General features: G+C 56.7%; 112 protein-coding genes (2 of these 112 cut by a window edge). 49 read left to right on the forward strand and 63 right to left on the reverse strand.

Going from position 1 to position 113,167, the window contains the following annotated elements:
• The 5 genes in view from opgC to AA74_RS0103370 are tightly spaced (at most 11 nt apart) and all read left to right on the forward strand, a layout consistent with a single transcriptional unit that may run on beyond the window.
• Positions 1 to 689 carry the 3' portion of an OpgC domain-containing protein gene (gene opgC, locus AA74_RS0103350; RefSeq protein WP_025911063.1) on the forward strand. The gene continues 529 nt to the left of window position 1, outside the view, so the window shows 689 of its 1,218 coding nt (coding positions 530–1,218); its start codon lies off the left edge, out of view; it ends in the stop codon at positions 687 to 689.
• 11 nt (positions 690 to 700) lie between these two features.
• On the forward strand, positions 701 to 1,600 hold the full coding sequence (locus AA74_RS0103355) for a hypothetical protein (RefSeq protein WP_008501670.1): 900 nt from the start codon (positions 701 to 703) through the stop codon (positions 1,598 to 1,600).
• A gap of 9 nt (positions 1,601 to 1,609) precedes the next feature.
• The gene (locus tag AA74_RS0103360; RefSeq protein WP_025911066.1) at positions 1,610 to 2,824 is read left to right on the forward strand and encodes a PP2C family protein-serine/threonine phosphatase; all 1,215 of its coding nucleotides are present in this window, start codon (positions 1,610 to 1,612) and stop codon (positions 2,822 to 2,824) included.
• Positions 2,814 to 3,152, forward strand: a complete 339-nt coding sequence (locus tag AA74_RS0103365) for an STAS domain-containing protein (protein WP_023292380.1) — start codon at positions 2,814 to 2,816, stop codon at positions 3,150 to 3,152. Before AA74_RS0103360 ends, AA74_RS0103365 begins: the two co-directional genes overlap by 11 nt.
• Positions 3,153 to 3,578, forward strand: a complete 426-nt coding sequence (locus AA74_RS0103370; protein ID WP_021240154.1) for an ATP-binding protein — start codon at positions 3,153 to 3,155, stop codon at positions 3,576 to 3,578.
• Positions 3,579 to 3,603: 25 nt separating this feature from the next.
• Here AA74_RS0103370 and AA74_RS0103375 read toward each other — a convergent pair whose 3' ends face one another.
• Entirely contained in the window at positions 3,604 to 5,094 is a 1,491-nt protein-coding gene (locus tag AA74_RS0103375) for a UbiD family decarboxylase (RefSeq protein WP_023292382.1), read from the reverse strand.
• A 113-nt stretch (positions 5,095 to 5,207) separates the two neighbouring features.
• On the opposite strand from AA74_RS0103375, the gene AA74_RS0103380 reads away from it, so the two are divergent.
• Positions 5,208 to 6,092: a LysR substrate-binding domain-containing protein gene (locus AA74_RS0103380; protein ID WP_008501665.1), complete on the forward strand. Its 885-nt coding sequence runs from the start codon at positions 5,208 to 5,210 to the stop codon at positions 6,090 to 6,092.
• Here AA74_RS0103380 and AA74_RS0103385 read toward each other — a convergent pair.
• From AA74_RS0103385 to AA74_RS0103400, 4 genes are all read right to left on the reverse strand, one after another.
• Positions 6,083 to 6,994, reverse strand: a complete 912-nt coding sequence (locus tag AA74_RS0103385) for a LysR family transcriptional regulator (protein ID WP_025911073.1) — start codon at positions 6,992 to 6,994, stop codon at positions 6,083 to 6,085. The two genes, AA74_RS0103380 and AA74_RS0103385, sit on opposite strands and share 10 nt — an antisense overlap.
• A gap of 1 nt (position 6,995) precedes the next feature.
• A complete protein-coding gene (locus AA74_RS0103390) occupies positions 6,996 to 7,982 on the reverse strand; it encodes an MBL fold metallo-hydrolase (protein ID WP_008501663.1) in 987 nt (328 codons plus the stop codon).
• Between the two features lie 141 nt (positions 7,983 to 8,123).
• Positions 8,124 to 8,873 carry a 5'-nucleotidase, lipoprotein e(P4) family gene (locus AA74_RS0103395; RefSeq protein ID WP_198921528.1) on the reverse strand — a complete coding sequence of 250 codons (750 nt, stop codon included), beginning with the start codon at positions 8,871 to 8,873 and terminating at the stop codon, positions 8,124 to 8,126.
• A 99-nt stretch (positions 8,874 to 8,972) separates the two neighbouring features.
• Positions 8,973 to 9,500, reverse strand: coding sequence for a GNAT family N-acetyltransferase (locus AA74_RS0103400; RefSeq protein WP_021240150.1), 528 nt, complete (start codon positions 9,498 to 9,500; stop codon positions 8,973 to 8,975).
• A 132-nt stretch (positions 9,501 to 9,632) separates the two neighbouring features.
• Here AA74_RS0103400 and treZ point away from each other — a divergent pair, with 132 nt between their 5' ends.
• Genes treZ through glgX form a run of 3 tightly spaced genes read left to right on the forward strand, consistent with a single transcriptional unit; the run spans position 9,633 to position 15,976 of the window.
• Complete coding sequence (treZ, locus tag AA74_RS0103405) at positions 9,633 to 11,420, forward strand: malto-oligosyltrehalose trehalohydrolase (protein ID WP_025911078.1); 1,788 nt, start codon at positions 9,633 to 9,635, stop codon at positions 11,418 to 11,420.
• Entirely contained in the window at positions 11,417 to 13,885 is a 2,469-nt protein-coding gene (gene treY, locus AA74_RS0103410) for a malto-oligosyltrehalose synthase (RefSeq protein WP_025911080.1), read from the forward strand. The genes treZ and treY overlap by 4 nt, the downstream gene beginning before the upstream one ends.
• 15 nt (positions 13,886 to 13,900) lie before the next feature.
• Entirely contained in the window at positions 13,901 to 15,976 is a 2,076-nt protein-coding gene (glgX, locus tag AA74_RS0103415) for a glycogen debranching protein GlgX (protein ID WP_025911082.1), read from the forward strand.
• Here the strand turns inward: glgX and AA74_RS0103420 are convergent, their stop codons facing one another.
• Entirely contained in the window at positions 15,977 to 16,522 is a 546-nt protein-coding gene (locus AA74_RS0103420) for a winged helix DNA-binding protein (protein WP_021240146.1), read from the reverse strand.
• A 200-nt stretch (positions 16,523 to 16,722) separates the two neighbouring features.
• Here AA74_RS0103420 and AA74_RS0103425 point away from each other — a divergent pair, with 200 nt between their 5' ends.
• From AA74_RS0103425 to AA74_RS0103435, 3 genes are read left to right on the forward strand one after another with little or no spacing between them, the layout of a single operon-like run.
• On the forward strand, positions 16,723 to 17,445 hold the full coding sequence (locus AA74_RS0103425) for a DUF969 domain-containing protein (RefSeq protein ID WP_021240145.1): 723 nt from the start codon (positions 16,723 to 16,725) through the stop codon (positions 17,443 to 17,445).
• Entirely contained in the window at positions 17,442 to 18,428 is a 987-nt protein-coding gene (locus AA74_RS0103430; protein ID WP_021240144.1) for a DUF979 domain-containing protein, read from the forward strand. Before AA74_RS0103425 ends, AA74_RS0103430 begins: the two co-directional genes overlap by 4 nt.
• Before the next feature lie 9 nt (positions 18,429 to 18,437).
• A complete protein-coding gene (locus AA74_RS0103435; protein ID WP_025911085.1) occupies positions 18,438 to 19,433 on the forward strand; it encodes a DUF2891 domain-containing protein in 996 nt (331 codons plus the stop codon).
• A gap of 46 nt (positions 19,434 to 19,479) precedes the next feature.
• Here AA74_RS0103435 and AA74_RS0103440 read toward each other — a convergent pair whose 3' ends face one another.
• Entirely contained in the window at positions 19,480 to 20,895 is a 1,416-nt protein-coding gene (locus tag AA74_RS0103440; protein ID WP_025911087.1) for an MFS transporter, read from the reverse strand.
• 117 nt (positions 20,896 to 21,012) lie between these two features.
• Between AA74_RS0103440 and AA74_RS0103445 the strand changes: the two genes are divergently transcribed.
• Positions 21,013 to 21,918, forward strand: coding sequence for a LysR family transcriptional regulator (locus tag AA74_RS0103445; protein ID WP_025911089.1), 906 nt, complete (start codon positions 21,013 to 21,015; stop codon positions 21,916 to 21,918).
• Positions 21,919 to 21,921: 3 nt separating this feature from the next.
• Here AA74_RS0103445 and AA74_RS0103450 read toward each other — a convergent pair whose 3' ends face one another.
• On the reverse strand, positions 21,922 to 23,376 hold the full coding sequence (locus AA74_RS0103450; RefSeq protein WP_025911091.1) for a Cu(+)/Ag(+) sensor histidine kinase: 1,455 nt from the start codon (positions 23,374 to 23,376) through the stop codon (positions 21,922 to 21,924).
• Complete coding sequence (locus AA74_RS0103455; RefSeq protein WP_008503517.1) at positions 23,366 to 24,049, reverse strand: copper/silver response regulator transcription factor; 684 nt, start codon at positions 24,047 to 24,049, stop codon at positions 23,366 to 23,368. Before AA74_RS0103455 ends, AA74_RS0103450 begins: the two co-directional genes overlap by 11 nt.
• A gap of 162 nt (positions 24,050 to 24,211) precedes the next feature.
• On the opposite strand from AA74_RS0103455, the gene AA74_RS0103460 reads away from it, so the two are divergent.
• Genes AA74_RS0103460 through silA form a run of 4 tightly spaced genes read left to right on the forward strand, consistent with a single transcriptional unit; the run spans position 24,212 to position 30,374 of the window.
• Positions 24,212 to 25,597 carry an efflux transporter outer membrane subunit gene (locus AA74_RS0103460; RefSeq protein WP_025911094.1) on the forward strand — a complete coding sequence of 462 codons (1,386 nt, stop codon included), beginning with the start codon at positions 24,212 to 24,214 and terminating at the stop codon, positions 25,595 to 25,597.
• Between the two features lie 28 nt (positions 25,598 to 25,625).
• Positions 25,626 to 25,964: a cation efflux system protein CusF gene (cusF, locus tag AA74_RS0103465; RefSeq protein ID WP_008503519.1), complete on the forward strand. Its 339-nt coding sequence runs from the start codon at positions 25,626 to 25,628 to the stop codon at positions 25,962 to 25,964.
• Positions 25,965 to 25,975: 11 nt separating this feature from the next.
• Positions 25,976 to 27,223: an efflux RND transporter periplasmic adaptor subunit gene (locus AA74_RS0103470; RefSeq protein WP_025911096.1), complete on the forward strand. Its 1,248-nt coding sequence runs from the start codon at positions 25,976 to 25,978 to the stop codon at positions 27,221 to 27,223.
• A gap of 10 nt (positions 27,224 to 27,233) precedes the next feature.
• A complete protein-coding gene (silA, locus tag AA74_RS0103475) occupies positions 27,234 to 30,374 on the forward strand; it encodes a Cu(+)/Ag(+) efflux RND transporter permease subunit SilA (RefSeq protein ID WP_025911098.1) in 3,141 nt (1,046 codons plus the stop codon).
• Positions 30,375 to 30,415: 41 nt separating this feature from the next.
• Here silA and AA74_RS0103480 read toward each other — a convergent pair whose 3' ends face one another.
• The 4 genes from AA74_RS0103480 to AA74_RS0103495 all read right to left on the reverse strand — a co-directional run bounded on the left by AA74_RS0103480 (position 30,416) and on the right by AA74_RS0103495 (position 34,268).
• Positions 30,416 to 30,985, reverse strand: coding sequence for a hypothetical protein (locus AA74_RS0103480; RefSeq protein WP_008503225.1), 570 nt, complete (start codon positions 30,983 to 30,985; stop codon positions 30,416 to 30,418).
• A 15-nt stretch (positions 30,986 to 31,000) separates the two neighbouring features.
• Positions 31,001 to 31,966, reverse strand: coding sequence for a hypothetical protein (locus AA74_RS0103485; RefSeq protein ID WP_008503224.1), 966 nt, complete (start codon positions 31,964 to 31,966; stop codon positions 31,001 to 31,003).
• Between the two features lie 160 nt (positions 31,967 to 32,126).
• Entirely contained in the window at positions 32,127 to 33,035 is a 909-nt protein-coding gene (locus AA74_RS0103490) for a LysR family transcriptional regulator (protein WP_025911103.1), read from the reverse strand.
• 195 nt (positions 33,036 to 33,230) lie between these two features.
• On the reverse strand, positions 33,231 to 34,268 hold the full coding sequence (locus AA74_RS0103495; protein ID WP_025911106.1) for an aldo/keto reductase: 1,038 nt from the start codon (positions 34,266 to 34,268) through the stop codon (positions 33,231 to 33,233).
• Positions 34,269 to 34,682: 414 nt separating this feature from the next.
• Here AA74_RS0103495 and AA74_RS0103500 point away from each other — a divergent pair, with 414 nt between their 5' ends.
• Positions 34,683 to 35,126, forward strand: a complete 444-nt coding sequence (locus tag AA74_RS0103500; protein ID WP_023292407.1) for a PACE efflux transporter — start codon at positions 34,683 to 34,685, stop codon at positions 35,124 to 35,126.
• A gap of 94 nt (positions 35,127 to 35,220) precedes the next feature.
• On the forward strand, positions 35,221 to 35,592 hold the full coding sequence (locus tag AA74_RS0103505) for a VOC family protein (protein WP_023344151.1): 372 nt from the start codon (positions 35,221 to 35,223) through the stop codon (positions 35,590 to 35,592).
• Positions 35,593 to 35,652: 60 nt separating this feature from the next.
• On the opposite strand, the gene AA74_RS0103510 is transcribed toward AA74_RS0103505, so the two are convergent.
• On the reverse strand, positions 35,653 to 36,426 hold the full coding sequence (locus tag AA74_RS0103510; RefSeq protein WP_021242483.1) for a DeoR/GlpR family DNA-binding transcription regulator: 774 nt from the start codon (positions 36,424 to 36,426) through the stop codon (positions 35,653 to 35,655).
• A gap of 86 nt (positions 36,427 to 36,512) precedes the next feature.
• Between AA74_RS0103510 and AA74_RS0103515 the strand changes: the two genes are divergently transcribed.
• A complete protein-coding gene (locus tag AA74_RS0103515) occupies positions 36,513 to 37,097 on the forward strand; it encodes an NUDIX domain-containing protein (protein WP_023292410.1) in 585 nt (194 codons plus the stop codon).
• A 285-nt stretch (positions 37,098 to 37,382) separates the two neighbouring features.
• Positions 37,383 to 38,075, forward strand: a complete 693-nt coding sequence (locus AA74_RS0103520) for a LuxR family transcriptional regulator (protein ID WP_008503218.1) — start codon at positions 37,383 to 37,385, stop codon at positions 38,073 to 38,075.
• A gap of 14 nt (positions 38,076 to 38,089) precedes the next feature.
• Here AA74_RS0103520 and AA74_RS0103525 read toward each other — a convergent pair whose 3' ends face one another.
• A complete protein-coding gene (locus AA74_RS0103525) occupies positions 38,090 to 38,728 on the reverse strand; it encodes an acyl-homoserine-lactone synthase (protein ID WP_023292411.1) in 639 nt (212 codons plus the stop codon).
• Positions 38,729 to 39,166: 438 nt separating this feature from the next.
• On the opposite strand from AA74_RS0103525, the gene tam reads away from it, so the two are divergent.
• Positions 39,167 to 39,925 (forward strand): trans-aconitate 2-methyltransferase, encoded by a 759-nt coding sequence (tam, locus tag AA74_RS0103530; RefSeq protein ID WP_008503216.1) that lies wholly within the window; start codon positions 39,167 to 39,169, stop codon positions 39,923 to 39,925.
• Between the two features lie 5 nt (positions 39,926 to 39,930).
• Here tam and AA74_RS0103535 read toward each other — a convergent pair whose 3' ends face one another.
• The 6 genes from AA74_RS0103535 to AA74_RS0103560 form a co-directional block, all read right to left on the reverse strand.
• Entirely contained in the window at positions 39,931 to 41,121 is a 1,191-nt protein-coding gene (locus AA74_RS0103535) for a cytochrome c biogenesis protein/redoxin (RefSeq protein ID WP_025911114.1), read from the reverse strand.
• 137 nt (positions 41,122 to 41,258) lie between these two features.
• Positions 41,259 to 42,560 carry an ATP-binding protein gene (locus AA74_RS0103540; protein WP_025911116.1) on the reverse strand — a complete coding sequence of 434 codons (1,302 nt, stop codon included), beginning with the start codon at positions 42,558 to 42,560 and terminating at the stop codon, positions 41,259 to 41,261.
• On the reverse strand, positions 42,557 to 43,297 hold the full coding sequence (locus AA74_RS0103545; protein WP_025911118.1) for a response regulator: 741 nt from the start codon (positions 43,295 to 43,297) through the stop codon (positions 42,557 to 42,559). The genes AA74_RS0103540 and AA74_RS0103545 overlap by 4 nt, the downstream gene beginning before the upstream one ends.
• Positions 43,298 to 43,341: 44 nt before the next feature.
• A complete protein-coding gene (locus AA74_RS0103550; RefSeq protein WP_021242489.1) occupies positions 43,342 to 44,337 on the reverse strand; it encodes an alpha/beta fold hydrolase in 996 nt (331 codons plus the stop codon).
• Between the two features lie 145 nt (positions 44,338 to 44,482).
• The gene (locus AA74_RS0103555; RefSeq protein ID WP_025911121.1) at positions 44,483 to 44,923 is read right to left on the reverse strand and encodes a GNAT family N-acetyltransferase; all 441 of its coding nucleotides are present in this window, start codon (positions 44,921 to 44,923) and stop codon (positions 44,483 to 44,485) included.
• A 12-nt stretch (positions 44,924 to 44,935) separates the two neighbouring features.
• Entirely contained in the window at positions 44,936 to 45,406 is a 471-nt protein-coding gene (locus tag AA74_RS0103560; RefSeq protein WP_025911123.1) for a GNAT family N-acetyltransferase, read from the reverse strand.
• A 118-nt stretch (positions 45,407 to 45,524) separates the two neighbouring features.
• Between AA74_RS0103560 and AA74_RS0103565 the strand changes: the two genes are divergently transcribed.
• A complete protein-coding gene (locus AA74_RS0103565; protein ID WP_023292419.1) occupies positions 45,525 to 46,073 on the forward strand; it encodes a GNAT family N-acetyltransferase in 549 nt (182 codons plus the stop codon).
• On the opposite strand, the gene AA74_RS0103570 is transcribed toward AA74_RS0103565, so the two are convergent.
• From AA74_RS0103570 to sad, 9 genes are all read right to left on the reverse strand, one after another.
• Entirely contained in the window at positions 46,061 to 46,975 is a 915-nt protein-coding gene (locus AA74_RS0103570) for a bestrophin family protein (RefSeq protein WP_023292420.1), read from the reverse strand. The two genes, AA74_RS0103565 and AA74_RS0103570, sit on opposite strands and share 13 nt — an antisense overlap.
• A gap of 201 nt (positions 46,976 to 47,176) precedes the next feature.
• Entirely contained in the window at positions 47,177 to 48,628 is a 1,452-nt protein-coding gene (locus tag AA74_RS0103575; protein ID WP_025911126.1) for a tagaturonate reductase, read from the reverse strand.
• Between the two features lie 118 nt (positions 48,629 to 48,746).
• Positions 48,747 to 49,274, reverse strand: a complete 528-nt coding sequence (locus AA74_RS0103580) for a GNAT family N-acetyltransferase (RefSeq protein ID WP_025911129.1) — start codon at positions 49,272 to 49,274, stop codon at positions 48,747 to 48,749.
• Between the two features lie 82 nt (positions 49,275 to 49,356).
• On the reverse strand, positions 49,357 to 50,322 hold the full coding sequence (locus AA74_RS0103585; RefSeq protein WP_021242497.1) for a sensor domain-containing diguanylate cyclase: 966 nt from the start codon (positions 50,320 to 50,322) through the stop codon (positions 49,357 to 49,359).
• A gap of 110 nt (positions 50,323 to 50,432) precedes the next feature.
• On the reverse strand, positions 50,433 to 51,881 hold the full coding sequence (locus tag AA74_RS0103590) for a GGDEF domain-containing protein (RefSeq protein WP_025911131.1): 1,449 nt from the start codon (positions 51,879 to 51,881) through the stop codon (positions 50,433 to 50,435).
• Positions 51,882 to 51,994: 113 nt separating this feature from the next.
• Positions 51,995 to 52,351, reverse strand: a complete 357-nt coding sequence (locus tag AA74_RS0103595; protein WP_021242499.1) for a DUF4186 domain-containing protein — start codon at positions 52,349 to 52,351, stop codon at positions 51,995 to 51,997.
• Positions 52,351 to 53,277 (reverse strand): glutaminase B, encoded by a 927-nt coding sequence (glsB, locus tag AA74_RS0103600; protein ID WP_008503201.1) that lies wholly within the window; start codon positions 53,275 to 53,277, stop codon positions 52,351 to 52,353. Before glsB ends, AA74_RS0103595 begins: the two co-directional genes overlap by 1 nt.
• A 62-nt stretch (positions 53,278 to 53,339) precedes the next feature.
• Positions 53,340 to 54,929 carry a methyl-accepting chemotaxis protein gene (locus tag AA74_RS0103605; protein WP_025911134.1) on the reverse strand — a complete coding sequence of 530 codons (1,590 nt, stop codon included), beginning with the start codon at positions 54,927 to 54,929 and terminating at the stop codon, positions 53,340 to 53,342.
• A 112-nt stretch (positions 54,930 to 55,041) separates the two neighbouring features.
• Positions 55,042 to 56,430, reverse strand: coding sequence for a succinate-semialdehyde dehydrogenase (gene sad, locus AA74_RS0103610; RefSeq protein ID WP_025911135.1), 1,389 nt, complete (start codon positions 56,428 to 56,430; stop codon positions 55,042 to 55,044).
• A gap of 98 nt (positions 56,431 to 56,528) precedes the next feature.
• Here sad and AA74_RS0103615 point away from each other — a divergent pair, with 98 nt between their 5' ends.
• Positions 56,529 to 57,407: a LysR family transcriptional regulator gene (locus AA74_RS0103615; protein WP_025911137.1), complete on the forward strand. Its 879-nt coding sequence runs from the start codon at positions 56,529 to 56,531 to the stop codon at positions 57,405 to 57,407.
• Here AA74_RS0103615 and AA74_RS0103620 read toward each other — a convergent pair.
• The 3 genes from AA74_RS0103620 to AA74_RS0103630 all read right to left on the reverse strand — a co-directional run bounded on the left by AA74_RS0103620 (position 57,361) and on the right by AA74_RS0103630 (position 59,543).
• Complete coding sequence (locus AA74_RS0103620; protein ID WP_023292427.1) at positions 57,361 to 57,843, reverse strand: GNAT family N-acetyltransferase; 483 nt, start codon at positions 57,841 to 57,843, stop codon at positions 57,361 to 57,363. The two genes, AA74_RS0103615 and AA74_RS0103620, sit on opposite strands and share 47 nt — an antisense overlap.
• Positions 57,844 to 57,935: 92 nt before the next feature.
• The gene (locus tag AA74_RS0103625) at positions 57,936 to 58,727 is read right to left on the reverse strand and encodes a PhzF family phenazine biosynthesis protein (RefSeq protein WP_025911140.1); all 792 of its coding nucleotides are present in this window, start codon (positions 58,725 to 58,727) and stop codon (positions 57,936 to 57,938) included.
• Between the two features lie 27 nt (positions 58,728 to 58,754).
• The gene (locus tag AA74_RS0103630; protein WP_025911142.1) at positions 58,755 to 59,543 is read right to left on the reverse strand and encodes a PhzF family phenazine biosynthesis protein; all 789 of its coding nucleotides are present in this window, start codon (positions 59,541 to 59,543) and stop codon (positions 58,755 to 58,757) included.
• Between the two features lie 177 nt (positions 59,544 to 59,720).
• Here AA74_RS0103630 and AA74_RS0103635 point away from each other — a divergent pair, with 177 nt between their 5' ends.
• Positions 59,721 to 60,917: a sugar transporter gene (locus AA74_RS0103635; RefSeq protein WP_008503194.1), complete on the forward strand. Its 1,197-nt coding sequence runs from the start codon at positions 59,721 to 59,723 to the stop codon at positions 60,915 to 60,917.
• Between the two features lie 79 nt (positions 60,918 to 60,996).
• Here AA74_RS0103635 and AA74_RS0103640 read toward each other — a convergent pair whose 3' ends face one another.
• Together AA74_RS0103640 and AA74_RS0103645 are read right to left on the reverse strand one after the other, a co-directional pair.
• Positions 60,997 to 61,839 (reverse strand): lysozyme inhibitor LprI family protein, encoded by an 843-nt coding sequence (locus AA74_RS0103640; RefSeq protein ID WP_023327462.1) that lies wholly within the window; start codon positions 61,837 to 61,839, stop codon positions 60,997 to 60,999.
• Between the two features lie 179 nt (positions 61,840 to 62,018).
• Positions 62,019 to 62,684, reverse strand: coding sequence for a MarC family NAAT transporter (locus AA74_RS0103645; RefSeq protein WP_008502235.1), 666 nt, complete (start codon positions 62,682 to 62,684; stop codon positions 62,019 to 62,021).
• A gap of 255 nt (positions 62,685 to 62,939) precedes the next feature.
• On the opposite strand from AA74_RS0103645, the gene marR reads away from it, so the two are divergent.
• The 3 genes from marR to marB are packed head-to-tail and all read left to right on the forward strand — an operon-like array spanning position 62,940 to position 64,028.
• Positions 62,940 to 63,374, forward strand: coding sequence for a multiple antibiotic resistance transcriptional regulator MarR (gene marR / locus AA74_RS0103650; protein ID WP_008502236.1), 435 nt, complete (start codon positions 62,940 to 62,942; stop codon positions 63,372 to 63,374).
• Between the two features lie 21 nt (positions 63,375 to 63,395).
• Positions 63,396 to 63,776 (forward strand): MDR efflux pump AcrAB transcriptional activator MarA, encoded by a 381-nt coding sequence (gene marA / locus AA74_RS0103655; RefSeq protein WP_008502237.1) that lies wholly within the window; start codon positions 63,396 to 63,398, stop codon positions 63,774 to 63,776.
• Positions 63,777 to 63,809: 33 nt separating this feature from the next.
• The gene (marB, locus tag AA74_RS0103660) at positions 63,810 to 64,028 is read left to right on the forward strand and encodes a multiple antibiotic resistance protein MarB (RefSeq protein ID WP_008502238.1); all 219 of its coding nucleotides are present in this window, start codon (positions 63,810 to 63,812) and stop codon (positions 64,026 to 64,028) included.
• Positions 64,029 to 64,060: 32 nt separating this feature from the next.
• On the opposite strand, the gene eamA is transcribed toward marB, so the two are convergent.
• Entirely contained in the window at positions 64,061 to 64,966 is a 906-nt protein-coding gene (gene eamA, locus AA74_RS0103665; RefSeq protein WP_021242508.1) for an O-acetylserine/cysteine exporter, read from the reverse strand.
• A gap of 194 nt (positions 64,967 to 65,160) precedes the next feature.
• On the opposite strand from eamA, the gene ydeE reads away from it, so the two are divergent.
• A complete protein-coding gene (ydeE, locus tag AA74_RS0103670; protein WP_008502240.1) occupies positions 65,161 to 66,354 on the forward strand; it encodes an efflux MFS transporter YdeE in 1,194 nt (397 codons plus the stop codon).
• A gap of 49 nt (positions 66,355 to 66,403) precedes the next feature.
• On the opposite strand, the gene zinT is transcribed toward ydeE, so the two are convergent.
• The 8 genes from zinT to AA74_RS0103710 all read right to left on the reverse strand — a co-directional run bounded on the left by zinT (position 66,404) and on the right by AA74_RS0103710 (position 74,421).
• Positions 66,404 to 67,045 carry a metal-binding protein ZinT gene (gene zinT / locus AA74_RS0103675; protein ID WP_025911156.1) on the reverse strand — a complete coding sequence of 214 codons (642 nt, stop codon included), beginning with the start codon at positions 67,043 to 67,045 and terminating at the stop codon, positions 66,404 to 66,406.
• Between the two features lie 52 nt (positions 67,046 to 67,097).
• Entirely contained in the window at positions 67,098 to 67,796 is a 699-nt protein-coding gene (urtE, locus tag AA74_RS0103680) for an urea ABC transporter ATP-binding subunit UrtE (protein WP_008502242.1), read from the reverse strand.
• A 9-nt stretch (positions 67,797 to 67,805) separates the two neighbouring features.
• The gene (gene urtD, locus AA74_RS0103685; RefSeq protein WP_008502243.1) at positions 67,806 to 68,603 is read right to left on the reverse strand and encodes an urea ABC transporter ATP-binding protein UrtD; all 798 of its coding nucleotides are present in this window, start codon (positions 68,601 to 68,603) and stop codon (positions 67,806 to 67,808) included.
• Complete coding sequence (urtC, locus tag AA74_RS0103690) at positions 68,603 to 69,676, reverse strand: urea ABC transporter permease subunit UrtC (protein ID WP_023292434.1); 1,074 nt, start codon at positions 69,674 to 69,676, stop codon at positions 68,603 to 68,605. The genes urtD and urtC overlap by 1 nt, the downstream gene beginning before the upstream one ends.
• The gene (gene urtB, locus AA74_RS0103695) at positions 69,676 to 71,250 is read right to left on the reverse strand and encodes an urea ABC transporter permease subunit UrtB (RefSeq protein ID WP_025911158.1); all 1,575 of its coding nucleotides are present in this window, start codon (positions 71,248 to 71,250) and stop codon (positions 69,676 to 69,678) included. The genes urtC and urtB overlap by 1 nt, the downstream gene beginning before the upstream one ends.
• Before the next feature lie 24 nt (positions 71,251 to 71,274).
• Complete coding sequence (urtA, locus tag AA74_RS0103700; RefSeq protein WP_025911159.1) at positions 71,275 to 72,546, reverse strand: urea ABC transporter substrate-binding protein; 1,272 nt, start codon at positions 72,544 to 72,546, stop codon at positions 71,275 to 71,277.
• Between the two features lie 201 nt (positions 72,547 to 72,747).
• The gene (locus tag AA74_RS0103705) at positions 72,748 to 73,851 is read right to left on the reverse strand and encodes a cobalamin-independent methionine synthase II family protein (RefSeq protein ID WP_023327455.1); all 1,104 of its coding nucleotides are present in this window, start codon (positions 73,849 to 73,851) and stop codon (positions 72,748 to 72,750) included.
• Between the two features lie 156 nt (positions 73,852 to 74,007).
• Positions 74,008 to 74,421 (reverse strand): rhodanese-like domain-containing protein, encoded by a 414-nt coding sequence (locus tag AA74_RS0103710; RefSeq protein WP_008502248.1) that lies wholly within the window; start codon positions 74,419 to 74,421, stop codon positions 74,008 to 74,010.
• 73 nt (positions 74,422 to 74,494) lie between these two features.
• Between AA74_RS0103710 and ftrA the strand changes: the two genes are divergently transcribed.
• Positions 74,495 to 75,502, forward strand: a complete 1,008-nt coding sequence (gene ftrA, locus AA74_RS0103715) for a transcriptional regulator FtrA (RefSeq protein WP_021242516.1) — start codon at positions 74,495 to 74,497, stop codon at positions 75,500 to 75,502.
• Positions 75,503 to 75,542: 40 nt separating this feature from the next.
• Complete coding sequence (locus AA74_RS0103720; protein ID WP_025911160.1) at positions 75,543 to 76,079, forward strand: dihydrofolate reductase family protein; 537 nt, start codon at positions 75,543 to 75,545, stop codon at positions 76,077 to 76,079.
• Positions 76,080 to 76,252: 173 nt separating this feature from the next.
• Here AA74_RS0103720 and AA74_RS0103725 read toward each other — a convergent pair whose 3' ends face one another.
• A complete protein-coding gene (locus AA74_RS0103725; protein ID WP_025911162.1) occupies positions 76,253 to 76,615 on the reverse strand; it encodes a hypothetical protein in 363 nt (120 codons plus the stop codon).
• Between the two features lie 245 nt (positions 76,616 to 76,860).
• Here AA74_RS0103725 and AA74_RS0103730 point away from each other — a divergent pair, with 245 nt between their 5' ends.
• Positions 76,861 to 77,091, forward strand: coding sequence for a DUF2554 family protein (locus AA74_RS0103730; protein WP_008502251.1), 231 nt, complete (start codon positions 76,861 to 76,863; stop codon positions 77,089 to 77,091).
• Here the strand turns inward: AA74_RS0103730 and AA74_RS0103735 are convergent, their stop codons facing one another.
• Positions 77,092 to 79,056, reverse strand: a complete 1,965-nt coding sequence (locus tag AA74_RS0103735) for a U32 family peptidase (protein ID WP_025911165.1) — start codon at positions 79,054 to 79,056, stop codon at positions 77,092 to 77,094.
• An 80-nt stretch (positions 79,057 to 79,136) separates the two neighbouring features.
• The gene (locus AA74_RS0103740) at positions 79,137 to 79,664 is read right to left on the reverse strand and encodes a helix-turn-helix domain-containing protein (protein WP_008502254.1); all 528 of its coding nucleotides are present in this window, start codon (positions 79,662 to 79,664) and stop codon (positions 79,137 to 79,139) included.
• An 89-nt stretch (positions 79,665 to 79,753) separates the two neighbouring features.
• Between AA74_RS0103740 and AA74_RS0103745 the strand changes: the two genes are divergently transcribed.
• Positions 79,754 to 80,920 carry a benzoate/H(+) symporter BenE family transporter gene (locus AA74_RS0103745; protein ID WP_025911167.1) on the forward strand — a complete coding sequence of 389 codons (1,167 nt, stop codon included), beginning with the start codon at positions 79,754 to 79,756 and terminating at the stop codon, positions 80,918 to 80,920.
• Here AA74_RS0103745 and AA74_RS0103750 read toward each other — a convergent pair.
• Positions 80,900 to 81,772, reverse strand: coding sequence for a helix-turn-helix transcriptional regulator (locus tag AA74_RS0103750; protein ID WP_023292442.1), 873 nt, complete (start codon positions 81,770 to 81,772; stop codon positions 80,900 to 80,902). The two genes, AA74_RS0103745 and AA74_RS0103750, sit on opposite strands and share 21 nt — an antisense overlap.
• Before the next feature lie 173 nt (positions 81,773 to 81,945).
• Here AA74_RS0103750 and AA74_RS0103755 point away from each other — a divergent pair, with 173 nt between their 5' ends.
• On the forward strand, positions 81,946 to 82,842 hold the full coding sequence (locus tag AA74_RS0103755) for a DMT family transporter (protein ID WP_025911169.1): 897 nt from the start codon (positions 81,946 to 81,948) through the stop codon (positions 82,840 to 82,842).
• A 34-nt stretch (positions 82,843 to 82,876) separates the two neighbouring features.
• On the opposite strand, the gene AA74_RS0103760 is transcribed toward AA74_RS0103755, so the two are convergent.
• Positions 82,877 to 83,551, reverse strand: coding sequence for a DUF3313 domain-containing protein (locus tag AA74_RS0103760; protein ID WP_008502258.1), 675 nt, complete (start codon positions 83,549 to 83,551; stop codon positions 82,877 to 82,879).
• A gap of 135 nt (positions 83,552 to 83,686) precedes the next feature.
• Positions 83,687 to 85,282: an ABC transporter substrate-binding protein gene (locus AA74_RS0103765; protein WP_025911170.1), complete on the reverse strand. Its 1,596-nt coding sequence runs from the start codon at positions 85,280 to 85,282 to the stop codon at positions 83,687 to 83,689.
• A gap of 111 nt (positions 85,283 to 85,393) precedes the next feature.
• Between AA74_RS0103765 and pepT the strand changes: the two genes are divergently transcribed.
• The gene (pepT, locus tag AA74_RS0103770) at positions 85,394 to 86,623 is read left to right on the forward strand and encodes a peptidase T (protein ID WP_025911172.1); all 1,230 of its coding nucleotides are present in this window, start codon (positions 85,394 to 85,396) and stop codon (positions 86,621 to 86,623) included.
• Here pepT and tehB read toward each other — a convergent pair.
• Both tehB and tehA read right to left on the reverse strand, forming a co-directional pair.
• Positions 86,620 to 87,213: a tellurite resistance methyltransferase TehB gene (gene tehB, locus AA74_RS0103775; protein ID WP_025911174.1), complete on the reverse strand. Its 594-nt coding sequence runs from the start codon at positions 87,211 to 87,213 to the stop codon at positions 86,620 to 86,622. The genes pepT and tehB overlap by 4 nt on opposite strands.
• A complete protein-coding gene (gene tehA / locus AA74_RS0103780; protein WP_025911176.1) occupies positions 87,213 to 88,214 on the reverse strand; it encodes a dicarboxylate transporter/tellurite-resistance protein TehA in 1,002 nt (333 codons plus the stop codon). The genes tehB and tehA overlap by 1 nt, the downstream gene beginning before the upstream one ends.
• A gap of 122 nt (positions 88,215 to 88,336) precedes the next feature.
• On the opposite strand from tehA, the gene ydcK reads away from it, so the two are divergent.
• On the forward strand, positions 88,337 to 89,317 hold the full coding sequence (ydcK, locus tag AA74_RS0103785; RefSeq protein ID WP_025911178.1) for a YdcK family protein: 981 nt from the start codon (positions 88,337 to 88,339) through the stop codon (positions 89,315 to 89,317).
• Here the strand turns inward: ydcK and rimL are convergent.
• From rimL to AA74_RS0103805, 4 genes are all read right to left on the reverse strand, one after another.
• Complete coding sequence (gene rimL, locus AA74_RS0103790; protein ID WP_023327447.1) at positions 89,312 to 89,851, reverse strand: 50S ribosomal protein L7/L12-serine acetyltransferase; 540 nt, start codon at positions 89,849 to 89,851, stop codon at positions 89,312 to 89,314. The genes ydcK and rimL overlap by 6 nt on opposite strands.
• A 103-nt stretch (positions 89,852 to 89,954) precedes the next feature.
• Positions 89,955 to 91,610 (reverse strand): glucan biosynthesis protein D, encoded by a 1,656-nt coding sequence (locus tag AA74_RS0103795; protein ID WP_023292446.1) that lies wholly within the window; start codon positions 91,608 to 91,610, stop codon positions 89,955 to 89,957.
• Positions 91,611 to 91,852: 242 nt separating this feature from the next.
• The gene (locus AA74_RS0103800; protein WP_021242531.1) at positions 91,853 to 92,626 is read right to left on the reverse strand and encodes a transporter substrate-binding domain-containing protein; all 774 of its coding nucleotides are present in this window, start codon (positions 92,624 to 92,626) and stop codon (positions 91,853 to 91,855) included.
• Between the two features lie 10 nt (positions 92,627 to 92,636).
• Positions 92,637 to 93,806: a pyridoxal phosphate-dependent aminotransferase gene (locus tag AA74_RS0103805; protein WP_023327446.1), complete on the reverse strand. Its 1,170-nt coding sequence runs from the start codon at positions 93,804 to 93,806 to the stop codon at positions 92,637 to 92,639.
• A gap of 114 nt (positions 93,807 to 93,920) precedes the next feature.
• On the opposite strand from AA74_RS0103805, the gene AA74_RS0103810 reads away from it, so the two are divergent.
• Complete coding sequence (locus tag AA74_RS0103810) at positions 93,921 to 94,763, forward strand: LysR family transcriptional regulator (protein ID WP_023327445.1); 843 nt, start codon at positions 93,921 to 93,923, stop codon at positions 94,761 to 94,763.
• On the opposite strand, the gene AA74_RS0103815 is transcribed toward AA74_RS0103810, so the two are convergent.
• Positions 94,750 to 96,255: a carboxylesterase/lipase family protein gene (locus tag AA74_RS0103815; RefSeq protein WP_025911183.1), complete on the reverse strand. Its 1,506-nt coding sequence runs from the start codon at positions 96,253 to 96,255 to the stop codon at positions 94,750 to 94,752. The two genes, AA74_RS0103810 and AA74_RS0103815, sit on opposite strands and share 14 nt — an antisense overlap.
• A gap of 43 nt (positions 96,256 to 96,298) precedes the next feature.
• Positions 96,299 to 97,642, reverse strand: a complete 1,344-nt coding sequence (locus AA74_RS0103820) for a VOC family protein (protein WP_008502270.1) — start codon at positions 97,640 to 97,642, stop codon at positions 96,299 to 96,301.
• A 528-nt stretch (positions 97,643 to 98,170) separates the two neighbouring features.
• Here AA74_RS0103820 and AA74_RS0103825 point away from each other — a divergent pair.
• From AA74_RS0103825 to AA74_RS0103860, 8 genes are all read left to right on the forward strand, one after another.
• Positions 98,171 to 98,356, forward strand: coding sequence for a general stress protein (locus AA74_RS0103825; protein ID WP_004150795.1), 186 nt, complete (start codon positions 98,171 to 98,173; stop codon positions 98,354 to 98,356).
• Positions 98,357 to 98,450: 94 nt separating this feature from the next.
• Entirely contained in the window at positions 98,451 to 98,945 is a 495-nt protein-coding gene (locus tag AA74_RS0103830; protein ID WP_008502272.1) for a ferritin-like domain-containing protein, read from the forward strand.
• 23 nt (positions 98,946 to 98,968) lie between these two features.
• Complete coding sequence (locus tag AA74_RS0103835; RefSeq protein ID WP_008502273.1) at positions 98,969 to 99,172, forward strand: hypothetical protein; 204 nt, start codon at positions 98,969 to 98,971, stop codon at positions 99,170 to 99,172.
• Between the two features lie 24 nt (positions 99,173 to 99,196).
• Positions 99,197 to 99,703: a ferritin-like domain-containing protein gene (locus AA74_RS0103840; protein WP_014883791.1), complete on the forward strand. Its 507-nt coding sequence runs from the start codon at positions 99,197 to 99,199 to the stop codon at positions 99,701 to 99,703.
• Between the two features lie 17 nt (positions 99,704 to 99,720).
• Positions 99,721 to 100,593: a manganese catalase family protein gene (locus tag AA74_RS0103845; RefSeq protein ID WP_008502274.1), complete on the forward strand. Its 873-nt coding sequence runs from the start codon at positions 99,721 to 99,723 to the stop codon at positions 100,591 to 100,593.
• A 67-nt stretch (positions 100,594 to 100,660) separates the two neighbouring features.
• Complete coding sequence (locus tag AA74_RS0103850) at positions 100,661 to 102,064, forward strand: cytochrome ubiquinol oxidase subunit I (RefSeq protein WP_021242535.1); 1,404 nt, start codon at positions 100,661 to 100,663, stop codon at positions 102,062 to 102,064.
• The gene (gene cydB / locus AA74_RS0103855) at positions 102,064 to 103,074 is read left to right on the forward strand and encodes a cytochrome d ubiquinol oxidase subunit II (protein WP_008502276.1); all 1,011 of its coding nucleotides are present in this window, start codon (positions 102,064 to 102,066) and stop codon (positions 103,072 to 103,074) included. Before AA74_RS0103850 ends, cydB begins: the two co-directional genes overlap by 1 nt.
• A gap of 8 nt (positions 103,075 to 103,082) precedes the next feature.
• Positions 103,083 to 104,708, forward strand: a complete 1,626-nt coding sequence (locus tag AA74_RS0103860) for an alpha-amylase family protein (RefSeq protein WP_021242536.1) — start codon at positions 103,083 to 103,085, stop codon at positions 104,706 to 104,708.
• On the opposite strand, the gene AA74_RS0103865 is transcribed toward AA74_RS0103860, so the two are convergent.
• From AA74_RS0103865 to AA74_RS0103880, 4 genes are read right to left on the reverse strand one after another with little or no spacing between them, the layout of a single operon-like run.
• Positions 104,709 to 105,695 carry an SDR family oxidoreductase gene (locus tag AA74_RS0103865; protein WP_023327440.1) on the reverse strand — a complete coding sequence of 329 codons (987 nt, stop codon included), beginning with the start codon at positions 105,693 to 105,695 and terminating at the stop codon, positions 104,709 to 104,711.
• A 17-nt stretch (positions 105,696 to 105,712) separates the two neighbouring features.
• Complete coding sequence (locus AA74_RS0103870) at positions 105,713 to 106,231, reverse strand: 2-oxo-tetronate isomerase (RefSeq protein WP_023292456.1); 519 nt, start codon at positions 106,229 to 106,231, stop codon at positions 105,713 to 105,715.
• Between the two features lie 11 nt (positions 106,232 to 106,242).
• Positions 106,243 to 106,689, reverse strand: a complete 447-nt coding sequence (locus AA74_RS0103875) for a DUF421 domain-containing protein (RefSeq protein WP_008502280.1) — start codon at positions 106,687 to 106,689, stop codon at positions 106,243 to 106,245.
• 9 nt (positions 106,690 to 106,698) lie between these two features.
• Positions 106,699 to 107,202 (reverse strand): hypothetical protein, encoded by a 504-nt coding sequence (locus AA74_RS0103880; RefSeq protein ID WP_025911190.1) that lies wholly within the window; start codon positions 107,200 to 107,202, stop codon positions 106,699 to 106,701.
• 138 nt (positions 107,203 to 107,340) lie between these two features.
• Between AA74_RS0103880 and AA74_RS0103885 the strand changes: the two genes are divergently transcribed.
• From AA74_RS0103885 to AA74_RS0103900, 4 genes are all read left to right on the forward strand, one after another.
• Complete coding sequence (locus tag AA74_RS0103885; protein ID WP_008502282.1) at positions 107,341 to 107,730, forward strand: YdeI family stress tolerance OB fold protein; 390 nt, start codon at positions 107,341 to 107,343, stop codon at positions 107,728 to 107,730.
• A gap of 64 nt (positions 107,731 to 107,794) precedes the next feature.
• The gene (locus AA74_RS0103890; protein ID WP_021242539.1) at positions 107,795 to 108,679 is read left to right on the forward strand and encodes an SDR family oxidoreductase; all 885 of its coding nucleotides are present in this window, start codon (positions 107,795 to 107,797) and stop codon (positions 108,677 to 108,679) included.
• 180 nt (positions 108,680 to 108,859) lie between these two features.
• Positions 108,860 to 109,783: a LysR substrate-binding domain-containing protein gene (locus tag AA74_RS0103895; protein ID WP_021242540.1), complete on the forward strand. Its 924-nt coding sequence runs from the start codon at positions 108,860 to 108,862 to the stop codon at positions 109,781 to 109,783.
• A gap of 250 nt (positions 109,784 to 110,033) precedes the next feature.
• Positions 110,034 to 112,415 (forward strand): glucose/quinate/shikimate family membrane-bound PQQ-dependent dehydrogenase, encoded by a 2,382-nt coding sequence (locus tag AA74_RS0103900; RefSeq protein ID WP_025911193.1) that lies wholly within the window; start codon positions 110,034 to 110,036, stop codon positions 112,413 to 112,415.
• 119 nt (positions 112,416 to 112,534) lie between these two features.
• On the opposite strand, the gene AA74_RS0103905 is transcribed toward AA74_RS0103900, so the two are convergent.
• A protein-coding gene (locus AA74_RS0103905) for a methyl-accepting chemotaxis protein (protein ID WP_025911194.1) crosses the window boundary here: on the reverse strand, positions 112,535 to 113,167 show its end. It continues 1,059 nt past the right edge of the window; the window shows 633 of its 1,692 coding nt (coding positions 1,060–1,692); the start codon falls outside the window, past its right edge; its stop codon occupies positions 112,535 to 112,537.

Here is a 113,167-nt window from a genome sequence, read left to right on the forward strand (position 1 = left end):
TTTTACTGCTACTCAGCCCGCTATTTTTGGGGATGCTGCAGAAAGGAAAAGTCTGGTGGCTGCTGGGGCTGTCGCTGCTGGTGTACAGCCTGTGGCAGCGCTGGCCGCTTCGGCTGACGCCGTCGGAATTCGAATTTGCCTTCCCGCTGCTCGCCTGGCAGTCCATCTTTGTGCTGGGCATGGCCAGCGGCTGGTATAAAGCCGAACTGCTCTCTTTCGCCCGGACGCCTCCGGGGAAAGGGGTGGTAGTGGCGCTGGTCATGGTGTCGCTGATGCTGGGATTTGTCGCCCAGAACCATACCAACCCGTTTATGCCGCCCGCGCTGCTGATGCACGTCATCCCGCCTGACAGCTTCAATTCGTTTTATCACACCTGGGCGGCGAAGAACGGGCTGGGCCCGGTGAGGGTGTTAAACGATATTGCCCTGATGGTCACCGTCTACCTGGTGCTGACGTATTGCTGGACGCCGCTCAATCGCCTGCTGGGATGGTTCCTGATCCCGCTCGGCCAGCACTCGCTTTATACCTTTATTTTGCATGTGTACGTGGTGCTGCTGGTGAGCCAGTTCATCACCTTCGACTTATGGCGACATGCCTGGATAGAGAACACGTTAGTGCATGCGGCGGCACTGGGTATTTTGTGGCTGATGGCAAAATACGACGTCGGCGCACGCTGGATACCTAACTAAGGATGGCGGTTATGCGCGAAAAATGGCTTCTGGCGGGCGTGCTGCTCGCCGCGATCCCCGCCGCAGAGGCGGCGAAAAGCAGTGAAAATGAATCCCTGCGCGATAAGAACGGTGAACCTGTTCAGGCTGGCGTCTTTACCAGCCGCTGGGGGCGCCTGTTCTCGGGTAACGACAAGAAATTCTCAGGTGCGCTGAGCTTTAGCTCGGGACTGAAAGAGCAGTGGATGAGCATTCCTAACAGTTCAGACACCGCCACGGAAAAGAAAAAGATTAACCAGACGCTGAATCTCAGCCTTCAGTATTCCCCCTACAGCTTCTGGTTTGCCAACATTACGTCCCGACTGCCGGTCAGAGACACCAGCCGCTACACCGCCGATTTTCGCTACAGCTTCGGCTACGATGACTGGCACGCCAACACCGTCAGTCTGGTTTACAGCAACTACGGCGATAACCATTTCTGGACATCGGGCAGCCGACGACACACCTATTTCGAACAGGGCGCCTTCACGCTGGCCTACAAGTTTTCGCTACCGAAACCGGTCGAAAACACGCTCCTGATTAATAAAGGGGATTCCATCATTTGCCAGGTCGGGTACAGCTGGGTGCCGCGCTACTACGACCTCAGCAGCGATGACATCCGCAAAAATAAAAACGTCATGCTCGGCGGCTGCGGCTACACCTTCAAACAACATTTCTTCGTTCGCGCGACGGCATTCTGGTTCCCGGACAGCAGCCAGCAGCAGCCCTGGAACGGCGATTACAGCTACAGCTTCGGTTATGCCGGCTATACGCCAGGTTCGTTCTCCATCCAGTACGCGAACTATGCGGGAACGCGCTATCCGGGGCACGGCAACGGGAATGCAAAATTCAGGGAAGGGACCGTGAGCCTCATCTGGTTCTTACCGCTTTAGGAGGGATGTATGTCGGCGCTGCACGTGTTAATCGTTGAAGATTCGCTGATTTATCGTCGGTTACTCTCCCGAATGCTCACCCAGTGGGGGTATATCGTGAGCGAGGCGGAAAATGGCGTCGCCGCGCTGGAAATACTGTCCAGCCAGCCGATCAGCATGGTGATAAGCGACTGGGACATGCCGGAAATGGACGGACTCACGCTCTGTCAGACCATCCGCAACCGTCAGTTTGGCCACTACGTCTATGTCATTCTGCTCACGGCACGCGAAAATGCCGGGGATTTAACGCAGGGCTTTGATGCCGGAGCCGATGATTTTTTAAGCAAGCCGGTCGAGCAGGATGAACTGCGGGCGCGGCTCCACGCCGGGGTCCGTATTTTGACCCTGGAGGCGACCCTCGCGGCGCACAACAAGCGCCTGAGTGAAGCGTTGCATCAGATTGAACAGGATCTTGAACTCGCGGCGCGCGTTCAGCACTCCGTGCTGCCTTCGCACCGCTTACGCTTTGGGAACTACTTTTCCGACTGGCTTTTCTTGCCGTCTGCGTGGGTCTCAGGCGATGTGTTCAATATTTTTCCACTTGATTCTCACATTGGGTTCTATTGCGTGGATGTGTCCGGTCACGGCGTGGGGGCCGCGATGATGTCCCTCGCGGTGGCGCGTCAGTTCTTACATGGCCGGGTGGTAGACCGTTTTTTGTTTACCGATCAGGGCGGCATTCAGTCGCCTGCGGAGGTGATCAGGATCCTGAACAGCCGCTTTTGCAGTGAAGAGAGCGACATTACCAGCTATTTCACCATTATCTACGGGGTGATCGATCCCGAGAGCGGACGAGGGGTGTTGTGTCAGGCCGGGCATCCTACTCCCGTCATTGTGAACGCAGACAGCGCCGTCACGTCCGTGGGCAATGGCGGCCCGCCGGTGGGGCTGATGCCTGACCTCAGCTGGGAGGACGTCGCGTTTACCCTCAATCCGGGGGATCGCTTATGCTTATTCAGTGACGGTATTACGGAGTGTGAGAACGTCAGCGGCGAGCAGTTTGGCCCGCAGCGTCTCGAACGCTGGCTTCATGACCATGCCCGACTTCCGGTTGACCAGCTCCTGGCGCGGTTCGGTGACCACCTGACCGGCTGGCGCAACGCAAATCGTGATGAACCGACCGCCTTAACCGATGACGTTTCACTGCTCGTGATCGAGCGTCAGGGAGAACAGAATGATTATTAATACTGAACGACTACCGCATGCCAACATTCTCACGCCCGCAGTCCGGCGGCTGGATGCCTCCGTTGCCGCGACGTTTAAAGCGTCCGTGACGGAAGAAATTGGCGACGATCGCAAGGCTTTGATTGTCGACTTCAGCAAAGTGGATTTTATCGACAGCAGCGGGCTGGGAATGCTGGTGTCGTTGTTTAAGCTGATGAACGGGAAAGGCGACATGGCGCTGTGCTCCCTGAACCCCGGGATCATGAACATGTTCACCCTGACCCGCATGGACCGCATATTCCGCATCTATCCGGACAAAAGCAGCGCACTTGCGCAGCTGGGGCAGTAGATGCAGACGCCGGTGCAGGCAGAATTTCCGGCGGTGCTCGGTTCCCTGACGCCGCTGGCCGGCTGGCTGGAAGCGCGGCTGAGCGCGCTTCCCGTAGATGATGAGTGGCGTTTCGCGCTCGATCTCGCCGTCTGTGAGGTGGCGACGAATATCATCCGGCACGCGCTGCATGAGGATGCCTCGCGCACATTCAGCGTACGCTTCGATATCCGCGACAGCGACGTCTGCATTGTTTTTACCGACGCGGGCGACGCGTTTCCGCTGGCGCGGCTTGAGGCCGCCAGGCGAGACCGTTTTTGTGAAATCTCGCCGCTGCTGGAGAGCGGCAGGGGGCTGATGCTCATTTTGCTGAGCGTCGATCGTTTCTCGGTGGAGCGAGCGGCGGGTGAAAATATTGCCACGCTTGAAAAGAAAATCAGCGTATGACCTGCGGGCCATACGCGTGCTGTTTCTATTTCGTGTTGTCAGCAAACAGCTCTGGCGCCCACGGGCGTGGGTCAACCTCCATAAACGGCGCCCGTTCGAAGCGATCCTTCAGCGCCCACGGCACCGTGCAGTCGAAGATCGTCTTGCAGGAAATGCCGTTGCCGCGAATCGAGGTGCTGTAATCCGGCGACTGGGACGGATCCAGCTGGTGGCCGCGGATCCCAGGAATATTGGTGATGCTGACATCGCCCTGCATGCGGGTGGTCATCGCCCACAGGATGTCGTCGCTGTCGAAAATATCCACGTCTTCGTCGACCAGAATAATGTTCTTCAGCTCCGAATAGGTGGCTAAGGCGATAAGCGCCGCCTGGCCCTGACGTCCTTCGTCTGACGGCTGGCGTTTTTTCACCTGCAATATCCCGAGGAACTTGCCGCCGCCCGCGGTGTGGGCATAGACGTTTTGCAGGAAGCCCGGAATAGCCTCCTCTACGGCATTGCGGATGCTGGCCTCGGTCGGCAGTCCGGCCAGCGTGGTATGTTCTTCCCCCGGTCCCACCAGCGTTTGCAGGATCGCGTGGTTTCGCATGGTCACGGCTTTCACTTTGATCACCGGCAGGGAGGGGTTCGCCTCGCCGCAGTAGCCCGGGAACTCCGGCATCGCGTGGCCGGTATTGGTGTGCTGATCCTCTCTCACGCGCACGCCCGGCAGCAGTTCACCTTCGATGATGATCTCCGCCCGCGCGATGGCTTTCTCTTTGACCGCCACGCCCTGTACCAGCTCAACCGGCTGCTGGCGCAGCGCCCCGGCGACGCCCAGCTCGTTGTAGCCAAACGGCGTGGTAGGGGCCTCAAAGCACGCGCCGATGTAGATGGCGGGGTCGAGACCCATGTTGATCGTCACCGGCAGCGGCTTTCCGGCATCCTCCGCCTTTTTGCGGAAGACTTCGATATGGCGCCCGGCGGCAAGGAACATGGAAAGCTCGTCGCGCTCCTGAACGCAGAGGCGGTGGATGGTGACATCCGTCAGCGAGCTGTCTTCCGGATCGCTTGCCAGCACCAGCCCCAGACAGAAGAACGGACCCGCATCAATCGGCGTGTTGGTTGGGGCCGGAAGCAGCTTGCGCAGGTCGAAGTCAGGATCGTCAGCGTAAAAGACCTGCTCCTGGCAGGGGGCCTGCGAGGCCGGAACGACAACCGGCGCAACCGGCTTTTTCACCGCCTGGCCGACGTGCTTTGCCAGTTCCGAAGGCTCACAGCCCAACAGCAGCGCCGCGCGCTCGCGGCTGGCGTGCATGCCCACCAGGATGCGGGAGTGCGGATAGCCCTTAATGCTGTTGAACATCATCGCCGGGCCCGTACGGGTTGGACGTTTGACCGTGCCGCCTGCGCCAATATGGCGGTAGACGCCCGCCAGCTCCGCATTGGGATCGACCGGACGATCGGTTTCAATGTACTGCCCTTCGTGGCGCTGCAGTAAGGCGATGGCGCTGCGGAGATCGTTAATCTGGTTTTCCATATTTTCCTCCCTCGGTTGAATACCTCCATTTTTATGGCAATGACCAATAGCATCAATTGCATCATTACTGTTAAATTGATAAGTAAATTGATATCAATTCGGGAGGTCGTCTCGTGCAGTTTCGCCAGATGCGCCACTTCATCGTCGTGGCCGAAGAGCTCCATATGCACCGGGCCGCGGAGCGTCTGAACATGGCGCAGCCGGCGCTGAGCCAGCAGATAAAGGCCCTGGAAGAACGTTTAGGCGTCACGCTTTTCAGCCGGGCGAACCGCCGCTTGACCCTGACGCCCGCGGGCGAAGCATTTCTCGTGAAAGCCCGGCTTGCCATCTCGCTGACCGAACAGGCGGTGCTGGACGCCAGACAAACGGCACGGGGCGAGCAGGGTGTGTTAAACCTCGGGTGCGTGTCGAGCGCGATGTTTGACGGCAGGCTGCCCGCCGCGCTGCGCCAGATGCACAGCCGCTGGCCCGCCATTACCATGTCGCTGATGACGGGAAACGTGCAGACGCTCTACGCCGCCGTGCAGAGCAACCAGCTGGATGTGGCCATCATCCGCGCGCCGCTGCCGTCGCTGCCGGACGATCTGCAAAGCCGCCCGTTCGCCTCGGAGAAAACGGTGCTGGCGCTGTATCGTCAGCATCCGCTGGCCGGGTCCGCCGCGCTGACGCTTTCGTCGGTGAAAGACGAAAAATGGATCTCCCTGCGCGATCCGGAGGGAATGGGGCTGGAGCAGTACTTCTATGACGCCTGCAGCGGGGCGGGCTTTCAGCCGGACGTGGTGCAAAACGCGACCGACGTGCCCACGGTCATCAGCCTGGTTTCGGCAGGGTTTGGTCTGGCGCTGCTGCCCGCGTCGGCAAAGGCGGTGAGCGTCGAGAATGTCGTCTACGTGGACATCCTTGACCGGCTGCGGGAGAGCGAACTCACCCTGGTTTGCCACCGGATTATTCGCTCAGAGGTGCTAAAAAAGTTTCTGGTTACGCTCGATCACACCTGACGTCCTGCTGTCCGCAGGAGCTGCTCGCGCAGCCAGGCGTTCGCCGGATCCTGGCTGTTTTTCGGGTGCCAGTACATGTTGATGGTAATGGGCTGGAGCGGCAGCGGTGGTGCAAAGAGATCCAGCGTGCTGGCAAACTGCTTCAGCATCCGTTCCGGCAGGGTGCACACCAGGTCGGTACCGGCAACCAGCGCGGGCGCCATAGCGTAGCTCTGGGTGGACATGGCAACGTGTCGCTGATAGCCCAGCCCGGCGAGGGTTTGGTCGACAAATCCGGTAAACGGATCGCCCGCCGACGACACCACCAGATGGGAAAGCGCGCAGTAGATCTCCAGATCTAACGCACCCGTTCCGCGCGGATGGCCTTTTCGCTGGGCGGTGGCAAACGCGTCGTCGAGGAGTTTGCGCCTTACCCACCCGTCATGGGCGCCCGCGCTCACGCCGATGTAGAGATCCACATCGCCGTTCTCCAGCTGCTGCGGCAGTTCGGCCATCTCGGGCAGGGCGAAGCGCAGGCGAATACCGGGAGCATCGGTACCCACCTGGTTAAGCAGCGCGGTGCCGAGCATCAGCGCCGGGTTTTCATGCAGCGCAATAACAAAGGTCCGGCTGCTGGTTTGCGCGTCAAACGCGGTGGGCGCAAACATCGCGCTGATGCCGCGCAGCACGCCTGTCACCTGCGGCCTGAGCGCTTCCGCGCGCGGCGTGGGTAACACCCCGCGTCCATGCGGGGAGGGAATGAACAGCGGTTCGCCAAACAGCGTGCGCAGACGCGCGAGACGGGCAGAGAGCGCGGGCTGGCTGATGCCCAGCCGCGCGGCCGCATGGGTGATGTTCCTGTCCTGAAGCAGGGCATCCAGCGTCAGGAGCAGGGCTATGTCCATGTCAGATATCCGCGTCATCTTATTTCGCGCTGCTGGCGTCCCGGTTGGTATAAGTGACAGGGACCCAGGCATAGCCGCCTTTCTCGCCTTTCGTCACATAGCCGATGCCCGGGAAAGGCAGATGGGGCGCGGCAATGAGGTCTTTATTTTTCACAAAGTCAGCGAACGCATGCTCGCGTACGCTTGCCGCTTTGTTCTCATCTTCATCGTAGGTGATGGTCACCGCAGGCTGCGGAAACTGGACCGCCGCGGCGTGAATGATGTCGCCGACAAAGGTGATCTTCTCGCCTTTGCTTGTCAGGGTGTAGAAGGCTGAACCCGGCGTGTGTCCGGGATGAACCGTGCCGGTAAGCCCCGGAAGAATCTCCGATGTGCCGCTAAACGGCACCACTTTCCCCGCGTCAAGGTAGGGTTTTAAGGTCTTCTGCGCGACGTCGAAGTAGTTCTTGCCGTAGCCGGTTTTCTTCTGATTGTCGTCGTTAAAGAAAAAGTCGATGTCCGGTTTGCCAACGAAAACGCGCGCGTTGCTGAACACCACCTTGCCGTCTTTCACCAGGCCACCCGCATGATCGGAGTGGGCGTGGGTCAGCAGGACTTCAGTGATGTCCTCGGGTTTTATTCCCTGCGTGGCGAGGCTTTCAACCAGACGTCCGCCGGTATCAGGACCAAAGAGCTGGCCCGAGCCGGTATCCACCAGAATTTTATGTCCGGGTATCGCAATCAGAAACGCGTTGATGGAGACCTCAGCCGGGTTGGTCTGAAAGTTTTTCGCGAGCAGCGCATCAATGTTTTGCGGCGTTGTCCGGCGCAGCAGCTTGTGCAGATCCTGCGCGACGGTCCCGTCGGTAAACGAGGTGACAAGCACGTCGCCGACCTGCACGCTGTAACCGCCCGCCGGTTGTTTAACGACGTGCTGCGGCGTTTCAGCAGAGGCCTGGAGCGCAGGGTAGAAAAGCAGTGAACTGGAAATCAGCGTGGAAAGAGCAAGTTTTTTCACGGTAAGCATACGAGTCTCCTTTGAAAGTGCTCATCTTACTGCTCCGTAAAATTATAAGAACCTGCCCAGAAATGATAGGACCTATAAACGGGATGGATAGGAAACAGAAGGGCCGGGAAGGCGCGCGATAGCTTTCCCGGCCCGTAGACATTATTTTTTCAGCGGTGCGTTCCAGCTGTCCGGCGTGGCTTTGGACCATGAGCCATAAGCGGCATTAGGCAGCACAATCCAGTCGTTGCCGAAGTGTTCCGCGCTGGCCTCAACCAGTTCACGCTGCTGCTCGCTCGGCTTTTTGTTTTTAAACTGCACGGCGAAATCCGGCAGGCTGTCGCCGAACAGCATCACGATCTGCTGCTTTTTGAGGATGCTCTGACGGCGCTCTTCCTTGCTGACCGTATCCAGCAGCACGCTTTCGTCAGATACCTGCGGCAGGCCGAGAGCGTTTAACGTCTTCAGCGTGTCGGCTTTGTTTTCCTGCATACGATCCGAGACATAGTAGATGCGGACCTTGCTTTGATTCACGTGGTCAAGAAACGCTTTCGCCCCCGGAATTAAGCCGGGTTTTCCCTGTTTCTCCCAGTCGCTCCAGGTGTCCCATTTCGTATAGTCGTGACACTGCTCCATGTCGCGCACCAGCAGTGGGGTGTTATCCAGTACCGTTTCATCCAGGTCCATTACCACGGCGTAATTTTCGGGCGTTTTCAGATCCTTTAACTTTTCGTTGAAACGCTCGGTGGCAAACCGATAGGTTTGCAGCTGAAGGGCCATAATCTCTGCCGATTTCTGCTGATAGCGCAGCGCCATTTCGTACGCTTTCGGTTCACACAGGTCGTGCTCCGCGGCCGTCGCCGCTGCCGCTGCACTCAAAACCGGTAATGCCAGCAGTAATGCCTTAGCCATTGAATTCACACTTCTTTCCTCAACACCGTGGTTAAAATCCCGAAAGCGTAATGAAATTCAGTGACAGAAATATGACCGTGATGTGGCAATGTGTTTCCGCTAGACCAGCATGTAATACCAGAACAGAGCGACCTCGTCTTTTTCCGGTAGGGCGTTGTAGAGATAACGATCGTATCCGCCCAGGGTAAATCCATAGTGACGGTAAAACAGGCAGGCAGAGACGTTCACATTTTGTGTTTCAAGCCGTAATCCCGGCGCGTTTACGCTGCGGGCCCACACGTGCGCGGCGGCCATTAATTTATGCGCAGCGCCGGTTCTGCGTTTGGAGCGCTCAACGGCAATATAATCCACTGAAATAAATTTATTCCAGCCGACTGACGCGGTAATAAATCCGGCTATTTCACCGTCGTCCGTTTCCGCGACAAGAAATATGGCGTCCGGATTAACGCAGTGATTTTCAAGCGTTTGAATGTCGAGTTCGTAGGTTTTTATCCAGGGCTCTGCCACGGCTTCAATATGCAAATCACAGTGGATAAACGGCTCCCGGGCAATGTGGCTAATGGTGAAAGAAAAGTCACAGCATTCAAGGCGTGCGAAGTCGGTATTGAGTCCTTTTCGAATCTGCATAGTATTCCCGTTAGTGAGTTATTTCATAAAGAATAGACGAAGCGGTTAAATCCGCTGAGCTCACGCACTTTTAATCCTGAACTAAGCTTGTACTTCGTTCCGCGTAAAATGTGGGTCATTCGAGGACAATGAATGGAATTCAGGACATTTCAAAAGCAGTGGGGTGCTGAGTTTATTTCCGATGACGTTGTACGTTTTCGCGTCTGGGCAGAAGGACAGAAAGAACTTACGCTACGTCTTGCCGCCACCGACGTGCCGATGACGGCAACCGGCGACGGCTGGTTTCAGGCGGACGTCCCCGGCGTCAGGCACGGTGCAGAATATCAGTTTGTTCTTCAGGACGGCACGGCGGTGCCCGATCCCGCCTCGCGGGCGCAAAAGGGTGACGTTAACGGCCCCTCAGTCGTGATCGATCCCCGACGTTACCAGCCGGTCAACCGCGACTGGGCAGGGCGGCCGTGGGAAGAGACGATCATTTACGAACTGCACATCGGCACGTTTACCCCGGAGGGCACCTTCCGGGCGGCGATCGACAAGCTGCCATATCTGGCGGAGCTGGGGATTACCCAGCTTGAAGTCATGCCCGTCTCCCAGTTTGGCGGTTCCCGCGGCTGGGGGTACGACGGGGTGCTGCTGTATGCCCCGCACCCTGCGTACGGCACGCCGGAGGATTTCCACGCGTTTATCGACGCCGCGCACGGGCTGGGGCTTTCCGTGGTGCTGGATATCGTGCTCAACCACTTCGGCCCGGAGGGGAACTATCTCCCTCTGCTGTCGCCCGCGTTTTTTGATGAGCAGCGAATGACGCCGTGGGGCAACGGCATCGCCTACGAGCGCGAGCCGGTGAGGCAGTACATCACCGACGCACCGCTCTACTGGCTGACGGAGTACCGTCTGGACGGCCTGCGCTTTGATGCCATCGACCAGATTAAAGACAGCTCCGGGACGCACATTCTCGAGGAGATTGCCGCAAAAATTCGCGAGGCGATCCCACACCGGCACGTTCACCTGACCACGGAAGACAGCCGCAACGTGATTTTTCTGCATCCGCGCGATGAACAGGGCCACACGCCGCTGTTTACCGGTGAGTGGAATGATGATTTTCACAACGCTGCCCACGTGTTTGCCACCGGTGAGACGCACGCCTACTACCAGGACTTTGCCTTTGAGCCGGAGAAAAAGTTCGCCCGGGCGCTGGCTGAAGGCTTTGTCTACCAGGGCGAGATTTCGCTGCAAACCGGCGAATCCCGCGGCGTGGAGTGCCGCACGCAGCCGCCGCAGTTCTTCGTCGATTTCATCCAAAACCACGATCAGACCGGCAATCGCGCCCATGGCGAGCGGCTTATCTCCCTCGCGGGGGCTGATAAAACGAGGGTGCTGCTCGCCGCGCTGCTGCTTTCCCCCCATATCCCGCTGCTGTTTATGGGCGAGGAGTTTGGTGAAACGCATCCGTTCCTGTTCTTCACCGATTTTCACGGCGAACTGGCAAAGGCGGTGCGGGAAGGGCGCGCGAAAGAGTTTAGCGGCCATGCCGGGCACGATGAAACCGTCCCGGACCCGAACGACGTGAACACGTTTATCCGCTCAAAGCTCGACTGGAACAAAATCGCCACCGACGAGGGCAAAACGTGGCTGCGCTATACGCGCCATCTGTTGACGCTGCGCCATCGCTATATCGTTCCGCTTCTGCATCCGGGCGGCGCCGTTGAGGGCCATGTGCTCAAGACCGCGCCCGGCATGGTGGCGGTGAGCTGGCGCTTCCCGTCAGGCACGCTTTCTCTGGCGCTGAATATTGGAACGAAGCCCGTCGACCTGCCCGCGCTCGCGGGGGAGACGCGCTTCGCCTGGCCGGAGCTCAACGACGTTTTACCCCCGAACGGTATTGTCGTTCGCTTTGCTGATGGAGAAGCATCGTTATGATCCCTTCCGCCACGTACCGTATTCAGTTCCGTAACGGCATGACCTTCGACCGCGTTGTGGCGCTGGTGCCGTATATGAAGGACCTCGGCATCAGCCACCTTTACGCGTCGCCCGTGTTTACTGCCACGACGGGGTCTACCCACGGCTATGACGTGACTAACCCGAATGAAATCGACCCCGCGATTGGCGGACGAGAAGGCTTTGACCGCATGGCCGCGGCGCTTAAGCAGGCCGGTATGGGGCTGATTCTGGATATTGTCCCGAACCATATGTCCACCTCGCTGGAAAACCTCTGGTGGCGGGACGTGATTGAATACGGCCAGCAGAGCCGCTACTTCCGCTATTTTGATATCGACGGGTCGCGACCGCTGACGCTGCCGTTTCTCGGCGACACCTTTGAGGCGGAGCTGGAGAAGGGAGCCATCACGCTAAAACGTGACCCTGTCACGGAAAAGGCCGCGCTGGTTTACTACGACGCCGAGTATCCGCTCAACCCGGGCACTTACAGCGAGGAGAAGAGCATTGCCGAGCTGCACGAGGCGCAAAGCTGGCGGCTGATGTCCTGGCGGGAGGCGCCGAAGCAGCTATCGTGGCGGCGCTTCTTTGAGATCACCGGGCTGGTCGGCGTCCGGGTTGAGGATGATGCGGTCTTCGACGATACGCACCGGCTGATCCTTGAGCTGGTCCACGCGGGCGTGGTGGACGGCCTGCGCATTGACCATGTCGACGGCCTGGCGGATCCGCTGGGCTATCTGCAGCGCCTGCGGCAGGCCGCCGGGCCCGACTGCTACATCACGGTCGAAAAGATTCTCGCCAAAGGGGAACAGCTCCCCGCTGACTGGCCGGTATCCGGTACCACCGGCTACGAGTTTATCGCCTCGCTGGCGGAAGTGCTGGTCGACGACGATAACCTCTCGCGCCTGGAGACAATCCACGACGAGACGCTGGGCGTGACGGTCGATCGCCACGCGGAGCTGCGCGATGCCAAAGGCCTGATGACCGATCGCAATTTCGAGGGTGAATTCACCACGCTGCTAAACCTTGCTGAGGATCTGGCCCGCCGCAATGAGGTTGCGCTGCCGCGCGAGGAAATCCGCCACGCGCTGCGCGAGCTGCTTATTGCGTTTCCGGTCTACCGCACCTACGGCACTCGCGAGGGGTTAACCCCGCCGGACGTGGCGCTGCTCAACCGCGTGGTTGCCAGCGTGGAGACGTCTGAAGCCGCGCTCAGCCTGATCGTGCGCATTCTTACCGGCGACCTGCCGGAAGATTGCCGCGAGAGCGCCGCGCTGTTCAGGACCCGCTTCCAGCAGCTCACCGGGCCGCTGATGGCGAAGTCCGTTGAAGACACGCTGTTCTTTCGCCACAACCTTGAGCTTGCGCTCAATGAAGTGGGGGCCGACCCGACGCCGCGCGCGTTTTCCTTATCCCGCTTCCACCAGGAGATGCGCATTCGTCTGGCCCGTCAGCCCGACGCGCTGCTGGGTACCTCCACGCACGATACCAAGCGCGGGGAAGATGCCCGGGCGCGCCTTTACACCCTGACGGAAGCCCCGGAACGCTGGGGTGAAAATCTGGTCCGCTGGCGGCAGATGAACCAGACCCAGGTGCGTTTTCTCAATGACGGTACCGCGCCGAACGCCGCCGATACGTGGATGATCTACCAGGCGCTGGCGGGCGTCTGGCCCGCCACGCTGTCACCGGACGACGCTGAAGGGCTTAAAGCACTCGAAACGCGGTTCCTCGGCTTCCTCGAAAAAGCGCTGCGCGAGGCGAAGCAGCGCACCGACTGGATTGACAGCAACGAGAGCTACGAGAGCGTGGTGTTGAGCTACGCGCGGCACCTGCTTTCACCGGACAACAGCCTGTTCCTGCACGATTTCAGCGTGGCGATGCAGCCCTTTATTCGCGCCGGGCTGATGAACAGCCTCAGCCAGACGGCGATCAAGCTGACGGCGCCCGGCGTGCCGGATATCTATCAGGGCAGCGAGGCGCTTAACTTCAGCCTGGTCGACCCGGATAACCGACGCGAGCCGGACTTTCCGGCCCTGGTGCAACACCTCAGCGCGGCGGATGCCGGGGTGTTTGACAACCCGGCCTGCTGGCGGGACGGACGGGTCAAACAGTTTGTTACCGCCACGCTGCTGCGGCTTCGACCGCACTACGACGCGCTTTTCCGCTACGGCGACTGGCTGCCGCTTAAGGTCACCGGCGAGCGGGAGGAGAACCTGATTGTTTATGCGCGCGTTAAGGACGAGGAGGCGCTGATTGTCGCCGTGCCGCGTCTGGTTTTTGGCGTCACGGATAATCATCAGCTGTGGGTCAATACCACGGTAGCGATACCCGACGAACTGGCCGGGAAGCGCTATCGGGATCTGTTCAGCGGTGAGAGCCGCATTCTGCAAAAGACGCTGGATTTAACGTCAGAAAAGGGATGTGTACTGGTTCTGCTTACCTGCGAATAATCGTGGAGAACGAAAATGGCAAAGGATACAACGTTTGAAATTCGGGCCGGTCATGGCCAGCAGTTGGGGGCGAATTATGACGGGAAGGGCGTTAACTTCGCGCTGTTCTCCGCGCACGCTGAACGAGTGGAGCTCTGTCTGTTTGACCCGTCCGGGAAAACGGAAATCGCCCGGCTGGAGCTGCCGGAGTATACCCATGAGATCTGGCACGGCTATGTGCCTGACCTGAAGCCGGGCGCGCTGTACGGCTATCGCGTCTACGGCCCCTACGACCCGGAAAATGGTCATCGCTTTAACCCGCATAAGCTGCTCATCGACCCTTACGCTCGCGAACTGGTGGGTGACATCGACTGGAACGACGCCCATTTCGGCTATGAGCTGGGGCATGACGAGCTGGATTTGAGTTTTGATACCCGCGACAGCGCGCCGTTTACGCCGAAATGCAGGGTTATCGACCCGAACGCTTTTGACTGGCAGGACAACAACCGGCCGAACGTCCCCTGGCCGCATACCGTTGTCTATGAGAGCCACGTGAAAGGGTTTACCCAGATGAACCCGGCCATTCCGCCCGAGCTGCGGGGCACGTTTGAGGGGATGGGGCACAAAGCCTCGGTCGACTACATCAAAAGCCTGGGCATTACCTCGGTGGAGCTGCTGCCGGTTCACTGGTTCCCGGACGATCAGCATCTGCTCGATCGCGGCCTGAAGAACTTCTGGGGCTATAACACGCTGGGCTTTTTTGCTCCGGCGTCGCGCTACTACGGCCCGGCGGGGATCCAGGGCTTTCGCGATATGGTGCGCGCCTATCATGACGCGGGCATCGAGGTCATTCTGGACGTGGTGTACAACCACACGGCGGAAGGGAACGAGCTTGGCCCGACGCTCTCGTTTAAGGGGATTGATAACTACAGCTATTACCGCACGCTGCCCGACCAGCACCGGTACTACATCAACGACACCGGGACGGGAAACACGGTCAACACCTCGCACCCGCGCGTGTTGCAGATGGTGATGGATTCCCTGCGCTACTGGGCGGAATCAATGCACATAGACGGTTTTCGTTTCGACCTCGGGACGATCCTGGGCCGCGAGCCCGAAGGATTTGACCCGCGCGGCGGTTTCTTCGACGCCATGACCCAGGATCCGGTCTTATCCCGACTGAAGCTGATTGGTGAACCCTGGGATATTGGCCCCGGCGGCTATCAGGTGGGCGGATTCCCGCCGGGCTGGGGGGAGTGGAACGACAAATACCGCGACACCGTTCGCGAGTACTGGAAGGGGGACAACGTCTCCACGGACTTTGCCGCGCGGCTTCTCGGCTCCGGCGATCTGTACGATCTGCGTGGGCGTCGCCCGTGGGCCAGCGTCAACTTTATCACCGCCCACGACGGCTTTACGCTGAATGACCTGGTGTCGTACAACGAGAAGCACAACGCCGACAACGGCGAGGACAATAACGACGGGCATAACGATAACCGCTCGTACAACTACGGCGAGGAAGGGCCAACCGAGAACCCGGATATTATTGCTACCCGCGAACGGCAGAAACGTAATTTCCTCACCACGCTGCTGTTCTCCCACGGCACGCCGATGCTGCTGGCGGGGGACGAGTTTGGCCGCACGCAGAAGGGGAACAACAACGGCTACTGCCAGGACAGTGAGATCTCGTGGATCGACTGGAAGGGGCTCTCCGAAAACGACGCCGCGCTGCGCGAGTTTACCCGTCGTCTCATTGCCCTTCGCGCGCAACAGCCGCTGCTGCGCCGTGAAAGCTGGCGTGACGGGCTGGAGATCCGCTGGTTCAATGCCGGAGGCGGTCCGCAGCAGGCCGAGCAGTGGGATGAAGGCTCAACGCTCGGGGTCTCCATCAGCAGGCCGGATCTTCAGCAGGAGGACGGCATCTGGCACGACGTGCTGATGCTGTTCAATCCGTTTGAAGGCACCGTGCCGTTCCAGATCCCGCAGTTTGGCGAAGGGGGATGGGTGCTGGAGCTGTCTACGGCGGATGATGCCGCCACCGGGACAGCGATCACCGAAACCGTTGAGTACGCGCTGGCCGGACGGAGCATTACGCTGTTCCGCCGTCCTTAGTTACAGTGACGCCGCCGCCCGGGCGGCGGTGTCATACAGGGAGGAGATCGTGCGTAACAGCTGCGCGGTCTCGCCAATCGACTTCCCGGCAATGCCGCTCTCCGCGTGGATCGCAATCAGACACGCCTCCCGCACGTCCCGGTATTTCATGCACAGCGCTTTCCCTTCCTCCGTTGTAGAGAAAAAGAGCTCTTTACCCGCTTTCTCGCTCGTCACGTAGCCTGCTTTGACCAGCTTTTTCAGCGCATAGGTCACCACGTGGGTGTCTTCCACGTTGAGGACGAAGCAGATATCGGCCAGCTTTTTCTTGCGGTCGCGGTGGTTGACGTGATGCAGCAGCGAAACGTCAAAGGCGCCCATATCGGGCTCGCCGGCAGCCGTCATGCAGCGCACCATCCATTTGTTAAACGCGTTGCCGGTCATGATCAGCGCATATTCCAGCTCTGATAACTCCGCGCAGCGCTCGGATACCAGATGGCGGGAAGAGACGATCCGGCCCTCGTTGATATCGTCGCGATCGGGTGAAGCACTCTTTTCTGAGGTCATAACGTTCCTTAGCCAGAAATGTAAACTCATCGATAAAATAAGAACATTTTATTGATAATTTGTTTACATGTTTTTGAGGTTCAGATATAGCTTTTTAGCGCAGGTTTTGCGAAGCCTGCCAACAAAACACAACATCGCTCGCCGCAAATTAAAAAAATAGCCGTCGGCGCGCAACGCTCACTTTCGATAGGGTAAACGTTATGGACGGTACTACGCTGCTGCCGCTGATCGGGATACCGATCGTGGTTATTGGTTTTGCACTGCGCTTCAACCCGCTGCTGGTGGTCGTGGTGGCGGGGCTGGCGACGGGTCTGCTGGTCGGCATGGATTTCGGGATGCTGCTGGAGACCTTTGGCGAGAAGTTCGTCAATAGCCGATCGCTGGCCACCTTCATCCTGATCCTGCCCGTGATTGGTCTGCTGGAATATTACGGGCTTAAGGAGCGCGCCCAGGCCTGGGTGGCGAAGATCGCCAGCGCCACCTCGGCGCGTATTCTGATGCTCTATTTTGTCGCGCGTGAAGGCACCGCCGCGCTGGGCCTGATGTCGCTGGGCGGCCATGCCCAGACGGTGCGCCCGCTGCTGGCACCGATGGCCGAAGGGGCGGCGCTGAACGAATACGGCGAACTGCCGCAGCACATCCGCGACAAAATCAAAGCCCACGCCGCCGCGTGCGACAACATCGCGGTCTTCTTTGGGGAAGATATCTTTATTGCCTTCGGGGCGGTGCTGCTGATCGACGCGTTCCTGAAAGAGAACGGTATTCCGGGCATTGAACCGCTGCATATCGGCCTGTGGGCCATTCCCACCGCCATTGCGGCATTAATTATTCATATGACGCGCCTGCTGCGCCTCGATGCGAGCATCCGTCGCGACGTGATGGCCTGGCGGGCAGAGCAGGGTACGCAGGAGGCCGCGCAATGATGACGCTTATCACCATTAACCGCGTGTACTACCTGATTGGCTTTGTCGTAATGCTGCTGGTTGTCATGACCCTGCGCGATCGCGCCAACCCGAAGCGCTTTACCACCGCGCTGTTCTGGTTCTTGTTTGGCGGGATCTTCCTGTTTGGCGATCTGATGGTGCAGGAGCTGGGGAAATCGCTGGCGTACCGGATCATTGGCGGCGGCGTTATCGTTATCGCGCTGCTGGCGGGTTTTGGTCTCGTCGGGAAAGGGCACTATAAAATGTCCACCGAGGAGGAGCGCGTCGCGTCGTCAAATCGGCTTAAAAACTGGCTGTTCCTGCCGGCGCTGATGATCCCGGTGGTGACGGTGCTGGGCACGTTATTCCTGAAGGGCGTTTCGGTCGGCGGCGTGTTTCTGCTCGATCAGAAGCAGCTCACCCTGGCGGCGCTGTGCGTGGCCTGCGTCGCGGCGATCCTCACCGGCTGGTGGCTGACCAAAGGCACGCCGCTCCATGCCGTTCGTCAGTCCCGTCGTCTTGTCGATACCATCGGCTGGGCGGTGATCCTGCCGCAGATGCTGGCCATGCTTGGCGGCGTGTTCGTGGTGGCCAACACGGGTGACTCGGTGCAGAAGGTGGTGAGCCTGTTTGTGAACCCGGATAACCGCTTCATGCTGGTGGTGATTTACTGCGTGGGCATGGCGCTGTTTACCATGATTATGGGGAATGCGTTTGCGGCCTTCCCGGTGCTGAGCGCGGGGATCGCCTTGCCGTTTCTGATCAACGTGCATCACGGCAACCCGGCGCCGCTGCTGGCGATTGGCATGTACGCAGGCTACTGCGGCACGCTGATGACGCCGATGGCCGCGAACTTCAATATCGTTCCCGCCGCGCTGCTGGAGCTGAAAGACAAATATCAGGTGATCAAGATCCAGATCCCGACCGCGTTAACCCTGCTGGTGGTGAACGTGTTCTTAATGTACTTCCTCGTGTTTCGCTAAGGAGCTGTCATGGAATTAACGCAACATCAGGCCGACGCGTTTGCCCGCATGCCTTTGACCTATTTGCGCCAGGAATACCCGAACCACATCATGCACCTGCTGAATGATGATGGTGACGTACTGCCGCCGCGCGAGCTGCATCCCATTTTCTACGGCTGTTTTGACTGGCACTCGGCGGTGCACGGTTACTGGCTGCTGCTGCGCTGCGTGCGCCTCTATCCAGAATTACCGTGCCGGGACGCGATCGTCGCGCTTTTTGACGAGCACCTGACCGAAGAGAACGTGGCGAGGGAGTTGGCCTATTTCACCGCGCCGTTCCGCGCCTCGTTTGAGCGGCCGTATGGCTACGGCTGGCTGCTGGCGCTGGCCCAGGAGCTGAAACAGTCGTCGCTGCCGCAGGCCGCAGGCTGGTACCAGACGCTGGCGCCGCTCACCCAGGACATTCGCAACCGGCTGGTGGACTACCTCGGCAAGCTCACCTATCCGATCCGCGTCGGAACGCACTACAACACCGCGTTTGCCCTTGCGCTGGCGCTCGACTACGGTCGCGCAGTGGGGGATAAGGCGCTTGAACAGGCGATTGTGGCAGCGGCGGAGCGGTTTTATCTCGCCGACACGCGCTATCCGGCTCATTATGAGCCCGGCGGAGACGAGTATATTTCCGGCGCGCTGACGGAAGCGCTGCTGATGAGCAAGGTGTCGGAGGGCTTCCCGGCCTGGTTTGACGCGTTTCTGCCGGAGGTGGGCGCCGTTACGGCACTGATGAACCCGGCGGAAGTGAGCGATCGTACCGACCCGAAAATTGCCCATCTGGACGGGTTAAACCTTAGCCGCGCGTGGTGTATGAAGCACATAGCGAAAGCGCTTCCTGCCAGCCACCCGGCGCAACCGGCATTGCGCGAGGCGGTGACGAAACATCTGGCCGCAAGCGTCGGGCATGTAGTTGGCAGCCACTACAGCGGCGGACACTGGCTGGCGAGCTTTGCGCTGCTGGCGCTGGAGTAAACAAACGCGCCGTCTTTCTTGCCGGGTGGCGCTGCGCTTACCCGGCCTACATTGTGCAACGCTTGCCTGGAGACCTCGCAGGGCGCAGCCTGCTCAGGCTAAATACCACCGAACCCGTCGAGGCGATGACGGCTAACCACAGTGCAACCTGGATAGCATGTTGATGGTCCCATCCTGCCGCCGCTCCCAGCAGAACGCCCACCACGGCGGCGCCGAGACACTGGCCGAATGTTCTGACGATCGACAACACGCCGGAGGCATAGCTGGCATGTTCCCGCGCCACGTTAGCGAGCATTTCCCGATTATTGGGACTCTGGAAGCAGCCAAATCCCATCCCGCATACCAGACTGCGCAGGCAGATATTCCAGGCGGAAGGATTGTCCGGCAACGTGGCCAGCAGGACCAGCCCGCCGACAAAGACGATAAGCCCGAGGGTCGAGATGAGCGGTGCGGAGATCGTATCCGCCCAGCGACCCGCGTGTGGCGCGATCAGCACGATGCCAATCGGCCACGGGGTGAACAGCAGCGCCGACACCACCGGGCTGTAGCCATACACGCTCTGAAACAGGAACGGCAGCGCGACAAACGTGATCCCCTGGCTCACAAACGAGGCCAGCGAGGTCAGCGCGGCGAGGGTGAAGCGCCCGTTTCTGAACATCACCGGCGGCAGTAACGGATGTTGCGCGCGCCGGATACGCCAGGTAAAGGCGAAGGCGCTGACCAGCGCGAGAACGCTCCAGCAGACGGCCTGCAGACTAATGTGTTGCGCCACGTGCTGAAGGCTGTCGGCCAGCATGATCGCGGAACCTAACAGGACGGCGGAGAGCACGGCGCCCGGCGCATCAAAGGGCGGTCTGTCAGCAGCCGATTCCCGCGGCAAGGCTCGCCACGCCAGCAGCAGGGCGATGCTGCCCGGAATGAGGTTAATGGCGAACAGCCATTGCCAGCTCAGGGCGTCCAGTATTGTTCCACCGAGTACCGGGGCAATCGCCGTGCTGGAGGCGATAAGCAGGGCGTGCAGCCCCAGAATGCGGCCCAGCAGTCGGCCCGGAAAAACGGACCGCAGGATCGCCGGGGCGATACTCAGGGTCGCCGCCCCGCCGATGCCCTGCAGAATTCGCATCCCGGTTAACATTTCCGGCGTTGTTGCCAGCGCGCAGCCGAGCGAGGTGAGCGTAAAGGTGGCAAGCCCGCTCAGAAAGACCGGGCGATAGCCCACGCGGGCCGCCAGCGCGGCGAAAATAGCCAGCGTCATCGCCGCTGACAGCAGATAACCGTTAGCGAACCAGACCGCAACGTTCGCGGGGACCTGCATCGCTCTAGCCATGGAGGGGAGCGCGATGTTGATCATGGTGCCGTCAAAGACGCCCATCAGCGTGGTGGTCATGACGGCGGCCAGGACCCGGGCGCGTTCATGCCCGGGTAAACCTTCATCGCCGGGCTGGTTGGTAAATAGCATCATCGTCGTTACTCCGGATAAGAATAGTGATGACGAAACTATAATCATGCGCTATACAGGGCGGAAGACGCAGCATTTGCACTTAATCGTTGCATATAACGCCTTATCTGAGGAGCCATCGTGTCCGATCCTGACTTTAACCTTCTGGTTGCGCTCGACGTTTTGCTGGCCGAAGCCAGCGTGGCGGGCGCGGCGCGACGTTTAAACCTGAGCACCTCCGCCATGAGCCGCACCCTGAGCCGGCTGCGGGAGGTGACCGGCGATCCTATTCTGGTGCGGGCCGGGCGTCATATGGTGCTGACGCCCTGGGCCGAAGCCACCCGGGACCGCGCCAGATGCGCCGTGCACGAGGCGAGAGCGGTGCTGCAGCCCTCCACCGACACGCTGAAGGTGGAAAGTCTTGAACGGCTGTTCACTATTCGGGCCAACGACGGTTTTGTGGTGGCGTTTGGACCCATGCTCATAGCCGCGGTGGCGAGCGTTGCGCCCGGGGTCTGCATCCGCTTCGCTCCCAAACCTGAAAAAACGTCGCGCTATTTACGGGAGGGGCTTGTCGACCTGGAGATCGGCGTGCAGAGCAACATGGGGCCTGAAATACGGCTGCAAAGGCTCTTTCAGGATCGGTTTGTTGGCGCGGTGCGCAAGGGACATCCGCTGTCTTCACAGCCTGAGGTCAGCCTTGACGATTATGTTGCCTGGGGCCATGTGGTGGCGTCGCCTGATGGGGCGTTACACGGGTCTGTGGACGACGCGCTGGCGGAGCGGGGGATGAAACGAAAGATCGCCAGCGTGGTGCCTGGATTCCCGACGGCGTTATCCGTAGCGCTGGCCTCCGACCTGATTGCTATGGTACCGGCGTTGTACCTGCTCAATCAGGCGATGACCGAGCGCGTGCACGTCTTTGAACTGCCCTTTAAGACCCGGACCATTACGGTGTCCCAGATGTGGCATCCGCGCATGGAGCGGGACCCGGCGCATCGCTGGCTCAGGGAAAAGGTCCTTGAAGTGTGCCGCGCGGTTTGCTGACGCTCAGAGCACTTTCCCCGGCACGGTGAGGATGAAGCGCGTCGACACCGCATCCGATTCCACGCGGACTTTTCCGTGGTGCGCGGTGACGATGGACTTCACGATGGCAAGCCCAATCCCGCTGCCTTCGCCCTTACGCTGCCTGGACGGATCGACGCGATAAAAACGGTCAAACAGCTTTGGCAGATGCGCCTGCGGGATCGGCGTGCCGGGGTTTTCTGTCACCAGCTCAACGTCGTTATCCTGTTTTCTGATGGAGACCGTTACCGCTTTCCCTTCCGGCGTATAGCGCAGGGCGTTGGAGAGCAGATTATTGATTGCTCTTCTGAACATCTGCGGATCGCCTTCTATCAGGCAGGGCATCCCGTTAAATTTCAGCGAGACGTGGCGTTCTTCCGCCCAGGCTTCGAAGAAATCGAAGACTTTCATCACCTCAGCGCTTAAATCAAACATCACCCGATCCGGGATGAGCTGATTATTATCCGCCTGCGCCAGGAAGAGCATGTCGCTGACCATGCGGGTCATCCGGTTGTACTCTTCGAGGCTGGAGTAGAGGACATCTTCCAGCTCTTTCTGGGAGCGGTTCTGACATAACGCGATTTCCGTTTGCGTCACCAGGTTGGTGATGGGCGTCCTGATTTCATGCGCGATGTCGGCGGAAAAATTCGCCTGCCGGGTAAAGACATCTTCAATTTTCCCAATCATATGGTTGAAGGAGATCACCAGCTGTTCCAGCTCAACGGGCACGCGGGACGGCTCCAGTCGCGCATCCAGATTTTCGGAGGTGATATTTTTAATGGCGGTGCTGACGTTACGCAGGGGCAAGTGTCCCTGACGCACCGCGATACGAATCACCAGCACAATCAGCAGGCTGATTGCCGCGGCAATGGCAAAAAGATTCTTCTTCAGCGCCTCAAGGTAGTGGAGATGAAAATTAATTGAGAGCCCGATCAGCATGACGTAGTCCTGGGTTTTGCCCTGCAGCGTTGTCCTGCCTGAAGAGGCGATAATCCGGTACGTTTCCATTTTCATGTCGGACCCGGCATGCATAGGGTTGACCGGGTCTTCTACCGTCCAGAGAAACACATCCTGTGCCTGACGGTGTTTGCTAAAGTTCGCTGTGTTCATCGCCGGGCGCAATGCCGCGCCTTGCGCCGAGCTGAACAGGGTATTGCCCTGCGGATCCAGAAGCAGGACGGCCACGTTGCGGTAGCTGGCGACCGACTCTTTGAGCTTGCTGATTTTCTTTTGGTCGGGATCGGCCGGAGACTGGAGGATGCGGTGCATTGCGCTGCTAATCTGCTGTAAGTCGCTGATATCCTGCTCGGCAAAGTGCTTCTCAACGGAGTGCAGCATAAACCAGGTAAAGGCGAAGAAGGCCAGTATGGTGGAGAGGCTGATAAAAAAGGTCAGCCGCAGCGCAAGCGAGAACGGGCGTCGGAGGGGCTTAACGGGCATCCGGCACCTCCAGCATATAGCCCACGCCGCGTACCGTCTGGATCAGCTTGGGTTCAAAATCGTTATCGATCTTTGCGCGCAGGCGCTTTACCGCCACATCTATTGCGTTCGTGTCGCTGTCAAAGTTCATGTCCCACACCTGGGAGGCAATCAGGGAGCGGGGCAGCACCTCGCCCTGATGACGCATGAAAAACTCCAGCAGGCTGAACTCCTTGCTGGTTAACAGGATGCGATTGCCCGCCCGGCTGACCTTCCTCGACACAAGGTCAACCGTCAGGTCAGCCGCCTGAAGCTGGCTTTCCGCGATCACCGTATTTCCGCGTCTTAGCAGCGTCCTGACCCGGGCGAGCAGTTCCGCAAAGGCGAAAGGCTTAATCAGATAATCATCCGCGCCCAGCTCAAGCCCTTTAACCCGGTGCTCTATCGTCCCGAGGGCCGTGAGTAACAGGATGGGCATTCCTTTGCCGGCAGAGCGAAGCATGCGGACAATATCCCAGCCGTTCACGTCGGGCAGCATGATATCCAGAATCAGCAGGTCATATTCCGCGGTCATGGCGAGGTGGTACCCGGTCAGGCCATTATCCGCATGGTCCACGACAAACCCCGCTTCCGTCAGCCCCTTGCTGAGGTATTCCCCGGTTTTCATTTCGTCTTCAACGATCAGTATTTTCATCTTGCTCCCCAGACTGGCTGCTGATGACATTCTAGTGAGCCCGCGATCGTTAACAATGACTTACGCCATAAATGACAACATTGTCATTATCCTGTCACCGGTCAAACAGGATGCGTTCAGTAGAGTAGCCCTAAAAATCCTCTGGACTTGATTTGAACCGCTATGTTCCTGTTAAAACGACTCAGCATCACTACGGTATTTATCCTGGCAGGCTGCGTCTCGCTGGCGCCTGACTACCCGCGCCCGGCATCACCGGTACCCCGGCAGTTTTCGCTCTCGCGCAACGGCCTGACGCCCGCGGCGGCCGGGTATCAGGACACCGGCTGGCGCAACTTCTTCGTCGACCCTCAGATAGCTGGATTGATTACAGAAGCCCTGAAAAACAACCGCGATATCAAAATGGCCGCCCTGAAGGTTGAAGAGGCGCGGGCGCAGTTCAACGTGACGGAGGCGGATCGTTATCCGCAGTTAAATGGATCCGCGGGTATCACGTACAGCGGCGGGCTAAAAAGTGACAAACCGACCTCACGGCAGTACGACGCCGGTCTTGCGCTTAGCTACGAACTCGACTTTTTCGGCAAGATGAAGAACCTGAGCGAGGCCGACCGACAAAACTATTTCGCCAGCGAAGAGGCCCGTCGCGCGGTGCATATTCTGCTTGTCTCTAACGTGTCGCAGAGCTATTTCAACCAGCAGCTGGCGTATAAACAGCTGCGCGTCGCGCGGGAAACGCTGAAAAATTACCGGCAGTCTTATGCGTTCGTTGAGCACCAGCTGGCGACGGGGAGCACCAACGTGCTGGCGCTGGAACAGGCCCGGGGACAGATCGAAAGCACGCAGGCAGAGATTGCCAAACGAGAGGGGGAGCTGGCGCAGGCCAACAATGCTCTGCAGCTGCTCCTCGGCACCTATCGTGGATTGCCGGGCGACAGCGGAATGAGCGCCCGCGATATTGCGCCGGTAAAACTCCCGCCCCATCTTTCTTCAGCGATACTGCTGCAGCGCCCGGATATTATGGAGGCGGAGCATCAGCTTAACGCGGCCGATGCGAATATCGGCGCCGCGCGTGCCGCCTTTTTCCCGTCTATTTCCCTGACCAGCGGGCTTTCAACAGGCAGTACGGAATTATCCAGCCTGTTTACCGCGGGCAGCGGGATGTGGAATTTCATTCCTAAAATTGAACTTCCGATTTTTAATGCGGGCAGGAATAAGGCCAACCTGAAGCTGGCTGAAATTCGTCAGCAGCAGTCGGTTGTGAATTACGAACAAAAAATACAGGCTGCCTTCAGGCAGGTTGCCGACGCGCTCGCGCTGCGGGACAGCCTCAACCAGCAGATTGCTGCGCAAGAACGGTATCTTGATTCGCTAAATATTACCCTGCAGCGAGCCAGAGGATTATATACCAGCGGTGCGGTGAGCTATATCGAAGTATTAGACGCGGAACGGTCGCTGTTTTCCACGCAGCAAAATATTCTCGACCTTATTTATGCCCGGCAGGTTAATGAAATTAACCTCTTCACCGCGCTGGGCGGCGGTTGGGCCGAATAACCTCATTTAATTAAAAAGGATATTAAACATGCGCAATTCACTTAACGCCGTCGTATTTGGTGCAATCATTATGTTTTCTGCCGGTCTTCAGGCTGAGGTTCATCAGCACGCGGAGATGAGCGCCGCCAGCGAAGGTGCCTCAGAGCAGGTTATCACCGGGACCGGCATTGTGAAGGATATTGATCTCACGAACAAAAAAGTCACGATTTCTCACGAAGCCATCCCGGAAATTGGCTGGCCCGCGATGACCATGCGTTTTACTTTTATGCAGGCCGACGCGAGTATTACTGCCTTAAAAGTCGGCAGCCACGTGAATTTCTCGTTTGTTCAGCAGGGCAATCTCTCTTTACTCAAGAGCATTAAATAGCGAGAAATGGCATGGCCTCATTAAAAATAAAATATGCTGCCATGATAGTCAGCAGCCTTATTGCCGGAGGGCTGATATCCGTGACGGCATGGCAGACACTTTATTCATCTGAAAAAACAGCAAATAGCGTTGCGGAAAGAAAGGTCCTTTTCTGGTATGACCCGATGAAGCCTGACGTGAAATTCGACAAGCCCGGTAAATCACCGTTTATGGATATGGATCTGGTGCCGAAATATGCCGATGAGGATGGTAAAAGCAGTGACGGTATCCGTATCGATCCGACCCAGGTTCAGAACCTGGGATTAAAAACGCAAAAAGTGACGCGCGGAAAGCTGAATTATGCCCAGACGATCCCGGCCAACGTCAGCTATAACGACTATCAGTTTGTCATTGTGCAGGCGCGTGCGGAAGGGTTCGTTGAGAAAGTGTACCCGCTGACGATTGGCGATAAGGTGAAAAAAGGCACGCCGCTGGTTGATATCACCATTCCGGACTGGGTCGAAGCGCAGAGCGAGTTCCTCCTGCTTTCCGGCACCGGCGGAACGCCCACGCAGATAAAAGGCGTTCTGGAGCGTCTGCGCCTGGCGGGTATGCCGGATGACGATATTCAGCGGCTGCGTGCGACCCGTACTATCCAGACCCGGTTTACCATCAAGGCGCCCATTGACGGGGTGATCACGGCCTTTGACCTGCGCACCGGGATGAATATTTCCAAAGATAAGGTGGTGGCGCAGATTCAGGGGATGGATCCGGTCTGGATCGGCGCGGCGGTCCCTGAATCCATTGCTTATCTGCTGAAAGATACCTCGCAGTTTACTGTTTCGGTACCGGCTTATCCGGATAAATCCTTCCCGGTTGAAAAATGGCGTCTTCTGCCGAGCGTGGATCAAACCACCCGTACGCTGCAGGTGCGCCTGCAGGTCTCCAACAAGGATGAACTGCTGAAACCGGGCATGAATGCCTACCTGAAGCTGAATACCCAAAGTCAGGAAATGTTGCTCATTCCGTCTCAGGCCGTTATCGATACCGGGAAAGAACAGCGCGTTATTACCGTTGATGCGAACGGGAAGTTTGTACCGAAAAGGATCCACGTTCTGCATGAATCTCAGCAGCAGTCCGGCATTGGTACCGGACTGGAAGAGGGGGAGTCGGTGGTAGTCAGCGGTCTGTTTCTGATTGACTCGGAGGCCAATATTACCGGCGCGCTGGAGCGCATGCGCCACGCTGAAGCCGCTGACGACGCGCATTCAGGCCATTAAGGAGACGATGATGATTGAATGGATTATCCGGCGTTCGGTTGCCAACCGTTTCCTGGTGATGATGGGCGCGCTGTTTCTCAGCGTCTGGGGGACATGGACCATCATCCACACCCCGGTCGATGCCTTGCCCGATCTGTCTGACGTTCAGGTGATTATCAAAACAAGCTATCCCGGACAGGCCCCGCAGATTGTTGAAAACCAGGTGACCTATCCACTCACCACCACCATGCTGTCGGTTCCTGGCGCGAAGACCGTGCGCGGTTTTTCACAGTTTGGTGATTCGTATGTGTACGTTATTTTTGAAGACGGGACCGATCTGTACTGGGCCCGCTCGCGCGTGCTGGAGTACCTGAATCAGGTTCAGGGCAAACTCCCCGCCGGGGTGAGTTCCGAAATCGGCCCGGACGCCACGGGCGTAGGCTGGATATTTGAGTATGCGCTGGTGGACCGCAGCGGAAAACACGATCTCGCCGAGCTGCGATCATTGCAGGACTGGTTCCTTAAATTTGAGCTGAAAACAATCCCGAACGTGGCCGAGGTGGCCTCCGTCGGCGGCGTGGTGAAGCAGTATCAGATTCAGGTTGACCCGTTAAAGCTGGCGCAGTTCGGCGTCAGCCTGCCGGAAGTTAAGCAGGCCCTTGAATCGTCTAATCAGGAAGCGGGGGGATCGTCCGTAGAAATCGCGGAGGCGGAATATATGGTGCGGGCCAGCGGCTATCTGCAGACCATCGATGATTTCAATCACATCGTCCTGAAAACCGGTGAGAACGGTGTGCCGATTTACCTGCGTGATGTTGCCCGCGTACAAACGGGGCCGGAAATGCGCCGTGGTATTGCCGAACTGAACGGGCAGGGTGAAGTGGCGGGCGGCGTGGTGATCCTGCGTTCGGGTAAAAACGCGCGCGAGGTCATTACGGCGGTAAAAGACAAGCTGGAGACGCTGAAGGCCAGCCTGCCGGAAGGCGTTGAGATTGTGACCACCTACGATCGCAGCCAGCTCATCGACCGGGCCATTGATAACCTGAGCAGCAAACTTCTCGAAGAGTTTTTCGTGGTGGCCATCGTCTGCGCGCTGTTCCTCTGGCACATTCGCTCGGCGCTGGTGGCGATTATCTCTCTGCCGCTTGGCCTGTGTATTGCCTTTATCGTCATGCATTTCCAGGGGCTGAACGCCAATATTATGTCGCTGGGAGGCATTGCCATCGCCGTCGGCGCGATGGTGGATGCCGCCATCGTGATGATTGAGAACGCGCATAAGCGGCTGGAAGAGTGGGATCACCAGCATCCGGGAGAGCAGATTGATAACGCCACCCGCTGGAAGGTGATTACCAACGCCTCTGTAGAGGTTGGACCGGCGCTGTTTATCAGCTTGCTGATCATCACTTTATCCTTCATTCCCATCTTTACCCTTGAGGGGCAGGAAGGACGGCTGTTTGGTCCGCTGGCCTTCACCAAAACGTACGCCATGGCAGGGGCGGCCGCGCTGGCCATCATCGTGATCCCCATTCTGATGGGATTATGGATCCGGGGTAAAATCCCCGCCGAGACCCGTAACCCGCTGAACAGGCAGCTGATTAACGCCTATCATCCGCTGCTGATTCGGGTGCTCAACTGGCCCAAAACAACCCTGCTGGTTGCGGCCTTATCCATCTTCACGGTGATCTGGCCCCTGAGCCAGGTAGGCGGCGAGTTCCTGCCGAAGATTAATGAGGGCGATCTGCTGTATATGCCCTCAACATTGCCGGGCGTTTCTCCGGCAGAAGGGGCCGCACTGTTACAGACCACGGACAAGTTAATTAAAACCGTGCCTGAAGTGGCCTCAGTTTTCGGCAAGACGGGTAAAGCCGAAACGGCTACGGATTCCGCGCCGCTCGAAATGGTGGAAACCACCATTCAGCTCAAGCCTGAGAATGAGTGGCGGTCCGGCATGACGATTGACAAGATTATTGACGAGCTCGACAAGACCGTTCGGTTGCCCGGTCTGGCGAATCTCTGGGTTCCGCCGATCCGCAATCGGATAGACATGCTTTCCACCGGGATCAAAAGCCCGATTGGTATCAAGGTGTCCGGTACCGTGTTGTCTGATATCGACGCGACGGCGCAAAGCATCGAGACGGTAGCGAAAACCGTGCCGGGCGTGGTGTCTGCCCTGGCTGAACGTCTGGAGGGCGGGCGCTACATCGATGTCGATATCAACCGGGAAAAAGCCTCCCGCTACGGAATGACGGTGGGTGACGTGCAGCTGTTTGTCTCCTCGGCCATCGGCGGTGCGACGGTGGGTGAAACGGTGGAAGGCGTGGCCCGCTATCCGATTAATATTCGTTATCCTCAGGACTACCGGAATAGCCCGAGCGCGCTGAGGCAGATGCCGATCCTGACTCCAATGAAACAGCAGATTACGCTGGGTGATGTGGCGGATATCAACGTTGTTTCAGGCCCCACGATGCTGAAAACGGAGAATGCCCGGCCTGCGAGCTGGATTTATATCGATGCCCGCGGCAGGGATATGGTGTCGGTGGTGAACGACATTAAGACGGCCATCAGCCAGAACGTGAAGCTCAGGCCGGGTACCAGCGTGTCATTCTCCGGGCAGTTTGAACTGCTTGAGCACGCCAACAAGAAACTGAAGCTGATGGTGCCGATGACGCTGATGATCATTTTCATTCTGCTCTATCTGGCGTTCCGTCGCGTGGATGAGGCGTTGCTGATCCTGATGAGCCTGCCGTTCGCGCTGGTCGGCGGGATATGGTTCCTGTACTGGCAGGGCTTCCATATGTCCGTGGCAACCGGCACCGGGTTTATCGCCCTGGCCGGGGTGGCAGCAGAGTTTGGAGTGGTCATGCTGATGTATTTGCGTCATGCCGTTGAAGCACATCCGGCGCTGTCCCAGCGCGAAACGTTCACTGAACAGGGGCTTGATGACGCCCTTTATCAGGGCGCCGTGCTGCGCGTGCGGCCAAAGGCGATGACCGTCGCGGTGATTATTGCCGGTCTGCTGCCCATTCTCTGGGGGACCGGGGCAGGCTCAGAAGTCATGAGCCGGATAGCGGCGCCCATGATCGGCGGGATGATTACGGCACCGCTGCTGTCACTGTTTATTATTCCTGCGGCGTATAAGTTAATTTGGTTGCGCAGGCATAAAAAGCCTTAAAAAAAACCGCCGGTAGCGGCGGGTTTTTACGGGATGAATGCTTAGCGCGCCTTGCTGATCAGTTTGCGCCAGGCTCTGTTATGCAGAGTAAATAGCAGCATCTTATAGAAAGCGGTAGAGAAGATGCAGCTGCCACTAAGCCCCAGCATGACAGTACTCACCATCGCAGCGGTCAGACTGACGCCCGGAGCAGCGCTACCGCTCAGCGCGGCCAGCAAATAGGCTGCCGTTAATACCAGACTCATCACCGCCAGCGTAAGATGTAACCGCACGGCGCGCATGCTGCCTTTGCCAATCATAAACATCGTCACGCCGTTGATGCTTGCGAACAGGAGGGCGATCAGCACAACCCACACGAATACGCGTTCGGCTGGCTGGCCGAGTGCGGCGAGTACATCATAGCCCAACCACAGCTGAGGAATCGCGAAGCTGACAATTACCCCGAGAGTACTGATTGCCGCCGGAATACCCATGGTGTGTAGACCCACAGGTTTGCCCATTTCTTCAGCCAACTGAGTCTTTAGCTGTTGCAGCTGTGTCGGGGAGGTATTGCTTATGCTGGTAGCCACCTCGTTACAGTGTTGCAGGCGACGGGTTAAAACTTTAAACATTTAAATACTCAGCGTTCAGTTAGGTAAAAATGATTGCAGCACACCTACTACATAGCGTCCTGACTGGACGGTATTTTGTGGATTGCGGATAGTCCCAGTGAGTGAGCTCCCCACAAAGGCCGATGCGTTGTTGACCGCACTCATCAGCTCGCGCTGCAGTGATTTTTGTAACGATTCGCTTGGGAAACGTTTCGGATAAACACCTGCGCGGATCGCGGCCTTTACCCCGGCACTGGAGATACCTGGATTCTGCGCTTTAATGATCTCTTCCGTGATGCGCTTACGTTCGGCACGGCTCAGGCTCTGGAACCAGGCGGTAACTTTACTTGAAGACGCCGCTTTCATCAGCTTGTACGTTTCTAAAGTACCTCTTAGCGCGGTTCCTGCCGCAGCAAGCGAAATGACATCCAGAACTGTCGTGGTGGCAACGTACCAGTCCTGGCTGTCAAGCCATGCAACATCGGAACCATGGTCGTTATGGATAGCCAGCAGACGGCCCGCGCCAATCATGCATTGCGCTCCCGTAGCCAGTGTACCGGACAGACTAATCGCCGCAATCACACCAGACCCGCCAGCGGTAAACGGTACTGCCGCACCGGCACCAAACGCCATGACAAGCGTAACAATCATCGCGCCACAGGCAAAACCGGTCGAGGTAATTTCCGTAGCAAGTGACGGAGTAGTTAGCGTCGCAACCACAGCTTTTTCTGCACTGATTTCCTTAGCATCCGGAATTTTACTGATGACTACATGGCTGACGGTGCTCTGATTCACATCAGCAATGCGTCGAGACGGGCGAACCAGCCAGCGTTGCTTGCCATCATCAAAAATGATGCCGACATTGTAAAAATTACGCGTGCAGTCGAGCTGTGCGGCCAGCTTTTTAAAATCGATATCTGCACCGGCCTGTAGGCCAAGGCTTCGCGAGAGATCATAAGAGGGAAGGGTGCTGTCAGGCGACTGCTGACCGGGTAAGTTCATCGAGGAAGCTCCTTCATTCCGTGAGGACTATTAATTAGCAGGGTAATATATTGAAAAAATTTATGATTCGAAGATTAATACTTTGATAATAGCAGCGTTAACTCGGTGATCAAATGATTCCTACAACTGTTCCCGTATCGTCCCGCATGGAAGCGCTATTTCACAACCCTAGCGGCCTGGCCTCCTGTATGAACTCAATCAGAAGGCGAAGCCCGGTCGGCAGTTGCCGGCGGCTTGAATAATAGATATGAAAACCTTCCTCCAGCGGGGACCATTCCGTGAGCACCAGGCGGAGCCGACCATCCTTCACATAGGGTTCAACAAGAGGCTCCGGAAAATACATCAGACCAGCTCCGCCTAATACGGCCACAAGGCCCGTTTCAGCCTGGTTGACCGTCACTGAGCCTGGCACAGTGATTTGGTACGTTTCGCCGTCTCGCTCAAGTTCCCAGCGATAAATCCGATCGTCGCCGAGACGATTGCTTATACAACGATGGTGTAATAAATCATCCGGATGTTCAGGCGTTCCGTAACGTTCCAGGTAGTCTGGGGATGCTGCGATAACCCAGCGAATATCGGCAGATAAACGCCGGGCAACCATGTCTTCCGGGACGGTGCCACCATAGCGGATACCGGCATCGAAGCCCGCATCAGTGACGTCAACCATACGGTTGCTGGCCACAATATCGATTTCAATATCGGGATAGCGATCCATAAACGCGGGCATAACTGGCGCAAGCAAAAGATTGGCCGCTTCAACGGCAGCATTGATGCGGATACGTCCGCCAGGGGTATTACGATACTTGTTAAGCGATTCAAGCGCGCCTTCTATCGTGTCGAAAGGCTGAAGGACAGACTGAACCAGTTCTTCACCTGCTGCCGTAGGGGTGACGCTCTTGGTCGTGCGATTAAGCAGGCGAACCCCGAGCCGGGTTTCCAGTCCCTTCAGGGCATGACTAAGCGCTGATGCACTGACACCTAATTCAATGGCAGCACGGCTGAAACTGCGATGACGTGCAATAGCCATGAAATAAATGAGATCGGCAACATCAGCTCTGCTTATTTGCATACAGAATCCTTTTCCTTGTGCCTTAACGCCCGACTGCGTTGATACGGAAATGATATACACCATAGACCGATTAGCGCTAATCCGTTGCTGAATTTTTTTCACAAGTCCATCCACTCATCGCCTCTCACTGAAAACGGTGTGCTTCGTTATTCTTGAAAATAATGAGACCCGGCAACGCCGGGCCAGGGAAGGGGGTTAACGGTTCTGTATTGCTGAAGGCGGCGTGAGTGAAGGGGGCGCATCAGGAAGCGGGGGAATGATCCCGTCGACGGGGTGCGGCAGATAGAGTGCCTCGAGTTCCGTGATTTCAGCATCGCTAAGTGTAAAGTCCAGTGCGCTGATAGCCGTGGAAAGATGTTCTGGTTTGGTCGCGCCAATGATCGGGGCTGTGATGACCGTTTTTGATAGCAACCAGGCAATTGCAACATGGGCTCTTGGCACATCGTGCTTTTCAGCAATGCTGGCAACGACATCAATAACGGGCTTATCCAGAAGGGCTGCGTTCTCATACATTTTTAACGCAAAGGCATCGTTTTGCGTTCGTCGGGACGTGACACTCCAGTCGCGCGTGAGCCTGCCGCGTGCCATCGGACTCCAGGGGATCACACCAACGCCCTGGTCTTCACACAGGGGCAACATCTCGCGCTCTTCTTCCCGGTAAAGCAGGTTGTATTGCGGTTGCATCGTAATAAATCGGGTCCAGCCGTTACGCTCTGCAGTATGCTGCATTTTTGCAAAGCGCCAGGCTTCCATAGATGATGCGCCGATGTAACGTACTTTTCCTGATTTAACGAGGTCATGCAGAGCCTCCATGGTCTCTTCAACAGGCGTGGAGTGGTCAAAGCGGTGAATCTGAAAGAGATCCACATAATCCATACCTAAGCGCATCAGGCTATCGTCAATAGACTGAAAAATGGCCTTGCGGGAAAGAAACCCGGTATTGGGTGAGTTGCGCCACGGAAAGAAGGTCTTTGTCGCCACAACGATCTCATCGCGTCTGGCCATTTCTCTCAGCGCTTTTCCTGTGATCTCTTCAGAACTTCCGCCCGAGTAGATATTCGCGGTATCAAAAAAATTAATGCCCGCTTCAAGCGCCTGACGGATGAGTGGCCGTGACGCCTTTTCATCCAGGGACCAGGGTTGAGGCAGGCGTTCAGGTTCACCATAGCTCATACAACCGAGGCAAAGACGGGAGACTTGCAAACCGCTACGACCCAGATTCACATACTTCATTCTGTGTTCCTTCTTTTATTGCCAGCAATTCTGTATGTGACAGGGTATTGCACTGACATGAAGGGAACCAGCATGCGCCATCGAATGGTGTTATGAGTTTTTTTCACAAATCGTCGTTATCGACAGTGAAAGACGAGAAGCGAGAGGGTGGTCAGAATTAATAACAGATTGATGTATCGGCTCGTGATTAGCTATCAGATGTCATTTAACATAATATACATTATGCGCACTTAAATAAGGAGAGGCAAAATCTGCATTTCTGCGGTCATGATTGACCTGGTCCATTGAATCATGTGAAGCCACCTTTTCAGGCATGATTTGTGTCGAGGCCCCGCACGACCCAACGTCTACGTTTACACATGGTTGAAAGACGTTTGATATACTTCAGCCTTTGCCCACTGCTGCCGTAAACTTATGGAAATTGAATTAGATAAAAGCTTTAGAGAAAGGATTTTCCACGCGGTCATTTTTGAAGTCACGGCCAACATTATCATCGCGCTGTCGCTTGCGTGGCTGATGAACGTGTCGGTACTCCAGTCTGGTTCGCTGTCCGTGATATCCGCGCTTACCGCCACGGCCTGGAATTTTGTGTTTAACAAATTCTTTGACGCTCTTCAGAAAAAATACCAGTTTGAAAGAACGTTCCTCGTCCGCGCGCTCCATGCGGCCTGTTTCGAAGCCGGACTTATCATCACGTTAATTCCTGTGGCCATGGTGATGCTGCATTTAACGATGACGGAGGCATTTTTTGTTGAGATTGGTTTGGTACTGTTTTTCCTGCCGTACACGATGCTGTTTAACTGGGTTTACGATTACCTGCGCTGGACGTTTGTTGGACGGAAACAGTCTGCTATGTAACGAGATATCTGTCACATAGACGCACCTGTGCTCATATTCGACTCCTGTCACCTTCTATACTCTTCATTTCTCTATCGCTTTCAAGGAGTCGATAATGTTTGATCATGTGAAATTTGGCGTCAGCGATTATGAAAAAAGTAAAACCTTCTTCCTCGAGGCGCTTCGTCCGCTTGGTGTTGAACTCGTCGATGAAGGCGCGCCGGATTATGGTGTTGAGATGAGCTCTGGCGACGTTTCGCTTTGCCTTTTCCAGACAAATGACAAACCAGCGCCTCTGCATCTGGCGTTTGTGGCCAAGACCCGTCAACAGGTAGATGATTTTTACCATGCCGCGCTGGGCGCTGGCGGACGTGATAACGGTGAGCCGGGGCTACGTTCCTATGGTGAAAATTACTATGCCGCTTTTGTCATCTCGCCTGATGGTCATAACATTGAAGCCGTATGCCATGCGCCGGAAAGTCGGTAGCCCAAATATTTCGCTTGAGAACATTTTAGAAGCTAAATCCTGACAGCCAGTCGCTGGCTGTCAGAGGCTGTCACGATCTGAGGCCAGCACGACGGATACCCCCTTTTCCGATACCGCGCGGATCCACTCCTTATCTGTACCGTCTTCAACGATGATGGTATTCACTGATGATACATCGCCAATCACAAACGACGACGCGGTGTTGATCTTTTCCGGAGACGCCAGAACGACCGTTTCCGCGGCTCTGCCGGAGAATGCACGTTTGATGCATGCCTCTTCGAAATCACCGGTTGTCAGCCCCGCATCCGGATGAATACCGGTCACGCCCATAAAGAACAGATCTGCATGAATATTCTCTATGCCTTCGATGGCCGCCGCGCCGACCGCAACAATCGAGTGTTTATACAACCGTCCGCCGATCAAAATCACCTCAATGGCAGGATGATCAACAAGCCCCAGAGCAATACTCGGGCTGTGCGTCACCACGGTGATGCGCAAGTCAGGCGGGAAAAAGGTAATCAGCTCCGAGGTTGTCGTGCCACCGTCGATAATCACTACCTGGCCTGATGAAATCAGCTGGGCCCCTTTCCGGGCCACCCTTTTTTTTGCATCCATCTTAACGGATTGCCGTTCGGCAAACGGAGCAATTGCGGAAGATGACGGTAGTGCGCCGCCGTGAACACGCTGCAAACGCCCTTCTGCCGCCAGCTCGCGGAGATCGCGCCGGATAGTGTCTTCAGAGACGTCGAAAAGAATGCTCAGCGCTTTTGACTGGACCTGACCTTCGGCACCCAGCTTTTCAAGGATCAATTGTTTTCGCTGACGAGTGAGCATCCTGTTTTCCTGATGTTGCATGTTTTACCTTGAAAGTGCATGATGTTGCTGTTTATGAGTATTACTTTACGTAAGGAGGAACAATCGTGCAATCAAAACGTGCAGATGTGCGCATCATTAACAGTGAAACCCTGTCAGATAACTGGTACATCCTTAAAAAATACACCTTCGACCTGCAGCGCCGTGATGGCGAATGGCAGCGGCAACAGCGGGAAGTGTATGACCGTGGCAACGGCGCGACGATTCTTCTCTACAACCGTGAGAAAAAGACGGTCATCCTGACGCGCCAGTTCCGCTTCCCTGTTTTTATTAACGGCCATGAGGACGATTTAATTGAAGCGGCGGCGGGATTGCTGGACAACATGGATCCTGAAAGCCGCATCAAAGCAGAAGCGGAAGAAGAGACCGGATTCCACGTTACGCGCGTAGAGAAAATCTTTGAAGCCTATATGAGCCCGGGCTCTGTCACGGAAAAACTCTATTTTTATCTTGCCGAGTATCAGCCGAAAGACAGAACCGGCGCCGGCGGCGGGATCAAGGCTGAGGGAGAAGATATCGACGTGCTGGAAATGACGCTTGAAGAGGCATTACGCCGCATTGAAACCGGCAGGATTGTCGACGGTAAAACCATCATGCTGCTTTATCATATTGCCCTGAAAGGCATTCTGTAACCTACTGGTTTAAATCCTGATTTCAATTTGTATGAACCTGGGGAAAAGCGTAAAACCTCCTAAATCTTGCAGCCTACTATAATTAGTGAACGATTTCGAAATTCGATAAAAACATCAACAATTCCCTAAGTCATCTGCATTTACCATTCAAAAATCCCAAACGTTCACGAGGCTGCCAGTTGAGGCAGCCTGTCTTATCTGTTGACTGGATTAAAATGCGACTCGCTACAGATAACGAAGCATATTATACTTGCTCCTCCACTCGTACAGGAGGCAGCAACTCACGTGAAGGATACATATTACAACGACTTAACGATCAATACGCAAATTCAGAGTGAGCTGGACGCGTTTTTTGAGGACTTCAAAGGGATCGTCTTCGCCTACGCCATTATGAACAAGAAAGATCCCTCACAGATGAGGATAATCAATAACAGTCCAGAGTGGTTTACTATCTACCTTGAAAAAAAATATCAGTTCATTGACCCTGTTATCATTCGGGCTTTGCGCTGTGTGGAAGATTTTTTCTGGGAAAGTGATGTTGTCCTGTCAGATGGTTATAACCTGACGCGTATTTTCGACGAAAGTGTCCAGTATGATATTTATCAGGGACAGACGTTTCCTCTGCATGACTATTTGAATAATCTTGTTGTCTTATCCGTCATCAGTCCTAAGCATTCTGGGATTGACATTGAAAAATATCGGCCGCATTTTCTACGTTTCCTTGTTCAGTTACACCAGAAGACACTCAATCTGTATAGTCAGCATCAGCAGAAAAAGAATGTTTTCCTGTCGCCACGTGAGCGCCAAATCCTTAAATGGGTCAGCGCCGGAAAAACGTACGCAGAAATTTCTGTTATATTGTCTATTGCTGAGCGCACCGTTAAATTCCATATGGGCAACATCATGAAAAAGCTCGGCGTGAATAATGCAAGGCACGCAATAAAACTTGGAACGGAACTCCGGTTACTGGAGGACTGAGCCTCAGCCACTGGTTATAAATGGCGTAAGTGCTCGAGCATTTCGCGAAGCCAGTGACTGGATTTGTCTTTGCTAATAATGTCTTCAATAATGCTGGTGCTGGCGGGCATATAAATATAGTAAATGACCTCGCCTTTTTCAGAAACACCACGCTGTATAACTTCAACTTTCCAGTTCGCATGGCGAAATATGGCGTACATTCCACGACTGGCTACAGCATACATTCCATGATATTTTTTCTTCATGCAATAAATATTCATTGCAAGAAACAATGCTTTACTGGCGGGCACGCCATGCAGACTTGCGGAATCTCGTATTTCTTTATCTAAAAATAAACGGCTCACTTCACAACAAGGAACATCTGCGGGAAAAATAATGGGGTTGTCGAAATAATTATGAAAAATTTCGCTTATCATCGTGGGCTGCGTTGCGTTAATAAATCGTGCGCCGCATAACAGTTGTCCATCATACATACCCAGTAAATATGTCGTGTTATGGGAATCAAATTGATCCTTCTCCATACCTTCGACGCATTCCACTTTCCAGTCGAGTCGGTCCCGAAACGTTTTTCTCCGGAGTCGGTAAAGTTCGCGCGCTAATGCTGGGGGTAAATCATCGTAGTCGTGTAAAAAAAATTCAATGACAGAATTCATGCTCTTGTTCCTGATAATAACACCTGAAACTATTATCACCTGTCTTTTAGGACAGCTTTCATTGTGCCGCATATTCCCTATACTTAAAAAGTACCTGACCACGAAGTTCTCGCAAAACTAAGCGGCCAGGAGGTCAAAGACCTACGAAACACCAGGGATATACCCATCGATGATTATCTAATATTTAAAGTTTCGGGTACAGAGCATAAGAAGCACTTTGCCGATAAAATATTAAAAAACAATAATCATAAAATAATTACAATAAATGTATTGCCCCTTAATCTTTTAAGGGGTAATATTTCCGTTTTATTATTTTTTGCACCTTTCCTCATTTTCTGACTCTGCTGGCTTCTTATGGCCAAACACCCTCGCCAATACCGCTTTGCAGGCATCTGCCTGTGCTATTCTTGCAGAAACATGCAAAACGGAGAATTGATAATGGCCGACTGGAACCCTTCTCTTTACCTGCAATTTGGCGCAGAAAGAACGCGTCCGGCCGCAGAACTGCTCGCCAGAGTTCCTCTGGATGAGGCCGCTACCATTGCGGATTTGGGCTGCGGACCGGGAAACAGCACCGCGCTGTTGAAGCATCGCTGGCCTTCTGCTCACATCACCGGGGTCGATAACTCCCCTGCCATGCTCGAGGAAGCACGCGCCGCCTTACCCGATTGCCATTTTGTAGAGGCCGATATTCGTCAGTACACGCCCGGCCAGCCGCTGAGCCTGATTTATGCCAACGCGTCGCTGCAATGGATTCCGGACCATTACGATCTCCTGCCGCATCTTGTTTCCCTGCTTAAGCTAAATGGCGTGCTGGCGGTCCAGATGCCTGATAACTGGCTGGAACCCACCCATGTGGCGATGCGTGAAGTGGCGCTGGAGCAAGACTATCCAGACCGTGGCCGCGAACCGCTGCCGGGCGTGCATGCTTATTACGATATTCTGTCGGAAGCTGGCTGTGACGTGGATATCTGGCGGACAACCTATTATCACAAAATGAGCTCTCATCAGGCGATTATTGACTGGGTAAGCGCCACCGGCCTGCGCCCCTGGCTTCAGGAACTGAACGAGAGCGAGCAGAAACGGTTCCTGAAACGCTACCATGAACTGCTGGAAGAGCAGTATCCGCTCCAGGAAAACGGGCAGATACTGCTGGCTTTTCCAAGGTTGTTTATCGTGGCTCAACGCCAGCCCTGATCCGATTATGAGCGGGCTTCTTTGAGCAGCTGCTGGATAACCTTTTCCTGTTGCTCATAGTCACCTTCGCCAAAGGCGGTATAGCGCAGCTGCCCTTTGGCATCAAAATAGTAATGTGCTGGCCAGTACTGATTGCCGAACGCATTCCAGATTTGATAGTTGTTATCCGTCACCACCCGATACGGCAGTTGCCATTTCTTCACCGCATTTTTAACCGACGACAGCGGTTTCTCCCAGGGATATTCCGGGGTGTGAACACCAATCACCACCAGACCCTGCGGCTGGTACTTTGTGGCCCACTCCCGCACATGGGGGAGCGTATGCTGGCAATTAATGCAGTCCCACGTCCAGAAATCAATCAGTACAACCTTTCCCCGTAACGATTCAGACGTGACAGGGTCACCGTTTATCCACCCTGTTCCACCGCTTAGCGAAGGCAGCTGGCTGCTGGGCTCTGTCATGACTACCGGCTGGAGCTTCACCGGCGCGGTGGCAGGTTTCGCCAGATTCAAGAGCACCGTCTCAAGACGGTCCGCGACGCCGTTTGCCCCTTTCAGTAGCGAAGTCATCCCCGTCGCGTTCAGGATGACTGCGGCTAACATCGCCACCCCCGTCCCCTGACGCAGCTTCGCCATTAGCGCCGATTTTGCTCTCAGTGGTGCCATCAGCGAGCGTCCGCCGAACACGAGTAGACCCAGCATCAGCGCGCATCCGCTGCCATAGGCGGCAAGCAGTGCGCCTGTGGCGATGGCCGAATGCCCCGCAATATTAATGCTGAAAATCGCGCCCAGAATAGGCCCGGCGCAGGGAGACCAGAGCAGCCCAACCGCTAGCCCGGCCAGAAAAGCCGATGCCATTCCGCGCGTTTGCCCGCTACGGCTGTTGAGAACATGTCCCGCGCTGACGGCCGGTCCCGCAATACGCTGGGCGAAAGACGGGAAAATCAAGGCCAGCGCGGCGGTGGCCAGAATGACGAGCGCGATCCAGCGCCCGACAATGGTTGCCTCTGTTATCCACTCGGTGGCGACGGTGACGACCATTGCCACCAGAGTGAACATCACGATCATCCCCGCAAGCAGGGCCAGAATATGCCGACGCTGCCCCTGGAAACCGGCGAACATGAGTGGAATAACCGGGAGCGTACATGGGCTGAGCAGGCTTATCATCCCGCCCAGAAAAGCGATTACCAGAAACATAGTGACCTCACATGACATGTCCTGCGACACTGCAGTGAGGCTATTTCATCGTGCGGATGTGTTCAGGGTATGTGTAAACGCGTGGGTTTTGTCTGGCTCTGTATCGCCCAGGCCGGGAGATACAAAGCCGTACAATTTTACGAACGACGCGGTAGCGTAATGGCGACATCCAGTCCGCCCCCGGCGCGGTTCGCCAGCCTGAGTTTTCCTTCCAGCTGTGCGGTCAGCTGAGCGGCAATCGCCAGGCCGAGTCCTGTTCCGCCGGTATCGCGGTTACGCGAGGTTTCAACCCGATAAAACGGCTGCAGAACCGCCTCCAGCTCGGCTTCGGGTATTCCCGGTCCGTCGTCCATAATGTGAATAATGACCTCGCTGTCCGACGAAAGGTCTATCGCAATCGCAGCACGCTCGCCGAATTTGAGGGCGTTATCCAGCAGGTTGGTCATCACCCGGCGAAGCGCCTGCGGCCGCGTGACGATGGGCAAGCGGGTTTCGCTTGCCTGAAAGTGCACGTTTTTACCGATGTCCTGATAATCGCAGGCGATGCTGTTGATCCAGGCGTTCAGCTCCAGCTTCAGTGACGTCTCCTCCAGTGATTCCGATGACCGGGCATAAGCAATGCCCTCCCGCACCAGACGAGACATATTATCAAGGTCGTTCAGGAGCTTGTCGCGAAGTTCAGGCTCTCCGGCCATTTCGACGCGCAGCTTCATGCGGGTAATGGGCGTCTGGAGATCGTGAGAAATCGAGGCCAGGATCTGCGCCCGATCCCTGAGATAGGACTGAATTCGCGCCTGCATCGCGTTGAAGGCATGCGCTGCACGCTGCACCTCAACCGGCCCCTTTTCCGTCATTGGCGTGTTGGCGGCCGGGTCCAGCGCATCCACCGCGCGGGTAAAGTGTGAAAAAGGCCGTACCACCTGCCGCACGGCGATCCAGGCGCAGACGGCCAGCACGAGCAGCTGCAGGATGAGGACGACCGGGAGCCAGCTGGCGACGGGCGGCATGCGCGGGATCAGATCAATGGTCAGCGGCGCGCCATCGCGTAACGTAAGGTGGGCCTGAATATGTGAAATGGCGCCAGGAACGGCGGTAAAGCGAAGCGGGTAATGCGCGGCCAGCGTCGCTTTTAAGGTTCTGATGGCGTCCTGCGAACGCTTATCCGTCGGCGCTGCGCCGGGTTCCCCTGTGCCCAGGATATAACGATAGTTACCTCGTTCAAGCCGCGGCAGCCAGGCGGCGCGTTCGCTGGCCGGTAAGCGGTCTAAAATGGCGACGCTGGTTGCGACATCGTTTTCCAGATTACCGAGCATCACCGTGCGGGCGCTGTGCATGCGTTCAACCATGACCAGCGTCAGGCTCAGGGCGTTAGCCAGCAGCAGACCGGCCAGCACGACGAGCAGCAAACGGGCCAGCAGCGAGCGCGGCCAGATCGTCATTCGTTAACCTCTTTGATGGTCACCGGCATCGTAAAGACGTAGCCTTCGCTGCGCACGGTTTTGATATAGGCGGGCGTGCGGGCATCTTCATTGAGACGCTGGCGAACCCGGCTAACCAGCAGGTCGATTGAGCGTTCAAACAGCTCGGCGTCTCGCCCCTGCGTCAGGTTGAGCAATTGGTCTCGGGTCAGCACGCGCTGCGGATGGTCAAGGAAAACGCGCAGCAGACGATACTCCGCTCCGCTGAGCGCGACGATCACCCCTTCCGGGTCGATTAAGTGGCGAGCGACGGTATCGAGCTGCCATTCACCGAATATCACCAGACGCCCTGCTTCCGTCACCTGTAAATTGGGCGGCATCGCGCGAAAACGCCGTAAAATCGCTTTAATGCGCGCCAGTAGTTCACGCGCGACAAACGGCTTCACGACGTAATCATCCGCCCCCATCTCCAGCCCCAGGATCCTGTCCGTCTCCTCGTTACGCGCGGTCAGCATCAGAATGGGCAAATCTTTATACTTCCCGACGCGCAGCTCTCGACACAGCGTAAGGCCGTCGTCACCGGGCATCATGATATCCAGCACCACCAGGTCGATATGCTGTTTATCCAGCACGGCACGCATCTCTTTGCCGTTCGCCGCGCCGGAGGCGCGATAACCGGACTTAATGAGATAATCGACAATCAGTTCACGAATATCCCTGTCGTCATCGACGACAAGGATGTGGTCAATATGTTCCACCGAACTCTCCAGACCGAAGGGTAACGTACTGAAAATAGCACATTTCACAGCTTGTCCGCGTCGATAACCGCCTTAACGAAATCCTGCGGATCTTCCTGAGGCGGATTGTGCCCCACGGTTGCGCCGAAGGTACGGTGCTCATATTTGCCGGTAAATTTAGCTGCATAGGCCTGCGGTGCCGGATGCGGCGCGCCGTTGTTGCCGCCTTCGATGGTGATCGTTGGTACGGTGATATTCGGCAGCGTGGCCAGTTTTTGCTCGTAGCGGTCGTATTTGCGCTCGCCTTTTTCCAGCCCTAAACGCCAACGATAGTTACTGAGCGTCACCGCGACGTGGTCCGGGTTATCGAGGGATTTGGCGCTGGCGTTAAAGACCGCGTCGCTGAATTTCCAGTCAGGCGAGGCCTGCGACCAGATTAAGCGCGCAAAGTCATGCGTGTTTTTGGCATAGCCTTCCGCACCGCGCTCTGTCGCAAAATAGAATTGATACCACCACTGCTGCTCTGCTTTTGGCGGCAGCGGCTGTTTCCCAATCTGCTGGCTGCTGATGAGATACCCGCTCACCGACACCAGTGATTTTACGCGCTCTGGCCACAGCGCCGCGACGATATCCGCCGTCCGGGCGCCCCAGTCATAGCCTGCAAATACCGCCTGCCTGATATTCAGGGCATCCATCAGATTAACGATATCTTTCGCCATCGCCGAGGGCTGGCCGTTGCGCGGTGTGTTTGCTGACAGGAAGCGCGTGGTACCGTAGCCGCGCAGAGACGGCACAATGACCCGGTACCCTTTTGCCGCCAGAGCGGGTGCGACCTCGGCGTAGCTGTGAATATCGTAGGGCCAGCCGTGCAATAAAATAACCGGCTGACCGTCCTTCGGACCAATGTCGACATAACCGACGTTCAGATCGCCAGCGTTAATTTGCTGGGGATGATCAAAGGCGGCCGCGAAATTCGTGCCGGTGGCTTCCGCCTGACAGGACATCACGGTGCCAAGCGAAACGGTCAGTGCGAGGGTTGAGTAAGCAAGTTTGCTGAACATGTTGGTATCTCCGGTTGAGTACAATTCACGGGGATATCACAACACCTCAATGTATAGCGGATATGTGCGAAAGCGGGTTTATTGCAAGCCTGTGTATGTATCCGGGACGCTGATACAGTGTGATACAAACACAGGCCTTGAAGTCTTAGAGGGAGAGACGGTAGCGGACGTAGTCGTCAGCTTCACCATATTTGTCATAAAGTTTACGCGCCGGATTGTTCTCCCGGGTGACCCAGTACAGTTTCGACCACCCTTCGCGCTTGCCTTCCTCAATCAGAGCATCAATGAGCACCTTACCGGCCCCCGCCCCGCGTTCGGCAGCATCAACAAACAGATCTTCCAGGTAGCAGATGGGCGCGGTTGACCAGGTGCCTTCGTGCAGAACACACATTGCGAAACCGATGATCTTTTCGTCCTTCTCCACGACCCGGCAGAACATCGATGAATGCGCTGAGAGCGCCCTTTCCCACGTCGCTGCGGTGACGGATTCCTCGAGGAAGCAATCATAAAAATGGGTGTAACCATCCCACAGCGGTCGCCATTGGGAATAATCGTCTTTGTATAGAGGTCGTACCGTAACAGCCATGTTTTCCTCACATTACAGAGTAATCGCCATTTCAAAACAGCGTAAATCAGCCCCGGCCATACGCGAGTGATGATAGTTTTCGCGCAGCGTCACAAACCCCAGCTTCTGATAAAACGACTGGGCGTTAGGCGTTGCATCAAGCGTCAGGCGGGTTATCCCCCGGCTACGGGCCTCATGTTTGAGGGCCTCGATAATCCGGGTCGCCATGCCTTTGCCGGAGGCTGCGGGCAAGGTGAAAATCGCCTCCAGGCAATGGGTATCCAGATCGAGGTAGCCGGTTGCCGCAACATCGCCCTTTTCATCTTCAACCACGTAAAAAGGGTATTTAATGACCATTTGCCGATAGCGTTCGGGCATCAGATCGGGCGTCCAGCGCGCAATGACCTCTGCGTCGTAACTGGTTTTACAGCCGTGACGAATCGCCTGGTTGCGAATATTCCAGAGTGTTTCGGCTTCCTGCGGGTAGGCTCGTCTCAATGCCATAGTGACCTCTGCAAATGATAGTAGGATGGAAAAGTGAGCTTGCTGAGATAGAGTGCTATTGAGATGAAAATACCAGAACGCAAACAAAAGCATAACGCCTAAATAGGGAGATCCGCGCATGACGATACCGACGCTCACGACAGAACGTTTACTGCTGAAACCGCTGGTTGCCGAAGATGCCGCCCAGATACAAACGCTGTATCCGCGCTGGGAGATCGTCCGCTATATGGTCTCTTCCGTCCCCTGGCCCTATCCGGATAACGGCGCGGAAAACTATGTCAACAACGTGGCGCTGCCGGATATGGCAAAAGGGATTGCCTGGTTCTGGAGCATCCGGCGACGTGAGGTGCCGGATGAATTGATGGGCATTATTTGCCTGTACGACGTCGAGGATAACAACCGCGGGTTCTGGCTCGCGCCGGAGTTTCAGGGGCACGGATATATGCGCGAAGCCAGCATTGCCGCGACGGATTACTGGTTCAACACGCTAAACAAATCCGTTTTGCGGGCCCCGAAGGCCGCCGCCAACAGCCGCTCCCGTCGTATTTCGGACAGTAGCGGCATGCGGCTTATCAGAACGGAGAAGAAAGCCTACGTCAGCGGGATGCTGGACTCCGAGCTGTGGGAGATTACCCGCGACGAGTGGAACGCACGTCAGGTCAGCTGATAGTGCTTATCCGGCATCAGCCTGTCCGGAATGTTCTCTTCATCATTCATCTGCAGCAGATCGCGTTCCATCATGTTGCAGATGGCGTCCAGCGGCAGGTCGTTATCTTCCGTGCCAAACGGGTCTTCCAGCTCTTCCGCCAGGGTGTCCAGCGAAATAAAGGTGTAGGAAATCAGCGCCGAAACAAAGGGCGTCATGTAGTGCAGGTCCACAACCAGCGCGAACGGCAGCATGATGCAGAACAGATATACCGTGCGGTGCAAAATCAGCGTGTAGGCAAACGGCACCGGCGTGGTCGCAATGCGCTCGCAGCCGGAAAGGACGATAGACATGTCGTTCAGACGGTTGTTCAGGCTATGGAACAGAATGTCTGAGAGTTGCCCGTTTCGCCGCCGCACGGCCAGCCACTCCCCCATGATCAGCAAAATACGGTTCGCCGGTGAGTTGGCGTCCATGACTTTACGTAAATCCTCCGCAGCAAGATAACGAGAGAGCTGCTCAGCGTTCAGTTCCCGGCGCAGGGTCATGCGCAGACAGTTGGCGAAAGCAATCTGCAGACGGACAAATTCGCCGAGGTGCTTATCGTCGGGTAAGGTGTTTTTTACCTCGCGAAACAGCGAGCGTGCCGCTATCATCAACTGCCCCCAGAGCAGCCTCGCCTCAACGTAGCGTGAATAACAGGCGTTGTTTCTGAAACCCAGAAAGATAGCGATCGCCACGCCGAGAATGCTGAATGGCGCCACGGTAAATTTGATACCGAGCGAGGTATACCACGGTAACATCAGGATAACGGCGATAGAGAGCAGGAAGTTGAGCAGCAATCGGGTATAGATCTTGGGAAGTACCGAACCGTGCCAGACAAAAATCAGTTGTAGCCAGTGCTGTTTAGGACGAACGATCATAGTGAGTATCAGGCAAGAAAAGAGCGAGGCTATTAAACGTGATCCCCGTCACCGTTGCAAGCTTGTTAACGGGACATTGCATTTTCTCCCCTGATTAGCGAAATCAGCACGGTGCTGCATGTGTTTTTTTAAAAACAAAGCACATAGTATGTTGTAACTAAATAGTTCCTATTCAAACCCGGCCGAAGCCGGGTGAACGCATTAGCAAAGCGGTTTAACCGCGGCGCGCATGCCCTTAAGCAGAATGGCATCCAGATCCAGCGTGACCTGGTCGACAAGACCGCTTACCTGCGTCAAGTCCTGCTCCCAGTGTTCGCGTGCGCTGAGCACCGACTGCACCAGTTCACGGGTGCTAAGCTGCCGATCGCGGTGCTGCGCCCACAGCTGCTGATAACGTTCCAGCCAGCGTGCATCATCTTGCACCGGATAGCTCTCCCCGTTACGCTCCGCGCGATAAAACGCGATCAATGCGGCCAGAGCAAACGTCAGGCGAGCCGGTAATTGCCCCATCGCCTTCTGCCCTGCCAGCAGCTGCGGCAGGATGCGGGTACGGTATTTGGTCATACCGTTAAGCGCGATGGAGAGCAGCTGGTGTCTGATGTAGGGATTACGAAAGCGTCCTGTCACCGCACTGGCGAACGATTCCAGCTCTTCACGCGGCAAATCGAGGACCGGAATGATCTCCTGATAAATCGCTTTTTCGACGAACGCGCAGACCTCGGCATCATTCATCGCCTCACCTACCGTATCCAGCCCGGCCTGGAAGGCGACCGGCACTAGCGCCGTGTGCGCGCCGTTCAGAATGGCCACCTTGCGTTCTTTGTAAGGCCTGATGTCATCAACAATCAGCACGTTTAACGGGTACTTATCCAGACGAAGTTCGTGCGCAAGAGATGCCGGTCCCTGAATCACAAACAGATAAAAATGTTCGGCCGTGTCGAGGAACCCATCGTGATAATCCAGTTCAGCCTCCAGTGCGGCCGCTTCATCGCCGGGATAGCCTGTCACGATACGGTCAACCAGCGTCGAGCAGAAGCTGTTGGCGTCGTTGAGCCACTGAATAAAGGCGGCAGGCAGCGCCCACTCCTGCGCATAGCGCAAGACGAGTTCACGCAGTGCGTCACCGTTGTAGTCAATCAGCTCGCAGGGAATGATGATCCAGCCCTTGTCAGCCGCACCGTTGAAGTGGCTAAAGCGCTCAAACAGCAGACGCGTCAGCTTCGCCGGATAGCTCACCGCAGGGGCATCGTCGAAGCTGTCACCCGCGTGGTAGCTGATACCCGCTTCGGTGGTGTTCGAGAAGACAAACCGCATATCGGGATTGTGAGCCAGTTTCAGAAATGCGCCATAGTCGTCATAGACGCTGATTTCCCGGTTAACGGAGCGGATCAGCCGGGCCTCGCTCACCGCCTCGCCCTGCTCATTCAGGCCACGAACGATCGTGGTGTACAACCCATCCTGGGTGCTTAACGACGGCGGGAAGTCGCTCTGAATCGGGCGTACGATTACCACGCCAGCGTCAAGATCGGTATGTTCGTTTAACAGGTCAATTTGCCAGTCGACAAACGCACGCAGGAAATTGCCTTCACCAAACTGAATGATGCGTTCTGGATAGTGCGCACCGGGAAAATCACGACGGTTGAGCGTGTTCACAAGGGGATTCCTTTTATGATTAGTCATACAGCCTGATAAGATTGGTACGATAACTTATCAAAACTTAACGACCAGAAACCCTGTTTTGATCAATCCGCGGTGCGGTTGTGCAAAATAATTATAAGAACTTATAAAACACAGAGGTGGCGGTCAGGGCGCCGTCAGGCATCAGCGCGTAGCGCGGGATCTCACCAACCTTTTGCCAGCCGGCACGCAGGTAGAAGGTTTCGGCCCCGCTGCCGGTGGAAGTATCGAGCACCAGCACAGAAATGTCTCTGGCCCGGGCCTCAGCCTCCAGCGCTTCCATTAACGCCATTGCGGCCCCTTTTCGACGCGCTTTTTCATGCACCAGCAGCTTCGCCACATCCGCCCGGTGCGGCTGGTTTTCCGGCTGGTCTGCGATCAGCTGCACCGTTCCAATGACCCCGTCCTGCGCATCGACGCAGGCAAGCACCAGCCGCTCGCCTCGCGCGACGCTTTCGGCAATACCGCGCCAGAAAGTACGGGCCTTGTCGAGGCTAAAAGGGAGCATAAAGCTGACGGATGCCCCGCTGTTTACGCAGTTTTCGAGGATCCCGGCCAGCGCATCAAGATGGATGAGGATCTCTTCCCGGGTGAGGGTTTTGATTTGCAGTGAGGTATTCATTGTTTTTCCTTACGTTGAATACGCTCACTTTGGATTTAACAACTTATTAACGCAAGCGGTTCGGACATAGGCTTTTATTATGTCACCGGGCGCGCTGGCGCTGCTGCTTCATGGCATACATCTTTTCATCGGCATCTTTTAACCACTGTTGCAGGTCGTTGCCGTTATGATCGAATTCACTGAGCCCCCATGAGAAGTGTAGCGACCACGGGTGAAGCTTGCGGGCGTTATAGCTTTCCACCTGCTCGGCGAGATACTGCATGGCTATCCAGGCGCCCTGCTCGTCGGTATCCGCGAACAGCACCGCGAACTCATCCCCGCCAAAACGCACCAGCATATCGGCCTCACGGAAAGCGCTGCGCATCAGCTGCGCCATAACTTTAAGCGCCTTATCGCCCTCTTCATGCCCGTAGCGATCGTTAATCTCCTTAAAGCGATCCAAATCCAGCCAGCCGAGCGTCAGCGGCTCCGCCCGGCGTCGGGCAACCGAAAGCGTAAACCGCACCAGCTGATTAAAGCCCCGGCGGTTGAATAAGCCGGTTAACTCATCCGTGGTCGCCGCGCTGATGGCGGCAAACTCATCTTCTGCCAGCGCGCCCAGGTCTCCCAGCACGGCAAGATCGGCCGCCGAGAACTCACGGGGGGCGTAATCAATCAGACACAGCGAGCCCACGCTGGCGCCGTCACGCAGGCGCAGCGGGAAGCCCGCATAAAAACGCACGCGAGGTTCACCCGCCACCAGCGGATTATCCGCAAAACGATCGTCCTGCAGCATATCCCCTACCACCAGCGGTGCTTCGGTGAGGATCGTATGGCCACAAAACGAGATATTACGCGGAACGGTGTCAGGCGCCTTGCCATCGGCCGACTTCACGATCAGCGAGTGCTCATCAATGAGGTTGACCATTGCCAGCGGCACCTGGAAGAAGCGCTTCGCCAGACGCGTAAGCCGGTCAAACGCCGGGGAACTGTCGATCTCAAGCAGACCTGATTCGCGCAGCGAGTTCAGTCTGTCTGTTTCATTTTCAGGGGTTGCAGGTGCTTTCATAATGTCTCCTGACGTAAAGCGTTACTCAAAGCGTAGCTTAAACAGTGACATTGTCAGTGTTCTGACAGTCTGTTAAGCCACTTGCTATTCACGTCAATGCCTTATGACGATTAACGCAGCTCTGTTTCATGCCCGGTGGCGGCAGTAATATGCTCGTCCGCGACCTGGGCGCTGGTACGATTTCGACCCGCTTTTTTTGAACGATAGAGGTGATCGTCCGCTTCGGTCATGAGTTTGTTGAAGACCTCGGTCAACTGCCATGCCTCCGCCTTCCCGCTTCCAAGGCCAATACTGACCGTCAGAGAGAGCGTTTGCTGACGCCATGTAAAAGGATGGTTAGCGACGGTAGTTCTGATACGTTCCGCCAGTTCATAACCGTGTCGAGCGTCGCCAGAGTTGACCACCACCGCGAACTCTTCCCCGCCCATACGCGCGACCATCCCGTCTTCACCGACCACTTGCTGAACCTGCCGGGCGAATGACGCCAGCACGCGGTCGCCACACTCGTGGCCGTAGTTATCGTTGATGCTTTTGAAGTAATCGATATCCAGCAGCATAACGGTCAGGAAACGCGAATGGCGGTGCGTCTCTTCGTGTTTTAACGCCTCATAAAGCCCGGAACGCGAATAAACCTGCGTTAAAAAGTCATAATCCGCCCGCAGGGAAACCTGACGGATCAGGGAATTAATGGCTGCCATGCTGACGGAGACCAGCACCGGACAGATCGCCATCGTGGCAATACCCAGCCGGGCAGAAAACATCATTGGGGTGGTCAGCGGTGTCGCCACGGCAATATTAATCACCGAGTTGGCGACCAGAATAATTTCAATGGCGCCCGTGACAAACGTCAGCAAGCAGGTCACAGGCAATGGGTAGCGTACCGCACACCAGATAAGCGCAGGCAGTGGAAAAGAGAGGCTCCCCGCGCCGCCAATCACGACTGACGCGACCACCGAGACGATCAGCGCAATAACCGGTAACAGCTGCTCCAGACGTAACCTGAATTCGCGCACGGGCATGCCTATCGTGAGCATACACGGCACAACAAGCACGCCGGTTGAGAACTGCTCGCTAAACCAGTCGGCAAAGAGCGGCCAGAAGGTGTGGCTGTCAATCCCGACCGACCCTACCGCGCCGAGCAGTGCGCACAGCAGCGCAGCAATCAGGCAGTAGTTGAACAGGCGTAATGCGTTAAGCGGATCCGGGGTTTTCTTCATCAGCCGCCTGTCACGCTGAATCAGCACGGCGACCACGACGATAAAGACCATGTTAGACAGGTTGATCACCACGGAGGCTATCCCCCAGTTGGTCGTCACCGCGTCGTACATCAGCATGGCGACATAGGATACCGCGTAGTAGTGCAGGCGATTCAGAAAAACATAGCGGGCAAAGATCCCTGCCATCACGCCGTTGAGGGGCCAGAACAGCGACAAGGCCTCCACGAGACGTAATTCCGCACCCACAAAATAGAACAAAGTGGTGAGGATAAAGATCGTCGATGCATTTCGCAGCGGCGTGTCAGGCTGGAACGGCCTGAAAGCGGTAAGAGCAGAACGCATTAAATTTCATTCCATATGAAAGCTTATGGCAGTTATTGCGGTCGTCAGCACGATCGGCGCTCACTTAGGATGAATCTATAACACAAATATAACGGGATCATAACTCGTCAAATTTAGGCGTTCATCTGGAGCACCAGCCAGTGGTGAATCACGCTGACGATATACTGCTGCTGCTGCGCGGTGAGCTGAACACCGTGAGGAATATTATGCCATTTCGCCAGACAGCCCCGGCAACAGGTGGCGGTGGCATGCTGGGCGATAAATACCGGGTGACCGCGCATGGGCGTCTGTTTGCCGTCATTCGCGGGTTGTGCAGGGGCAAGGCGCTTTTCGACAAAATCAGCGGCATGCTGATCAATGGTATCGGGGCCTTTGTCCCAGCAATACTGCCGTTCCTTATCGCCTAAGCGGAAGCGCGAGCGAAACGTCGATCGCGCCAGACGGGAAAAAAGGGGATCCAGGTCAGACATCAGTAAACGGAACGTCCCATACGCTGGGTCAGTTTCTCCAGAACCGCGACACCGGCAAGGGAATTTCCCGTTTCATCCAGCTCGGGGCTCCAGACCGCAATCGCCATTTCATGCGGTACAATCGCCACCACTCCGCCGCCCACGCCCGACTTGGCCGGGAGACCAACGCGCCAGGCAAACTCGCCGGCGTTTTGATACATCCCGCTGGTTGCCATCAGCGCGTTGACCTGGCGCGCCTGCAGAGGAGAAACCACCTCCTGGTCGAGGTGCGGCGCATGCCCCTGATGCGCAAGGAACAGGAACGTCTGAGCCAGCTCAACGCAGCTCATTTTCAGGGCGCAGTAGTGGAAGTAGTTTTGCAGGACGGTCGCCACGTCGTTATGGAAGTTGCCGAAGGATTTCATCAGCCACGCGATGGCCGCGTTACGGGCAGAGTGTTCGAACTCCGAGCGGGCCACCACCGGATCGTAGGCAATGTCGTCAACCCCCGAGAGCTGGCGTACTATCTCCAGCATTCGCTGACGCGGCGCGCTGAGGCGGCTCTGCAGCATGTCGCAGACCACCAGCGCCCCGGCGTTGATAAAGGGATTTCGCGGTTTACCCTGCTCGATTTCAAGCTGAAGCAGCGAGTTAAAAGGCTGGCCGGACGGATCTTTACCCACGCGCTGCCAGATTTCGTCTTCTTCATACTGGCGCATCGCCGCAACCAGACTGAGCACTTTCGAAATGGACTGAATGGAAAAACGTTCTGTTGCATCCCCTGCCTGGAATCGCTGTCCGTCGATGGTGCAGATAGCAATACCCAGCTTATTCCCGCTGACCGAGGCAAGGGCCGGAATATAGTCGGCAACCTTCCCCTTTCCAATTAACGGACGAACCTGCGCCAGAATCTCGTCCAACATCTCATTATGGATGACCGCAGCCACACTTTGCTCCTTGCCCTCAGGCTAAAACGGGCTGCGAGTATAACAGAGGCTTATGTATTGCGTCAGGCGCTAAGACGAAAACGCGAAACGGCCTGCAATAAAAGATCGGATTGCTTTTGCAGCCGCTCAGAGGCCTCCGAGGCGTCAGAGACCAGCAGGTCCGTCTGACGGGAGACCTGGTTCAGCGCCTGAAGCTGACGCGTCATCAGGTGAATACGCTCTCCCTGACTGAGCGTGGCGGTGGAGATCTCATTCAGCAAACTGCTCAAATTGCCCACCAGACCGGTGACCTGCTGCAAATTCTCTTCCATCAGAGTGACGGCACGGGAACCGTCTTCGATACCCTGCAGTGAACGGTTGATCAGCTCCTGAATGGTCTGCGTCGAGTGGCTGCTCTTTCTGGCCAGGAGTCCAACCTCGCGGGCGACGACGGCAAACCCGCGCCCCTGATTTCCGGCATGGGCGGCCTCAATGGCGGCATTCAGCGCCAGGATGTTCGTCTGAAACGCCACGCTGTCGATCATCGCCACGATCCCGCGCATCTCAGACGATCGGTCGACGATCGCCTGCATAGACGCGTTTACGGTCGACATCATCTGGTCGCCGCCCACGGCTGCCTGGCGCGCTTCATCGGCCCGGGAGCTGGCGAGTCTGGCATAGCCGGTATTCCCTTCCACGTGGCTTTCCAGCGCCGCAATATGCGCCGTCACATCCTCAAGCTCTTTCGCCTGGCGTGCCGACTGCTGATACAGCTTCTGGTTACCCTGTGCCAGAGAGTCAATGTTCTCCACCATGGTAGCCGTGGCGTGGCTGACCTGCGTCACCAGCTGCTGCAGGCCGTGCTGCATCGTGGCAATGCTGTCGCTAAGCTGCCCTATCTCCCGGTTGAAGCGCATGACGTTCGGCGGCGTGCCGGAGAGATCCCCTGCTGCCAGCCGGTTGATATGCGCGATGAGCCGACGCAGCGGCGTAATCACCCATCGGGACATACCGAACCAGACGACAGCGGCAATGGCGACTAACAGCAACGGGGCAAACAGGAATAACGTTTGCAGGTCAGAAAGCTGCGCCATGAGGCTCTGACGCCCCTGCATGGCCTGCTTCTCGCTTGCCTGCTGGTAGCGCGCATAGTTGTCGTTAAAATCGGTCTGAAAAGCCTGCGCCGGGACGGCAAAAAAAGCGTCGATGGTATTGGTTTTGACCAGACCTTCCGCCTGCTCGTTGATCGCGCCGTAGAAGAGCTGATAGCTGTTTACCAGGGCGTCGTCTTTCGGTGGATTCAGCGCCAGCCAGGCCTTCCACGCCTGCTGAGACACCGTCAGCGCCTTTTGCGCGTCATCCATCAGGCTGTGCCAGCTTCCGTCGGAACCGGTCTCTTTATCCTGCATAAACCAGACGCCGGAGCGGTTAAGGAGATCGCTTGCCGCCAGCAGAGAGACGCGGGCCAGATCCAGCTTGCTCTGCTGCTGCCACGCCAGCAGGTTTTGCTGCTCGTTGCGCTGGGCTTCGTTCAGGGAGGCGTTAAGCAGGAATGACGAGGAGAGCTGCAGCGCGGAGAAAAGGCCAATAATGCAAAAGATCCCTGTCAGCAGGCCAAAGTGACGGGGAGTGAGACGCTGCGCAATACGGCGAAAAATTTGCGTTAGGTTCATAATTAGCTTCATTTACAAGGCGTTAGACGCGAGCGAGTCTACGAAATGAAAATGACAGAACCATTGCAGATTAATGACAACGGCCCTCGCGATGAGGGCCGACATCGCGGGATTACACGCGATCCTTCCACACCGTCTGCACGTTGCAGAACTCGTGCAACCCAAAGTGGGAAAGTTCGCGGCCAAAGCCACTTTTCTTCACGCCGCCAAAGGCCACGCGCGCATCGCTGGCGCTAAAGCCGTTGATAAACACCCCGCCGCACTCCAGCTCGCGGGAGAAGGTCTCTGCCAGCGCATCACTGGCGGTAAAGACCGTGGCAGACAGGCCAAAATCGCTGTCGTTGGCCAGCATCAGGGCATGCTCCGCGTCTTTCGCGATAGTAATGGCCGCGACCGGACCAAACAGCTCCTGCCGGAAGGCCGTCATCGCCGGGGTGACGTTCGCCAGCACGGTTGGGGCGTAATAATTCCCCTCACCGCTGATTTTCTCACCGCCCAGCAGCAGCGTTGCACCTTCCGCCAGCGTCGCCTGCACCTGCTGATGGAGTTCATCGCGCAGGTCAAAACGCGCCATCGGGCCAATATAGTTTTCTTCCTGGTCCGGCGCGCCCAGCTTCAGCGCAGCAACCGCATCGACAAAGCGCTGGGTAAAGGTCTTCGCAATCCCCTCTTCCACAATGAAGCGTTTGGCCGCTGCGCACACCTGCCCGGTATTCTGGTAGCGGCCTGCTACCGCCGCCTTCACGGCAAGATCCAGGTCGGCATCGTTGAGGACGATGAACGGGTCAGAGCCGCCCAGCTCGAGAACACATTTTTTCAGCGCGGCCCCCGCCTGAGCACCAATGGCAGCCCCGGCACGCACGCTGCCGGTGACGGTCACCGCCGCAATACGTCGATCGTTAATCGCCTGGCTGACGCCGTCGTTGGTGGCATTCACCCAGCCGAACACGCCTTCAGGGAAACCGGCATCCGCAAAGATCTGCGCGATAAGCTCCGCCGAGCCGAGGACGTTGGGCGCGTGTTTGAGCAGATAGCTGTTACCTGCCAGCAGAATCGGCACCGCGCCGCGCAGCACCTGCCAGAGCGGGAAGTTCCACGGCATGACCGCGAGGATCGGCCCCAGCGGACGGTATTCAATGACCGCATTCTGGTTTTCGACCAGCGTCGGTTCCGCCTGCAGCATCGCCGGGCCGTGCTCGGCGTACCAGTCGCACAGGCCGGCGGATTTTGCCACTTCTGCCCGCGCCTGCTGAATAGGTTTGCCCATTTCTCGGGAGATCGTCTGCGCCATCTCTTCAGCGCGATGACGCAGCGCGGCGCCAAGATCGCGCAGCTTTTGCGCCCGGTGGGAGATGCTTTCGCGACGCCACAGGCGATAGCCCGCATCGGACTGAGAAATCGCGCGGTCAACCTGTTCCGACGTCGCCCACGGATACGCGGCGAGGGTTTCACCCGTTGCCGGGTTGACAGAGAAGGCATGTGTTGCAGAGGAATAAGTCATGGTGTTCTCCACGTTTTTCGGTTGATTCATTGTGGCCCACTCTGCTATTTCTTAAAAATGAATAATACTAACCACCTTATTCACGAAACGAGAACGCTATGGATTTAACCCAGCTTGAAATGTTTAACGCCGTCGCGCTGACGGGCAGTATCACCCAGGCGGCGCAGAAGGTGCATCGCGTGCCGTCAAACCTGACGACCCGCATCCGCCAGCTGGAAGCCGATCTTGGCGTTGAGCTGTTTATTCGTGAGAACCAGCGTTTACGTTTATCCCCGGCTGGCCATAACTTCCTGCGCTACAGCAAGCAGATCCTCGCCCTGGTGGATGAAGCGCGCATGGTCGTCGCGGGGGATGAGCCGCAGGGGTTATTTGCCCTCGGCGCGCTGGAAAGTACTGCCGCCGTGCGCATTCCTGAAACGCTGGCACAGTTTAACCAGCGCTATCCGCGCATTCAGTTTGCCCTTTCTACCGGGCCGTCCGGGACGATGATTGATGGCGTACTGGAGGGAACCCTGAGCGCCGCCTTTGTCGACGGGCCACTCTCGCACCCGGAGCTGGAAGGAATGCCGGTCTATCGGGAAGAGATGATGCTGGTCACGCCTGCCGGGCAGGCGGAAATCTCACGCGCCGCGCAGGTGAGCGGCAGCGACGTTTATGCCTTTCGCGCCAACTGCTCTTATCGTCGGCACCTGGAGAGCTGGTTTCACGCTGACCGCGCCGCGCCCGGCCGCATTCACGAGATGGAGTCCTATCACGGCATGCTCGCCTGCGTCATTGCGGGCGCGGGCATCGCGCTGATGCCGCGCTCGATGCTGGAGAGTATGCCCGGGCATCATCAGGTTGAAGCCTGGCCGCTGGCAGAAAACTGGCGCTGGCTCACCACCGGGCTGGTGTGGCGACGCGGGGCAATGACCCGCCAGCTGGAGGCCTTTATAGCGCTGCTAAACGAACGTCTTCAACCAGCGCCTTCTCCATAAACAGGCTGAGCGGGTCGTCAACGTACGGGGGAAACGCCGGACGCAAATCGTATCCGCACTGTTCATAAAGACGCACCGCGGCGCGCTGCTTGATGCCCGTCTCCAGCCGTACCGTATGGCAATGACGGCTCAGGGCCTCATCTTCCAGGGCGGCCAATAGCGTCTCCCCAAGGTGCTGCCCACGATGGGCCGGATCGATATAGACCCGCTTCATCTCCCCCGTACCGTCGCCGTTGAGCACGATGGCGCCACAACCAACGGCCTGAAGCTGCTGGTCGCGAATGACCATCAGGATCAGCGACGTTTCCGGCAGCGCAGCCAGATCGATCAGATGATTGCTTTCGGCGGGATAGAGTTCGCTCTGATAGCGGTCCAGCGCCGCGATCAGGCTGAGAATGTCCGGGTGACGTGCAGATTCAGAGGTAATGGAATACATGGCAGGCTCCTTGCTTTTTTTGTGAGGCTAAATGTCAACATAGCGCAGGCCTGCCGGGGTGCTTCATACAATTAACTTATCGTACCGCTCCGTTAGCGCAAAAAGATTTTCCCTTTCAGGTACAGGGTGGCCTGACCGCCAATCAGCACGCGGTCGCCCTTCATTTCGCAGCGCAGATCCCCGCCACGGTGCGCCCCCTGGTGGGCATAAAGTGACGTTTTACCCAGCTTTTCGCTCCAGTAAGGGATCAGCATGCTGTGGGCGGATCCGGTAACCGGATCTTCCGGCACCCCTTCCCCCGGGCAGAAGAAGCGGCTGACGAAGTCATATTTTTCGCCCGGCGCCGTCACGCAGACCATTTTATCCAGCGGGATCATCGCCCCAATATCCGGCGTTAACGCTTCCACCTGCTGCTGGCTCTCCAGCACCACCAGGTAATCACGTCCGACGCGCACCTCTTTTGCCTCTGTGATGCCCAGCGCGCTAAACAGCAGCGCAGGTGGGTTCTCGACCACCTCGGTTGACCACGCGGGGAAGTTCAGCGTCAGCCAGTCGCCGCTGCGTTTCACCGTCAGTTCGCCCACGAAGCGCGTGGTGAAGGTAATTTCAGTGTGCGGATAGTCAAGGTATTCGAAAATAACGTGCGATGCGGCAAGCGTAGCATGGCCGCACAGGTTAATTTCATCGAGCGTGGTAAACCAGCGCAGTTCAAACCCACCGTCGGTGCGTACAAAAAAGGCGGTCTCAGACTGGTTATGCTGCTGCGCCATTTTGAGCAGCGTCTCGTCCGGCAGCCACGCTTCCAGAGGACATACCGCTGCCGCGTTGCCGCCAAAGGTTTTGTCGCTGAAGGCATCCACCAGATAAAAATCAATTTCCTGCATTGTCTCTTCCTCTCTTGTTATGGGTTATTAGCGCAGAAAAACTGTGCCTTTCAGATAAAGTGAAGCCTGTCCGCTCATCAGCACGCGCGAGCCTTTCAGCTCACAGCGCACGTCGCCGCCGCGCGCGGAAAGCTGACGGGCAAGCATGGCTGTTTTCCCCAACCGTTCACCCCAGTATGGGATCAGCATGGTGTGCGCGGAGCCGGTGACCGGGTCTTCCGGAACGGATACCCCGGGGGAGAAAAAGCGGCTGACAAAATCGTATTCCCCCTCACCCCGTGCCGTCACGCTCACCTTATGCTCGCCCGGCGTCATCGCCGAAAAGCGTGGCGCGAGTGCTTCAACCTGCTGGCGATTATCCAGCACGATCAGCCAGGCGCGCCCTTTGCGGGCTGCAACGTAATGACGGATACCGAGCGCCGAGAGCATCTCCGGCGGCGGCGTCTCTTCTTGGCTTGGACATGCCGGGAAGTCCAGCGTCATCCACTCCCCCTCCCGGCTGACCGTCAGGCGGCCAGAGGCGGTATCAAAGTGGATCCGCGAGTCGGGATAATCCAGTTCATTAAACAGAACGTACGCGGCGGCAAGGGTGGCGTGGCCGCAGAGATTGACTTCGGTAAGCGTGGTAAACCAGCGTAGCTCAATGCCTCCTTTAGTGCAGACGAAAAAGGCCGTTTCCGACTGATTATGCTGCTGTGCCATTTTCAGCAAGGTCTCATCGGGTAACCATTCCTTGAGCGGACAAACGGCGGCCGGGTTGCCGCCAAACGTGGTATTGCTGAACGCATCGACCAGATAAAAATCAATCTCCTGCATTGTCTTACCGCCTGTTTTTATTGTGTTGTTCTTTTATATTCAATGAAAACAGCGCTCCCGGCTACCGCTTTCATAAGGTAAATATTGAGATCTGCGTCACATAATGGTTGAGTTTTCGCCATTCAACGTTTTAAGATCGTCTCCTCTTCTTTTCAGCAACGAATCTCCGACATCCCTATGACAACGAACACAGTTTCCCGCAGGGTTGCGTGGCTACGCGTGGTCACGCTGGCCATTGCCGCGTTTATTTTTAACACCACAGAATTTGTGCCGGTTGGGCTGTTGTCTGACATCGCTGACAGTTTCCAGATGGAAACGGCGCAGGTGGGCATTATGTTGACCATTTACGCCTGGGTGGTGGCGCTGATGTCCCTGCCGTTCATGCTGCTGACCAGCCAGATAGAGCGGCGCAGGCTGCTGATCGGTCTGTTTGTCTTGTTCATCGCGAGCCACGTGCTGTCGTTTATGGCGTGGAATTTTACGGTGCTGGTCATCAGCCGCGTCGGTATCGCCTTTGCCCATGCGGTGTTCTGGTCGATCACCGCGTCGCTGGCGATTCGCCTGGCACCGGCGGGTAAACGCGCGCAGGCGCTAAGCCTGATTGCTACCGGTACCGCATTGGCGATGGTGCTGGGCCTGCCGATTGGCCGCATCGTGGGGCAATACTTCGGCTGGCGTACCACCTTCTTCGCCATCGGCATGGGCGCGCTGGTGACGCTGGTGTGTCTGATTAAGCTGCTGCCCGCGCTGCCGAGCGAACATTCCGGCTCGCTGAAAAGCCTGCCGCTGCTGATGCGTCGCCCTGCGCTGCTGAGCATCTACCTGCTGACCGCCATCGTGGTAACGGCCCATTACACGGCGTACAGCTACATTGAACCGTTTGTGCAGGTGGTAGCAGGCTTTAGCGCCAACTTTGCCACCGTCTTACTGCTGATCCTCGGCGGCGCGGGGATTATTGGCAGCGTGCTGTTCGGCAAGCTGGGTAACCGGCATGCCTCCTCGCTGGTGAGCAGCGCTATCGGCCTGCTGCTGGCCTGTCTGCTGTTGCTGATGCCCGCCGCGGGCAGTGAAAGCCATCTGGCGATCCTCAGCCTGTTCTGGGGCGTGGCGATCATGATTATTGGCCTGGGCATGCAGGTGAAGGTGCTGGCCCTGGCGCCGGATGCGACGGACGTCGCCATGTCGCTGTTCTCGGGAATTTTCAATCTGGGGATTGGCGCGGGTGCGCTGGTGGGTAACCAGGTCATCCTGCACGTGTCGATGTCGGCGATTGGCTATCTGGGTGCCATTCCGGCCCTGATGGCGCTGATCTGGTCCGTGCTTATCTTCCGTAAGTGGCCGGTGGCGCTGGAGGAACAGGGGCAGCACGGGTGAGGTTTGTTTGTGCCGGGTGGCGGCTACGCCTTACCCGGCCTACAAGATCAGCAGGTCGGATTGACCCACAGCATGTGCATTAATACTGTCGTTCTTCATCTCCACCCAGATAGATAAATCTTTCAAAGGTTCTTTCAGACTGGCACTGATAGATCTTGATTCTTGTCTCAACAGGCGTGGCTGTAGAAGACGCATCACTGATCTTCCCGCATCTTTTAGCCTTCTCGTTAATCCAGAGATTCTGTTCTTTTTTCATAGAGGCTCTGACAGACTCTGGTAGCGATTTCCAGAGATTATTTAACTGACCATCGTTTTCTGAATAGGCAAATATGGCATTGTTTAATTTGTTATCGAGATCGGCTTTCTCAAGTTCGGATTTATTCATTGCCAGCATAGTCATTGCGGCCAGCGACTGAGAAATATAATCCCTACCAGAATATTCATAGGATGCAGAAATATCTTTGCCATTGTCTGCCAGAGATAATAAATAAACAAACTTCTCCCATTGAACACTATTGTTAAGCACCTTGCCGCCCCCTTGATTTATCCCACCTAACTTCTGAGGATAGGATGCAATAAACCCAAGAATTTCCGTTGGCATGGTGAGGGTCACCTTAGCGGTACAACTGCGGTTTGAATCATTTTTATCAAACGGTGTCGTTGTGACATTTTCCAACTGAATAGTTATTTGCTGTGCTTTTTCCAGGTAAGATTTAAGCGGTTTCCCATAAAATTGCGAAGGCGTTGCCAGATACGTTTCCTGCAATTTACTCATCGCATCATCTCTGATTTTAGATTGCATAGCAGCAATGGCATCCTCACGACCACATTTAAATTCGGGCGCAGAATCGAACAAACCGGCAGTGGCATTAAATGAAAGCAGCAACGTACTCAGTACGAGAAAACAGTGTTTTGCACGCATGACAATATCCTTAAGTGAAATGAGTGCAGTACATTACTTTAAGAGCTAACAAGCAACAAGCTTGGTGGTGCTTATTTGACCCAGATTAAATTAAAAAGGTATTTTTTTCAGAATTGATTTATATTCATCTAATAAATGTTTTATATGCCGGGTAAGCGCAGCACCACCCGGCAATGAACTTAATGATAGGTCTTAATAATCTCCAGCACGCCGTTAATAATAAACTGCACGCCCATACAGACCAGTAAAAAGCCCATCAGACGGGAAATCGCCTCGATACCGCCCTTGCCTACCCAGCGCATGATGGCGCCGGAGCTGCGCAGCGATGCCCACACGATAATCCCGATAATCGCAAAAATCAGCGGCGGTGCCACCGTCAGCACCCAGTCCGGGAAGGTTGCGCTGTCACGCACCGTCGACGCGGAGCTGATGATCATCGCGATGGTCCCCGGCCCCGCCGTGCTCGGCATGGCAATCGGCACGAAGGCGATATTCGCGCTTGGTTCGGTTTCCAGTTCTTCCGATTTGCTGGTCGCTTCCGGCGACTCATGCGCTTTTTGCGCCGGGAACAGCATACGGAAACCGATAAAGGCCACGATCAGCCCCCCGGCGATGCGCAGGCCAGGGATGGAAATCCCGAAGGTATTCATCACCAGTTGCCCGGCGTAATAAGCCACCATCATGATGGCAAACACATACACCGAGGCCATCATCGACTGATGATTGCGCTCGGCGCTGTTCATATTCCCTGCCAGCCCGAGGAAAAGCGCCACCGTCGTTAACGGGTTAGCCAACGGCAGCAAGACCACCAGCCCGAGGCTGATTGCTTTAATCAAATCCAACATAGTGCGTTGTCGTCCTTATCCATATTTAACACAGCAATTATAGGGGGAAAGTGTGACATTCAGCCATCGGCGCAACGTAACGATTATTTTCCTTCTGAAAAGATAACTGGAAGTTATCCCTATGATTTGAAACACCTTAAAAAAAGTTCATGAAACGTTTTAGCAATTCGTGGCATCGGCTGACTCATTCAGTTGACTTATACTTGCCTGAGCAATAATATCTGCCGTGACTAATTACTTGCCAGGGCAACCATTGTGAAAAGCACCAGTGATATCTTTAACGACGTTGTTCCGCTGGGTCGTCTTATTCATATGGTCAATCAGAAAAAAGATCGCCTGCTCAATGACTATCTGTCACCGCTGGATATCACCGCAACACAGTTCAAAGTGCTGTGTTCCATTCGCTGCGAAGTGTGTATCACGCCGGTTGAGCTGAAAAAGGTGCTCTCTGTCGATCTGGGTGCGTTAACCCGCATGCTCGATCGTCTCGTCTGCAAAGGATGGATAGAACGAAGCCCTAACCCGAATGACAAACGCGGCGTACTGGTGAAGCTGACCAGCGATGGCGCGGCCATGTGCGAGCAATGTCATCAATTAGTAGGACAAACACTGCATCAGGAACTAACAAAAAACTTAACGGCAGATGAAGTGGCAACCCTTGAGCTTTTGCTGAAGAAAATCCTGCCGTAAACAGAAAAAAGAGGTATGACGATGTCCAGACGCAATACTGACGCTATCACCATTCATAGCATTTTGGACTGGATCGAGGATAACCTGGAATCGCCGCTCTCCCTTGAAAAAGTGTCAGAGCGTTCGGGTTACTCCAAATGGCACCTGCAACGGATGTTCAAAAAAGAGACCGGCCATTCATTAGGTCAATATATTCGCAGCCGCAAGCTGACGGAGATTGCCCAGAAACTGAAAGAAAGCAATGAGCCGATCCTTTATCTGGCGGAGCGTTACGGTTTTGAATCGCAACAAACCCTGACGCGTACGTTCAAGAACTATTTTGACGTGCCGCCTCATAAGTACCGAATCACCAGCGTGCCGGGCGAATCCCGATACCTGTATCCGTTAAAACACTGTAGTTAATCATCGCCTGTCACAGACGTAACCGAGGAAATCATGAAAGTTATCGCCTCCGCCGCCCTCGCCTTGCTGGTGCTGTTCTCCAGCCAGACCTTCGCGGAGCAAACCCCTCGTGCAACGCAGCAAAATAATCCGGATACGATGATTTTGCCGTCCGCACATGACCAGTCGCCCTATGATTTCAACCACATGGGTGCTGGTAGCGACAAATCCGACGAATTAGGCGTGCCTTATTATAATCAGCACGGCTTCTGATTCGTTTTTGCCCCGCAGACGCGGGGCTTTTTTTATGCCTTTTCGCTTACCCGCGTCGTCCGACGAACCCGCAGACCAAACACGTTAATGTACAGCCCGGCCATGATCAGCACGGCACCCAACAGCTGCAGCGCGCTTAGCGTTTCATCCAGCAATATCGCCGCACTGGCAAGCCCTACCACCGGCACCAGCAGAGATAACGGCGCGACGCGCCAGGTCTCATAACGCCCCAGCAGCGATCCCCAGATCCCGTAGCCCACAATGGTGGCGACAAAGGCCAGATAGACGAGAGACAGGATCGTGGTCATATCGATGTCGACCAGACTGTTCAGCATCACCGCCGGACCGTCCAGAATACTCGACGCCAGCAGAAACGGGATAACCGGGATCAGTGCGCTCCACACCACCAGCGACATCACCGCCGGGCGCGCCTCGTGCTGCATGATCAGCTTGTTGAAGATATTCCCGCAGGCCCAGCTCAGCCCCGCCGCCAGCGTCAACATAAACCCGAGCAGCGCCACGTGCTGACCATTCAGGCTGGCCTCGATCAGCACCAGTACGCCAAACACCGCCAGCGTGATCCCCGCCAGCTGTTTGCCCTGCAGGCGCTCGCCAAAGACAAACGCCCCGAGAATAATGGTAAAGAACGCCTGCGCCTGTAACACCAGCGAGGCCAGACCGGCCGGCATACCGAACTTGATGGCGCAAAAGAGAAACGCGAACTGGCCAAAGCTAATGGTCAAACCGTAGCCCAGCAGCAGTTTAAAGGGGATCTTTGGACGCGCCACAAAGAAGATGGCCGGGAAAGCGACCAGCATAAAACGTAAGCCGGCCAGCATCAGCGGCGGCATGTTGTGCAGCCCCAGCTTGATGACCACAAAATTGAGCCCCCATACTACGACCACCAGCAACGCCAGCAGCCCGTCTTTCCGCGTCATATCCCGCCCCTGAATTATTAATAATTTGTTAACACTTCAAGGTAACAGAAAAAAGTGCGTCACGAGAAGATCATTATTTCTGGCAGGCAGCTGAAGCACTTAGGGATAAATCGGGTGCTATACAAGCCCCTTATGTCATGGTAATCCTGTTAACACACATCGAATAAAAGCATAAGCAACTGTCGGGCAGGAATATGAAACCATCTCTCAGGCGCTCAACCGCAGCGCTGCTGGCATCGTCATTGTTATTAACCATCGGTCGGGGGGCAACGCTGCCGTTTATGACCATTTATCTCACGCGCGTCTACAGCATGAGCGTCGAGAATATCGGTTATGCCCTGACGATTGCGCTGACCATTGGCGTGGTGTTCAGCCTGGGATTTGGCATTCTTGCCGATAAGTTTGATAAAAAACGCTACATGCTGATCGCCATCGTAGCCTTTATCGCCGGATTTGTGGCGATCCCGCTGGTCAATAACGTCACGCTGGTGGTGCTGTTCTTTGCGCTGATCAACTGCGCCTACTCCGTCTTTTCGACGGTGCTGAAAGCCTGGTTCTCCGACGTGCTCACCTCCAGCCAGAAGGCGCGGGTCTTCTCGCTGAACTACAGCTTCCTGAACATTGGCTGGACGGTCGGCCCGCCGATTGGCACCCTGCTGGTGATGTACAGCCTGCAGCTGCCGTTCTGGCTGGCAGCCTTCTGTGCCGCCCTGCCGCTGGGCTTTATCCACTTCTTTGTGCAGAAAAGCGTGGCGTTAGATACCGCCGAGGAGAAGACGCCGTGGCAGCCGTCGGTCTTGCTGAAAGACCGCGCGCTGTTCTGGTACACGCTCTCTGGCCTGCTGGCGTCCTACGTAGGCGGGTCGTTCGCGAGCTGTATTTCGCAATACGTTCTCGCTGCACATGCGGACAGCGATTTCGCCGAAAAGGTGGTCGCCGTGGTGCTGCCCGTCAACGCCGCCGTGGTGGTAACGCTGCAATATGCGCTGGGCCGTAAGATCTCAGCCAGCAATATCCGCCCGCTGATGTCCCTCGCCACCCTGTTTTTTATCGTGGGGCTGGGCGGCTTTATGCTCTCCGGGGAAAACCTGGTTTACTGGGGCATCGCTGCCGCCATCTTTACGCTGGGTGAGATTATCTATGCCCCGGGTGAATACATGCTGATTGACAACATTGCGCCACCGGGAATGAAGGCGAGCTATTTTTCCGCGCAGGCGCTGGGCTGGCTCGGCGCGGCGGCAAACCCGATGATCACCGGTATCATCCTGACCAACCTGCCGCACTGGTCGCTGTTTGTGATTATGATGGCCGCGATTATTGTGGCGTGGCTGATGATTTTGCGCGGGATGAGCGTGAAGGCATGGTGCGAGTCACCCAAAGCGGCGTAGCAAATGTAGGCCGGGCAAGGCGAAGCCGCCACCCGGCAAAAGCAAAAACCTAGTGGTGCAACATCTCCTCCACCACCTGCTCTTTATACTTCTCGTTCGGATAATAGGTCGGCCAGTTATCCATCTCTTTCAGCAGCGCCTCGTGGGAGGTATTGCCCATGAAAATATGGAAGTGCGAAGAGGCCTTCGGTCCGATGGTATGGTCGCTGAACTGGACAAACTTCGGCGCCTTGCTGCTGGCGTCCTTGCACTCAAAGAGATAGCGCACGCCTTTCTTGCCTGACGCGTAGGTCAGAATTTTGTAGCCGCTGTAATCATACTGGCAGCGGCTGACCGCTTTCCCCTGATGGAACTCCATCACGTTATTTTCGATACCGATGGCATCCACGTCCGTCGCATAACCCGTGCGGTAGTAGGCTTTCACCTCATCAAAGGATTTGCTTTTATCCTTCTGCGCTTTCTGCTTAAAGACCGGATCCAGCGAACCATCGAGCAGGAACGGATAGACCGACTGCCAGGTGCCGTCCCAGTCAGACAGCGCTCTGTCCTTCACGTCTTTATCCTCAAACACGCCGTTCGCCGCTTTCTGTTCTGCTTCGGTCATCTGGTGGCCGTGCGAGTGAGCAAACAGCTGGCCGCTGACCAGCAGCGCCCCCAGAGTCATGGCAAATTTCCCAATATGTGCAGCCAAAGTAACGCCCTCATTCCGTTTTATAAGAATGAGGATGTTATATTATAACATTTCAGATCGCAACCAGCCCGCGAACGCCCTCCTGCTCCATATTTTCACCCCGCCCGCGCTGAATAATGGTGCCGCGGGACATCAGCAAATAGCTGTCGGCCAGCTCGGCGGCAAAGTCGTAAAACTGCTCAACAAGCAGGATCGCCATGTCGCCTCTGTTTGCCAGGGTGCGGATCACGTGGCCGATCTCTTTAATGACGGAAGGCTGTATGCCTTCGGTCGGTTCATCCAGGATAAGCAGCCGCGGACGACTCGCCAGCGCGCGACCAATCGCCAGCTGCTGCTGCTGCCCACCCGAGAGATCGCCCCCGCGACGGTGCTTCATCTCTTTGAGCACCGGGAACAGCTGCCAGATCTCCTCCGGCACCTGCTTCGCCTCGCGGGCGGAAAACCGCGATAGCCCCAGCAGGAGGTTCTCCTCCACGGTCAGGCGCGGAAAAATCTCGCGTCCCTGCGGGACATACGCCACGCCAGACTGCACCCGCTGGTGCGGTTTGCTGTGGGTAATCGTTTTCCCCTGCCAGATGACCTCCCCGGTTTTCGCCGGGATCAGCCCCATCAGACACTTCAGCAGCGTGGTTTTCCCCACGCCGTTGCGCCCCAGCAGACAGGTGACTTCGCCGGTGATGGCCTCAAAGCTCACGCCGCGCAGGATATGGCTGCCGCCGTAATACTGATTCAGTTCGTTGACCTGTAGCATTCCCTCTCCTTAACGTCCCAGATAGACCTCAATCACCTGCTCGTTGGCCTGCACCTCACGCAGCGACCCTTCCGCCAACACCCGCCCCTGATGCAGCACCGTCACGTGGTCGGCAATCGTTTCAACAAAGCCCATATCGTGCTCCACCACCATCAGGGAGTGCTTGCCCGCCAGCGTTTTGAACAGCTCTGCGGTGTATTCCGTTTCCGCGTCGGTCATTCCGGCGGCGGGTTCATCCAGCAGCAGCAGATGCGGGTCCTGCACCAGCAGCATGCCGATCTCCAGGAACTGTTTCTGCCCGTGGGAAAGCAGCCCGGCCCGTCGGTCGCGCTCCGCGCTAAGGCGCAGCAAAACCAGCATCTCGTCAATGCGGTCACGCTGCTCGCCGTTGAGTTTTGCCCGCAGGCTCGCCCAGACGGATTTATCGGTTTTCATGGCGATCTCCAGGTTTTCCCACACCGTCAGCGCTTCAAAGACCGTGGGCTTCTGGAATTTACGCCCGATGCCCTGGCGGGCGATGGCCGCAGGCTCCAGCGCGGTCAGGTCGATGGACTGATCGTAAATCGCCCTGCCGCTCTTTGGCCGCGTTTTGCCGGTGATGACGTCCATCAGCGTGGTTTTACCCGCACCGTTGGGGCCAATCACGCAGCGCAGCTCGCCCACGCCGATATTCAGCGAGAGATCGGTCAGGGCCTGGAATCCATCAAAATTGACGTTAATGGATTCAAGCTGAAGCACCGGGTCAGTCTGGTCCCGGTAGCGATCGCCGGGCAGCTGGCGGGTAAATAATCCTTCCGTTGGCTGCATTATTTCTCTCCCTTACGCAACAGACCGTAGACGCCGCGCGGCAAGAACAGCGTGACGGCGATAAAAATCAGCCCCAGAAACAGCTGCCAGTACTCCGGCATCGCGACGGTGAAGAAACTCTTCGCCCCGTTCACCAGCGCCGCGCCAATCACCGGCCCCACCAGCGTGCCGCGCCCGCCCAGCGCCACCCAGATGGCGGCCTCTATCGAGTTCGTCGGCGACATTTCACCGGGGTTAATAATGCCGACCTGTGGGACGTAAAGCGCCCCCGCCAGACCGCACAGCACGGCAGAAAGCGTCCACACCAGCAGCTTGAACCCGCGCGGATCGTAGCCGCAAAATGTCAGGCGGTTTTCGGCGTCGCGCACGGCGGTCAGGATGCGGCCAAACTTGCTTTTCGCCAGCGCAAACCCGGTGCCCAGGGCCAGAAGCAGCAACAGCACGGTCGCCAGGAACAGCGCGATGCGGGTGGTCGTTTCCGTTACCGAAAACCCGAGCAGCGTGGTAAAACCGGTAAAGCCGTTGTTGCCGCCAAACCCGGTTTCGTTGCGAAAGAACAGCAGCATCCCGGCATAGGTCAGCGCCTGGGTCATAATCGAGAAATAGACCCCTTTGATCTTCGAGCGGAAGGCAAACCAGCCAAACACCAGCGCCAGCAGGCCCGGCACCAGCACAATCAGCACCAGCGCCCAGGCAAAATGCTGGGTGCCCCACCAGAACCAGGGCAGCTCGCTCCAGGAGAGAAACGACATGAACGCGGGAAGACCGTCACCTGACGCCTGGCGCATCAGGTACATGCCCATCGCATAGCCGCCCAGGGCGAAGAAGAGGCCGTGCCCAAGGGACAGCATACCGGCGTAGCCCCACACCAGATCCAGCGCCACCGCCACGATGGCATAGCAGAGGATCTTGCCAATCAGCGTCAGCATCCAGGTCGACAGCGCCAGCGGATGCGTCGCAGGCAGTAAGGCGAAAAACGGCAGTATCAGCAAACACACCACCAGCAGGCTGCCCGCTATCTGCGTGGTGCGTGGCGCTTTGCGCGCCAGCGTTAAGGTCAGCGGCTGGCTCATCAGTCAATCACCCTCCCTTTCAGCGCAAACAGTCCCTGGGGGCGTTTCTGAATAAACAGCACGATCGCCACCAGAATCACGATCTTGCCCAGCACCGCCCCCATCTGGGGTTCAAGGATTTTATTAAAGATCCCCAGACCAAACGCCGCGGCCACGCTGCCTGCCAGCTGGCCTACGCCTCCGAGCACCACCACAAGGAAGGAGTCGATGATATAGCCCTGGCCCAGCTCAGGCCCGACGTTACCGAGCTGCGATAGCGCCACGCCGCCTAACCCCGCAATCCCGGAGCCAAGCCCAAACGCCAGCATATCGACGCGCCCTGTCGGTACCCCGCAGCAGGCGGCCATGCTGCGGTTTTGCGTCACCGCCCGCACGTTAAGCCCCAGACGGGTTTTGTTCAGAATGAGCCAGGTGAAGAACAGCACCAGCAGTACGAAACCCAGCACCACGATGCGGTTCCACGGCAGCGTCAGGTTGGCAAAAACCTGCACCCCGCCGGAGAGCCATGCCGGGTTCGCCACCTCGAGGTTCTGGGCGCCAAAGGTCATGCGCACCAGCTGGATAAGCATCAGGCTGATGCCCCACGTCGCCAGCAGCGTTTCCAGCGGACGACCGTACAGATGACGGATCACCGTGCGCTCCAGCACCATTCCAATGCCCGCCGTCAGGCAGAACGCGACCGGCAAGGCGATAACGGGATAGAGCGCCAGCCACTGGGGCGCAAGCCCGGCCATCGCCTGCTGCACCATCCAGGTCGCATATGCCCCCAGCATCAGCATCTCGCCGTGGGCCATGTTAATCACGCCCAGCAGGCCGTAGGTGATAGCCAGCCCCAGCGCGGCCAGCAGCAGCACCGACCCAAGGGACAGCCCCATAAACGCCTGGCCCAACAGGTCGCCCCACATCAGGCGGTGTTGGATCTGGCTAAGACTCTCTTCTGCGGCCGCGCGCACCGCGCTATCCGGCTCCGTCTGTGGCAGGGTAAACGGGGTAAGCCTGGACTGCACGTCCGGATCGTCTGACTGGCCTAACAATTCGACGGCCTTGCGGCGCACCTCGGCCTGCGGGCTGGCCAGCTGGAGATTCGCGACCGCCAGCAGCAGCGCCTGACGCGCCACGGCGTCCGTCTCATCGTTCACACGCTTTTCCAGAAAAGCGAGCATCCCGGGCTGGGCATCGCGCTGCAGCTGACGCGCCGCCGCCCGCCTTTTGGTGACACTGTCACTTACCAGCTGATGCGTGGCGATAGCAATTGCAGCCAGCACGCGCAGCCGGTTCGTCAGGCGCACGGCTTTGGTTGGGCCCTCTGCCGTATGACTGTCCCCCAGCGGGATGACGTTGCCATCGCGTTGTGCAAAGGCGTGCTTTTGCGTATCGACGTAGAGATTTTCCTTTTGCAGCGCCTCAAGGAGCGGCAGTCTTGACGCATCCGGTGCGGCGGCCCACTGCGTCAACAAATCCGCCTGCTGGCTGCGGCTGGCGGCAACAAAACGATCGGCATCCGATGCCTGCACCATCCCTGGCAGCAGTCCGGAAAGCCATACAAGAGCGATGAACATGCGCATGGCGTTCATGACGTTTCTCCCTGCGGTGATGGCTTAGTTGCTGGCGGTTTTCATCGGCTGGTCGGGCTTTTTGTCATTCCCGGCGATGAACGGACTCCACGGCTGGGCGCGTACCGGCTGTTCGGTCTGCCACACCACGTTAAACTGACCGTTGCCTTCGATTTCACCGATCATGACCGGCTTGTGCAGATGATGGTTGGTGGCATCCATGGTGAGCGTAAAGCCTGACGGCGCCTTAAAAGTCTGACCGGCCATCGCCGCACGCACTTTATCCACGTCGGTAGTGCCCGCTTTTTCCACCGCCTGCGCCCACATGTGAATGCCCACGTAGGTCGCCTCCATCGGATCGTTAGTTACGACGGTATCGGCGTTCGGCAGCTTGTGCGCCTTCGCATAGGCTTTGTAATCCGCTACAAACGCCTGGTTAGTCGGGTTATCCACGGACTCAAAGTAGTTCCAGGCCGCCAGGTTACCCACCAGCGGTTTGGTGTCGATCCCGCGCAGCTCTTCTTCACCCACGGAGAACGCCACCACCGGCACGTCCGTCGCCTTCAGCCCCTGGTTAGCCAGCTCTTTGTAGAACGGCACGTTGGAGTCGCCGTTGATGGTCGACACCACGGCGGTTTTGCCGCCCGCGGAGAATTTCTTGATGTTGGCAACGATGGTCTGGTAGTCGCTATGACCAAACGGGGTGTAAACCTCTTCGATGTCCTTATCCTCCACCCCTTTCGAATGCAGGAACGCGCGCAGGATCTTGTTGGTGGTGCGCGGGTAAACGTAATCGGTACCCAGCAGGAAGAAGCGTTTCGCCGCGCCGCCGTCGTCGCTCATCAGGTATTCCACCGCCGGGATGGCCTGCTGGTTCGGCGCCGCGCCGGTATAGAAGACGTTTGGCGACATCTCTTCGCCCTCATACTGCACCGGATAGAACAGCAGGCCGTTCAGCTCCTCAAAGACCGGCAGTACGGATTTGCGCGACACCGACGTCCAGCAGCCGAATACCACCGCCACTTTATCCTGGCTCAGCAGCTGACGGGCCTTCTCGGCAAACAGCGGCCAGTTTGAGGCCGGATCCACCACCACCGGCTCCAGCTTCTTGCCCAGCACGCCGCCTTTGGCGTTGATCTCATCGATGGTCATCAGCGCGACGTCTTTCAGCGGGGTTTCGGAGATGGCCATGGTGCCGGACAGCGAATGCATGATCCCCACCTTGATGGTATCGGCCGCCTGCGCGCCAAAACTCATCCCCATCGCCACGACGGACGCGGATAACGCAAAAGCTTTTAATAAGGTACGACGCTGCATATTTTCACTCCTGAAAAAGAACGCTGTGCGAAAACGTCCGGTACGGCGTGGACGCGGAAAAAAAAGTGTCAGCGAAGCAGGAGCAAAAAGAGTGCCAGAATGGAGATAGCGCTATTTCTGGGAGGGGAACGCCGGATGTAAAGAGAACGACTCAGAATGGTACAGCGCTGCACTTTTATAATGCAGCGCCGTATATCGGGGTTACCAGACTTCGCTGGCGATCTGCGTGACCAGCCGGACTTTGTCCCACTGCTGGGCTTCGCTCAGGCTGTTGCCCTCTTCGGTCGAGGCAAAACCGCACTGCGGGCTGAGGCAAATCTGCTCTTTCGCCACGTATTTCGCCGCCTCTTCAAGACGGGCTTTAATTCCCTCCGGATTCTCCAGCTCGCCGTTTTTTGTAGTGATAAGACCCAACACCACCTGCTGTTTGCCCGGGCGAACAAAGCGCAGGGGCGCGAAATCCCCGCTGCGGTCGTTATCATATTCGAGGAAGAAGGCGTCAACGTTGACCGTTCCGAACAGCACTTCCGCTACCGGCTCGTAGCCGCCTTCGGAAATCCAGGTGGAACGGAAATTGCCGCGACAGACGTGCAGTCCGATGGTCAGATCGTCCGGCTTGCCCTCCAGCGCCTTGTTCAGCACGCGGGCATAGATGCGCGCCAGCTCATCGGCGTCGTCGCCGCGCTCGCGGATCTGACGGCGCTGGTCGTCCGAACAGAGATAGGCCCAGACGGTGTCATCCAGCTGCAGATAACGGCAGCCCGCGTCGTAGAAGGCCCGGATAGCATCGCGCCACGTGGTCGCCAGGTCATCGAAATAGACGTCAAGGTCCGGATAAACGGTCGCATCAATGTCTTTGCGACCGCCGCGGAAGTGCAGCACGCTTGGGCTCGGAATGGTCATTTTTGGCTGGGCGTTACCGCTGATGCTTTTCAGATAGCGGAAATCGTCCAGCATCGGGTGCTCGCCAAAGCCCAGCTTGCCGGTAACGCGCACGCCGTGGGCTTTGGTTTGCACGCCGTTAAACTGGATGCCCTGCTGGGAATCGTAACGCTCAACGCCCTGAAGACCGTCGAAGAAGTCGAAGTGCCACCAGGCACGGCGAAACTCACCGTCGGTCACCACATGCAGGCCGCACGCACACTGCTGCTCGACGACGTGGCGAATGGCCTCGTCCTCCACCGCGCGAAGCTGCCCGGCATCAATCTCGCCGCTGGCAAATTTCAGGCGAGCCTGCTTGATGGCATCCGGGCGTAAAAAACTGCCGACTACGTCGGCGCGGTACGGGGCGTGGTGTCGTTGCATGGCAATCTCCTCAGTCTGCCGGCGATAATTGCCCGCAGTGATAATTCATTATTTGAATTTTTAGACTTCTGGATGTCTAAATGTCCAAAAACAATGTCATACCTCACCGGTGCCGGCAAACGAGAAAATTTCACGTATGTTGAAAAAAATTCATCTTCACAGCGCGGCGACGGACGCCTCGCTGGCAAACGCGTAGCGTTCATCTTCCCAGCCGGTGATGCCACCGAGCATGATTTTGACCGGCAGCCCGAGACGCGCCAGCTTCAGGGCCGCCCTGTCCGCGCCGTTACAGTGCGGCCCTGCGCAGTAGACGACAAACAGCGTCCCTTCAGGCCATTGGGCCATGCGCTCAGCGGTCATCTGGCTCCACGGCATATGCAGAGCGCCCGGCACATGGCGACGGGCAAACTGCTCCGGGCTCCCCACCACGTGCAGCAAAACAAAGTCCTGCTCATTATGCGTGATGGCATGATGCACATCGGCGCAGTCAGTTTCGACGCTCAGGCGACGCAGAAAATGGGTAACGGCTTCCTGCGGTTCGGCAGCCGGAAATTCAGTAACATAGCTCATGATCCTTCCTCATCTTTGGCGTTTGTGTTAACACTACTCTATCCACAAATTCAGCTCATGAATGCGCTCGCTTATGCCAGAAAACAGCAAAAAGATGACAACGTTAAGACAGATTGCCCGCCCGAAGGTGGTGGTGCTGGCGTATGACGGTCTGTGTACCTTTGAGTTTGGCGTGGCGGTGGAAATCTTCGGCCTGCCGCGCCCCGAGCTGGGCGACGACTGGTATCGTTTTGCCGTGGCAAGCGTTGATAACGGTGAGCTTCGGGCGACAGGCGGGATCCGTATCATTACCGATGGCGATCTCTCCCTGCTTGCGTCTGCCGATCTGATCGTGGTGCCGGGCTGGCGGGGGGTGGACTCGCCGGTCCCGGACGCGCTCTGCAACGCATTACGTCAGGCCAGCGCGCGGGGCTGTCAGCTGCTCTCCATCTGCTCGGGTGTGTTTGTGCTGGCCGCCTCCGGTCTGCTCAACGGACGCAAAGCCACGACGCACTGGCGTTACATTGAGACGCTTAAAGCCCGCTACCCTGACATCGACGTGGTCGAGGATGTGCTCTACCAGGACGAAGGCGAGATCCTGACTTCCGCAGGCAGCGCGGCGGGGATCGATCTCTGTCTGCACGTCGTGCGTCGGGATTTCGGGATGGAAACCGCCAACAGCGTGGCGAGGCGGCTTGTCATTCCCCCTCACCGGGATGGATCTCAGCCGCAACAGCTGAGCCGCCCGGTAGCGCAGCTGCGGGAAAGCCAGCGCCTCGGTCAGCTGTTTGATTTTCTGCACACGCATCTCACCGAGCCGCACAGCGTCGACTCGCTGGCGCGTCGTGTCGGTATGAGTCAGCGCACGTTTCTGCGTCGCTTCGAAGCGGCAACGGGAACGACGCCTGCCCGCTGGTTACTCAATGAGCGCCTGCTGCGGGCGAAAGATTATCTGGAAAGCAGTCGTTTAAGCATCGACAGCATCGCGGAACAGACCGGGTTTGGTCAGGCATCGACGCTGCGTCATCATTTTCGCCAGCAGTTCGCGATTTCCCCGGCCCAGTACCGTAAACAATTTTCTCATGCCGGTACTGCCCGCTGAGGCGTCAGTCTTTTGGTTTCGCTGGAATACGGAGAACCTGATGGTCACCACACACGTTTTTATTGCAACCAGTCTTGATGGCTACATCGCCCGACACAATGATGATATCGACTGGCTGCTGCAGCGCGATGACCCGAATGAGGATCATGGCTACACGGCGTTCATCGCGGACAAAGACTGGATCGTGATGGGCCGGGGGAGCTATGAGAAGGTGCGGACCTTTGAGACATGGCCTTATGACCGGCCCGTGCTGGTGCTCTCCCGACAGCTGGTCGACACGCCCGTACCCGACGCGCTGAGGGGCAAAGTACAGTTTTCCGGCCGCACGCCAAAGGAGGTGCTCGACGATCTGGCGATACAGAACGCCCGTCGCGTCTATCTCGATGGAGGGCAAGTCATACAGTCGTTCCTGCGAGAAGGACTGGTGGCCGATATGGTGATCACAACCGTTCCTGTCCTGCTCGGTTCGGGAAAATCGCTGTTTGGCGCCCTTCCCGGGGATATCGATTTGACGCTGGTCTCCAGCCGCTGCTTCCCCTCGGGTCTGGTGCAGTCGCACTATCGGGTGATGCCATAACCCCACGGCCAACACCGCTACGTTATGCGCAAAAAAAAACCGCCAAAAAATGGCGGCAAATGCTTGCATGGATAGATTTGTATTTTGGTCTCTACGTCCCGACACTCCATGGCCGGGCTGCGGATCCCATACAACCTAACACTCGTTGTCTTAACGAAGGTTAAACAGTTTTATTAACCTGCATGGGTATTGATCTGCAAATAACGCATAAGCCCCTGTTCAGCGCTCTGTTTTGCTTCATGATTAATGGCTTCAAGATAAAAGGATCGCGCTACGCCATAAGGTGCCTTTTCAGAAGGAAACACCGCAAACTGGAATGTTTTTCCTCCCTCTTGATGAGTACAATCTAATTCCCAGCGCAGATCGTTAACTTTTTTGCTGCCGCAGGCAACAAGGCCATAGTCGCTGGTTAAATAAGAACCAACGCGAATCTCTGCTGATTGAATATATTCTGGTTCGTCATTAGCTGCATAACGAATTCCCACAACAGCCCCGATCGCAACCGCCAGAAGCGCAAGCGCTATTATTTTTTTCATTTAGTAATGACCCATTCCTTAGCCAGGGATTCTCTATTATATAGGATTTGTCCTTAATGCAAATATCCAACTCTGGACCAGAAATGGGACGTTTACCATACGTATATGTACTTTAGGAAAAGTCTTAATCCTTATTATGAACGTACATTATTTGACATTCTCTTTGCGCTAGTTTGAATAGTTGAATAATAACAATAATAAATAATCGGCATCATTAAGCCGCAATGTTATTCGGCGGTGACCTCATGGTTAAAAAAGGTTTATCTCTCGTGATGCTTATCTGTGCCCTCTTTTCAGGCCAGCTTATGGCCGGGCACAAAGGACATGAATATCTGTGGGTAAAGAATGTGGATCATCAGCTGCGTCATGAAGCCGATAGCGATGAATTGCGAAGCGCTGCGGAGGAGTCGGCGGAGGGTTTGCGCGAACACCACCTGTGGCAGAAATCGCGCAAACCGGACACGCACGTTCGGTAGTTAGCTGCCCTTGCGTTTTGGCAGGGTTTTCATCAGATCGTCCGGGCTGACGGACGCCACAATACTGCCGGGCTGCGGCATTTTGAAGATGTGGTTTTTCATCTTGCCAATCACATGCATTTCGCACGGACGGCAGTCAAATTTGAGGGTCAGCACTTCGTCACCGTTTACGAGCTGCATAGGCGTGGCCTTCCAGCTCTTGATGTTGCCTTTCGCCTGCTTAGGACACAGGTTAAACGCGAAACGAAGGCAGTGCTTGGTGATCATCACCGGCACATCGCCCTTCTCTTCATGCGCCTCATAAGCCGCGTCGATCAGCTGCACGCCGTGGCGATGATAGAATTCACGCGCTTTATGGTTGTAGACGTTGGCGAGGAAGGATAAATGCGTATCCGGGTAGACGGGCGCAGGAACGGTTTCCGCTTTACGGCTAGCGCGCGGGTAGTTCGCCAGGCGCGCGTCATCCAGCATCTCGGCGGTTTCACGGCGGAACTGGTTGAGCAAACTGTTCGGCACAAACAGGGCATCCGGCAGATTGACCTCAACGTTGCGGGCGTAGTAAATCGTCTGCCCTAGCTTCGCGACGCCATCCTTCAGGCTGTTGCGCGCTTTCTCCGCGTTGTTTGCCACCTCGAACAGGCCATCAAGCGTATGCGTTACGCTGATGCCGTCTTCACAGGTCATGGTCAGAATCAGCTGCTCTTCCCAGCCGCCCAGTTCAATATCCACCGCGATACGACGTTCGCTGGAGGTTTTCAGCAGCGCCTGCTGCCAGTTATGATCGAGGTTACGGTTAAGCGCCGCGTTCGGTCGCGCCTTGTAGAGATCGGCCGGCATTTCGTTCGGCCATACGCGGTAGCGGTTCTCACCGGTTTTCTCGACCGTGTTGGCGCGGAAGCCCACGACCTCACGCTTAATCATCACGTTAAGGCCATCGCCGTTCGCCAGCGGCTCCGTCACCGCAACATCAAGGTGATCTTTCGCCACTTTCAGCACTTCACCCACCGGCAAACCGATAAACTTCGGTGAGTCAAACGCGCCGATATCCCCTTTACGGGCATTCACGAAATAGTCCGTGCTGCCGCGGTGGAACGTTTTGTCCGTCGACGGAATAAAGAAATGCTCGGTACGACCGGCCGACGCGCGCGCCAGGTCACCGCGATCTTCGATGATGGCGTCCAGCATCTGGCGATAGTGCGCGGTGATGTTCTTCACGTAGCTCATATCTTTATAGCGCCCTTCAATCTTGAAGGAACGCACGCCCGCGTCGATCAGCGCGCCCAGGTTGGCGGTCTGGTCGTTATCCTTCATCGAGAGCAGGTGTTTTTCAAATGCCACCACGCGGCCCTGGTCGTCTTTCAGGGTATACGGCAGACGGCAGGCCTGAGAGCAGTCGCCGCGGTTGGCGCTGCGGCCCGTCTGCGCGTGGGAAATGTTGCACTGGCCGGAATAGGCGACGCACAGCGCGCCGTGGATGAAGAATTCAATCGTCGCGTCTGTCGCCTGGTGAATATCGCGGATTTGATTCAGGTTCAGCTCGCGGGCCAGAACGATCTGCGAAAAGCCGACGTCGGAGAGGAACTTCGCCTTCTCTACCGTGCGGATATCACACTGGGTACTGGCGTGCAGCTCAATGGGCGGAATATCCAGCTCCAGCACGCCCATATCCTGAACGATCAGGGCATCCACCCCGGCCTGATAGAGATCGGTAATCAGACGTTGCGCAGGCTCCAGCTCATCATCATGAAGAATGGTGTTCAGGGTGACGAACACCTTCGCCCCGAAACGGTGGGCGAACGGCACCAGCTCAGCAATATCGCTCAGGCTGTTGCTGGCGTTATGGCGGGCACCGAAGCCCGGGCCGCCAATGTAGACGGCATCTGCGCCATGAAGGATCGCTTCACGGGCAATGGCGGCGTCACGGGCCGGGCTTAAAAGTTCAAGATGATGGGATTGCAGGCGCATACTTCGTCGTTATCCGTTATGGTCAAAATGGCGGCTATTGTAGTCAGAAGTCTGCGTCAGCGAAACAGTTTTGCGTAGCCTCAGCGGGGATAATGAATGAGGGAGTGAAAATGCACCGTCCGGTCGCTGCTGTTGCGGTAGGCGTGCGGTTTATCGCCGGCAAAACGGACGCCGGAATCGGCTGAAATCGTCTGCCACTTGCCCTCGAGCTTCATCTCCAGCTCGCCGCTGACCACCACCACATGTTCAATCACCCCCGCCTCATGCGGCGTGGATTCACTCAGGGCGCCGGGGGCCAGGGTAATGGAGAAATAATCAAACCGGAGCGCCTCGTCCCACGGAAAGAGCGGCTTGACGACCATCGCCTGCTGCTGCGGGTCAAACACCGCCTGCCGGTCCGCCTCCGGCGTGATGAAGGCGGAAAACGGCACGTTCAGTCCCGTGGCAATTTTCCACAGCGTCGACACCGTGGGGCTGGATTCATTTCGCTCGATTTGCCCGAGCATGGCCTTTGATACGCCGGTTTCGTCCGCCAGCTTCGACAGGCTCCAGCCCCGTGCCTGGCGTAATGTTTTCAGTGTTGCTGCAAGGTGTTGTGTGATGTCCATATTTCCTCCTGACGACGAGCATACCACTTGTACGCTATAACGCACAGTGTTACCTTACTCCGGACGTTATAACGCACAACGGAGTTTTCATGCGCCCTTCCTCTCATCTTGTTCCGGTCGTACTGGCTGGATTTGTCGCCGTTCTGGTGGGTTACGCCAGCTCGGCCGCCATCATCTGGCAGGCCGCCGCCGCGGCAGGCGCCAGCGCGCAGCAGATTGCGGGCTGGATGACCGCGCTGGGGATTGGGATGGGCGTCAGCACGCTGGCGCTCTCCTGGTGTTACAAAGCGCCCGTACTGACCGCCTGGTCGACGCCCGGCGCGGCGCTGCTCGCCACCAGCCTGCACGGCGTCACGCTGGCGGAAACCATTGGCGTGTTCATCTTTGCGAACGCGCTTATTTTGCTCTGCGGCGTTACCGGGCTTTTCGCCCGTCTGATGACGCTGATCCCCTATTCGCTTGCTGCCGCCATGCTCGCCGGGGTATTGCTGCAGTTTGGCCTGCACGCGTTTGCGCATCTTGAAGGGCACTTTCTGCTGTGCGGCAGCATGATTGCGGCATGGCTGATCGCAAAAGCGCTGTCGCCGCGCTATGCCATCGTGGTCACGCTGCTGGTGGGCGGTATCGTGGCCTGGGCCGGTGGTGACGTTGTCACGGATAAGCTCACCCTTTCTCTGGTGATGCCCGACTTTATTGCGCCTGACTTCACCTTCACCAGCCTGGTGAGTATTGGCTTGCCCTTCTTCCTCGTGACCATGGCCTCGCAAAATGCACCGGGTTTCGCCACCATGAAAGCCTCCGGCTACCCGCTGGCGGCCTCACCGCTCATCATCGTGACGGGTGGACTGGCGCTGCTGTTTTCTCCGTTTGGCGTCTTTTCTATCTGCATTGCGGCCATTACCGCCGCCATTTGTCAAAGCCCGGATGCACATCCGGACGCGGAAAAACGCTGGCTGGCGGCCATCGCAGCCGGCGGGTTTTATCTGCTGGCGGGAATTTTCGGTGGCTCCATTACCGGGCTGATGGCCGCCCTGCCGCTCAGCTGGATCCAGACGCTCGCCGGTCTGGCGCTGCTTGGCACCATTAGCGGGAGTTTATACCAGGCGCTGAGTCACGAAGCGGAGCGCGACGCGGCCATCGTTACGTTTCTGACGACCGCAAGCGGCGTCACGATCCTGGGCATCGGTTCGGCGTTCTGGGGGCTGGTGCTGGGCGGGGTATGTTACGCCCTGTTTTCACGCGCTCGCCGCGCGTAGCTGCGACGGCGTCATGCCCGTCGCGCTGCGAAAGCGGTTGCTGAAGTGGCTGGCGGAGTTAAACCCGCAGGCCAGCGCAATGTCCGTCAGTGGCATGGAGGTATGCTGCACCAGCTCTTTCGCCTTGACCATTCGCCTGTGCATCACGTACTGATGCGGTGCCAGCCCCGTCGACTGGCGGAACATGCGGGCAAAATGGTATTCGCTGAGGGCAGCCTGCGCCGCCAGCTCGGCCAGCGTAAGGGGCTGCCCCAGGTTCTCTTCGATAAAGGCGAGGACGTTGCGCAGCACGAACGGCGATAACCCGCCCGTAACGACCGGCAGCTTCCACTGCACGTTTGAGTAGTTTTGCAGCAGATGGGTCAGCAGCAGCGTGGAGGCCGTGCTCAGGGTAAGCTGGTTGGCGTGCTGCTGCCAGTCACAGCCCAGTAAAAACTGGCGATACAGCGTGGTGATCTTCGGGTCGCTGCCAAAAATACGCTCGTCCAGGGTCAGCGAAAGCGGCCGCTTATCCCAGATTTTTTCTCCCACGTCGCGCAGGTGTTCATCGGTGCAGTAGAGATGCACAAACGACAGGTCATCGCGGATATCCCACGTTGATTCGCTCTCTTTGGGCATCAGGCAGAATCGGTCCGGCCCCCCGCCGTTCTTCCAGCCTCCTGGCGTTTTTTGATAGCTTTCGTAGCCGTCCGCCACGTACAGGCTGAGGGTATGATGATTGCTCTTTACGGTGATCGTGTCGTGCTTGTTGTACCACGCGGCCAGCTGGATACCCGAATTCAGCGAGACGGTTTCCCGCAGGACAGCATTCTGTTGGCAAAGCGTTTCAAAGGTATCGTAAGCGTGAGACATAACCGTTAGCGCGTGAAGAATCGGAATATCAGTCTAAGAAGAGTTGTTGCCCGTTGCCAGTCCCTCCAGAAGAAAAAAGCGCAAGATTTTGCAAGTCTGCCGCAAGCGGGTGAAAGCCCGTTACGCATCTCAGCGTCATACTGCGAGCTTCCGCGGTTTAAGAAGAGGCAACTATGAACGCATTATTATACGGACTCGTGGTCATTATCTGGGGAACCACCTGGATTGCGATTTTCCTGCAGCAGGGCCCCGTCGCGGCGCCGGTGTCGATTTTCTGGCGCTTCGCCGTCGCCAGCCTCACCATGATGGTGGTGTTACTCGCCCTGCGTCGCCTGCGCACGCTGGCGCTTCGGGATCATCTTTTTTGCCTGCTTCAGGGATGCTGTGTTTTCTGCATTAACTTCTGGTGTTTTTACACGGCAGCGGCACATATCAATACCGGGCTGGAGTCGGTGATCTTCTCCATGGCGGTACTCTATAACGCCATTAACAGCTTTATTTTCTTCGGACAGCGCCCGCCCGCGCGTTTCTGGACGGCGGCGGCGCTGGGGCTGGTCGGGATTATCACCCTCTTCTGGGACGATCTGCTGGCCAGCGGCTGGAGCGCGTCACTCCTGACGGGCATTGGCCTTTCCGCACTCGGCACGTATGGGTTCTCGCTGGGTAATATGATCAGCATGCGCCATCAGCGCAGAGGCCTTGAAACCATGACCACCAACGCCTGGGCGATGCTCTATGGCACGCTGGTGATGGGCTGCATTGCGCTGTTCAGAGGCGATAGCTTTGTACCGGAATGGACGGTGAGCTATCTCGGCGCGCTGGTGTATCTGGCCCTGTTTGGCTCGGTGATTGCCTTTGGCGCCTACTTCACGCTGGTGGGACGTATTGGCCCGGGCAGAGCGGCCTACAGCACGCTGCTCTTCCCTCTGGTGGCGCTCTCCATCTCCACGGTGTATGAAGGCTACGTCTGGCATGTCAACGGTATCGTGGGATTAGTGCTGATTCTGGGAGGAAATATGGTGATGTTTACCAAACCGGAAACCTGGATCAGACGCTTACGAATGGCATAAATAAAAAGGCCTGCATTACGCAGGCCGTTTTATTTTATTTCGCGGTCTTTTTCACATCAAACATGGTGGCGTCCGTCGCCATGTCATCAACAACCTGCTTCAGCGTCGCAAAGGTCATTGGTGTGTTTTCGTTATTCAGCTCTTTACCTTCGCCTTTACGTACCACCTTCATGACCGGTTTGTTGGTGGCCGCATCGATCAGCTCGCCTTCAAAGAAGAGATGCGTATCCATGGTGCGGTGTCCGGTTGCCATCTGCGTCCCGGCAACCACCAGCGCAACAGGCACCACTTCATAGAACTGCAGCCCCTCTTTCTGCGAACTCACCCCGGTAATCGCGCCACGGAAAATCAGGCTGTGTTTACCCGGCGTGGTGACAACTGGCTTACGCGTACCAATCGCCGTTTTCATTTTGTTATTGGTGTAATTCAACAACTCATCAAGCGTTTTTTGCCCAATTTGCGTGGTGGGTTTTGGCGTTGGATAATAGGTAATTGGCGTCCAGAGAATGCTGTCGTAATTGGCTTCGTTATACGAAGGATCGACCCAACGCAGCGTCGGTTTTCCCGTCGCCGAGGTCGTTTGCTGTAAGCCTGAATAATCTTTTAAAAAGCCGGAGTATTGTTCCGGAGCGGCGACTTTTGAAGAACAGCCCGCCAACGCCAACAGACCAGTAAGCACTGCAACTTTAAAAAAAGTTTGAGTACGCATGATAGTTTTCCATGTTATCTGCAAGTATGCATTTGAAGTTATAGCAAAAGTCTGGCGGGTTTGTTGTGACAAAAAATGATGCCGGGAGCACAAATTGCAAAAAGATTGCCCGGACGCATGCCGGGCAGTGAAAAATTACTGATTTATATCCACTTGCCAGAACAGATGTTTGCCAAACGGGTCGATTTCATAGCCCTTCACCTCCTTGCGCACCGGTTCGAAAATCGTTGAATGCGCAATCATCACCGCAGGCATCTGGTCATGCATCATCTGTTGAGCCTGTTTATACAGCGCCACCCGTTTATCATGATCGGTTATCGATTTGGCTTCAGCAACGATCTTATCAAACGGCTTATAGCACCATTTCGCCGAATTTGAGCCACCGTTCGCCGAGGTGCAGGTAAACAGCGGACCAAAGAAGTTGTCAGGATCGCCCGTTGCGGTCGTCCAGCCCATCAGCGCAGCCTGATGTTCCCCGCCCTTCACACGCTTAAGGTATTCGCCCCACTCGTAGGTAACGATTTTGGTCTGTACGCTAATTTTCGCCCAGTCCGCCTGAATCATCTCCGCCATGCGTTTCGCATTCGGGTTATAGGGCCGCTGGACCGGCATCGCCCATAAATCGATGCTGACGCCGCTGGCAAAACCGGCCTCTTTCAGCAGCGCTGTGGCTTTTTCAGGATCGTAGTCGTAATCCTTAAGCTCGCTGTCGGCGCTCCAGACGCCAGGCGGCAGCAGGTTCTTCGCCGCCGTTCCGGTACCGTGGAACACCGCATCAATAATGGCCGGTTTGTTGATGGCCATCGCCAGCGCCTGACGGACCTTAACGTTATCCAGCGGCGGCTTCTGCGTGTTGAACGCCAGAAAACCGGTGTTCAGCCCGGCTTTGCTCATCAGGTTGATATCTTTATTGGCCTTCATGCGCGGCAGATCGGCCGGGTTCGGGAACGGCATCACCTGACATTCGTTCTTCTCAATTTTGGCAAAACGCACGGAGGCATCCGGGGTGATGCTAAACACCAGTCGGTCCAGCTTCGATTTCCCCTGCCAGTAGTCGGCAAACGCCGTGAACAGGATCCGGGAATCCTTCTGATACTGCGCCAGCTTAAACGGCCCGGTGCCGATGGGCTCCATATCCACCTTCTCCGGCGTGCCCGCTTTCAGCATCGCGTCGGCATACTCCGCCGAAAGGATTGAGGCAAAATACCAGGCCAGATCGGCGACAAACGGCGCTTCCGGGTGCGCCAGGGTAAAGCGCACGGTGTGGTCATCGACTTTATCAATGGCGGTTATCAGGCTGCCGAACTCCAGGCTTTCGAAGTTGGAGTAGCTGCCGTTAGAGACATTATGGTAGGGATGATTCACGTCTTTCTGGCGCATAAACGAGAAGATCACGTCGTCGGCGTTAAAGTCGCGGGTCGGCGTGAAGGATTTATTGCTCTGGAACTTCACGCCCTTGCGCAGATGGAAGGTGTACACCTTGCCGTCGTCGCTCACCTCCCAACGCTCCGCCAGGCTCGGCACCAGCTCCGTGGTGCCGGGTTTGAAATCGACCAGACGGTTATAGACCGGCACGGCGCTGGCGTCGACGCTGGTTCCCGAGGTGTAAAGCTGAGGGTTAAAGTTTTCCGGCGATCCTTCGGAACAATACACCAGCGTTTTCGCGGCGACGGCGGAACTGACCGTGAGCGCCGCAAGCGCCAGCGCAATAGTTGTGAGTTTGCTTGTCATCATTTATTCCTGTCTTTTTAATTCGACGGCTAATTAATTCTTTTGCCATTTCATAAATAACATTAAAGTGAAGTGGCAAACACCCGAAAAATAAATAAGGAACAAATCACTATGGGCTCGCCGCTTTCCAGACAATTAACGCACCGTTTTTTCCGCTATCTCGCGATCACCAGTCAGAGCGATCCCAGAGTCAAAACTCTGCCCTCAACGCCGGGCCAGCACGACATGGCGCGCGAGCTGGCGCAGGAGCTGGCACAGCTGGGGTTAAACGATATTGTGATTGATGAATTTGCCACGGTAACGGCGGTAAAAAAAGGCAACGTGCCCGGTGCGCCGCGCATCGGCTTTATTACCCATATTGATACCGTCGACGTGGGACTTTCACCGGATATTCATCCACAAATATTAACGTTTACCGGTGAAGATCTCTGTCTGAATAAAGAGAAAGACATCTGGCTGCGGGTAGAGGAGCACCCTGAAATTCTGGCTTATCCGAACGAGGAGATTATTTTCAGCGACGGAACCAGCGTATTGGGCGCCGATAATAAATCGGCGGTCACGGTGGTCATGACGGTGCTGGAAAACCTGACGGCGGAACATCAGCATGGGGATATCGTCGTGGCGTTTGTGCCTGACGAAGAGATCGGCCTGAACGGTGCCAAGGCGCTCGATCTTAAGCGCTTTGACGTCGACTTCGCCTGGACTATCGACTGCTGCGAGCTGGGGGAAATTGTCTACGAAAACTTTAATGCGGCAGCCGCGGAAATCCGATTTACCGGCGTGACGGCGCACCCGATGTCCGCGAAAGGCGTGCTGGTGAATCCCCTGCTGATGGCGACTGACTACATCAGCCATTTTGACCGCCAGCAAACGCCCGAGTGCACCGAGGGACGTGAAGGCTATATCTGGTTTAACGGCATTCAGGCCGGACAGAACGAGGCCGTTCTTAAGGCCAATATCCGCGACTTTGACAAGGAGCGCTTTGCCGCGCGCAAGCAGCAGATTGCCGACGTGGCCGCGCTGATTGCCGCCCAATATCCGACGGCCAGCGTGGACTATCGCATTGAAGAGACCTACAGCAATATCAGCAATGCGATTGGCGAAGACCGACGCGCCATCGATCTGATGTTCGAGGCGATGGAATCGCTCGGCATCACGCCGAAACCGACGCCGATGCGCGGCGGCACCGACGGCGCGGCGCTCTCGGCTAAAGGGCTACTCACCCCGAACTTCTTCACCGGGGCGCATAACTTCCACTCGAAGTTTGAATTCCTGCCGCTGTCGTCGTTTGAGGCGTCTTATAAGACTGCCCTGCAGATCTGCCTGCTGGCCGCCCGTTAAGCGGGCTTGCGTGCCAGCATCGTGGCAAAGCGCAGCTTGATGCGGTTGCCGTTTTCATCGGTGCGGTGCAGTTCGCCAACGTCCTCGTTGTATTTGAGCAACTGCCAGCCTTCATAGTAGTTGCTCAGCTCACCGCTCCTGAACGCAAACGGGAAGCCGACCGTGCAGGGGTAGTCTGCCGTATCCATGGCGGCAACAATCAGATTGTAACCGCCCGGCGTCGTGCAGCGCTGCATATTGGCGATAAGGCCCGGGATGGTTTTTGCCTCCAGGAACATCAGTACCACGGTAGAGAGAATAAAATCGTACTGGCCGTCAAAGCTCAGGTTGTTCAGATCCTTAATCGCGGTATGCAGATTAGCGATCCCTTCTTCCGCCTTGATGCGCTCGATATTGTCGATGCTCATCGGGTTCTTGTCCCACGCGGTGACTTCGTAGCCGTTGGCTGCAAGATAAAGGCTGTTGCGGCCGTTGCCGCAGCCCAGATCCAGCGTTTTACCGGGCTTCACGATCTCCGCGCTGTACAGCACTTCTGAATGGGTACGGGTTAAGCCATATTTCTCAGTGAAGTAATTCTCATCGACGGTCATTATTGTTCCTCGGATTGCATAAGCTGCGCTTTATCAGCACGAACCAGAAGTTTGCCCTGAAGCAGCAGAATCAATGTACGCACCAACAGCCACCCAATAATCGCGTTGGTGAAAATAAACAGCGGCACGGCAATGGCGTGAAAAAAGCCCGTCGGACTGCTTTGTCCCAGATGCAGACCCGTGGTTGCCAGGGCCGATACGCCAAAGGAAAAACTCCAGAATGAGGCATTGAACGGCTGGGACAAATACCATGGCATCAGGCGGAGCATAAATAGCAGCTGCAGCAGACCATAGCCGAACAGCATTTTCGCAAACGTATCCGCCTGACCGCCATTTACGCTGAACCAGGCGCTACATGCCACCAGCGCGGGCGCCAGTTGAATACCCAATGAAGTACGCAGTGCGGAGGGCAGTTCTCCTGCACTACGAAGACGCTGAAGAATAACCGGTTCCAGGCTGAGCCAGGAAAAGACGCCCGCGCCAAGGAAGACTAACCCTGCATCGTTGAAGCACAGGGCACCGCATGCCATCGCGCTGATAAAATTATTCGCCACCGTAGGCAGATATAATCCAGGCGTGGTCGCCTCTTGCGGATGTTTCCCGCGCCATAACCCGGCGCTTTGCCAGGCGGAGTATGCAAGCTGCACCACCACGCCAATGCCGAACAATGTCAGTGACACCGCGCGACACCAGGGGATAAAACCGATGGCGACCAGCATCGTGGTGGCCGGGAAAAGGCTGACAAAACTGCTCATCACCGGGTGTCGCATCTCTGCCAGCACGCTGCGGGGAAAACGGATCGCGCGCGTCACAAACGCGACCGTTAAAAGAAACCAGCATATCACCGCAAGGGCTACGAGGCCCTCACCCGGCCAACGCGTCACTGGCCAGAGGGTGCTGGCGTATCGCCAGGCGAAACCCATCCCGATGATGCCAAGCACCATGCCAAAATACCCTGCGGGCAAGTTAAGTACCTGTTGGGGTTTGTTAAATTTATTCATTAATTTTAATTTTTAAAATGTATTTTAAATGCCATTTTAAGCGGTTTCTGCAGCGGATACCAGCAAAACGAAAAGCCGAAAATTTGCTACGTTTAGTTGAGATGCTTACCAGAGATCAAACGATGAAAAAGTACCGGCTCAGCGATGAAACCCGCCTCTGGCAATGGAAAAACGGCGAAACCACCCACGCCGCCACGCTGCGGCAGATCATCGCCACGGCGGACTTTAACGACGTGACGGTCGGCACGAGAGGCGGCTGGATTGACGATGAGCGCGCCCTCGCACAGGACGGCGACTGCTGGATCTACGATGAAAACAGCGTGGTGTTCGCCGGGGCAACCGTATCTGGCAACGCGCGCCTTACCCTTCCATGCATCATTAGCCATGACGCGCATATCGGCGGCAGCTGCTGGCTGGACGGCGCGGAGGTTAGCCACGGGGCGCGAATAAGTGACAACGTCACCATTCAGCAATCCTGCGTACGGGGCGAGTGCCATATCTACGGCGACGCGCGCGTGCTGCATCACAGCGTGGTCATTGCCGCCAAAGGGCTGACGCCGGACCATGAACAGATCCTCCAAATCTACGATAAGGCGACGGTGAGCCAGTCGCGGATTGTGCACCAGGCGCAAATCTACGGCGAGGCGATGGTTAATTTTGCCTTCGTTGAACACCGGGCCGAAGTCTTCGACAATGCGATCCTGGAGGGTAACGAACTCAACAACGTCTGGGTATGCGACTGCGCGAAAGTCTACGGCAACGCCCGCGTGATAGCCGGTTTCGACGACGATGCCATCCCGACGGTGCGCTACAGCTCGCAGATTGCGGAGAATGCCGTGGTTGAAGGCAACTGCGTCATCAAGCATCACGTCCTGATTGGCGGTCAGGCATGGCTGCGCGGCGGGCCGATCATGCTGGATGATAAAGTGGTGATCCAGGGGCGCGCGCGAATCAGCGGGGATGTGCTTATCGAGCATCGGGTTGAAATCACCGACGATGCGGTCATAGAAGCGTTTGCTGGCGAGAGCATTCACCTGCGCGGCGAAAAAGTGATAAACGGCGACCAGCGCATCACCCGCACGCCGCTGCTGGGTGCGTTATAGGGTATAAATCCTGCCGTAGATATTCACGTCGTCAAAGCGGCCATTCAGGTATTCCGCTTCCCGCAGGCACCCTTCCAGCGTAAAACCATTGCGCACGGCAACGCTGTTGCTGTGCTGATTCGCCACCCGACACTTGATCACAAAACGGCGGATCTCACCGCGTTCAGCGTAGTAGCGCATAAACGCCTGCAGTGACTGAGAGAGAATGCCCTGCCCCTGGTGGGCTTCATCCAGCCAGTAGCCGATGTAGCCGGCTTTGTTGGTCGGTTCAATGGTGTTGAACGACAGGACGCCAACCAGCGCATCATCCTTGAAAATCAAAAACATTTTGGCGTAGCCGCGCTGATGCAGCATCTGGTTGCTCTGCACGTTACGGCGGGTGTCCTCTTCGCTGACCGCGTGCTGCGCCCAGTCAAAGGCGGTTTGCAGAAAGGCTCTGTTTTTAACGACGAGATTGTGCAGGTCGGCGGTGTAGCGCTCTTCGACGGCGCGAAGTTCGATATCCTGGGTGACGGGGATGATTTCTGAAGACATGGTGCCTCTCAATTGCCGGGTGGCGCTAGCGCTTACCCGGCCTACGTTTCGAAACTGTAGGCCGGGTAAGGCGAAGCCGCCACCCGGCACAATCCCACAAGGGTTAACGCATTACCCTGTCGTCAACGTACTGACGTTTATCCGGCGCCGGTGGGAAATACTGGTACAGCCAGGTTTCACTGATGGCGTCGCCCTGACAGCGCAGGAACAGGCGCATATCCACCGGCTCCGTCGAATCCGACGTCGGGTACCAGTCAAACAGAATGCGATAGCCGTCAAACGGCTCAACGTAGAGGATCTCTACCTGCTTCGCTTCACCGCTGGAGAGCGTAATCACCGGCTCGATGCCTTTTGGCGCAGCGGCCTTCAGGTCGCCACCCACGAAGTCAATCGCAAAGCGACGGGCCCACACTTTCGGGTAGTTTTCCCCTGGAGCCCAGCCTTCCGGGAAGCCGCCCATGCCGGTGCGGGTCGCATAAACGTTCGCCAGCGGGGAGCGCACCGGCGGCATCGCGCTCCAGTAGAGACGATATTTGAAGTCCAGCTCGTCGCCCGCTTTTACCGCTTTTTCCGGCTGCCAGAAGCAGACCACGTTATCCAGCGTTTCACCGGTGGTCGGGATCTCCATCAGGCCAACCGCGCCTTTACCCCAGTCGTTACGCGGTTCCACCCACAGGCTTGGGCGCTTGTTGTACCACCCCATCACGTCCTGATAGTGCGAGAAATCGCGATCGAGCTGCAGCAGCCCGAACCCTTTCGGGTTTTTATCCATATAGGCGTTGAACTGCAGCTTCTGCGGGTTGTTCAGCGGACGACAAATCCACTCCCCGTTGCCGCGCCACATCGCCAGGCGGTCGGAGTCGTGAATTTGCGGGTGAATGGTGTCGCACATGCGGCGTTCGTTATTGCCGCAGCTGAACATGCTGGTCATCGGCGCGATGCCGAGCTGCTTGATGTCCTTACGCGCATAGAGGTGGTTTTCCACCTCCATGATCACCTGGCTCTTCTCGCAGTGGATCACGAACTTATAGGCGCCGGTGATGCTCGGGCTATCCAGCAGCGTATAGACGGTAAAGGTGGTGTCGCCGGGCTTGACGGTTTCAAACCAGAAGGCGGTAAAGTCCGGGAACTCTTCCGGCGTGTCGGTAAAGGTGTCTACCGCCAGACCGCGGGCGGAAAGGCCGTACTGGTAGGTGTCGTCCACCGCGCGGAAATAGCTGGCCCCCAGGAAAGAGACGATATCGCGACGCGCCAGCTCCGGCGCCTTAAACGCGCGGAAGCCCGCAAAGCCGAGATCGCTTTGCCCTTCCAGCTGTTTGGTATCCACGCCCGTTTCACCGTAGCTGAACAGCTCAGGACGGAAGTGGATCTCGCGCGCCATAGCGGTTGACTGGTCCAGCGAGAACATCCGCACGCGGCGGCGGAACCCCATTCCCATGTGGAAGAACTGCACGTCCAGCTGACGTCCTTCAATGTTGTTCCACAGAGACTGCTTTTCGTCGTAGCGAATGGCGTTGTACGCCTGCGGCGTCATGGTTGCCAGCGTCTCCGGCAGCGGACGCGGCGCGCCACCCCACGGGGTTTTCGCCAGGTCATGCGCCATGGATTGCAGTACGGAGAAGTCAAAACGACGGCTCTGGCCGTCAGCAATGTCAGAGTCGGCAGCGTATGCCGCTTTGGAAAACAGGGAAGCAAGGCCGGATGTGCCGCTCAGGGCTGCCACTGCCAGCGAGCCTTTTAGAAAACGTCTGCGATTCATGCCTGGAAAAACGTCCTTATGGTCGTGTGAATGTGTTCCGCGCTCGGCGAAATGACGGCAAGAAAGAACGCACAGCCTAAACAAAAATGGTTAAGAATCCAATTGTTGGCCGGTGATTATATGAACAAAGTGAGAAATATTTTCTGTCGACCAGAACGGCCCGAAAGTGGTGTAAAGAAAGCCTGGAAAATGTGTATAAAAATGCCCCGTCAGGACATCAGCTGACGGGGCCAATGAGGCGGTTATTTTACGCTGACATCGATACCCGGGAAGTACTTATCAGCGAGTTTGGCGATCGTGCCGTCGGCACGTACCTTATCAATTGCGGCATCAAGCTGCTTTTTGGTGGCCTCATCACCTTTGCGCAACCCAAAACCGATCCCACTGCCGAGGATGGTGTCGTCAGACACCGGTTTGCCGATGAAGCCAAACCCTTTTCCCTGCGGCTTGCTGAGGAAACCTGCCTGCCCGGCCGCGGACATGACCAGCGAGGCGTCGATACGGCCATTCAGCAGATCGCCCCAGGCCATATTCTGATCTTTATACGACACCACGGTGACACCCTGCTTTTCCCAGTGCTCTTTGGCATAGGTTTCCTGAATGGAGCCCTGCAGCACGCCGATGGTTTTCCCCTTCAGCCCTTCAGGCGTCGCCTCGACCGCCGTCCCGGCCTTGCCGACCAGCTGCGACGGAATACGGTAGATCGGCTGGGTAAAATCAATGCTCTTGCGGCGCTGCTCGGTGATATTCATCGCCGAGTTGATGGCGTCGAATTTCTTCGCCACCAGCCCCGGGATCAGCGCATCAAACGAGGTTTCCACCCAGCTGCACTTCAGCGCTGCCGCTTTGCAGATGGCATTCCCCAGCTCAACGTCAAACCCTTCCAGTTCGCCTGCCGCATTGCGGCTTTCAAACGGCGGATATTCGGCTTCCAGACCGTAACGCAGCTCGGACGCTGCGAAGGAGGAAAAGGTACACAGCAATCCCATGCCGACAACTAGCGCGCGTAATTTCATCTCAAACTCCTTAGCGTGGTTTAACCCGACACAGGGCCTGGGCACCTGCCCGTAACGTCGCCTCATCTTTCGCAAAAGAGAGACGAATTAATTTATTATCCGTACCGTCCGCATAAAACGCCGACAGCGGAATGGTGGCTACACCGTACTCAACGATCAGCCGTTTCACCAGCTCGCTGTCGCGCTCGTCGCTGAACTGGCTGTAGTCCGCCAGCATGAAGAACGAGCCGGCGCTTGGCAGCAGCGTAAACGGCGAATCGGCCAGCAGACTGTGCAGCAGATCGCGCTTGCGCTGGTAAAACGCCGACAGCGACAGCCAGGTTTGCGGGTCGACCATATGTTCAGCAAACGCGTGCTGCATTGGCGTATCGGCAGAGAACATTAAAAATTGATGGACTTTACAAATCTCGTCCATCAGTACCGCCGGTGCAACACAGTAACCCACGCGCCAGCCGGTGACGTGATACGTTTTTCCGAAAGAAGAAATAATCACGCTTCGCTCCGCCAGCTGCGGGTGCGTAGCCATCCCGTGGTGCGGCTCACCGTCAAACACCACGTGTTCGTACACTTCGTCAGACAAAATAATGATGTCAGTATTGCGGGTCAGCGCCGCCAGCTGCTGCAGATCGTCGGCGGAGAAGACCTGACCGCTCGGGTTGTGCGGCGTATTGATGATAATCATGCGCGTGCGCGGGGTGATCGCGGCGCGAACCTCGTCCCAGTTCACGGCAAAATCCGGCACGGTGAGCCTGATGGCAACCGGCGTTGCCCCCTGCAGGCGGACAATCGGCGCGTAGCTGTCAAATGACGGCTCAAAGTAGATCACCTCATCGCCCGGATGCACCAGCCCGCTGATTGCCGAGTAGAGCCCTTCGCTGGCGCTGGCGGTCACCAGCACCTCGCGGCCCGGGTCATACTGCGTGCCGTAAAGCGTGGCAATTTTATCGGCAATGCGCTCTTTGAGCGTCGGCAGGCCGGTCATCGACGCATACTGGTTTTGCCCTGCCTCCATCGCGCGGGTGACGCCCGCAACAAGCTTCGGGTCGCAGGAAAAATTCGGTGCGCCCTGAGAAAGGTTTATCGCGTTATGCTGCGCCGAGAGCTGGCCGATAACGGTAAAGATCGTGGTGCCCACATCGGGCAGTTTGGAGCGCGTTTGCACAGGCGTTTGTAAAGTCATCCTCTTTCCCTTCTCATGGACATTGCATAACTATTCAAACAACATCTCTGTTGTCGGGACAATCGAATTGTTGTCATAATAGCCATGAGAAAAATGCATAGCTGAGGTGTTTTCATGTCGCGCCGTTCGCTCCCGCTCAATGCCATCGACGCATTTTTAGTCACCGCGCGTCACCTGAATCTGACCCATGCTGCCGCAGAGCTTTGTCTGACGCAGGGGGCCGTGAGCCGCAAGATAGCCTCCCTTGAGGCCTGGTTTGGCTTTCCGCTTTTTGAACGCCACGCGCGCGGCCTGCGCCTCTCTTCACAGGGCTGCGCCCTGCTCCCGGAACTGCAGTCTGCGTTCGAACACTTGCTGACCGTGGCCGACCAGGCCCGCAGTCAGCAAACCGTGATCCGGCTCAAGGCGCCCACCTGCGCCATGCGCTGGCTGGTGCCGCGCCTGCTGGAGGTGGAGCGTGAGCAGCCGGATCTGCAGATCGCCCTGACCACCACCACCGATCATAACGTCAATTTCAAAACCGAATCTTACGACGCGGCCATCGTGTTCGGTACGCACATGAGCGCAGGCGACCTGCTGTTCGAAGAGGCGCTCACCCCGGTGATAAGCCCGGTGCGGGCGGGTGCAACGCTGGGATCGCTGACGTTCCTGCATCCGACAAGGGATAAAACAGACTGGTCGCTGTGGCTGACGAAACAGGAAGGTCCGGGCTTTGCCATGCACAAAAATCAACACTTCGACACGATGGATCTCGCCATCACGGCCGCCATTCAGGGGCTGGGCGTCGCCATTGCCGACGAAACGCTGGTGGCCGAAGATGTCCGCGCGGGAAGACTGATGCGGCCTTATGAAACCAGCATAAAAACCGGCGCGAGCTACCGGCTGGTGCTGCGCGAAACGCCAGGGGAGGAAAATGGGCTGGCGGCGTTTCGCGCCTGTTTGCTTAATCGAGGCTGACGTGGTGCTTCATCACCCGTTTGAAGAGGCTCATCCGGGCGCGCATAAAGCGGTTTTCAAGCCTGAAACCTGCATGTTTATTCACGCCAATGCGTAATAAAACGTCCCGCCCTTTACGGCATGCGGGCCAGTGCGTCGGCCCGGGCAGGATCTCGCGAGGTCCTGCGTCTCGCGCAAAGCTCACCCAGTAATCGGCCACCTGAGCAGCAAACTGCACATCCCGTTCGTTGACATACTGGCGTGAAGGCTCCACCTGGCCGAGGGTATCAAAGACGTAAGGCACTTCATTGCCGTGCCACGCGCCGTTGATATAGGTGGCATGTTCCGCTTCCGCGACATAGTCAAACCAGTAACGCCAGCACAATCCGCCGACGCGCTGCTGCGCCTGCATCACGACGTAGCCCATCGTGGTGAACGCCATGTCGCGGCACACCTGCCTGCCCAGCTCCTCATCGCCTTTGACGCCCGGATAGAGCAGCTTAATCAGCCCCAGCCCGAAGCGGCGCTCCCGGCGAAGCTTCTGGATTTGCCCGGCGAGATCGATGCCAAACACCGCCATCACGCTGGCCTCATCGCTGTTCGAGCCGATCATTACCGGCACGGGGTGCTGGCGAGCGGCGAAAAAGACGTCCAGCATCGCTTCAGGCAGAACGCAATCCCCGACGATGGGGGCCGGAGCAATGTTCAGCGGCGCGGTGAGCGGCCAGAACGCCTCCGGCGGAATGGCGCGCAGTTGTTCGGCTGTCGCCTTTTCCAGGCCAAAATGGGCGGCCAGCGCCTCCCCTTTTTGCAACGCCTGCTCTCGCGGCGTGTCCGGCAAGGTGTACCCGCTTTGCACAATCGCCTTATGGAACAATCCTTCTGCAAGCGGGGAGGCCAGCAGAGAGAGCACGCTGCGCGCGCCCGCGGATTCGCCAAACAGGGTCACGTTAGCGGGGTCGCCACCAAATGCGGCGATATTGTCCCTTACCCATTCGAGGGCGGCGATCTGATCCAGCAGGGCAAAATTATGCACCACGCGATCTTCCTCGCCTTCCAGCGCGGGATGGGCAAAAAAGCCAAGATGACCGAGACGGTAGTTGATCGTCACCACAACTACGCCGCGCGTGGCCAGCGCTTTGCCGTTATAGGGCGGTAATCCACCCGCACCGATGGTAAAGCCGCCGCCGTGCAGCCAGACCATAACCGGAAGCGGCCCGGCGCGCTCTGTGGGAGACCAGACGTTCAGATAGAGGCAGTCTTCCGAGAACTGACCGGGATCGCCCCCGCCCAGCTCCTGGCAATATTCGCTGCTTTGCCAGCTTGAGGCCGAAAAAGCGGTAGCCTCGCGAACGCCATCCCACGGCTCAGGATGCCGCGGGGAGCGCCAGCGCCACTCGCCAACGGGCGGTGCGGCATAAGGAATACCGCACCAGACGTGGACATTTTCATAGGTTAAACCAGACAGTGCGCCCTGGCGCGTTTCAACCACAGGGGCGGAAGGATTTTGCATAACGACCTTATTTTTTCCATCACACCCCAGCAGAGTAACGCTTTCAGAGCAAACCGCAACGCTGTTTGCTGCGCGTTTCAGCCTCCTCATAGAGGGTAAATTCGTCATACACCGGGCAGCCGAGGGCCGCTTCAAACGCATCGCGGCTGGCGTTACCATGGCTGCGGGCCTGCGTTTCGTTCCCGAGATTGGACTGGAAAATCCCCGCGGCGCTGACCGGGAGGAAATCTTCGTAGGTGATCGGCTGTGCGACGACCCATCCGCGCTCGATCAGCGGCTGCGGATCGTCGCCAGGCCGGAACGCATGGCGATGCGCTTCACCCGCTGGCGTCAGACGATAGCGGAAATACGCCAGCTCCTGACGGCGCATTAACAGTTCGCTGTCAGGGAAGGCGCTAAAGATCTCCTGCAGATGCAGCTGGTGCGTCAGGTTATCTTTGCCGGTGCCGGCCTGGGCAAGGAGGCTATCGTACAGTTCCCGGCCTTTCGGGGTCAGCGCCACGCCGCGCTGCTCAATCTCACCGAAGCGCGCGGTGTGGGTGCCTTTGTGTTCACCGGCAAACAGCACCGGCTCTTCCAGCGCCTTGAAACTGGTTTGACGCAGCAGGACGGGCACCTCGCGACGCGGCGGCCCTTCAATCAAAATTTTCGGCTCGATACCGTACTTCGGCATCAGCTCCTGCACCCGGTCAATATCCAGCGTACGCGGGGTCAGGTGGTTGATGTGGCAGCCCGGGAAGCAGACCACATCGGCGATCAGCCGGTGCTCGTTATGCAGCGCGAGATAAGTCTCCTGATCGACCGTCGCATGGCGGTGCCAGCGGAAGGTTTCCAGCGCTTCCTGCACAAACTCCTGCGCTTGCTCGACGGTAAACTGCCCTTCCGATTCATACAGATCGAGAAGCGCCAGACAGCGCGGGGTGAAGATGTTTCGGTGAGACAGAATTTCCGCCGCACGTTCGCGCAGCGCGACGTTTTCAATCAGCTCAAGGCGCAGCAGCGAAGTAAAGATGCGGAACGGATTACGGCACAGCGCCGCATCATCAATCGGCCGAAATGCCGTTGAGTGGACCGGCACCCCCGCCTGGGAGAGATCGTAATAGCTGACCGGGTACATCCCCATAATGGCAAACATACGGCGCAGGGTTGAAAGTTCTTGCGCACTGCCGACGCGAATAGCCCCGTGACGCTCGACGTTCAGACGCGCAAGCTCATCGGCGTTTGCCAGTTGTTCATGTAATAGTGGATCATTTTCCAGCACCGCCAGGTTTACGTCCGCTACCAGTTCAAGCAAGGTGCCGTACTGCGGAACTTCCTGCTGGTACATCGCCGACATAGCCTGCGAAAAGTGTTCCCGAATGTCATCAGCCGTGATGGTGTTCGCCATGATGTCATGCCTCCAGTGAATATTACCTGGAGTGTAGAGAAACCCGTTCCTTCCGGGGGGAAAGATTTCTGATTTGTGATCTTAAGACGACAGTGGTCAAACCGTGTGCGACTGGCCTCTGAACAAGCCTTAACGAAACCGCCCTTTCGCGCCTGTCGCTTTTTATCCAGGATTTTCCTTATAATTATTTAGGGTTTCGCTTTCTAGCTATAAAGGAGTATTTTTTATTTTCCCCTGACTGCAAATCAACCAATTTGAGTGCGTCATTATTTTTATCCTCAGCTTTCAAATTTTTAGCTCAAAGTTAGGAATAATCTGAACAGTTGTTTACAAGTCCTTCCTGTCTATCCATATTTCCAACGCAAGCGAAGCGCAAATTTACAAATATTTAAAAATAACGCAACCGCAAATAGCAAAACGCATTTGACGGATCTCACACAGCGACTAGAGTTATTACTCGAACGACGAGTGATACGGAATATTTTCGTATCGTACTGACATAACCAATATATGACTATGAGGTTTAATATGGCAGAGCATCGTGGTGGTTCCGGTAATTTCGCTGAAGACCGTGAAAAAGCATCAGAAGCTGGACGTAAAGGTGGCCAGCACAGCGGTGGTAATTTTAAAAACGATCCGCAACGCGCATCTGAAGCGGGTAAGAAAGGGGGACAGAACAGTCACGGCGGAGGCCGTAAATCTGATAACTCCTGATCTTATTTAGTACTCTTTTAATAAAACCAGAGAGCATGCTGCGGGCTGAAAAGCTCGCAGTACCCTTTCTTTATTTTACCGGAGCGTAATAATTATGAATATGAAAAGTGTAGAGGATGTATTTATTCATCTTCTGTCGGATACCTACAGCGCAGAAAAGCAGCTTACCCGAGCGTTAAGCAAACTTGCCCGCGCCGCCTCCAGCGAGAAACTGAGCGCCGCCTTTACCGCACACCTTGAAGAGACGCAAGGTCAGATCGAACGTATCGACCAGATCGTGGAACAGGAAGACGGCATCAAGCTCAAGCGCATGAAATGCGTCGCAATGGAAGGCTTAATTGAAGAAGCTAATGAAGTCATCGAAAGCACGGAAAAAAATGAAGTCCGTGATGCCGCATTAATTGCCGCTGCGCAAAAAGTGGAGCATTACGAAATAGCCAGCTACGGTACCCTTGCCACTCTGGCAGAACAGCTCGGCTATAAAAAAGCCGTTAAGCTTCTTGCCGAAACGCTGGAAGAAGAGAAAGAGACCGACCTTAAACTCACCGACCTGGCCGTTGGCAATATTAACCAAAAAGCGCAGAAATGACGCGATAATACAGGTTAAATAAAATGAGCATCAGTCCCAGGACTATTAAACGGTGCCATTTAGCGGCAGCGATAATATGGTTCATTCTCGCCATCCCTTCCGTCATCTGGTGGAAGAACAGCGTGCTATGGGTCATTATCATCAGTATTTATGCCAATATTGTCGGCCATTTATCTGGCTACAGTGCCGCACGCGCCGATCAGGCTGCTGAAAGTGAGACCAAATAAGCGAACCCTAATGAGGATACAATGATGAATCACGTAGAACACTACCATGACTGGCTACGCGATGCCCATGCAATGGAAAAGCAAGCCGAATCTATGCTGGAATCCATGGCCAGCCGTATCGATAATTATCCTGATGTTCGCGCCAGAATTGAGCAACATATTAATGAGACAAAACGGCAAATCACATTGCTGGAGGAAATCCTCGACCGTAATGATATTTCTCGTTCGGTCTTAAAAGACTCGATGAGCAAAATGGCGGCGCTGGGACAATCCATCGGCGGCATGTTCCCTTCTGACGAAATCGTGAAGGGCTCGATCAGCGGCTATGTTTTCGAACAGTTTGAAATCGCCTGCTATACCTCCCTGCTGGCGGCGGCCAAAAAAGCGGGTGACACCGCCTCGATACCCGCTATTGAGACGATCCTCGCCGAAGAGCGCGAAATGGCCGACTGGCTGATTCGTCATATCCCGCAAACGACGGAACAGTTCCTGCTGCGTTCAGACGCGTCGGGTGTCGAAGCGAAAAAATAACCCACAGGAGAGTGAGCATGTTTCGACACGTCAAACAGCTGCAATACACGGTTCGCGTCGCCGAACCGAATCCCGGCCTGGCCAACCTTTTACTGGAACAATTTGGCGGACCGCAGGGTGAACTGGCCGCCGCCTGCCGCTACTTTACGCAAGGGTTGAGCGATGACGATCCGGGCCGTAAAGACATGCTGATGGATATCGCGACCGAGGAGTTAAGCCACCTCGAAATCATCGGTACCCTGGTCGGTATGCTGAATAAAGGTGCCAAGGGCGCGCTGGCGGAAGGGGTGGAAAATGAGGCCGAGCTGTATCGCTCCATGACCGAAAACGGGAATGACAGCCACATCACCTCCCTGCTCTACGGCGGCGGAACCCCGCTAACCAACTCAGCGGGCGTACCCTGGACGGCGGCCTACGTCGACACCATTGGCGAGCCGACGGCGGATCTGCGTTCGAACGTGGCGGCCGAGGCCAGAGCTAAAATCATCTATGAACGGCTGATCAACGTGACTGACGATCCCGGCGTTAAAGATGCCCTGGCGTTTCTGATGACGCGTGAGGCGGCGCATCAGCTCTCCTTTGAGAAGGCGCTGCAGTCTATCCGTAATAATTTCCCGCCGGGAAAACTGCCGCCAATCGAGGAATTCACCAACAAGTACTACAATATGTCTGAAGGTGGAGAGGTTCGCGGAAGCTGGAACAGCGATAAACATTTCGATTACGTTGAGTCCCCCCAGCCTGCGGTGGATGGCGGCGATGGCAGTGCCAGCGTGACGCTCACAACCGAGCAGGCAACCCTGGTTAAGGCGATGTCTGCCCGCACGAAGTCCGATCCACATTCCGACCCGCTGACCGGTGCCGAGCTGGGTGCCGGTAAGACTAAACCGTAATCGGTTTGCCGGGCAGGCCTGACCTGCCCGGCAATTCGCGTGCCCCATCGTCTCAGAGGTACGGACCATGTTCGAACTCGATGCGTTTCATCTGGCCAGAATTCAGTTCGCTTTTACCGTCTCGTTCCACATCCTGTTTCCTGCGATCACCATCGGTCTCGCCAGCTATCTGGTGGTGCTGGAGGGCATGTGGCTGCGCACCAAAAACGACGTCTGGCGATCGTTGTACCACTTCTGGCTAAAGATATTTGCCGTTAACTTCGGCATGGGCGTCGTTTCCGGGCTGGTGATGGCGTACCAGTTTGGCACCAACTGGAGCGGGTTCTCCCAGTTCGCGGGCAGCATTACCGGCCCGCTTCTGACTTATGAGGTGTTAACCGCTTTCTTCCTGGAGGCCGGATTCCTCGGCGTTATGATGTTCGGCTGGAACAAGGTCGGCCCGGGGCTGCACTTCTTTTCGACCTGCATGGTGGCGCTCGGCACGCTGATGTCAACCTTCTGGATCCTCGCCTCCAACAGCTGGATGCATACGCCGCAGGGTTTCACTATCGAAAACGGGCAGGTGATCCCCCAGGACTGGCTGGCGATCGTCTTTAACCCCTCCTTCCCGTACCGTCTTATTCATATGGCTATCGCCGCGTTCCTGAGCAGCGCGCTGTTTGTCGGCGCGTCGGCCGCCTGGCATCTGCTGCGCGGTAACGATACGCCCGCCGTTCGCACCATGTTTTCGATGGCGATGTGGATGGCGCTGCTGGTTGCCCCTATCCAGGCGGTGGTGGGCGATATGCACGGCCTGAACACGCTTGAGCATCAGCCAGCCAAAATCGCCGCTATTGAGGGTCACTGGGAAAATCCGCCCGGCGAAGCCACCCCGCTGCTGCTGTTTGGCCTGCCGGATATGGAGGAAGAGCGCACCAAATACGGCCTGGAGATCCCCGCGCTCGGCAGCCTGATTCTGACGCACAGCCTGGATAAACAGGTCCCGGCCCTGAAAGACTTCCCGAAAGAGGATCGACCCAACTCGACCATCGTTTTCTGGTCGTTCCGCATTATGGTGGGGATGGGGCTGCTGATGATTACCCTCGGTCTGCTCAGCCTCTGGCTACGCTATCGCCACCGACTTTACCACTCGCGTCCGTTCCAGTGGTTTGCCCTCTGCATGGGGCCTGCGGGGCTGGTCGCGCTGCTTGCCGGCTGGGTGACCACCGAAGTAGGCCGTCAGCCGTGGGTTGTCTATGGCTACCTGCGCACCATCGACGCGGTATCGCTGCACAGCACCCTGCAGATGAGCATTAGCCTGCTGGCGTTCTTCGTCGTCTACTCATCCGTATTTGGCGTGGGCTATGTTTATCTCATCCGGCTGATTAAGAAAGGTCCTCAGCCCGTTGATACGCTGACGTCAAACACCTCGGGCACGCCTGCCCGTCCCCTGTCAGCCGCGGAGTCTGTTCCGGAAGAGGAGAGAATCTGATGGGCGTCGATATCTCAGTGATTTGGTTTGCCATCATCGTGTTTGCCACGCTGATGTATATCATTATGGACGGCTTCGATCTGGGGATTGGCCTGCTGTTTAACTTCGTGGGCGATGCCAAAGAGCGCGATGTGATGGTTAACAGCGTGGCGCCCGTCTGGGACGGCAACGAGACCTGGCTGGTGCTCGGGGGCGCGGGGCTGTTCGGCGCGTTTCCGCTGGCCTATGCGGTGATCATTGATGCGCTGACCATCCCCCTTACCGCGATGCTGATCGGCCTCATTTTTCGCGGCGTTGCCTTTGAGTTCCGCTTCAAAGCCACCCCTTCACACCGCAAATTCTGGGACTACTCCTTTGCCGGCGGCTCCCTGCTCGCCACCTTCAGCCAGGGCGTGGTGGTGGGCGCCGTGATCAACGGCTTTGACGTGGAGGGCCGACGTTTTGTCGGCTCTTCGCTGGACTGGCTCACGCCTTTCAACCTCTTCTGCGGCATCGGTCTGGTCGTCGCCTACACGCTGCTGGGCACCACCTGGCTCATCATGAAAAGCGAAGGCGCGCTGCAACAACGCATGCGCGAACTGACCCGCCACGTGCTGCTGGCGCTGATGGTGGTTATCGCGGTGGTCAGCGTCTGGACGCCGCTCGGCTGGCAGTACGTCGCCGACCGCTGGTTTACCCTGCCCAACTTCTTCTGGTTCCTGCCGGTTCCGCTGCTGGTCGGGATCTTCAGCGTGCTGATCTGGCGCCTGACCCGCAATCCGGCCAGCCACGCGCGCCCTTTCCTGCTGACGCTGGGGCTGATCTTCCTCGGGTTCAGCGGACTGGGTATCAGCCTCTGGCCGAACATTATTCCGCCGCGTATCACTCTGTGGGAGGCCGCGGCCCCGCCTGCCAGCCAGCTGTTTATGCTGGTCGGGACGTTACTGATTATTCCGGTGATCCTGGTGTACACCGCCTGGAGCTATTACGTGTTCCGGGGCAAGGTTTCGGATACTGAAGGCTATCACTGAGGCACGCTATGACGGACTGGCATACACGGGCCATTATTTACCAGATTGATACCGCACTCTTTTATGATTTGAACGGCGATGGCTGCGGGGACATCGCCGGGATAGCGGCCAAGCTGCGGTACATTCGCCGCATGGGGGCGACGGTTATCTGGATCACCCCGTTTTACCTCACGCCCTTTCTCGATGAAGGCTATGACGTCAGCGACCATCTCCAGGTGGATCCCCGCTTCGGAAAGCTGGCCGATATCATCGCCTTTATCGAACAGGCCCGCGAGCTGGGCATGCAGGTCATTATTGAACTGCTGATCCAGCACACCTCTGACGCGCATCCCTGGTTCCAGCAGGCCCGCCGTAACCCGGCGTCACCCTATCGGGATTACTACCTCTGGTCAGATAGTGACGACGACGATACGCCCCCCATGTTTCCCGGCGTGGAGGAGAGCATCTGGACCTGGGACGACGAAGCGGGACAATACTACCGGCACATGTTCTATCGCCACGAACCGGACCTGAACCTGACCTCGCCCGCGGTGCTGAAAGAGATCGAGAACATCATCCTCTTCTGGCTCAAGCTGGGCGTGTCGGGGTTCCGCCTGGATGCCGCCTCCCACCTGACCACGCAGGCGGGAAACGGTGATGAAAAAAAGGGCCTGTGGATCCTCGAACATATGCGCCGTCTGATTGAGGAGCATAATCCGGACGCGATCCTGCTGGGTGAAGTGGACGTCGAGGTGGAGGCCTATCAGGACTACTTTGGCAATAATGACCGCCTGAATCTGGTGCTCAATTTCTGGCTCAACAAGTATTTTTACGTCAGCCTGGCCCGCAAAAGCGCCCGTCCGCTGCGCAACGCGGTGAAGAAAATGATCGTGCCGCCCGATTCATGCTGTTTTGCCAACTGGCTGCGCAATCACGACGAGCTGGATCTGGAGGGCATCAGCCAGAAAGACAAACAGTTTGTCCTCGATACCTTCGCCCCTGACGACGAGATGAACGTCTACCAGCGCGGGATCCGCCGCCGCCTGGCGCCGATGCTCAACGGCGATCTGAAGCGGCTGGCGTTCTGCCACGCGGTACTCTTTTCCCTGCCCGGCGTTCCGGTGATGCGCTATGGCGATGAGATCGGCATGGGGGATGACCTCGATCTGGAAGAGCGCTACGCCGTGCGCACCCCCATGCAGTGGGCAGGATCGCAAGGCGGCGGTTTTTCGGCAGCCGACCCGGAAAAATTTATCGCGCCGATTATTGACCGCGGTCCATACCGCTATCAAAAAATCAACGTCGCTGATTCGCTGCTCCACCGCAACTCGCTCCTGCACCGCATCATTGATATCGCCAATACCCGCTCGGAGTTCCCCGAAATTGCCGTTGCGCCCTTTCGGCTCCTTACGATCGATAGTGACGCGGTGCTGGGGATCTATTACGAGACCGAAGAACGCAGCATCCTGACCTTTGTTAACTTCAGTGACCAGCCGGTGCAGTTCACCGTGAAGGGGATCCGCAACACGACCTGGACCGCCTGTCTCGCGGACAAACGCTACGATGACGCGCTGGTTTGCGGTAAAACCGTCGAGCTCAGCCTTGGCGGCTACGGCTATCGCTGGTTCTGGACGCACCGCAGCGCGCTGCGCTGATTACGGTTTCCGGCGGATTATCAAACGCGTCAACACAATACCCGCCACCGCAAGGGCCCCTAACGCCACTTTGCCCGGCATACCGGAGGTCACGGACGACGCGCGGGTTTTCGCTTCGTCAGTGAAACGGCCATGGATTTTGTGCAGGTCGTTAACCGGCTGGTCGAGATAATCCCGGCGGTCCGGCGCGTTCAGATCGTCGGTCATCTGACCTTCCCAGGCTTTTTTCACCATCAGCCTGTCCAGAAAACCCGGGAAGAGGAACTGCCCGACAATCGACTGAATGGTGCTGCTGCCAACCCACAGCTCGCGCACCGGCTTTTGCGCCACCCTGAAGATGGCGCTGGCGGCGACTTCAGGCTCGAACACCGGCGGTACCGGCCGCATTGCCCACGCGAACTTGTTCCTTGCCCATTCGAACTGCGGCGTATTGAGCCCCGGCATCTGCACCATCGAAAGCTGAACCCGGCTGTTCTCATGCATCAGCTCGGTGCGCACCGCATCGGTAAACCCGCGAATCGCCGCTTTGGCCCCGCAGTAGGCGGACTGCAGGGGAATGGAACGGTAGGCCAGCGCGGACCCTACCTGAATAATCACGCCCCTGTCGCGCGGAACCATAAGCTCAAGCGCCGCGCGGGTGCCGTTCACGTAGCCGAGGTATGTCACCTCGGTCACGCGCCGAAACTCGTCCGGCGTAAGGGTACGAAACGGTGCAAGCACGGCCCCCATGGCGTTGTTGACCCAGACATCAATCGCACCGAGGCGATACTCAATCTCGTTAGCCGCATCCACCACCGCCTGACTGTCGGCGACGTCCGCCTGCACGGCGTGTGCATTTACGCCGAAGCGGCGCAACTCTTCCTGGGTGGAGTGCAGGCTGGCTTCATCACGGGCGATGAGGCCCACATCGTAACCTGCTTTTGCAAAACGCAGCGCCGTGGCTTTTCCCACGCCCGCCGTCCCACCGGTAATCACTATGACAGCCATAGAACCTCCACGTGAACTCAACCGTTATTTCCGTCCGACAATGCTGTTACCAGCTCTGCCAGCGAAAAATGCACCGCTTTTTCCACCACGTCCTGACAGTCTCCGGAGAAAAGCACGGTACGGGTTTTCGTCTCGCCACGTATGTTCCACGCAAAACAGACCGTCCCCGCCGCCGTGCCGTCGTCGCCCCCTTCCGGGCCAGCGTATCCGCTGATGGCGATGCTGATATCCGCCTGGGCAATGTCGCGGATGCTGGCGGCCATCTCGGTCACCGTCTGTTCGCTGACGGCGGTATAGCGCGCCAGCGTTTCAGGACGCACGCCGAGGATCCGCGCTTTCGCGGCATCGCTGAACACCACCAGCCCGACATCATAAAAATCGGCCGTGTTCTCTTCAGCGCAGAGCGCCACCGAGAGCTTTCCCCCGGTGCAGGATTCCGCCGTGGTTAAGCGCAGACCGGCATCGGTTAACTTGCTCGCCAGTTTTTTTGTCAATTCACCGACGGTGTAATGGTTATCGTGCAAAAGATTGCTCATCTTGCCGCCTCTTATTTCTCGAAAGGAATGATTGAAATATGTCCATTGCGCTCAAGTATGGCATATTTAATTTGGCTTATTTCGGTAATGCCATTATTCTGACGCGCGGAAACCAGAATGTCATCGCAAGAGACATCAACCTTTTTGAGTTTATCCGCCAGGGGAACGCCGTTTTCCACCAGAATCACGGGTGTGCCGTCCAGAATATTCTCTACCGGGGAAAAATACTTTTTCATAAGGCCAAAAATAATATCCACTACCACCAGGGTGGTAATCGTAATCATCGCGCCGGTGACGGAAAAATCCTGCCCCAGAAGCGCCTGCTGCGTGGCTTCACTAATTATCAGGAGAAGAATGAGATCAAAGCTGGTCATCTGCAGCAGCGCGCGTCGCCCGGCCACTTTAAATACCACCACGAGGAACAGATAAATCGCCAGCGCACGAAAGACCATATCCATATCAGCCTCCTACGGGTAAATAAATTGCCAGAGGGTGATCTCCGGCTCGTTGTTTACGCGGATGACCGAGTTCCATTTACCGGCTCGGGACGGTGTGGTAAAGAGTAATACCGAAAAGTTATCTGTCTTTTTCAGGTTGTGATAAACAAAATAGAGGCTGTTTCCGTGGCTGAACATGGCGTCCGGCTGGGGCCAGACGCTGCCTGGATCATACGCATCGCTACTCTCGCTGGTGACGCTGAGGGTATAGGTCCCCTCCGTTTTCACCGGAAACGCAAGCTGCATCCGTGTCTCCGTCTCCCGCCGCCCGAAGCGCTCATAGTTTATGGTCAGCGACTTAGCGGAATTTGTTTTTACCGTATCGCTGACTATTCCGCTTGAAAACAGACCGGCAATGGCGGCAACGATAATACCTAACAGAACAATAAACCCCACCTGACGAAACGCGTATTCAAACGTCAGCAAGCGATATCTTTCCTCTATCCCGGGTAACTTTTCATTTTCACGCTTCATGGCCATCGTCACCGTTTCGCTTATTATCCGATAATTTTGATTTCTAACGCGAATGTTTTTAGGACTTATCACATTTGCCACATAAAGGAATAGCAACAATACTTAATAAGTCAAGACACCCAAAATGAAGGATATCCGATGAAATTATCGCTTATTTCCGCTTTTTTGATATTTCTGGTTCCGGCCGCATGGGCAGATAATAACGGCGGGTTACAAAAAGGTGAAGCCCCGCCGCCTCCCCACGCGCTGGATAGCGGATATCGCGGAACCGATGACGCGCGTATTATGACCATCGATCAGGCAAAACAACTGCACGACGGTGCGACCATTTCATTACGCGGTAATCTAATTGACGGTAGCGGCGATAAGTTTGTATTTCAGGATAAAACCGGAAAAATCGACGTTATTATTCCCCAGGCAGTCTTCGACGGCAGAACGGTAAAACCCGACCAGATGATCAGCATCAACGGTTCGCTTGATAAAAAATCATCTCCTGCCGTCGTCCGTGTCGATCGTTTGCAGAAATAATTCAGCGAAGCGTTAACGCTGCAGTTATCCATCAAATCTCACCCCTTGGCTTAAGGAGTCAGCTATGAGTGATACCCAACAACGTACGAACGCTTACCCGCAACCCCCGTTCCCGGAACAGCCACAGACGCCACCGGGGCTGGCATCCGAAATGCAACCTGTACCCGACCACGGGGAAACTAGCTACAAAGGGCATGGCCGCCTGGCCGGTAAAAAAGCGCTGATCACCGGCGGTGACTCGGGTATCGGTCGCGCAGTGGCCATCGCCTATGCCCGCGAAGGCGCAGACGTGGCCATTAACTACCTGCCTGAAGAGGAAAAAGACGCCGCGGAGGTCATCGACCTGATCAAAGCCGAAGGCCGGAATGCCGTCGCGCTGCCGGGGGACGTTCGGGACGAAACCTTCTGCCAGAATCTGGTCGAAGAAGCCGTCTCGAAGCTGGGCGGGCTGGATATTCTGGTCAATAACGCCGGTCGTCAGCAGTTCCGTGAATCCCTTGAAGAGCTGACTACCGAAGATTTTGACGCGACGTTTAAAACCAACGTCTATGCCCCCTTCTGGATCACGAAGGCGGCGCTGCGCCACCTGAAAGCCTCGTCCGTTATCATTAATACCTCCTCCGTTCAGGCCGTGAAGCCAAGCCCGGTTCTGCTGGACTACGCCCAGACCAAAGCCTGTCTGGCGGTATTTACCAAATCCTTAGCCAAGCAGCTGGGTCCGAAAGGCATTCGCGTCAACGCGGTCGCTCCTGGCCCTTACTGGACGGTGCTGCAATCCAGCGGTGGCCAGCCGATGGAAAAAGTGAAGGAGTTTGGCGGCGATACCCCGCTGGGACGTCCGGGTCAGCCCGTCGAGATTGCCCCGCTGTACGTCACGCTGGCTTCGGATGAATGTTCATTTACCTCCGGCCAGGTATGGTGTTCTGACGGCGGTGACGGCGTGATCTAACCCCTTACCCCTCCCTCTCTGCAATGAGCAATAAATGAACAAGGACGTTCACATTTCTTCCCCTGCCGAAAAACATGTTGTAACTCAAACAGATCAAATGTTAAAAATATTTTGCTATCAAGTTATCAAAATTAAACAACTTAGCTTGTCACCCGCATCGCTCTGTTTTTAACATCGCCTATGGAAAAAAATGGTCTGTTCAGTCAGCGCATACGCTTGCGCCATTTGCATACATTTGTGGCCGTCGCTCAACAGGGAACGCTGGGGCGTGCGGCTGAAACTCTTAACCTGAGCCAGCCTGCGCTCTCGAAAACCCTCAACGAGCTTGAACAGCTGACCGGCGCCCGTCTTTTTGACCGGGGTCGGCTGGGGGCGCAGCTTACCATCGTGGGCGAACAGTTCCTTACGCACGCCGTCAAAGTGCTGGATGCGCTCAATACCGCAGGCCAGTCGCTGCATCGAAAAGAAGAACACACCAGCGAGGTCGTCCGCGTCGGGGCCCTGCCCACCGCCGCGCTGGGCATTCTTCCGCCGGTGATTGGCCAGTTCCACAAGCAGCAACGGCATACCACTATTCAGGTTGCCACCATGAATAACACCATGCTGCTCGCGGGGCTGAAATCGGGCGAGCTGGATATCGGGATTGGCCGCATGTCCGACCCTGAACTGATGGGCGGTCTCAATTACGAGCTGCTGTTCCTGGAGTCCCTGAAGCTGGTGGTTCGTCCCGATCATCCGCTGCTGCAGGACACGGTGACGTTAAGCCGCGTCATGGAGTGGCCGGTGGTGGTGTGCCCGAAAGGGACCGTCCCACGTCAGACCGCCGAAACCTTGCTGCAAATGCAGGGGTGTACGCTGCCCTCAGGGTGTATCGAAACGCTGTCGGCCTCGCTTTCACGCCAGCTCACCCTTGACTATGACTACGTCTGGTTCGTTCCCTCCGGCGCGGTAAAAGATGATTTGCGCCAGGGCACGCTGACCGCTCTCCCGGTAACGGCCCCCGGCGCCGGTGAACCTATCGGCATTTTGACCCGGGTAGATACCCCGCTTTCCACGGGCGCGCAGACGCTGCTGAGCGCCATCCGTAAATCGATGCCGGTTTAATACCCCTCACCCTAACCCTCTCCCCTGAAGGGGCGAGGGAACAGACCTGCGCGTTAATCAAATAATGCGAAATCATTCATTAACAATTGCGTAAAACAATTTAACAGTTTTATCATAGCCGTGAATTCACCAAATGGTTCACAAACGGTTTGATAAAAACGAATTCACCCGTACTAATCATCAATCCCACCGCATTTATTACCCAACTGGTACATACCCGACACGGCGGCGGGATCTAAAGGAGAGAGAAATGGCATTTGGCAGCGCGCCACGTGGAATACCGCGTATTCTGCAGTGGCTTCTTGCCGGACTGATGATGCTCATCGGTCTGGCGGTCGGCGGGTTGGGCTTTAAGCTCGCCACCGTAGGCGGGAGTAGTTACTTCCTGATAATGGGCGTGGCAATGGTGATTGCCGCGATCCTGATTTTCCTCAACCGCACCAGCGGGATCCTGCTTTACGGCATCGCGTTTATTGCCTCGCTGTTCTGGGCGGTAAGCGATGCGGGCTGGGATTTCTGGCCGCTCTTCTCCCGCCTGTTTACCTTTGCCGTGCTGGCGTTCCTGTGCGCCATCGTCTGGCCCTTCCTGCGTGCGGCAAACCACACTGCACCGAACAAAGCCCCCGCTTTTGGCGTCGCGGCGCTGCTCGCGGTGGCCATGCTGGTCAGCCTCGGCTGGATGTTTAAGCCGCAAACCCTTGTGGCAGCGAACGAGCCCGTGCCGGTGAAACCCGTCGCACCCGGCGAGCAGCAAAAGAACTGGGAGCACTGGGGCAACACCACCCACGGCGACCGCTTCGCCGCGCTGGACCAGATTAACAAGCAAAACGTCAGCTCGCTGAAAGTCGCGTGGGTTGCGCACACCGGCGATATTCCGCAGAGCAACGGCTCGGGTGCGGAAGATCAGAACACGCCGCTGCAGATTGGCGACACGCTGTATGTCTGTACGCCGTACAGTAAAGTGCTGGCGCTGGACGTGGATTCCGGTAAAGAAAAATGGCGCTACGATTCCAAAGCCACGGCCCCTAACTGGCAGCGCTGCCGCGGTCTGGGCTATTTTGAAGACCACTCCACCGTGACAACGTCACAGGCAGAAACACAGCCAGCGGCATGTCCTCGCCGTCTGTTCCTGCCCACCACCGATGCCCGTCTGATTGCCATTAACGCGGATAATGGCAAGGTCTGCGACGACTTTGGCGACCACGGCACCGTGGATCTGAGCGTCGGCATGGGTGAGATCAAGCCCGGATATTATCAACAGACCTCCACGCCGCTGGTGGCCGGGAACGTTGTTGTCGTCGGCGGTCGCGTCGCAGATAACTACTCGACCGGCGAGCCGCCGGGCGTGGTCCGCGCCTACGACGTTCACACCGGTAAACTGGCCTGGGCGTGGGATCCGGGTAATCCGAACCTGACCGGCCTGCCGCCGGAAGGCCAGACCTACACCCGCGGTACGCCGAACGTCTGGTCTGCGATGTCTTACGACGCCAAACTGAACCTGATCTACCTGCCAACCGGCAACGCCACGCCAGACTTCTGGGCGGGCGAGCGTACCGCGCTGGACGATAAGTACAGTTCCTCCATCGTCGCCGTCGACGCGGCCACCGGCCAGGTCCGCTGGCATTTCCAGACCACCCACCATGACCTGTGGGACTTTGACCTGCCTTCCCAGCCGCTGCTGTACGACCTGCCTGACGGCAAGGGCGGCACCACGCCTGTGCTGGTGCAGACCAGCAAGCAGGGCATGATCTTCATGCTTAACCGCGAAACCGGCAAGCCGGTGGCGAAGGTCGAGGAACGCCCCGTCCCGGCGGGTAACGTTGAAGGTGAACGCTACTCCCCAACCCAGCCGTACTCTGTTGGCATGCCGATGATTGGCAACCAGACGCTGACCGAGTCCGACATGTGGGGCGCGACGCCAGTCGACCTGCTGCTGTGCCGCATTCAGTTTAAAGAGATGCGTCATCAGGGCGTCTTCACCCCTCCGGGTCTCGACCGTTCCCTGCAGTTCCCTGGCTCACTCGGCGGGATGAACTGGGGCAGCGTCTCCGTTGACCCGAACAACAGCCTGATGTTCGTCAACGATATGCGTCTGGGTCTGGCAAACTACATGGTGCCGCGCGCGAACGTGGCGAAAGATGCCAGCGGCATCGAGATGGGGATTGTCCCGATGGACGGCACGCCGTTCGGCGCGATGCGCGAGCGCTTCCTGTCGCCGCTGGGCATTCCGTGCCAGAAGCCGCCGTTTGGCACCATGTCGGCGGTTGACCTGAAAACCGGCAAGCTGGTGTGGCAGGTTCCTGTTGGTACGGTGGAAGATACCGGCCCGCTGGGCATCCGCATGCACATGCCAATCCCAATCGGCATGCCGACGCTTGGGGCATCGCTCTCGACCCAGTCCGGCCTGCTGTTCTTTGCCGGCACCCAGGATTTCTACCTGCGCGCATTTGATACCGCCACCGGGAAAGAGATCTGGAAAGACCGCCTGCCGGTCGGCAGCCAGTCCGGCCCGATGACCTACGTGTCGCCGAAAACCGGTAAGCAGTACATCATCATTAACGCCGGTGGCGCCCGCCAGTCGCCGGATCGCGGTGATTACGTTATCGCGTACGCGTTACCCGATAAGCAGTAACAAATGAAAAAAGGGACCGAAAGGTCCCTTTTTTTTGCCCGGTGGCGCTACGCTTACGCGGGCCTACAAATACAAGTAGGTCGGGTAAGGCGAAGCCGCCACCCGACAAAACACGCGACTCAGAACGTCTCCCAGTTATCCCCGGAAACCGTCGCCGCCGGGCGCAACGGCGCGCTCGTCGCCACTGGCGCTGACGCCACCGCGCGGTTCGGCTTCGCACCGCTCAGACGAAACGCCCCAACCGCCTCGGTCAGACGCGCGCCCTGTTCTTCCAGAGACGCCGCCGCCGCGGAGGCTTCTTCCACCAGCGAGGCGTTCTGCTGGGTCACTTTATCCATCTCAGAAATCGCCTGGCTCACCTGCACAATACCGCGGCTCTGCTCATCGGACGCCGCGGCGATCTCCAGCATGATGTCGGTAACGCGTTTCACCGCGTCGACAATCTCATTCATGGTGTTACCGGCGGCAACAACCTCGCCGGAGCCCTGGTCAATCAGCGATACCGATTCGTTGATCAGGCTTTCGATCTCTTTTGCGGCATTCGCACTGCGGCTTGCCAGAGTGCGCACTTCACTGGCCACCACGGCAAATCCGCGCCCCTGTTCACCCGCCCGCGCCGCTTCTACCGCCGCGTTAAGCGCCAGAATATTGGTCTGGAAGGCAATGCTGTTAATCACGGCGGTGATTTCAGAGATCTTCTTCGAGCTGCTGGAGATATTGCCCATGGTTTTCACCACGCCGGAGACCATCTG

Origin of the sequence: Enterobacter sp. 5-4, from assembly GCF_000612205.1 — a bacterium.
In the GTDB taxonomy this organism is placed as follows: domain Bacteria; phylum Pseudomonadota; class Gammaproteobacteria; order Enterobacterales; family Enterobacteriaceae; genus Enterobacter; species Enterobacter roggenkampii.

Coding starts and splice junctions, on each gene's coding strand:
- AA74_RS0103375 (WP_023292382.1), bottom strand. CDS start 5,094: ATGGAAAACCAGATTAACGATCTCCGCAGCGCCATCGCCTTACTGCAG.
- AA74_RS0103585 (WP_021242497.1), bottom strand. CDS start 50,322: ATGAAAGCACCTGCAACCCCTGAAAATGAAACAGACAGACTGAACTCG.
- AA74_RS0103495 (WP_025911106.1), bottom strand. CDS start 34,268: ATGAAGTATGTGAATCTGGGTCGTAGCGGTTTGCAAGTCTCCCGTCTT.
- AA74_RS0103735 (WP_025911165.1), bottom strand. CDS start 79,056: ATGCGCCTGCAATCCCATCATCTTGAACTTTTAAGCCCGGCCCGTGAC.
- AA74_RS0103560 (WP_025911123.1), bottom strand. CDS start 45,406: ATGGCATTGAGACGAGCCTACCCGCAGGAAGCCGAAACACTCTGGAAT.
- AA74_RS0103385 (WP_025911073.1), bottom strand. CDS start 6,994: ATGACGCGGATATCTGACATGGACATAGCCCTGCTCCTGACGCTGGAT.
- cydB (WP_008502276.1), top strand. CDS start 102,064: ATGGGCGTCGATATCTCAGTGATTTGGTTTGCCATCATCGTGTTTGCC.
- AA74_RS0103825 (WP_004150795.1), top strand. CDS start 98,171: ATGGCAGAGCATCGTGGTGGTTCCGGTAATTTCGCTGAAGACCGTGAA.
- AA74_RS0103885 (WP_008502282.1), top strand. CDS start 107,341: ATGAAATTATCGCTTATTTCCGCTTTTTTGATATTTCTGGTTCCGGCC.
- tehB (WP_025911174.1), bottom strand. CDS start 87,213: ATGACCGTCGATGAGAATTACTTCACTGAGAAATATGGCTTAACCCGT.
- marA (WP_008502237.1), top strand. CDS start 63,396: ATGTCCAGACGCAATACTGACGCTATCACCATTCATAGCATTTTGGAC.
- treY (WP_025911080.1), top strand. CDS start 11,417: ATGATCCCTTCCGCCACGTACCGTATTCAGTTCCGTAACGGCATGACC.
- AA74_RS0103725 (WP_025911162.1), bottom strand. CDS start 76,615: ATGAAAAAAATAATAGCGCTTGCGCTTCTGGCGGTTGCGATCGGGGCT.
- cusF (WP_008503519.1), top strand. CDS start 25,626: ATGCGCAATTCACTTAACGCCGTCGTATTTGGTGCAATCATTATGTTT.
- AA74_RS0103370 (WP_021240154.1), top strand. CDS start 3,153: ATGCAGACGCCGGTGCAGGCAGAATTTCCGGCGGTGCTCGGTTCCCTG.
- AA74_RS0103625 (WP_025911140.1), bottom strand. CDS start 58,727: ATGCAGGAAATTGATTTTTATCTGGTGGATGCCTTCAGCGACAAAACC.
- AA74_RS0103760 (WP_008502258.1), bottom strand. CDS start 83,551: ATGCGTACTCAAACTTTTTTTAAAGTTGCAGTGCTTACTGGTCTGTTG.
- AA74_RS0103810 (WP_023327445.1), top strand. CDS start 93,921: ATGTCGCGCCGTTCGCTCCCGCTCAATGCCATCGACGCATTTTTAGTC.
- AA74_RS0103865 (WP_023327440.1), bottom strand. CDS start 105,695: ATGGCTGTCATAGTGATTACCGGTGGGACGGCGGGCGTGGGAAAAGCC.
- AA74_RS0103630 (WP_025911142.1), bottom strand. CDS start 59,543: ATGCAGGAGATTGATTTTTATCTGGTCGATGCGTTCAGCAATACCACG.
- AA74_RS0103820 (WP_008502270.1), bottom strand. CDS start 97,642: ATGGCGAACACCATCACGGCTGATGACATTCGGGAACACTTTTCGCAG.
- AA74_RS0103435 (WP_025911085.1), top strand. CDS start 18,438: ATGGAATTAACGCAACATCAGGCCGACGCGTTTGCCCGCATGCCTTTG.
- AA74_RS0103900 (WP_025911193.1), top strand. CDS start 110,034: ATGGCATTTGGCAGCGCGCCACGTGGAATACCGCGTATTCTGCAGTGG.
- AA74_RS0103745 (WP_025911167.1), top strand. CDS start 79,754: ATGCGCCCTTCCTCTCATCTTGTTCCGGTCGTACTGGCTGGATTTGTC.
- ydeE (WP_008502240.1), top strand. CDS start 65,161: ATGAAACCATCTCTCAGGCGCTCAACCGCAGCGCTGCTGGCATCGTCA.
- AA74_RS0103740 (WP_008502254.1), bottom strand. CDS start 79,664: ATGGACATCACACAACACCTTGCAGCAACACTGAAAACATTACGCCAG.
- AA74_RS0103570 (WP_023292420.1), bottom strand. CDS start 46,975: ATGATCGTTCGTCCTAAACAGCACTGGCTACAACTGATTTTTGTCTGG.
- AA74_RS0103805 (WP_023327446.1), bottom strand. CDS start 93,806: ATGACTTTACAAACGCCTGTGCAAACGCGCTCCAAACTGCCCGATGTG.
- AA74_RS0103580 (WP_025911129.1), bottom strand. CDS start 49,274: ATGAATACCTCACTGCAAATCAAAACCCTCACCCGGGAAGAGATCCTC.
- ftrA (WP_021242516.1), top strand. CDS start 74,495: ATGCCAGAAAACAGCAAAAAGATGACAACGTTAAGACAGATTGCCCGC.
- AA74_RS0103540 (WP_025911116.1), bottom strand. CDS start 42,560: ATGACGATCTGGCCGCGCTCGCTGCTGGCCCGTTTGCTGCTCGTCGTG.
- AA74_RS0103595 (WP_021242499.1), bottom strand. CDS start 52,351: ATGTCTGACCTGGATCCCCTTTTTTCCCGTCTGGCGCGATCGACGTTT.
- pepT (WP_025911172.1), top strand. CDS start 85,394: ATGGGCTCGCCGCTTTCCAGACAATTAACGCACCGTTTTTTCCGCTAT.
- ydcK (WP_025911178.1), top strand. CDS start 88,337: ATGAAAAAGTACCGGCTCAGCGATGAAACCCGCCTCTGGCAATGGAAA.
- eamA (WP_021242508.1), bottom strand. CDS start 64,966: ATGACGCGGAAAGACGGGCTGCTGGCGTTGCTGGTGGTCGTAGTATGG.
- AA74_RS0103800 (WP_021242531.1), bottom strand. CDS start 92,626: ATGAAATTACGCGCGCTAGTTGTCGGCATGGGATTGCTGTGTACCTTT.
- AA74_RS0103720 (WP_025911160.1), top strand. CDS start 75,543: ATGGTCACCACACACGTTTTTATTGCAACCAGTCTTGATGGCTACATC.
- AA74_RS0103730 (WP_008502251.1), top strand. CDS start 76,861: ATGGTTAAAAAAGGTTTATCTCTCGTGATGCTTATCTGTGCCCTCTTT.
- silA (WP_025911098.1), top strand. CDS start 27,234: ATGATTGAATGGATTATCCGGCGTTCGGTTGCCAACCGTTTCCTGGTG.
- AA74_RS0103455 (WP_008503517.1), bottom strand. CDS start 24,049: ATGAAAATACTGATCGTTGAAGACGAAATGAAAACCGGGGAATACCTC.
- treZ (WP_025911078.1), top strand. CDS start 9,633: ATGGAATTCAGGACATTTCAAAAGCAGTGGGGTGCTGAGTTTATTTCC.
- AA74_RS0103490 (WP_025911103.1), bottom strand. CDS start 33,035: ATGCAAATAAGCAGAGCTGATGTTGCCGATCTCATTTATTTCATGGCT.
- AA74_RS0103460 (WP_025911094.1), top strand. CDS start 24,212: ATGTTCCTGTTAAAACGACTCAGCATCACTACGGTATTTATCCTGGCA.
- AA74_RS0103850 (WP_021242535.1), top strand. CDS start 100,661: ATGTTCGAACTCGATGCGTTTCATCTGGCCAGAATTCAGTTCGCTTTT.
- AA74_RS0103510 (WP_021242483.1), bottom strand. CDS start 36,426: ATGCTCACTCGTCAGCGAAAACAATTGATCCTTGAAAAGCTGGGTGCC.
- tam (WP_008503216.1), top strand. CDS start 39,167: ATGGCCGACTGGAACCCTTCTCTTTACCTGCAATTTGGCGCAGAAAGA.
- AA74_RS0103875 (WP_008502280.1), bottom strand. CDS start 106,689: ATGGATATGGTCTTTCGTGCGCTGGCGATTTATCTGTTCCTCGTGGTG.
- AA74_RS0103890 (WP_021242539.1), top strand. CDS start 107,795: ATGAGTGATACCCAACAACGTACGAACGCTTACCCGCAACCCCCGTTC.
- urtA (WP_025911159.1), bottom strand. CDS start 72,546: ATGCAGCGTCGTACCTTATTAAAAGCTTTTGCGTTATCCGCGTCCGTC.
- urtD (WP_008502243.1), bottom strand. CDS start 68,603: ATGCAGCCAACGGAAGGATTATTTACCCGCCAGCTGCCCGGCGATCGC.
- AA74_RS0103395 (WP_198921528.1), bottom strand. CDS start 8,873: ATGGCTAAGGCATTACTGCTGGCATTACCGGTTTTGAGTGCAGCGGCA.
- AA74_RS0103835 (WP_008502273.1), top strand. CDS start 98,969: ATGAGCATCAGTCCCAGGACTATTAAACGGTGCCATTTAGCGGCAGCG.
- AA74_RS0103360 (WP_025911066.1), top strand. CDS start 1,610: ATGTCGGCGCTGCACGTGTTAATCGTTGAAGATTCGCTGATTTATCGT.
- AA74_RS0103860 (WP_021242536.1), top strand. CDS start 103,083: ATGACGGACTGGCATACACGGGCCATTATTTACCAGATTGATACCGCA.
- tehA (WP_025911176.1), bottom strand. CDS start 88,214: ATGAATAAATTTAACAAACCCCAACAGGTACTTAACTTGCCCGCAGGG.
- AA74_RS0103390 (WP_008501663.1), bottom strand. CDS start 7,982: ATGCTTACCGTGAAAAAACTTGCTCTTTCCACGCTGATTTCCAGTTCA.
- AA74_RS0103400 (WP_021240150.1), bottom strand. CDS start 9,500: ATGCAGATTCGAAAAGGACTCAATACCGACTTCGCACGCCTTGAATGC.
- AA74_RS0103500 (WP_023292407.1), top strand. CDS start 34,683: ATGGAAATTGAATTAGATAAAAGCTTTAGAGAAAGGATTTTCCACGCG.
- AA74_RS0103365 (WP_023292380.1), top strand. CDS start 2,814: ATGATTATTAATACTGAACGACTACCGCATGCCAACATTCTCACGCCC.
- AA74_RS0103565 (WP_023292419.1), top strand. CDS start 45,525: ATGACGATACCGACGCTCACGACAGAACGTTTACTGCTGAAACCGCTG.
- AA74_RS0103620 (WP_023292427.1), bottom strand. CDS start 57,843: ATGTATTCCATTACCTCTGAATCTGCACGTCACCCGGACATTCTCAGC.
- AA74_RS0103485 (WP_008503224.1), bottom strand. CDS start 31,966: ATGAACTTACCCGGTCAGCAGTCGCCTGACAGCACCCTTCCCTCTTAT.
- glgX (WP_025911082.1), top strand. CDS start 13,901: ATGGCAAAGGATACAACGTTTGAAATTCGGGCCGGTCATGGCCAGCAG.
- AA74_RS0103425 (WP_021240145.1), top strand. CDS start 16,723: ATGGACGGTACTACGCTGCTGCCGCTGATCGGGATACCGATCGTGGTT.
- AA74_RS0103840 (WP_014883791.1), top strand. CDS start 99,197: ATGAATCACGTAGAACACTACCATGACTGGCTACGCGATGCCCATGCA.
- rimL (WP_023327447.1), bottom strand. CDS start 89,851: ATGTCTTCAGAAATCATCCCCGTCACCCAGGATATCGAACTTCGCGCC.
- AA74_RS0103605 (WP_025911134.1), bottom strand. CDS start 54,929: ATGAACCTAACGCAAATTTTTCGCCGTATTGCGCAGCGTCTCACTCCC.
- AA74_RS0103880 (WP_025911190.1), bottom strand. CDS start 107,202: ATGAAGCGTGAAAATGAAAAGTTACCCGGGATAGAGGAAAGATATCGC.
- AA74_RS0103440 (WP_025911087.1), bottom strand. CDS start 20,895: ATGATGCTATTTACCAACCAGCCCGGCGATGAAGGTTTACCCGGGCAT.
- AA74_RS0103450 (WP_025911091.1), bottom strand. CDS start 23,376: ATGCCCGTTAAGCCCCTCCGACGCCCGTTCTCGCTTGCGCTGCGGCTG.
- AA74_RS0103635 (WP_008503194.1), top strand. CDS start 59,721: ATGACAACGAACACAGTTTCCCGCAGGGTTGCGTGGCTACGCGTGGTC.
- urtC (WP_023292434.1), bottom strand. CDS start 69,676: ATGAGCCAGCCGCTGACCTTAACGCTGGCGCGCAAAGCGCCACGCACC.
- AA74_RS0103480 (WP_008503225.1), bottom strand. CDS start 30,985: ATGTTTAAAGTTTTAACCCGTCGCCTGCAACACTGTAACGAGGTGGCT.
- AA74_RS0103755 (WP_025911169.1), top strand. CDS start 81,946: ATGAACGCATTATTATACGGACTCGTGGTCATTATCTGGGGAACCACC.
- AA74_RS0103845 (WP_008502274.1), top strand. CDS start 99,721: ATGTTTCGACACGTCAAACAGCTGCAATACACGGTTCGCGTCGCCGAA.
- AA74_RS0103645 (WP_008502235.1), bottom strand. CDS start 62,684: ATGTTGGATTTGATTAAAGCAATCAGCCTCGGGCTGGTGGTCTTGCTG.
- AA74_RS0103795 (WP_023292446.1), bottom strand. CDS start 91,610: ATGAATCGCAGACGTTTTCTAAAAGGCTCGCTGGCAGTGGCAGCCCTG.
- AA74_RS0103710 (WP_008502248.1), bottom strand. CDS start 74,421: ATGAGCTATGTTACTGAATTTCCGGCTGCCGAACCGCAGGAAGCCGTT.
- urtE (WP_008502242.1), bottom strand. CDS start 67,796: ATGCTACAGGTCAACGAACTGAATCAGTATTACGGCGGCAGCCATATC.
- AA74_RS0103355 (WP_008501670.1), top strand. CDS start 701: ATGCGCGAAAAATGGCTTCTGGCGGGCGTGCTGCTCGCCGCGATCCCC.
- sad (WP_025911135.1), bottom strand. CDS start 56,430: ATGACTTATTCCTCTGCAACACATGCCTTCTCTGTCAACCCGGCAACG.
- AA74_RS0103895 (WP_021242540.1), top strand. CDS start 108,860: ATGGAAAAAAATGGTCTGTTCAGTCAGCGCATACGCTTGCGCCATTTG.
- AA74_RS0103815 (WP_025911183.1), bottom strand. CDS start 96,255: ATGCAAAATCCTTCCGCCCCTGTGGTTGAAACGCGCCAGGGCGCACTG.
- AA74_RS0103470 (WP_025911096.1), top strand. CDS start 25,976: ATGGCCTCATTAAAAATAAAATATGCTGCCATGATAGTCAGCAGCCTT.
- AA74_RS0103750 (WP_023292442.1), bottom strand. CDS start 81,772: ATGTCTCACGCTTACGATACCTTTGAAACGCTTTGCCAACAGAATGCT.
- marB (WP_008502238.1), top strand. CDS start 63,810: ATGAAAGTTATCGCCTCCGCCGCCCTCGCCTTGCTGGTGCTGTTCTCC.
- AA74_RS0103420 (WP_021240146.1), bottom strand. CDS start 16,522: ATGACCTCAGAAAAGAGTGCTTCACCCGATCGCGACGATATCAACGAG.
- AA74_RS0103525 (WP_023292411.1), bottom strand. CDS start 38,728: ATGAATTCTGTCATTGAATTTTTTTTACACGACTACGATGATTTACCC.
- AA74_RS0103505 (WP_023344151.1), top strand. CDS start 35,221: ATGTTTGATCATGTGAAATTTGGCGTCAGCGATTATGAAAAAAGTAAA.
- AA74_RS0103615 (WP_025911137.1), top strand. CDS start 56,529: ATGGATTTAACCCAGCTTGAAATGTTTAACGCCGTCGCGCTGACGGGC.
- AA74_RS0103430 (WP_021240144.1), top strand. CDS start 17,442: ATGATGACGCTTATCACCATTAACCGCGTGTACTACCTGATTGGCTTT.
- AA74_RS0103870 (WP_023292456.1), bottom strand. CDS start 106,231: ATGAGCAATCTTTTGCACGATAACCATTACACCGTCGGTGAATTGACA.
- urtB (WP_025911158.1), bottom strand. CDS start 71,250: ATGAACGCCATGCGCATGTTCATCGCTCTTGTATGGCTTTCCGGACTG.
- AA74_RS0103590 (WP_025911131.1), bottom strand. CDS start 51,881: ATGCGTTCTGCTCTTACCGCTTTCAGGCCGTTCCAGCCTGACACGCCG.
- AA74_RS0103705 (WP_023327455.1), bottom strand. CDS start 73,851: ATGCAACGACACCACGCCCCGTACCGCGCCGACGTAGTCGGCAGTTTT.
- AA74_RS0103535 (WP_025911114.1), bottom strand. CDS start 41,121: ATGTTTCTGGTAATCGCTTTTCTGGGCGGGATGATAAGCCTGCTCAGC.
- AA74_RS0103640 (WP_023327462.1), bottom strand. CDS start 61,839: ATGCGTGCAAAACACTGTTTTCTCGTACTGAGTACGTTGCTGCTTTCA.
- AA74_RS0103555 (WP_025911121.1), bottom strand. CDS start 44,923: ATGGCTGTTACGGTACGACCTCTATACAAAGACGATTATTCCCAATGG.
- AA74_RS0103765 (WP_025911170.1), bottom strand. CDS start 85,282: ATGACAAGCAAACTCACAACTATTGCGCTGGCGCTTGCGGCGCTCACG.
- AA74_RS0103830 (WP_008502272.1), top strand. CDS start 98,451: ATGAATATGAAAAGTGTAGAGGATGTATTTATTCATCTTCTGTCGGAT.
- AA74_RS0103550 (WP_021242489.1), bottom strand. CDS start 44,337: ATGTTCAGCAAACTTGCTTACTCAACCCTCGCACTGACCGTTTCGCTT.